The following is a 114,689-nucleotide window of genomic DNA, read 5'->3' as shown; positions in this document are numbered from 1 at the left end:
TATTCAGTAAAGATACATGGGAAAGGCTATTATCAATTAAAAGTGTCTATGATAATGAAAAAAACTCATGTCTTGATAATTTGAGAAGGCTAGATTTCTATCATAAAGAAATTTATGAAACAATTTCAGATCATAAATGCTCTAAATGTGGTTATGGTTTAATTACAGTAGATGATGAAGATGATGGCAAAAGCTATGATGCTAGCTGTCAAATTTATAGGTGCAAATCATGTAATAAAACATGGGATTATGAAGATTTAGTTAGAGAGTGTTTATATGAAAAGTATAAAGATGAATGGTGGGAATGTCGGAGATATGGTGGAGAAGAGCCTGTTGTAACATGTCCTTTTTGTGAAGGACAATATGATTATATTGAAAATATTTGTTATTCATGCGGTAATAAGGCAGATGGAATCTGCCAAAATTGTGGTAGTAATATTCCCGCTTCAGAACTAATGTTTTATCCACTTTGTGGATACTGTGATTATGTTTTTGAAAAATTGCGTGAGGAATAAAACAAGCAAGCTATAGCCTGAGACCTTTGCAAAACTCCCTAAAATCCCCTAAATGTCTTAGTAGGAATTTAGGGGATTTTAGGGAGTTTTGCAAAGATCTCAGGCCGTCTGAAAACCTGATTTAGCAAGCCGTAGCCTGCATCTCCACCAACCGCGTGCGTGGCTGTGCCACACACCTTACCTGCGGCGGCACAAACTTTAAAACCGAGGTGTAGGGTGTGTGCGGTACGCACGCACGCGTTGTCTGTCGTTCTCACCACTGTTTCAAACTTTCAGAAGACCTCAAACGTCGTCTGGAAACTTTTAGAATAAAGGCCGTCTGAAATCCAGTTTTCAGACGGCCTTTTTACTTCCCTAATATTTTATCTGCCCGACTGTTCCCACACGTTTCGCAGGTAGGCGTAGGTCAGCTCGGCGGTGCCGGACACCAGCGCGATGTCGCTGCCCAAGTCTTCGGCTTTGCCCACGCCGATGGGCAAGGCGCCGGCGGCTTTGATGGCGGCGACGCCGGCGGCGGCGTCTTCGATGCCGATGCATTGGCGGATGTCCGCGCCTACGCCCTCGGCTGCTGCGAGGAAGATGTCGGGGGCGGGTTTGGAATGCGCGACGGCGGCAGGGTCGGCGACGGCGTCGAAGAAGTGGGTCAGCCCCATGCGTTCCAGCAGGAACGGGCCGTTTTTACTGGCAGACGCGAGGGCGATTTTTTTGCCGTTTGCTTTCAATGCTTCCAGCAGCGGCAAAATGCCGGGGTACACGTCTTCGGGTTTGACTGCCTGAATCATCTCCAAGTAGTTGTCGTTTTTGCGGCGGGTCAGTTCGGCGAACTCGGCTTCGCTGACGGTTTTGCCGCCGTGCGCGAGGATGCGTTTGAGCGAATCGTCGCGCGACACGCCTTTGAGCTGCTCGTTAAACTTGCGGTCGATGCTGATGCCCAGTTCTTCGGCAAGCTTTTTCCATGCGCGGTAGTGGTATTCGGCGGTATCGGTGATGACGCCGTCGAGGTCAAATAGGACTGCGGTGAAAGTCATTTTGTGCCCTCCTTATTTTTCCAATGCGACGGCGTGGCTGCCGTTGAGCGTGATGTCTTTGCCGTACACCTGCAAATCGAGCGGTTCGCCTTTGAGCAGGGTGAAGACGACGTTTTCTTTACCGACGGCGACTTTAATCAGACGGCCTCGGTAGTTGATGTGGAAGGCGTAGCCTGTCCACTCACTCGGCAGGAACGGTGCGAAGCTGAGTTTGCCGCCCCAGGTTTTCATTTGGGCGAAACCTTGGACGATGGCGAGCCACGAGCCGGTCATGGAGGTGATGTGCAGACCGTCTTCGGTGTCGTTGTTGTAGTTGTCCAAGTCCAGGCGGGCGGTGCGCTGGTACATTTCCACGGCTTTTTCTTCTTTGCCCAGTTCGGCGGCAAGGATGGCGTGAATACAAGGCGACAGCGAGCTTTCGTGCACGGTCATCGGTTCGTAGAAGTCGAAGTTGCGGCGTTTTTCGTCGATATTGAAACGGTCGCCGAAGAAGTAGATGCCTTGCAATACGTCCGCCTGTTTGATGAAGGGCGAACGCAGGATTTTGTCCCACGACCATTTTTGGTTGAGCGGCAAATCGTCGGGCGAAAGCGCGGACACGGGGCGGATGTCTTTGTCGAGGAAGCCGTCGTGCTGCACGAATACGCCGAGTTCTTTGTCATGCGGACGGTACATATTCGCGCTGATGTCCGCCCATTTTTCCAACTCGGCGGCGCTCACGTTCAAATCCGGACGCGGATATTTCGCCAAGGCTTCGCGAGTGTAGTCCAATACCCATGCAGCGAGGGTGTTGGTGTACCAGTTGTTGTTGATGTTGTTTTCGTATTCGTTCGGGCCGGTCACGCCGTGAATCATGTATTTGCCGTTGCGTTTGGAGAAGTGGACGCGGTCCGCCCAGAAGCGGGACACTTCGACCAAGACTTCCAAGCCTTCTTTGGCAAGATAGCTTTCGTCGCCGGTGTAGTTGGTGTAGTTGTAGATGGCGTAAGGAATCGCGCCGTTGCGGTGGATTTCCTCGAAGGTGATTTCCCATTCGTTGTGGCATTCGATGCCCGTAAACGTCACCATCGGATAGAGTGCGCCCGCCAAGCCCTGTTCGCGCGCGTTGTGCTGCGCCTGCGGCAGTTGGTTGCGGCGGTATTGCAGCAGGTTGCGGGTAACTTCGGGTTCTGCCAGTGCAAGGTAAAGCGGCACGGCGTAGGCTTCGGTGTCCCAATAGGTTGCGCCGCCGTATTTTTCGCCGGTAAAGCCTTTGGGGCCGATGTTCAGGCGCGCGTCTTCGCCGTAGTAGGTGGAGAACAGTTGGAACAGGTTGAAGCGGATGCCCTGCTGCGCTTCATCGCTGCCTTCGATGACCACGTCGGCGATTTCCCAACGGTGCAGCCAGCCTGCTTTGTGCGCGTTCAGCAAGGTTTCAAACGCAACGCCTGCGATTTTTTCCGACAAGGCGCGACCTGCGGCTTTCACTGCTTCCAAGCCTTGATAATCGCGGCTGGTGGTAACAATCACGCGTTTTTCAAAGGTTTCGGGCGTGCTGCCGACTTCGGCTTCAAAAGAATTAGAAACTTGCCAGTCGGTTTGGCTGCCGCCGAGGGCTTTGAAGCTGCCGGCGAAGGTTTGCTCAGCGTTGACGATGAATTGTTCCACGCCGAAGGGATTGGCGACGGTTTGGGTGGCAATGTAGGAGCGGTCGTCTGAAACGCCTTTGTCCAATACCTGCCAGAATTTTTCTTCGTAGTTGGAGTCTTCGTTTTTCACATCGGCGTCGATGATGGAATCGATGCGGACTTGGTGGGTTTTGCCGTCAACGGATACGGCTTCCCAGCGGATGAGAGCCAGCTCTTTTTGCGCGACGGACAGGAATTTGCACACATCGAAACGCACACCGAATACGGTGAACGAGCGGCGCAACACGCCGTGCTGCATATCGAGTTCGACGGAGAAGTCGGCAACGTCGTTTTTCGCCAAGTCCACTTCCTGCCCGTCGACAAAGATTTTGACTTTGCTGAAATTGAGCGCGTTGATGGCTTTGCCGAAATATTTTGGATAGCCGTTTTTCCACCAGCCGACACGGGTTTTGTCGGGGAACCACACGCCGGCGATGTAGGTGCCCAAGTGGCTGTCGGCGGAGTAGGTTTCTTCAAAGTTGCCGCGCATGCCCATATAGCCGTTGCCCAAACTGGTCAGGCTCTCTTGCAGCCGTTTGTGTTCTTTTTCCAGTTTTGCCGAACGCAGCGTCCAAGGGCTGATTTCCATGATTCTTGTATACATTTATGAAGCTCCTGTTATTAAAATTGTAAGTTCGGCAAAGGTTTCAGACGGCCTTTGCCGATGGTATTGATGGATTATTCGCCGTGGGTCTCTTTAATCAGACATACTGAGAAGGCTCCCAGTAGCAAGACTGCGCCTGCAACCAAGAACATGGTTGCCTGATGGCTGCCCAGCATAGGGAAGAGGATAAAGCTCAGCAGGGAGGCGACGATTTGAGGCATACAGATAGAGCCGTTAAACAGACCCAAATAAGTACCCATGTGTTTGCCGGAGAGGGCATTGGTTACAATCGTCAAAGGATAGGTAATGATGCCTGCCCACGCGATGCCGATTAAGGTATAAGACAACACCAACGCGTATTGATTGCTGATGAAGAAAACGGAGAAGAAACCGAGTGCACCCAAAGCCAAGCAACCGAAATAACCGGCTTTATGGTATTTATTCGGTACTTTTGCCAGAATAAACGAGCAGATAACGGCAGCAATGGATTGTACCGCCGCCAAAACGCCGTACCAGTTGCCTGCTTCTTGGTAGCCTACGGAGGAGGCATCAGTTGTCTGCCAAACGTTTTCTGCAATCGCGCCTGCTGAGTAAGTCCACATATATTGGAAGGCGAACCAGCAGAAGAATTGCACCAAAGTCACCGTCCAAAACGCTTTAGGTGCGGTTTTTAAGAGTTCGAACCAGTTGGCTTTTTCCTGATTCGCAGCCACGTCGATGCCGTGGTAGCGGGCGTAGGTTTCCGGATCATACTCTTTGACTTTGAAGATGGTGAACGCACTGGTAATAATCAGCAACGCTGCGCCCACATAGAATGCTACGACCACGGTCTGCGGCACGACGCCTTTTTCGGCCGTGTTCGCCAAACCGATATACGCAAACACAAACGGCAGAATCGCCGCCACAACCGCGCCCGTATTCGCTAAGAAACTTTGAATCCCGTAGGCGTAGCTTTTCTGCTCCTCGTTGACCATGTCGCCGACCATCATTTTAAACGGCTGCATTGCCATATTGGAGGATACGTCCAACAGCGCAATCATCAGCGCGCCAAACGACAAAGCCGCCAAAGAAGCGTAGCCAAAACCGAAGCTGCCCGAGTTCGGCATCAGAATCATGACGATAACCGCAATCAGCGTACCGTAAAGCAGATAGGGCAGACGGCGGCCACCCAGGCGCGGCATCCAAGTGCGGTCTGAGTAATGGCCGACAATCGGCTGCACCAGCATCCCCGCCAACGGCGGCAGAATGAAAAACCAGCCCAAATTATGCGGGTCAGCGCCTAAAGTTTGAAAAATTCGGCTCATTTGTGAGCTTTGCAGGGTAAAGGCCGTCTGAACGCCGAGATAGCCGAAGCTCAGCATCCAAATCGTACTTTTTGCCAGTGACGGCAAACCTTGTTTTGCTGTTTTTTGCGTATTTTCCGACATGAGGTAAATCCTTTTTTTAAAAAGTATTTTTATTGAGAAATCTGAAAGGTTCCTTGGTGTGGTGTTCTCTGTCGTTATTGTTTGTGTGCGTACTTTCAAGGATATAGGTGCATTTTATGAAGCGCGCCGGATATTGGCAATGCCAGTTCAAGGATAAACTGGCTTAAATCAAATTTTTTGCGGTTTGGCATTGATACCGTCGGGCAATGAGGGTATCGGTTCGGCGCGGTGTATATTTTGATCTTATTTCTATTTTCAGACGGCATTTGAACAAGCAAGTATTTGGGCAATAGGTTAAAATGGGCCGTCTGAAATTTGTTTGATGAAAACGAGAAAACTATGTCCCAACAATACGTCTATTCTATGCTGCGCGTGAGCAAAGTTGTGCCGCCGCAAAAAACCATTATTAAAGACATTTCCCTTTCATTTTTCCCCGGCGCGAAAATCGGCCTGCTCGGTTTGAACGGCGCGGGCAAGTCCACTGTGCTGCGGATTATGGCTGGTGTGGATAAGGAATTTGAGGGCGAAGCCGTGCCGATGGGTGGCATCAAAATCGGCTATCTGCCGCAAGAGCCGGAGCTTGATCCTGAAAAAACCGTGCGTGAGGAAGTGGAAAGCGGTTTGGGCGAAGTGGCTGCCGCGCAGAAACGTTTGGAAGAAGTGTATGCCGAGTATGCCAATCCCGACGCAGATTTTGACGCGCTGGCGGAAGAACAGGGACGCTTGGAAGCGATTATTGCGGCAGGTTCGTCCACGGGTGGCGGTGCGGAGCACGAATTGGAAATTGCTGCCGACGCGTTGCGCCTGCCTGATTGGGATGCCAAAATCGGCAATTTGTCCGGCGGTGAAAAACGCCGTGTGGCTTTGTGCAAACTCTTGTTGAGCAAGCCCGATATGCTTTTGTTGGATGAGCCGACCAACCACTTGGACGCAGAATCTGTCGAATGGTTGGAGCAATTCTTGGTCCGCTTCCCCGGTACAGTCGTTGCTGTAACACACGACCGCTACTTCTTGGACAACGCCGCCGAATGGATTTTGGAACTCGACCGCGGACACGGTATTCCGTGGAAAGGCAATTACTCGTCTTGGCTGGAGCAGAAAGAAAAACGCTTGGAAAACGAGGCGAAGTCTGAAGCTGCACGCGTGAAGGCGATGAAGCAGGAATTGGAATGGGTGCGCCAAAACGCCAAAGGCCGCCAAGCCAAGTCTAAAGCACGTTTGGCTCGTTTTGAAGAAATGAGCAACTACGAATACCAAAAACGCAACGAAACTCAGGAAATCTTTATCCCTGTTGCCGAGCGTTTGGGTAACGAAGTGATTGAATTTGTGAACGTTTCCAAATCGTTCGGCGACAAAGTGCTGATTGACGATTTGAGCTTCAAAGTACCTGCGGGCGCGATTGTCGGCATCATCGGCCCGAACGGCGCGGGTAAATCTACGTTGTTTAAAATGATTTCGGGCAAAGAGCAGCCTGATTCCGGCGAAGTGAAAATCGGCCAAACCGTGAAGATGAGCCTGATTGACCAAAGCCGCGAAGGTTTGCAAAACGATAAAACCGTGTTCGACAACATCGCCGAAGGCCGCGATATTTTGCAGGTTGGTCAATTTGAAATTCCTGCCCGCCAATATTTGGGACGCTTTAACTTCAAAGGCAGCGACCAAAGCAAAATCGCAGGTCAATTGTCGGGCGGCGAACGCGGCCGTCTGCACTTGGCAAAAACCTTGTTGAGCGGCGGCAATGTATTGCTGTTGGACGAACCGTCCAACGACCTCGACGTGGAAACCCTGCGCGCGTTGGAGGACGCATTGCTGGAATTTGCCGGCAGCGTGATGGTGATTTCTCACGACCGTTGGTTCCTCGACCGTATCGCTACGCATATTTTGGCTTGTGAAGGTGACTCTAAATGGGTGTTCTTCGACGGCAACTATCAGGAATATGAAGCCGACAAGAAACGCCGTTTGGGCGAAGAGGGCGCAAAACCGAAACGTATCCGTTACAAACCGGTAACACGTTAATTAGGTTTGAACCAAAAGGCCGTCTGAAACTTTTAATGTTTCAGACGGCCTTTTATTTTTGATGTTTATGATTGTTTTCTTAATTGCGGATGGTTTTCCAATGTATCAATGATGATTTCAATCATGCGTGGGGCAGTTTGCGCCAAATCGAAGCCTTGACCTGAAGAAAGCCAGCGCCAAATCAAGCCGTCTAATGAAGACTTGATGAATATGACTGCCATATCGATATCCAAATTATCCGCCAACGCTTTTTGTTGTACCGCATCAGTCAGGACAGCAACGATTTTTTCACGCCATAGTGATTGGTGTTTTTTAGCGATGGCAATAACCGCCTCGTTTTGCTCGGTGTGTTCGCATTTTAAAAACAAAATGCTGTGGAATTTATAGTGAAGCTCATTGTGTTGCAGGCGCTCGAAGAAACGGGTCAGAGTTAGTCGGAAGCTTGACCAAGCCTGTTCGTTATTGTTGTTCGAGTCTTCTTTTATGCAGCTTTCGATGTCGTCGCAAATCCGTTGGAACAAGGCGTCAAACAAATCTTCTTTGTTTTTGAAATGCCAATACAGCGCGCCGCGCGTTACGCCTGCGGCTTGGGCAATTTCGTTAAGCGAGGTGCGGGCAATGCCTTTCTGATAAAACGTATCCGATGCGGCAAGCATGAGATATTCTTTGGTTTTTAAGGCTTCGGTTTTGGTTCTTCTCATAGTTGTTTTGTAGGAAATGTAAATTTATGGTTTGGATTATAAAAAATTACTTCTGAACATGCAAGAATGTATGTATAATTTAATTCAATACTTGATAGTGTTTCTCAACACTATATAATCAGCCTGTTTTTCATAAAAGCAGGCAATTTCTGTTTGCGAAATATGAGATTAAAGTAATCAATTTTTAATTAGTCAAACCCTTATTTATCATAGAGATAGGAAAATTATGGCTCTTTATGCTTCTAAAATGATGCGTGTCGCGGCAATTGCAGCAGCTACTGCGTTGGCACTTTCCGCTTGCGGCAAAGGCGATGAAAAAGCAGCCGGCCAACAGGCGCAAGGCAGTCAGCAACAGCAAAAACAACCTGCGCCTGAAGTGCGCGTGGTCACTGTGCATCCAGAAACCGTTGCATTGACAACTGAGTTGCCGGGCCGTCTGGAATCATTGCGTACTGCCGAAGTTCGCGCCCAAGTTGGCGGTATTTTGCAAAAACGCTTGTTCCAAGAGGGCAGCTATGTGCAAGCCGGTCAGCCTTTGTACCAAATCGACAGCTCGACTTATGAAGCAAACTTAGAAAGCGCACACGCCCAGTTGGCGAGTGCGCAAGCTACTTTGGCCAAAGCGAATGCCGACCTGGCCCGCTACAAACCGCTGGTTGCTGCCGATGCCATCAGCCAACAAGAATATGATGCGGCCGTAACGGCCAAGCGTTCAGCAGAGGCAGGCGTCAAATCCGCTCAAGCAGCCATCAAATCTGCCGGTATCAGTCTGAACCGTTCCCGCATTACTGCGCCGATTTCCGGCTTTATCGGTCAATCTAAAGTTTCTGAAGGTACGCTGCTGAATTCCGGCGATACCACCGTTTTAGCCACCATCCAACAAACCAATCCGATGTATGTCAACGTTACCCAATCTGCGAGTGAGGTCATGAAACTGCGTCAACAGGTTGCCGAAGGCAAATTGTTGGCGGCAAACGGCGCGATTGCAGTGGATATCAAATTTGACGACGGTACGGTTTACCCTGAAAAAGGCCGTCTGCTGTTTGCAGATCCGACTGTTAACGAAACGACCGGTCAAATTACCTTGCGCGCCGCCATTCCTAATGACAGAAATATCTTGATGCCGGGCTTGTATGTGCGCGTGTTGATGGAACAAGTTGCAGTGGATAATGCATTTGTAGTGCCGCAACAAGCAGTTACCCGCGGTTCGCAAGATACGGTGATGGTGGTGAATGACAAGAGCGAAATGGAAGCGCGTGTCGTGACCATTGCCCAACAGCAAGGTAGCAATTGGGTGATTACAGACGGCCTGAAAGACGGCGACAAAGTGATTGTTGAAGGCATCAGCATTGCCGCTATGTCGGGTGCTAAACAGGTAACGCCGAAAGAATGGACGCCGCCTGCAAGTGCTGCGGCAGCAGCACCGGCAGTTTCAGATGGCCAGGCTGCATCCGAGGCCAAGCCTGAAGCTAAAGCTGCATCTGAAGCTAAATAAGGAACGCGTGAATGTCTAAGTTTTTTATTGACCGCCCCATTTTTGCATGGGTTATTGCGATTTTTATCATCGCAGCGGGTATTTTCGGCATTCAAAAACTGCCGATTTCCCAATATCCGTCCGTTGCTGCACCGACCATTACTTTGCGCGCTACTTATCCGGGCGCTTCTGCTCAGGTAATGGAAGACAGCGTACTGGCCGTTATCGAACGTAATATGTACGGTGTGGAAGGTTTGGACTATATGACGACTTCTGCCAATTCCAGCGGCAGCGGCAGCGTCAGTCTGACGTTTACACCGGAAACCAATGAAGATTTGGCGCAGGTAGACGTGCAGAACAAATTGTCGGAAGTGTTGTCCACATTGCCCTCTACCGTACAGCAATATGGTGTAACCGTATCTAAAGCGCGTTCCAACTTCTTGCAAGTGGTCATGCTTTCTTCTGAAAAGCAATCCATTGAGGAAATGAACGATTACGCCCAGCGCAATATCATTCCTGAACTGCAGCGTATCGACGGGGTAGGGCAGGTACAATTGTTTGGTGCGCAACGCGCCATGCGTATTTGGGTTGACCCGAAAAAACTGCAAAACTACAACCTGTCTTTTGCAACGGTAACCAATGCGCTTGCGACACAAAATATTCAAATTTCAGCGGGCTCTATCGGTTCTTTGCCGGCGGCTGCAGGTCAGACTATTTCAGCAACTGTGACGGCGCAAGGTCAGCTGAGCACTGCTGAAGAGTTTGGCAACATCATTTTGGTATCCAATATCGATGGTTCTAATGTCTATCTGAAAGACGTTGCCAAAGTCAGCTTGGGTATGCAGGATTATTCTTCTTCCACCCGTTTGAACGGCGTCAACACTACCGGTATGGCAGTGATGCTGTCTAACAGCGGTAACGCTTTGGCAACGGCGACTGCCGTGAAAGAAAAAATGGCGGTTTTGCAGAAGTATTTTCCAGACGGCATGAGCTGGAAAGTTCCCTACGATACTTCCAAATTTGTGGAAATTTCGATTGAGAAAGTAATCCATACACTTTTGGAAGCCATCGTATTGGTATTCTTGGTGATGTATCTCTTCCTGCAAAACATCCGCTATACGCTGATTCCGACTATTGTTGTGCCGATTTCCCTGTTGGGCGGTTTTGCCTTTATCTCATACATGGGTATGTCGATTAACGTATTGACCATGTTTGCGATGGTATTAGTAATCGGTATTGTGGTCGATGACGCGATTGTGGTCGTTGAAAACGTTGAGCGTATTATGGCGAGCGAAGGTCTGTCGCCTAAGGCTGCAACCAAAAAAGCGATGGGTCAGATTTCCGGCGCGGTTATCGGTATCACTGCCGTTTTGATGTCCGTATTTGTGCCGCTGGCAATGTTTAGCGGTGCAACCGGTAACATTTACAAACAGTTTGCCTTGACCATGGCGGCATCGATCGGCTTCTCCGCATTCCTTGCCTTGACGCTGACTCCGGCATTGTGTGCCACCATGCTCAAACCGATTCAGAAGGGTCATCACGAAGAGAAAAAAGGTTTCTTCGGTTGGTTTAACAAGAAATTCGACAGCTGGACACACGGCTACGAAGGCTGGGTTGCCAAAGTCTTGCGCAAGACTTTACGCATGATGCTTGTTTATATTGGCTTGACTGTTGTGGGCGTATTCTTGTTTATGCGTCTGCCGACTTCCTTCTTGCCGACTGAAGACCAAGGTAACTTGATGTTGAGCGTACAGCTGCCTGCCGGTGCGACCAAAGAACGTACCGATGCAACTTTGGCTCAAATCACTCAACTGGCGAAATCTGTACCTGAGATCGAGAACATTATTACCGTTTCCGGCTTTAGTTTTAGCGGTTCAGGTCAAAACATGGCTTTGGGCTTTGTCATTCTGAAAGACTGGAGCGAACGTACTGCTCCGGGCAGCGATGCGACTTCTATTTCCGGTAAGTTGACCGGCATGATGATGGGGACGCTGAAAGACGGTTTCGGTTTGGCGATTGTGCCTCCTGCCATTATGGAATTGGGTACAGGCTCCGGCTTGACGATTTACCTGCAAGACCGTAACAACAGCGGCCATGCTGCATTGTTGGCCAAGCGTAATGAGTTGATTGACAAAATGCGCAAAAGCGGTTTGTTTAACCCAAGTACCGTCCGTGCGAGCGGTTTAGAAGATGCGCCGCAGTTGAAAATCGACATCAACCGTTCCGCAGCAGCCGCACAAGGTATTTCGTTCTCTGATATCCGTACTGCTTTGGCTTCTTCTTTGGGTTCCTCTTATGTAAACGACTTCCCGAATCAAGGCCGTCTGCAACGCGTAATGGTACAAGCTGATGCGAGTGCCCGTATGCAGCCTGCCGATATTCTGAACCTGACTGTACCGAACAAATCCGGCGTTGCCGTACCGCTTTCTACCATTGCTACTGTTTCTTGGGAAAACGGTATGGAACAAAGCGTCCGCTTCAATGGTTATCCGGCAATGGAGCTTTCCGGCTCGCCTGTTAATGGCGTATCTTCCGGTCAAGCCATGGCTGCGGTACAGCAAATGGTTGATGAAATGGGCGGCGGTTACAGTCTGGAATGGGGCGGTCAGTCTCGTGAAGAGGCTAAAGGCGGCTCTCAAACTGTCGTGTTGTACGCATTGGCTGCTGCCGCTGTATTCTTAGTATTGGCTGCTTTATACGAAAGCTGGTCTATCCCGTTGGCGGTTATCCTTGTGATTCCGTTGGGCTTGATTGGCGCGGCATTGGGCGTGACCGGCCGTAACATGTTTGAGGCACTGCTGGGCAGTATCCCGGCATACGCCAACGATATCTACTTCCAAGTCGGTTTCGTTACGGTGATGGGCTTGAGTGCGAAAAATGCGATTTTGATTATCGAATTTGCCAAAGACCTGCAAGCGCAAGGCAAGAGTGCGCTTGAAGCTGCGCTTGCAGCCGCACACCTGCGTTTCCGTCCGATTATCATGACTTCGTTCGCCTTCATCTTGGGCGTGGTACCGCTCTATGTTGCCAGCGGTGCCAGCTCCGCCAGCCAACGTGCGATTGGTACGACCGTGTTCTGGGGTATGTTGATCGGTACGATTCTGTCTGTGTTCCTTGTGCCTTTGTTCTATGTGGTTGTTCGCAAATTCTTTAAAGAAACCGCACACGAGCATGAGATGGCCGCCAAACACGCCGCTGAAGCCGGCATGATTGAAGACGGTAAACACGATTCAGACAAGCACTAAAGCAAAGGCCGTCTGAAAATTTTCAGACGGCCTCAAAATGCTAAAGGATTCTAAAATGAAGAAGATTACATTCAAACCTGTACTGACCGCCATTGCCGCCGCCGTGGCTTTGTCGGCCTGTACCATGATACCGAAATATGAGCAGCCCCAAGTTGCCGTAGCCGATACGTTTAAATACGACACTGTTGACGACGGTATCCGCGCCGCTGAATTGGGTTGGCAAGACTACTTTGCCGATCCGCGCCTGCACCGCTTGATCGACATTGCGTTGGAACGCAATACCGATTTGCGCACCGCCGCGCTGAATGCCGAAATCTACCGCAAGCAGCACATGATTGCGCGCAACAACCTGCTGCCGACCGTTAACGCTAGCGGTACAGGTTCGCGTCAAGGCAGCTTGAGCGGCGGCAACGTCAGCAGCCAATACAGCGTTGGTTTGGGCATAACCTCTTATGAACTCGACCTCTTCGGCCGAGTCCGCAGCACCAACGAAGCCGCTTTGCAAGGTTATTTTAATGTAGCCGCCAACCGCGATGCCGCACATCTGGCCTTGATTTCTACCGTGGCCAAAGCCTACTTTAACGAACGCTACGCTGAAGAAACCATGGCATTGGCACAACGTGTGTTGCAAACCCGTGAGGCGACTTACAAGCTCTCACAATTGCGCCATAAAGCCGGTGTGATTTCCGCCGTTGATTTACGCCAACAGGAAGCGTTGATTGAATCGGCCAAAGCCGATTACGCATCCGCAGTGAAAAACCGCGAGCAAGCGCGCAATTCATTGGCTATGTTGATTAACCAACCTTTGCCCGAAGACTTGCCTGCCGGTTTGCCTTTGAGTAAACAGTTCAAAATCACCAAACTGCCTGCCGGTTTGAGTTCGGACGTATTGCTCAACCGCCCGGATATCCGCGCGGCCGAATACTCGCTCAAACAAGCCAATGCCAATATCGGCGCGGCACGTGCGGCCTTCTTCCCGCGCATCAGCCTGACCGGTTCGGTCGGTACGGCTTCCGGCGAGTTGAGCGGCCTGTTTAAGAGCGGTACAGGTGTTTGGGCGTTTGCACCGTCCATCACGCTGCCTATCTTTGACTGGGGTACAAACAAAGCCAATCTTGACGTAGCCAAACTGCGCCAACAAGCACAAATCGTTGCTTATGAAGCCGCCGTTCAATCCGCATTTAAAGACGTTTCCAATGCGTTGGTTGCACGCGAACAGCTGGATAAAAGCTATGACGCTTTGAGCAAACAAAGCCGCGCCTACAACGACAGCCTGCGCCTCATCAGCCTGCGCTACAAACATGGCGTATCCAGCGCATTGGATTTGCTGGATGCCGAGCGCAGCAGTTACAGCGCAGAAACTGCTCTTTTGGCCAATCAGCTGACCCGTTTGGAAAACCTTGCCGACTTGTATAAAGCACTTGGCGGCGGTTTGAAACGCGAAACCAAAGCTGCTGAATAAGTATTTGCCTGCTAAGATTAAAAGGCCGTCTGAAACATTTGGATTTCAGACGGCCTTTTTGTTATGCGGTAATTCTAAGCTTTTAATTTTTCGCTTAAAGTGGCGACATAGGCTGCGCGTTCGTTACGGCTGGCTTCTGGCTGGTGTGTGTTGAGCGAAGACCATTTGCGGTTGCTGCGCGCTTTGTTGAGTTCGCTTGGCAATTTGGCCGCATTCCAGGGCGCTTTGCGTTCTTTTAGCTCGATGTGTGATTGAGCCGCATGGCCGCGCGTTTGCAAGACGTGCAACAAATCCAGTGCGCGTGCGGCAAGTAGGGTAAGGGTTTCCGGATCGGTATGCAGGGTTTGTCGGCCGTTGATTTTGTCGGTGATGTCTTGGGCATTGGGCAAAATACCGCCCAATAGTCCGCCAATGGCTGTACCCAAACCAAGTGATCCGCCAAGCGTGGCAATATCCAAGCCTAAGCCGATGAGCGCGCCTGCGGTTGCGCCGGTACCGGTACGGATGCCGTAATGTTTGAGCAACTCGCTGTCAAACGGATCTTGTTTGAAGGCTTTGGGCATCCATGTGCTGTCGCTGCCGACTTCGTCGTGATAGAAGTGGTAAAGTGTGAACAGGCGTTGTTGCATTTGCCGCTCAAGTTGGCGGATTTCCGATTGCATGACTTCCAAAGTCGGGGCAGGGTCGTCGTTTTCGGCAATTTCTTGGGTAAATGCGGCGGCATCCAGCAGAAAATCGGCAATTTCACGACGCGCTTCCGTATCCAGCCGTTGCCACTCGCGACGGCGCATATTGATGAGGCGGTCGAGGATGTCACGCTTAGGTAACATGGTGGCAAGGTTGTCCCACAATCGGATTTCGCCTTCAAAGTCGAAGGCAACGGTATCGAAACCGGCGTAAACATGCAGGGTTCGACGGGCGAGCATGTTGGTCCAAGTGGTCAGGTCTTGATTTTGGGTAAAGTTGAACACGGGCATGATGGGCTTGGCGCACCAAGACAAAATGGTCAGCTCGTCTTTGTATTTGTCGAGGACGGGTTCCCGCGCATCGATGACGTACATGGCCATATCGCTTTGCATGACTTGGCGCAGCACTTTGGCCTCTTGGTTGAACTCGTGATGCGCCTCATGACTGCTGAGGAATTGCTGGATGCGCTCAATGCCGTCATCGCGTGCGGATGTATGGGTTTCCAGCCAGTCCAACACGCCGCCTGCATCTTCAAGACCGGGTGTGTCGTAGAGGTAAACCAAGCTGTCGTCGCCATCGTTGATGAGGGCTTCTTCGACATGGCGCGTGGTGGATGGCGCGTTTTTCACTTCGCCGAAGGTGCTGTCGCGCAAAAGCGTACGTAAGAGCGAGGTTTTGCCTGTGTTGGTATGGCCGACGACGGCAAGGGAGAGTGGGGTGGTCATGGTCTTTGGGTTGGGTTGATATGGACGATGAATGTGTGAGTATGGAGCCGTTTATCTTGAGTGGCAATATATGATTCAGACGGCCCTAAATTTCTTAAATATGGGCGAAAATAGCAAGAAAAAGAGGGGAATAGCGGACTTGTTGTTTTTTAGCAAAATACTTGAAAATAGATGGGAAAACAGTTGACAGGGGGGTAGAAGGCTAGGATAATTCGCGCCGTTGAGTTGCTTGATGCAGCTTGATTTTTCTCCTCTATTTCTCCTTTGTAGACTTGGCGCATATCGAAACGGTATGCGCATTTTTTTATCCGCATTGAAATATGATTACATTTAAAATTTGTAAATCGAATAATTAAGAAATTTTACAAGAAAAATACTTGCGCGGTTGAAGCTCTTGTTGCATAATTCGTTTCGTTAGCTGGTTCGAGTAGTCAGTTAATAGTTTCTCCTCTATTTCTCCTTTGTAGACTTGGCACACATTCTGTCGGATGTGTGCATTTTTTTTTGCCTATTTAAAATAAAGGCCGTCTGAATGTTGTAATCTTTCAGACGGCCTTTGTTGGTTGAATAGAATTAGATGTCTAATACCACTTCTTCTTTGACTTCTTCCATGACAACATAGCTGCGGCTTTCGGACGCAGCCGGCAGTTGCAGCAGGATATTGCCGAGCATATCGCGATAGGCGGACATATTGGGCAGGCGGACTTTGATAAGGTAGTCGTATTCGCCGGAGACTAAGTGGCATTCTAGAATTTGCGGAATCTTCAGCACTTCGCGTTTGAAGTCTTCAAAAATATTGCCGGATTTGGAGCGCAGTTTTAGCTCGACAAAGACCAAGAGGCTTTGACCTAAAGCATGGGGATTCAGATGGGCATGATAGCCGGTAATAAGGTTGTCGCGTTCCAAGCGGCGGACGCGTTCGGTTACCGGCGTGGTGGAGAGGCCGACTTTTTCAGCCAATTCGGTCATGGGGATGCGTGCATTTTGTTGTAGGAGCTTGAGAATTTTTAAGTCGGTTTTGTCGAGTTCTTTCATGGCCTTGATGTCTGTCGTTTTCATTTGGATTGAATCATAACCTTAAAACAGCTTGAGAAGAAGCATAAATGCCTGAAGGAGAGCATGAGGTCTAAATTATGAATAGATTATTCTTGTGTATTTCATGGAATCCTGTGTGGTTTTTGACCTATAATATTTACTTCAAAGTAATAGGGCAGGCCGTCTGAAACGAAATGCCGATAAGAGGAATACATTATGCGTCCGCTCAATGCGCAAATCCGTTTGGATAATTTACGTCAAAATTATCGTTTTCTCAAAGAGTTGCACGGCAATAAATTGTTGGCTGTGATTAAGGCCGATGCTTACGGGCATGGTGCGGTCAGATGTGCACACGCGTTGGCGGATATTGCCGACGGCTTTGCGGTGGCAACGGTAGATGAAGGCGTGGAGTTGCGTCAAAACGGCATTAAAAATCCGATTGTTTTGTTGGAAGGCGTATTTGAGGATGCGGAGTATGCGGATGTTGACCGTTATGATTTGTGGCCGGCAATCGGTAGCCAATGGCAGCTGGAGGCGTTTGCGCATCATGAGTGGCAAAGCCCGACAACCGTATGGCTGAAAATGGACTCAGGTATGCACCGTGCCGGTTTCTTTCCACACAACTATGCCGCTGCCTATACTGCATTGAAACAATCCGAATCGGTTGGAAATATTGTGAAATTCAGCCATTTTGCCTGCGCGGACGAACCGGAAAACGGCATGACCGAAATGCAGCTTGAAGCGTTTGATTTGGCGTGTGAGGGTTTGGAAGGCGAGGAGAGCTTGGCCAATTCCGCCGCGATCTTGAACGTGCCTGAAGCACGCCGCGATTGGGGACGTGCCGGTCTGGCCTTATATGGTATTTCGCCTTTCGGCGGCGTGGATGAGCGTTTGAAACCGGTTATGCGCCTGACTTCTCGCGTTTTCGGCGAGCGCGTGTTGCAGCCGCATTCTCCGATTGGCTACGGCGCAACGTTCTACACCAGCAAATCTACCCGTGTCGGTTTGATTGCCTGCGGCTATGCCGACGGTTATCCGCGTCGCGCTTCTACTAATTCCCCTGTGGCCGTGGATGGTAAGCGTAGCCGTATTATCGGCAGGGTATCTATGGATATGATTACGGTTGAACTGGAAGCCTCGAAAGAGGGCTTGGGCGCGGAAGTCGAGCTTTGGGGTGATGTGATTAATATCAATGAAGTTTCCGAAGTTGCCGGTATGATTCCATACGAAATCCTATGCAATATCAAACGTGCGAAGTTTACGTATATTGAGTAAGCAGTAAAAGATAAGGCCGTCTGAAATATATTTTCAGACGGCCTTTTTGTTATCTGCAATTAAAACGATTCGTCAGCGCGTAAATAACGCCATTTGCCCGGCGGCAGTCTGCCGAGTTTGACTTTGCCCATGCGGATGCGTTTCAAACCGACAACGCGCAGGCCGACCAGTTCGCACATGCGGCGGATTTGTCGTTTTTTGCCTTGTCGCAAAATAAAGCGCAACTGGTCTTCGTTTTGCCATTCGACTTTGGCGGGGCGCAATTTTTCTCCGTCCAAACTCAAGCCGTGGTTGAGCAGAGCGAGGCCTTTGTCGTCCAGTTTGCCACGGACGCGGACAAGGTATTCTTTTTCGCTGCTGCTGTTTTCGCCAATCAGTTGTTTGGCAATACGGCCGTCCTGAGTGAGTACCAACAATCCGACAGAGTCAATGTCCAAGCGGCCGGCAGGGGCTAAGCCGAATTTGTGCTTTTCGCTGAAAGGGATACGGCTGTCGTCGCCTTCCCAATGGTTGTCGGCGGTAATGAGTTCTGCGGCAGATTTATAGCCTTTTTCTGCCTGCGCGCTGACGTAGCCGACAGGTTTGTTCAGCAGGATGGTTACGCGCGCTGCTTGTTTTTCATGGGCTTGTTTGTTGAGGTCGATGCGGTCACGCTCGGTGACTTTTTGACCGAGTACGGCGGTTTGGCCGTTTACTTTGACCCAGCCTTGCTCGATGTAGCTGTCTGCCTCGCGGCGCGAGCATAAGCCTAATTGCGCCATGCGTTTGGAGAGGCGCATGGTTTCGGAATCGTTGTTTTGCATGGTATGGCAATATAGAGAAATGGGAATATCGGATTATAGCATTGACCGTTTGTCAGGCCGTCTGAAAACTGAATATTTGGGTTTTCAGACGGCCTTTCGTTTGCTATATGTTAAGGAATATTTGGTTTTGAAGTAAAAAATGAAGGGTATATTGTCTGTTTGTGTTAACCTTACGGACGAACTAATCATTTTGTTTTCAGTCGAATTGGGGTTGAAATGACATTTCACTCATGAAATCATGAAGACTATAATGACTGGTCTTTCTGAAGCGCATTAAGGCAGTTTGTCGCTAAAGCAAGCCTTGGTGCATCACGTTTTAAGGATAAATCAATGAAATCGCTCAAATCATTTTTGATCTGGGGCATTGTGGTTTTGGTAGGCTTGGCCTCCTTTACCACTTTAGCTCTCAGCCGTGGCGAGCAGGTCAGTGCGATTTGGATGGTTACGGCCGCCATTTCGGTATACTGCATTGCCTACCGTTTTTACAGTCTTTACATTGCCAACCGTGTGATGCAGCTTGATCCTAACCGTCTGACTCCGGCAGAACGCCATAATGACGGCTTGGACTATGTACCCACACATAAAGGCGTACTGTTCGGTCACCACTTTGCCGCTATTGCCGGCGCAGGCCCTCTGGTTGGTCCTGTATTGGCAGCGCAAATGGGTTATCTGCCCGGTACTTTGTGGATTATCTTCGGCGTGGTGTTTGCCGGTGCCGTACAGGATATGATGGTACTGTTTGTTTCTATGCGCCGTGACGGTAAGTCTTTGGGCGATATCGTGAAACAAGAACTCGGTACCGTCCCAGGCGTGATTGCCTCCATCGGTATTTTGATGATTATGGTCATCATTATGGCGGTGTTGGCGCTGATCGTTGTGAAAGCATTGGTTCACAGCCCTTGGGGTACGTTTACCATCGCGGCAACCATGCCGATTGCCCTGTTTATGGGTATCTACACCCGTTATATCCGTCCGGGCAAAATTGGTGAGATTTCCATCGTCGGCTTTATTTTGCTGATGTTGGCTGTGATTTACGGTGAAGATGTTGCCCACAGCTCCTTCGGTCACTGGTTTGATCTTGACGGCATTCAGCTGACTTGGGCGATTATGATTTACGGTTTCGTGGCTTCCGTATTGCCGGTTTGGCTCTTGCTGACTCCGCGCGATTATCTGTCTACCTTCCTGAAAATCGGTACGATTGCAGCTTTGGCTTTGGGTATCGTCATTGTTAACCCGACTCTGCAAATGCCTGCAGTTACCCACTTTATCGATGGTTCAGGCCCGGTATTCTCCGGTGCATTGTTCCCATTCTTGTTCATTACCATTGCTTGTGGTGCGGTTTCAGGCTTCCATGCGCTGATTTCTTCAGGTACCACGCCAAAAATGGTGGAAAACGAAACCCACGTCCGTATGATCGGTTACGGCGGCATGATTATGGAAAGCTTTGTGGCCATTATGGCTCTGGCCGCCGCCGCTTCGCTTGATCCAGGCGTGTACTTCGCGATGAACAGCCCGGCCGCGCTGATTGGTACGGATGCCAACACAGCTGCCGAAGTCATCACCACTAAACTGAACTTCCCTGTTGATGCCGCAACCCTGTTGCACACTGCTAAAGAAGTAGGCGAAAACACCATTCTGTCCCGTGCAGGCGGTGCGCCTACCCTCGCAGTCGGTATGGCACACATCATGAGCCGTCTGATTCCGGGCGAAGCCATGATGGCGTTCTGGTATCACTTTGCCTTGCTGTTTGAAGCCTTGTTCATCTTGACCGCGGTTGACGCCGGTACACGCGTTGCCCGTTTCATGATTCAAGACTTGGGCAGCATCTTCTACAAACCTTTCGGCAACACCGACTCCATCCCTGCCAACCTGATTGCGACCTTCTTCGCCGTGGCATTGTGGGGCTACTTCCTCTACACCGGCGTGACCGACCCCTTGGGCGGCATCAACTCGCTCTGGCCTTTGTTCGGCATCGCCAACCAAATGCTGGCAGGCGTAGCGTTGATTATGTGTACCGTTGTATTGGTGAAAATGAAACGCGACCGCTATGTTTGGGTAACTTTGGTTCCTGCTTTCGGCGTATTGTTTGTCACCTGCTATGCCGGTTTGCAAAAACTGTTCCACAGCGACCCCCGCGTCAGCTTCTTGGCTCACGCAGGCAAATACCGCGATGCCTTGGCTTCAGGCAAAGTCCTTGCTCCAGCTAAAGACATTGGCGAAATGTCACAAATCATCTTCAACGACCAAATCAATGCCGGTCTGACCGCTTTGTTCCTGGCAGTTGTCGTGATTGTCGCCGTATACGGTTTCCATACTGCCATGAAAGCCCGCAAAGTCGGCTGGCCAACTGCTAAAGAAATTCCAGCAGTGTACCGCGACGGTAAACAGCCGGAGGCTCAGAATGAAGCATAAGCTTGCATCTTGGTGGAAAACCATCAAGCTGACAGCAAACTTGATGGCCGGTGTTCCAGATTATGAAAACTACGTTGCCCGCCAGCGCAGACATAATCCCAACGCGCCGGTCATGACTGAGCTGCAATTTCAAGACTACTGCCGCAAACGCCGTTGCGGCGGCAACGGCGGACGCTGTTGTTAATTAAGGCATAAAAAGGCCGTCTGAAAATACTTTCAGACGGCCTTTCATTATAGAATATCAATAAACATCAAAAACTTTTTTTGTCATCAATATTTAATCGAACAACTTGTCGATATTTACTCTTCTTCGAGTAGTACCAGCGGACGCTGTATTTTTCTGAGTTCTTCCACCTCGTCTAACAGCCGCATAATCAGCCCCAATGCGGGAATGCCGGCCTCAAAATCACGGCTTAAGCGTTGTGCGCGACGGATGCGGGCAAGATGAAAACCACTGAAGGTGCTTTTTTCGGGCGCGCCATCGATGCTGATGATGTCTTCTGCTATAAGTTCCAACAGCCAATCGCGACGGCAGCGGCTGGCGGCAACGATTTCTTCAAAAGTAAGGGTAATATCGGAGGACTGAATCATAATTTATCCTTTCTCTTATGCTTGTTTTGCGGCAAAGTGTTCGGCCAATTTTTCCCATGCGGCACGGTCGGCTTCGCTCTCTACTGGCGGAACATTAATGCGGATATTAAGATAAAGGTCTCCGGCTTCTTTTGCAGGAATACCTTTGCCTTTAAGGCGGATGCTTTTACCGCTTTGGCTGTTGGCAGGCAGATTGACCTGTAAGCGGCCTGAAGCGGTAGGGACGATGATTTTGCCGCCCAATACGGCTTCCCAAGGTTTGACATCTATTGTTTGATATACGTCTTTCCTGTTTTTGACATATAAATCAGGTTGGTCGTGGAACTTAATTTTTAAGTACAAGTCACCGTTTTCCCCGCCGTTGTATCCCGGCAAACCTTGACCGGCCAAACGGATTTGTTGGCCTTCTGCAATACCTTTGGGAATTTTAACGTTGAGGGTTTTATTTTGATAAACCGCACGTCCGTATTCGTCTAGAGTCGGCACATTCAAAGTCATGCTACGTTCTGCACCAACATACGCTGCATAAATATCAATACTCAATTCAGCATGTTGATCCTCGCCTTTTATTGGGCCTCGGGGTTGTTCGGAACGAGTGTGGGATTGGCGGAATGATGAAAACAGATCTTCAAAATTGAAGTCTCCCGCTCCGAACGGCTCGCCTTCATGACGTTCATAGCGGAAGCCACCACCATTGAATCCATTGCCAAACGGATTGCTTCCTTGACCAAACGGATTGCCTCTGGTGCTGTGTCCGTAAGGATTAGCCAACATTTCATCGTATTCAGCCCGCTTTTCTTTGTCGGAAAGCGTTTCGTAGGCACGGTTGATTTCTACCGTACGTTCGGCTGCGTCAGGTTCTTTGCTGACATCGGGGTGGTATTTGCGCACCAGTTTTCGGTAGGCTTTTTTGATTTCGGCCTCATCCGCATCTTTGGTAACGCCCAGTATTTCATAATAGTTTTTTTCTGCCATGTTATTCCTTTGACTGCTCATATACAAAATTCTTATGGTGTTAATAATTGAGGGTAGGTATTCTAAAATCAAGGGCGTTAGAAATAAAATTCTCTATTTCTGACAATGATTAATGGATAATTTATTTCTTTGTTCCTAGAGAAATAGAAAATATATAGGCCGTCTGAAATACGGTTTTTCAGACGGCCTTTATCAAATTGGGGTTTTATTTATCTTGAGCGTTTTTTTGTTCGCGGACCACCCATTGGGCAATATCTGAACCCAATACTTTAGAAGTGCGGTTCAAGACGGCGCAAGAGCTTTTATAAGCGCCAAACATGCCGCCGGAAGAGTTGCGGGTGAAGGTTTTTTTATTAACTTGTTTGCCGTCAACATACAAAGCGGCTGAAACCGCCATACCTTTGGCGTGACCGATAAAGGCATTGCCTGCGCTCATAGCGGAAGTAATGGCGATATCTGCGTATGTGCCTTGTTTTTTACCGTCACGGATAACAGTTACATCGCTTTTGGCTGCAGTTTCTTGCAAAGATTTGGACATAATACTGCCTACTTCTAAACATTCCGAAACGATACGGGTATCGATTTCTTCTTTGTCGCGGTAAGGGATGCTTTCATCAATATGGACATCTGCGCTGGCAAATGCAGATGCAAACAAGAATGCGGTTGCAAGGATACGGTTAGGAGACATAGTAGGGTACCTGAAATGGAATGTTAAAAAGAGTTGTTATTGTATAACGGCATTTACACTCAATCAACATAAGTTAAGTTGGTAAACGCTTTGTTGAGATGGGTGTTATGATAAGACAAATCAAAAGGCCGTCTGAAATAAAGTTATTTCAGACGGCCTTTAAATTGAGGTATTAATTTGTTCTGGTCAAATAAGGCAGAGGATCGACTGCTTTGCCGTTTAGACGTACTTCAAAATGCAGCTTGACGTTGTCTGAATCGCTGTTGCCCATGGTGGCGATAACTTGGCCTGCTTGGACTTTTTGATCTTTTTGTACCAAAAGCGTGTCGTTGTGGGCATAGGCGGTAATGGTGTATTCATTGTGGCTGATCAAAATTAGCTTGCCGTAGCCGCGGACTTCTTCGCCAACGTAGATGATGGTACCGGCTGCGGCGGAACGGATTTGTTGGCCTTGTGTGCCTGCAATATCTATGCCTTTGCTGGTGGTGCCGTTGTAGCGTTGGATAATGGAGGATGAGGCGTTATCGGTCGGCCATTGCAGGTTCAATTGGTTGATCGGGGTAACGGCAGTGGTTTGGTGTTGCTGTGTTGCAGTGCTGCGTGGGGCAACATGACGGCGGACGCGCAAAACTTGGCCGACTTCGATTTGTGAGGCGTTGGGAAGATTATTCCAGGCAACCAGTGTATTGACATTTTGTCCGTAGCGTTTGGCGATTTGGGTCAGGGTATCGCCAGGGCGGACTTTGTAGTAGCCGTCAGGTACGGCACGGTTGGAAGAGGTATTGTTGCCGGCACAGGCTGCTAAGACGGCAATGGTGCTGATGAGTGCCAGACGTTTCAAGGCCGTCTGAAAGGTGGAAATAAAGTTTGTATTCATGGGATATTTTAAATGTATCGTTATGCTATATATGATAGATAGGAAGAGTGAGAAAAGGTTCACTCAAAAGGCATGGGATAAAATACAGAGAAGCAGTATATTAACATTGAAAATTTGTGAATATGGCGGTATATTTTTTTATCATTTTGATGATAAAGGATTTTTTTATTAAGGTAAAAGAAAGTGAAAGTTTTTTCAGACGGCATTGAATAAGGCAATAAAAATCCCCTGCCGGGATAAACGGGCAGGGGATTTTTGTCTTATCGAACTTATTTGTTCAATTCGTTAGCCAAATACAGCCAGGTTTCAATGACGGTATCAGGGTTGAGCGATACGCTCTCGATACCTTCTTCAACCAGCCATTTGGCAAAGTCTGGATGGTCTGATGGGCCTTGACCGCAAATACCGACGTATTTGTTTTGTTTGCGGCAAGCAGAGATTGCCAAGTGCAACATCACTTTAACGGCAGGGTTACGCTCGTCGAAGGAGTCAGATACCAAACCGCTGTCACGGTCGAGGCCGAGGGTCAGCTGGGTCATGTCGTTAGAGCCGATGGAGAAGCCGTCGAAGTATTGCAGGAATTGTTCTGCCAATACAGCGTTGCTTGGCAACTCGCACATCATGATCAGGCGCAGGCCGTTTTTGCCGCGTTCCAAACCGTTTTCTTTCAGGGCTTTAACAACAGCTTCTGCTTCACCCAAAGTACGAACGAATGGAATCATGATTTCGACGTTGGTCAAACCCATTTCATCGCGAACGCGTTTCAAGGCTTTGCACTCGAGCGCGAAGCAGTCTTTGAAGTTATCGGCTACATAACGCGCTGCACCACGGAAGCCCAACATTGGGTTTTCTTCGTGCGGTTCGTAGATGCTGCCGCTCACCAAGTTAGCGTACTCGTTGGATTTGAAGTCAGACATACGAACAATGGTTTTGCGTGGATAAACCGAAGCAGCCAAAGTTGCCACACCTTCTGCGATTTTATCGACATAGAAGTCAATAGGAGAGGCGTAGCCAGCGATGCGGCGGGTAATTTCCGCTTGCAATTCATCGTCTTGTTTATCGAATTCTAACAAGGCTTTAGGATGGATACCGATTTGACGGTTGATGATGAATTCCATACGCGCCAAGCCGATACCTTCGCTAGGCAGGTTGGCGAAGCTGAATGCCAATTCAGGGTTACCAACGTTCATCATTACTTTTACAGGCGCTTTAGGCATGTTGTCCAAAGCAACATCGGTAATTTGTACGTCCAGCAAGCCGGAGTAGATGAAGCCGGTATCGCCTTCGGCACAAGATACGGTAACTTCTTGGCCTTCGGACAACAGATCGGTAGCGTCGCCACAACCTACGACAGCCGGAATACCCAATTCACGCGCGATAATCGCTGCGTGGCAGGTACGGCCGCCACGGTTGGTAACGATGGCAGAAGCACGTTTCATTACCGGTTCCCAATCCGGGTCGGTCATGTCGGTAACGAGTACGTCGCCTGCTTCAACGGAATCCATCTCGGAAGCATCTTTCACCAAGCGAACTTTACCTTGGCCAACTTTTTGACCGATAGCTCGGCCTTCGCACAAGACAACTTTTTCGCCGTTGATAGAGAAGCGGCGCAGGTTGCGGCTGCTGTCTTCTTGAGATTTCACGGTTTCAGGGCGTGCTTGCAGGATGTAGAGTTTACCATCCAAGCCGTCGCGGCCCCATTCGATGTCCATTGGGCGGCCGTAGTGTTTTTCGATGGTCAGCGCGTAATGAGCCAACTCGGTTACTTCGGCATCGGTAATGGAGAAGCGTTGACGGTCTTCTGCAGGTACATCAACGTTGGTGACAGATTTACCGGCTTCGGCTTTGTCGGTAAAGATCATTTTGATTTGTTTTGAACCCATGGTTTTGCGCAGGATAGCCGGTTTGCCTGCTTTCAAAGTAGGTTTGAATACATAGAATTCGTCAGGGTTTACCGCGCCTTGTACGACGTTTTCGCCCAGACCGTAAGAAGAGGTAACGAAAACGACTTGGTCGTAACCGGATTCGGTATCGATGGTAAACATCACACCGGAAGCACCACTGTCAGAGCGCACCATGCGTTGTACGCCGGCAGAAAGGGCAACGATGTCGTGTTCGAAGCCTTTGTGGACACGGTAAGAAATGGCACGGTCGTTGTACAGGGAAGCGAATACATGGCGCATTGCTTCTTTAACGTTATCCAAGCCGTTGATGTTCAGGAAGGTTTCTTGTTGGCCGGCGAAAGAAGCGTCCGGCAAGTCTTCTGCTGTTGCGGAAGAACGTACGGCAACGGAGATGTCCGCACCGCCGGCATCGGCAACCATTTTGTTCCAAGCTGTTTCGATTTCAGCATCCAGCTGCTCAGGGAACGGGGTATCCAAAATCCATTGACGGATTTCTTTACCCACGCGTGCCAATTCGGCAACGTCTTCAACATCCAGTTGTTTCAGGGCTTCGGAAATACGCTCGCTCAGACCATTGTGAGCCAGGAAAGCACGATAAGCTTCGGCTGTGGTTGCAAAACCGCCGGGAACGCGCACGCCTTTTTCAGTCAGTTGGCTGATCATTTCGCCTAAAGAGGCATTTTTACCGCCCACTCGCTCAACGTCAGTCATACGCAGGTTTTCAAACCAAATAACGTAGTTTTCGGCCATTTGTGTGTCCAATCCAATCCAAAAATGTTAAAAAAGAAACAAATCCGCCTGCTTATTGTAGCCATTCGTTTGATGGCTGTCATGTGTTTTATCTTTTTAAAAATCACAAATTCGTCTGTGATATTGTGCTTTTCAGACGTGTAGCCCTCTGAAATGTGAATATCAGATTCATGTTTTTACGTGTTATCTTCTTGTTAAATATGGAAAACAAAATAAGTTAATAAATTTAAGAATCGAAATTTATTTTGCAAATGTGGAATATAATTCCAATAAATCTAAAAAAATAAAATTTTATTCTAATTTAAAATTTGTTCAAATTTGTTGTAATCCTGTGTAATCTACCGGGAATCGCTTTATTGCAAAGGCTGTAACTGCTATGATTGCCGTCTGAAATGTTACCCTCAGAAGGATTCACTATGACAGCTCCACGCCAAGTCTTCTATATTTCCGACCGCACCGGTCTGACCGCCGAAAATATCGGTGAAGCCCTGTTGAACCAATTCGGCAATGTCGAGTTCAAGCGCCATGTTTATCCATTTATCGATACGTCTGAAAAAGCGTTGGCCGTAGTGGATGAGGTCAATAAGACAGCCGAACAGTTTGGCGATCGTCCGATTGCTTTTGTCAGCGTGGTAAATGATGCAATCCGTGAAATCATCAAAAAATCCAATGCATTCCATATTGATTTCTTTGAAACGTTCTTGGGTTTGCTGGAAAAAGAATTGAATGTTGAAGCAACGATTGCCGAACGAGGCCATCATAGTATCGGCAATACCAAGCGTTACGATGCGCGTATGGAAGCAGTGAACTTCTCGCTCAACCATGATGACGGTGTCAGCGATAAAAACCTGCAGGAAGCGGATGTGATTTTGATGGGTGTGTCCCGTTCGGGTAAAACGCCAACCTGTCTCTATCTGGCTCTGCAATACGGTATCCGCGCCGCAAACTATCCATTGATTCCCGATGACTTGGAATCAACCGATTTGCCGCGTATGGTCAAACCTTATAAAGATAAGCTGTTCGGCTTGACCATTCAGCCTGAGCGTCTGCAGGCTATCCGTCAGGAGCGCCGTCCTAATTCGACCTATGCCAAAATCGATACTTGCCGCAGCGAGATTGCTGATGCGCAAAATATGTTCAAACGCCACGGAGTGCCGTTTACCAATACAACGGATAAATCTGTGGAAGAACTCGCCGTTCATATCTTGCAGGCTTGCAAGCTGAAACGCCGTTTCTAAATGAAATGATAAAAGGCCGTCTGAAACTTCAGACGGCCTTTTATCATTTTGTATATTAAGTCTTAGGCAGGGTAACACCGGTTTGACCCATGTATTTGCCGTTGCGGTCTTTGTATGAAGTTTCGCAGACTTCATCGCTTTCAAAGAACAAGACTTGGGCCACGCCTTCGCCTGCATAAATTTTGGCAGGCAAGGGGGTGGTGTTGGAAAACTCAAGCGTAACGTAGCCTTCCCACTCGGGCTCGAACGGGGTAACGTTGACGATAATGCCGCAGCGAGCGTAAGTGGACTTGCCTAAGCAGACGGTCAGGACGTTGCGCGGGATGCGGAAATATTCGACTGTGCGCGCCAGTGCAAAGGAGTTGGGCGGAATGATGCAGCAGTCGTCTTCGACGGTAACGAAGTTTTTCGGGTCGAAGTTTTTCGGGTCAACGATGGTGCTGTTGATATTGGTGAAGATTTTAAATTCATTGGCACAGCGGATGTCGTAGCCGTAGCTGGATGTGCCGTAGGAAATGATGCGTTGGCCGTTGGCCTCTTTGATTTGGTTGGGCTCGAACGGCTCAATCATGCCGTGTTCTTCGGCCATGCGGCGTATCCATTTGTCGGATTTAATGCTCATGGTGGTTGTCCTGGGGTGAGGGTTGTTTGGAAATTCTTTAAAATCAACACAACAGCCTTTAGGCAGGCTTGTTAATTGATGTTTCAGACGGCCTGAAATATGGATAAGGCCGTCTGAAAGGGTATTTATTTGGCTTTTGAAGCAGATTTTTTAGGCAGTTTGACTTCTTTAATCATACCGTCTTCGCATTTCATGATGAAGACGGGTGTGCCGTTTTGAGAAGCGGTAAAGTTTCCGTGCGCCTTGCCTTTTTTGAACATGCCTTCCAGTGTCATATTGCGCAATTTGGCGCTATTGGAGGAGAAAGGTTCGATAAAGGTTTCGCGGTTGCCGGAAACGGTATATGCGCCTTTGCCGTCAAATTTGCCGTTTTTAAATGTGCCGACATAACTGCGGCCGTCTTGGCATTTCCATGTACCTTTACCAGACGGTTTGCCGTCTTTGCCGACATCGCCATCATAAGCGCAACCTTTTTCCTGATAAGGATTGATGGTTTCGGCAATGGCAGGCGTACCCAGCATGAAGGCGATAGGGAGTAGGGCGAGGTATTTCATCATTCATTCCTTTTTGCAGGCGGTTTCAGACGGCCTGATATTGGGATTCAAAAGTCAGCAGGGTTTCAGCAATACGGCGTGGCAATATGGCTAAAGCGTGTTCGCGCATGGCGGTAGGGATACCATGGTAGGCTTCGGCAATACTGCCGGTAATGGCTGCCAAGGTGTCACTGTCTCCACCCAGGGAAACTGCCAGTCGGATGGCATGTTCAAAATCATCGCTTTCAAGAAAGGCGGTAATCGCTTGAGGTACGGTTTCCTGACAGCTTTCGTTGAAATGATAATACGGGCGGATTTGGTCGCAACTTTGGCTCAAGTCGTAGCCGAATTGTCGTGTAATGTTTTCTTTGATTTGCGCTTTGCCTATACCGGTACGCGCCCAAAAGATGGCGGCGGCTACGGCTTGCGCACCTTTAATGCCTTCTGGGTGGTTGTGCGTCACGATGGCGGATTGTTCGGCAAAATGCAGGGTTTCTTCCAATGTGGCAAATGCCCAACCAACGGCAGAAACACGCATGGCCGAGCCGTTGCCCCAGCTATTATAAGGTTCTGGATCTTTCCATTCTATCCATTGTGAGAAGCGGCCGCCATATGCGCCTTTCGGACAGGGATATGCCCTACACCAGCCTTGCAAAATAGAGGCCAAATTATCGTTACAACCTTGTAAAACCCAATCGGAAATGGCAACAGTGCAAATCGTGTCATCGGTAAAGTCGCTGTCGGGGCTGAAAATGTCAAAATCGGTATGACGGTAGTTGTCAAACTCGAATCGTGATCCGGCAATATCGCCAATGACTGCGCCCAACATCATGACATCCTTTCTGATACTTCTATTTATATTTCAGACGGCCTTTGATATTTCCCAATCAAAAGGCCGTCTGAAAAATTATTCTTGCCAGCCGCCCAAATAAGAAACCAGTTCTTCCAACATGGTGCTGATGGCTTCGGTCATCAGGATTTGCGAGGCAAAGGCGAGGCTGGCGGCATCGTCGCCGTTGCTTTCGGCTTCTTCTTGCAAAACGTCCAGATACTGGATGCGTTTGAGCGTAAAGTCTTGGGTAAGGATGAACGCAATTTGTTCGCGCCATACCAAGCCCAGTTGGGTAACGGTTTTGCCGTTTTTGACGTGTTGTACCACTTCATCGGCAGTTAGGTCTTGTTTGGAAACTTTGACGACCGGAACAACATCACCCACGCCTTTGAGTTCGCAATCGCAGTCCAATTCAAAACCACCTTCGCAGTGACCTTGCAGCAGCCAGCTGGTCATCAGGGAGGAGGGCGATTGTTTGGTGTTGGGCAGTGCTGCTTCCAAACCGCCCAAGGCTTCGCGCAGTTTGGTCAGGATATTTTCCGCTTTGGCAGATGCGGCATTGTTGACCAAAAGATAACCGTGGCGTGTGTCGAAAATCGCCTGTGTGCGGCTGCTGCGCGTAAAGGCACGGGGTAGAAGGTCGTCAGTAATCTGTTCTTTCAGCTCTTGTTTTTCCTTACGGCCGACATTGCGCGCTTCGTTGTTTTGGATTTCCAAAACCTTTTCATCCAAAATATCGCGGATGACGCCGGCAGGCAGGACTTTTTCTTCTTTTTTCAGAGCAACGCGCCAAGTGTAATCGGCAGGGAAAACCAGCTCGGGCGAAAAGGAAACCGGCGTGGCAAAGCCTTCGCTAAACCAGTCCAAACCCTGACAATGGGCAAATTCGGATTGCGCCAATTTGTCGGCAAGAACTTCCAATTCGGGCAATTTGTCTTTGTTGAGCGGATAAAAACTGATTTGCTTAAACCACATGGCGAGTTTTCCTTTTTATTAAAACCGGCATTATACAGGGAAAATAACATACGGAAATCGGCAGTATCTTTAAAAATGCAGTAAAGGCGTTGACAGAAGAAAAGGGTTTCTGTATAGTTCGCGCTTCGGTTACGCGCCCATCGTCTAGAGGCCTAGGACACTGCCCTTTCACGGCGGCAACCGGGGTTCGAATCCCCGTGGGCGTGCCAAAATTCTTAAAAAACGCTCCTGCTTTTTGCAGGGGCGTTTTTTGTTTTCAGACGGCCTGTCGCTGTGAAAATATCTTTAAATTGGTTTACAATAATGCCATTCTGAATCTTAACGAGAGAAAACAATGTTAGACATCCAATTGCTCCGCAGCAATACCGCCGCAGTTGCCGAACGTTTGGCCACCCGCGGTTACGAGTTTGATACCGCGCGTTTCAACGCTTTGGAAGAACAACGCAAAGCCGTTCAAGTGAAAACAGAAGAGTTGCAGGCTTCACGCAACAGTATTTCCAAACAAATCGGTGCGTTGAAAGGACAGGGCAAACACGAAGAGGCTCAAGCTGCAATGGATCAGGTTGCTCAAATCAAAGTGGATTTGGAGCAGGCGGCCGCTGATTTGGATGCCGTTCAGAAAGAATTGGACGCATGGTTGTTGACCATTCCAAACTTACCGCATGAAAGCGTACCTGCCGGTAAAGATGAAACTGAAAACGTTGAAGTCCGCAAAGTCGGCACGCCGCGCGAATTTGACTTTGAAATCAAAGACCATGTTGATTTGGGCGAGCCTTTGGGCTTGGATTTTGAAGGCGGTGCGAAGCTGTCCGGCGCGCGCTTTACCGTGATGAAAGGCCAAATCGCCCGTCTGCATCGCGCTTTGGCTCAGTTCATGCTGGATACGCACACGCTGAAACACGGCTATACCGAACATTACACGCCTTACATCGTGGACGATCTGACCCTGCAAGGTACGGGCCAACTGCCTAAATTTGCAGAAGATTTGTTCCACGTTACCCGCGGCGGTGATGAGAGTAAGAAAACGCAATATCTGATTCCGACCGCAGAAGTGACGCTGACCAATACCGTTGCCGACAGCATCGTGGCAGGCAGCGATTTGCCGTTGAAATTAACTGCGCATTCCCCATGTTTCCGCTCCGAAGCGGGCGCATACGGCAAAGACGTGCGCGGCCTGATTCGCCAGCACCAATTCGACAAAGTGGAAATGGTGCAAATCGTTCATCCGGAAAAATCATACGAAGCGCTGGAAGAAATGGTCGGACACGCTGAAAATATTTTGAAAGCGTTGGAACTGCCATACCGCGTGATCACTTTGTGTACCGGCGACATGGGCTTTGGCGCAACCAAAACCTACGACTTGGAAGTTTGGGTTCCTGCGCAAAATACCTACCGCGAAATTTCCAGCTGCTCCAACTGCGAAGATTTCCAAGCACGTCGCATGAAAGCGCGTTTCAAAGATGAAAACGGTAAAAACCGTTTGGTGCATACTTTGAACGGCTCAGGCTTGGCGGTCGGCCGTACTTTGGTGGCAGTATTGGAAAACCATCAAAATGCCGACGGCAGTATTAATGTTCCTGCTGCGTTGCAACCGTATATGGGCGGCGTGACCAAACTGGAAGTAAAATAATCGCTGTTTAAAAGAAAATGCCGTCTGAAACTTGGGTTCAGACGGCCTTTTTTTATGATTGAACAATTATTTGTTGTGTTGACGGAAATATTCCCATTCTTCGACAACAGTACCGTCAGGCAAGTGGCACACACCGTATTCGCCACCGTCTTTGTCTTTTTTGATTTCGGATTTGCCGCCTTGTTTGACGCAGAATTCAGAAGCCGGATTGGCCACGCCGACGTTAGGAGATTCTTGTTTTTCTGAAGCGGAGCAGGCGGCCAAAGCGGTTGCGGCAGCGAGGCTGAGGATGATGGGTTTGATCATGGTGTGTCTTTCATTTGAAAGATAAAAACAAGCGGATTATAGGGGGTGCTTGCGTTTAATGGCGTTAACCAGATTAAAGGCCGTCTGAAAAGTTTTCAGACGGCCTTGAGTTTAAGAAGTCATACCGGAATTATTTGGCTGCTTCGGCTTTTTCGCCTTCTTTAGCAAAGTATTTGGCGTAAATTTTGTCGTATTCGCCACTTTCGCGTACTTTTTTCAGCGCATCGTTCAACATTTTGATGGTTGCTTCGTCGCCTTTGCGTGCAGCGATGCCGTAGTTTTCGATGGTGAAGTCAGGCAGGGAGATGAAATCCAAGCCTTTAGTCGGGTTGTTTTTCACATAGTTGGCAATGACTGCGCTGTCGCTGACTACGGAATCCAGACCGCCGTTTTCCAATTCTTTAATAATCAGGGGAACGCTTTCAAAGCGGGCGATTTTCGGATTGTCGTTGCCCAAGAGTTTGGAAACGGAGAAGTCGCCGGTGTAGCCGGTTACCACGCCGACTTTGGCCATGTTTTTCAGGTCTTCGGAAGAGGTCACTTTTTTGCCTTTTGGAACGAGGACAACTTGGGTGATTTCAAAGTATGGATCGCTGAAGAGCATGCTTTGTTTGCGGTCGTCAGTGATGGTTACGCCGGACATAACGATGTCGACGTCGCCGTTGTTCAGAGAAGGGAAGAGGCTTTCCCATGGCTGGTGTTTGAATTCGACTTTGAAGTTGCCGGCTTTAGCCATGGCGTTCATCAAGTCAACGTCAAAACCTTCCACTTTGCCTGCAGAATCCAAAGATTCAAATGGGGCAAACTCGGCATTGGAGCCGACACGGTACACTTTATCGGCAGGAGCAGAGGCATTGTTGCTTTGACCGCCGCAGGCAGTCAGGGCAAGGGCGGAACAAGCGAGGGCAGTGGCCAGCCATTTTTTCATGTTCATGATATGTGCTTTCTTAATAAAATGTTAACGGATAAAGTCTTAGTTTAGCATAATTTTGTGAACAAACTAGCTGAAATTAGTGGTCTTTTTCTCGGAAAAATGCGTAGGTTACGTCATGGAAGAGGTCGGTGTGCGGACTGTCTTCATAGCTTAATTCCGCCAACGCGTCTTCAAAGGCAAGCTGGATGGATTCTACGGCATCGTTGGCCATGTCGGAGGGCAGGGAGCGGATAAGGCCTTTGAGTGCGGTGGCGAGGACGTGGTTTTGCATACGCAAAGCGTCGTTGGCCTCTTCCAAATATTCGAGGCGTTGTTCGATGCTGCTCATGATGTATCCTTGGGTATTAAATAAAATAGTGATTATATAGCGAATTAATATTAAAATGTGACGCTTGCACCGGCTTGCCGGATATGTCCAACCATCGGCCGTATTTCAAGTGATTTTAGGTTTGAATGCGGTTCACAATAAAAATGAAAAAACGAGATTATTATGGAAAACAACCGTCTTGACCCCACAGCCCTCGAGGAAGAAGACCTGAATTGGGAAAAACGCCTGGAAAGATTGCGTCAGGCACGACAATTTAATACTGCGCCGACTCATGCACCATTGGTCAAAAAATCGGACGAAGCTGTCGAAGCTGCGCCCAAAACCGCACCTAAAAAAGAATATAAGTTGGATGCTGACAATCGTGAAAAAGTATTGGAAGAGTATTTGTACCGTTGGCAGCTGGAACACAATACTGCCCTTGCCGACGAGGGCGAAGCAGTGGAAACCGATGCGATGGTAGTTTTGCAGGACAACTGGTTGAGCGCGCAATCGGCATTGCAGGCCGCGGCTTCAGAGCGTCATATCGAATCAACCCGCACCGTCAGACTGAATCCGAAATCAGGTGCCGTAGATTTTGATGTGCCTGAAGTGGAAGAAACTGAAAAACCGGAAAATGATGATGCGGAAGCGGATGAAGAGGCGGTTTCAGACGGCCTTGAACAAGAACCGGCCATCAATGTCCATATCAATGTATTGAACCCGCAAGCGATCGGCCGTCGGGAGGTATTCTGCGTTTCTGAAAAAGATTTGACCGAGCGTCTGATTAAGCGTTTGCGCCCCCATGTGGCCGATGCGGTCAACGGCATGATTCGGATTGCCGTGCAAAAACAAATGGCCTTGTTCACTTACCAGTTGCAGCAAATGCTGAACGAGCAGGCGCCGGGCTTGGTGGAGGATGTATTGGAACACAACGTCAAACGCATTTTGGACGATATGAAGACTGAAATGAAATACCGCCGTTGAGTATCCTGGCCGTCTGAAAAGTTTCAGACGGCCTTTGGCGTAAATTTCCCTTAAAATTTTACGAAGCGTGTATAATAGCGGCTCACGTTTTCGTGATAAATATCCTTTCTAAATAGTTGATATGCCCGATGCAGAATCGGGCATTTTTTTTTTTGAGATTGTTATGAATAAAAATAAAATCATTGTATTGCTGATTGCTTTGGTTGCCGTATTTGCCTATAACAAAATGCAAAACAAGCAGCCGGTACAATCGCAGAATCAGCAGAAAATAGAAGCTGTTCAAAAACAAAATAATGCGGGCAAAAAGAATGCCGATACGGCTCAGCAGCAAATCGGTTCGGGCAAAGAATCAGCCGAAGCGGTTTTGAAACAGGCGTTTGAAAACGAGCAAAGCGATATTCAGGTTGAGGGCGATGGCACGGTATGGAAAACCCTGCCGGATGACAACAAAGGCACGCGCCATCAACGCTTTATCTTGAAGCTTTCCAGCGGTCAAACGCTTTTGGTGGCGCATAATATCGATTTGGCCGATAAAATCAAAGGCTTGAAAAAAGGTGATAAAGTAGCGTTTTACGGCGAATATGAATGGTCGGAGCAGGGCGGCGTTATCCATTGGACGCATCATGATCCGGCAGGCCGTCATGAAGACGGTTGGCTGAAGCACGGCGGACAGGTTTATCAATAACCGTTCAGACGGCCTCCTGCTTGAAAGATGACAGGAATAAGCGCAAAATGTTAACAAATTAAACAGGCGTATTGTTTACTGCGCCCATCGAAACATACGGTAGATTGAAAAAAATGAGCAAAAAACTTCATCCTCAAACGCTTGCCATCCGCAGTGGCAAAGAGCAAACCGAATATTATGAACACAATCAGGCTCTGTTTTTGACCAGCAGCTTCATGTGGGAAAACGCCCAACATGCGGCTGATTTGTTTTCTAAAAAAATCAAAGGTTTTACTTATACCCGTACGGCCAATCCGACTACTGCTGCCTTTGAAAAACGCATTGCCGCATTGGAGGGCGCAGAGCGCGCAGTGGCCACTTCGACCGGTATGTCCGCGATTCAAGCAGCGTTTTTTACCTTCTTGAAAGCCGGTGATCATGTTATTTCCAGTCGCAGTCTGTTTGGTACGACTGTCGGTTTTATCAATAACATCGTAACTAAGTTCGGTATCGAGGTCAGCCATGTATCGCCGGTTGATGTAGATGAATGGAAAGCGGTAATCAAGCCCAATACCAAACTGTTTTTCTTGGAAACCCCGTCCAACCCTTTGGGCGAAGTTGCCGACTTGGAAGCTTTGGCCGAACTGGCCCACAGCATCGGCGCGCTTTTGGTGGTAGACAACAGCCTCTTGTCGCCCGTCGGTTCGCAGCCTTTGAAACACGGTGCGGATATTTCCGTGTCTTCTGCAACCAAAGCGATTGACGGACACGGTCGCGTGATGGGCGGTGTGTTGGCCGGTTCGGAAGAATTGATGACGCAAGTTGCCGTATATTGCAACTCTTGCGGTTTGGCGATATCTCCGTTTAACGCATGGCAGCTGTTGAGCGGCGTGGAAACCCTGTCGCTGCGTATGGAAAAACAATACGATAATGCGTTAAAAATCGCCCAATGGCTGCAACAACAGCCGCAGGTTCAAGCCGTGTACTACACCGGATTGCCCGACCATCCGCAAGCCGAACTGATCCGTAAACAGCAAAACGGCGGCGGCATCGTCATCGGTTTTGAAGTCGCCGATCAGGAAGCCGCATGGAAAATCGTGGACGGCGTAGAACTCTTTTCCCGTACTGCCAACCTCGGCGACGTGCGCTCAACCATCACCCACCCGTGGACAACGACTCACGGCCGTATGCAGCCTGAAGAAAAACTTGCCGCCAATATCCGCCCGGGATTGGTGCGCCTGTCTGTCGGCTTGGAATACGTTGACGATTTGATTGAAGATTTGAAGCAAGTCTTGAACAAATAAGTTTAAAAAAGATATTTCAGACGGCCTGTTGCGATAAGGCCGTCTGAAGTTTATGAACACACATCTGAATCATACAAGGAAAGAATATGACTGAAGCAGAATTCGCCTCATGGGCAATGAAAATCCTACTGAGCGGCCTGATTATCTTTTTGGGCTTTATCGTTTGGAACTTGGGTAAAGAATCCAAAGCCGGCAAATTCGGCATCGCCATGCTCTTCTTGGTTTTGGGCTTGGGTGTGTTTGGATTCGTATTTAAAGAATTGCTGATTAGCTTTTTGGTATTGCCGAAGTAAGCAGAAAGTTTGTAGATAGAACAAGGCCGTCTGAAAATGTTCAGACGGCCTTTTGATTTGATAATTTAAATGACGCCTAATTCTTGCAAGCCGCGCAATACGCCGTCTTCATCAACACTTGGACAGACGAATTGTGCGACCGCTTTGGCTGCTTCTTCGCCATTGCCCATGGCAACACCAAAGCCGACGGTTGACAGCATTTCCAAGTCGTTGAAGCTGTCGCCGAATGCCATTACTTTGCTCATATCAATGCCCAGTTTTTCCACTGCATGGGCGATGCCGCGTGCTTTTGAACCTTCTTTGCGTAGCAGGTCCACGGCATATTCATGCCAGCGGGTGGTTTTGAAGCCGTGTTGCTGGGTCAGCGGTTGCAGGATTTTTTCTTCTTCCTTGTCCACAAAGACCAACATTTGATAAACAGGCTGTTTACGGAAATATTCTTTGTCCGTCAGGAAGTTGGGCAGGATATGTGATAAGCTTTCGACAACGCGCGGAGAATGGGAGGAAACGGCAATTTCTTGGTTGTTGACGAATGCGTAGTCTATTTTGTGTTGTTCAAGCAGGTTGATGGCGGTTTCGATGTCGGCAATGTCCAAGGGGTAACTTTGCAGGGGTTCACCGCGAAAGGAAATATATTGGCCGTTGATGGTAACGAGCATGTCGATACTACATTCTTGAATCAAGGCTTTGACTTTGGCAGGCATGGCGGCTTCCGGACGGCCGGTGGCAATGGCAGTCAAAATGCCTTTGGCTTTCAATGCGTGCATGGCTTGGGCAACCGAAGGACGCAGGGTATCCGTGTATTTGCGGTAGAGGGTGTCGTCGATGTCAAAGAAGATGATTTCAGGGTTGTTCATGGTTTACTCGTTGGGCTGGGTATACACAGCTTTCATTGAAAATTGTGTGAACAGCTTGTGTATAAATCGGTTTAGTATTTGATTGCTATTATAAAAATAAGTTCTGATTAAAATTTAGGCAGTTTTGTTTTGAGAATAAAGCGGCAAGTTATTCACAATAGGCCGTCTGAAAATTTGGTTTTCAGACGGCCTTGTTTTAAGCAATCAAACGGATATTTTCTTTGTCTTGCCTGAATTTGTTTTTAATCACCAGAGGCAGGTTGCTGTCGAAATACCAGCTTCCATCAGGCAATGCCAACGCGCCGCCGGCGCAGAGCAGGGTGATGCTGTTTCCGGTCAGGGGGTCGGTTTCGGTAATTTCAATTTCGTGCGCTTTGCCCCAATCTGTTACGGGGAGTAGGGCGGCAAGCTCGGTAATGCGTTGGTTTTGATGTTTGATACCGTTTGGCTGGCGGCAGTTGCCATTGCATTTTCCGACGGCCTCGACAGGGCAGGGTTCGCCTTTTGCGTAGCTGGTCGGCAAAATATTGAGAGAATCTGGGCAGAGTTTGTGTTCTTGCGACCATTGCGTCAAAGCACGTTTGGCTGCTTTTTTGTGGGCAAACAAACCGTAAGGACGCCAGTTGCTGGTGCCGCTGTTTAACAAGACAATGCGTGCTTGAAGGCTGCCGTGTTCGTCAGCGATAAAGCGGACGGTAGAAAACGATGTGGACTTTTCAGACGGCATCAGTTGGTATTCCTGCATGGTCTGGGCTTTGAGCCATAATGTATGGAGCTGTCCGACTGCCGGAATAAAACGGATAGAGGCTGCGGCTTTGATGTACGGTGGCAGTTTTTTGCTGTGCAGCAGGGTGGCGGTTTCACTGTATGCGCGTTCGTGTGCTTCAATGGCTTGGGCTTTGCCGAAATGGTCAAGCCAAACCAATACGCCGTAACTGTCGGGCAGGGCATAGAGCTGTTGGGCAAGCGAATCAGGCAACCAAATGGGCAACATTTTCGGATTCATCAATACACGGACGTGTTCGTCCCATTGTTGATGATTTTTTTCTGCCAGACTTAATTCGAGATAATCACACAATGCGGCAACATCGGTCATAGCGCGGTGGCGGTTGGCCGTCTGAATGCCGGTGCGTTCGATAATACTGTCGAGACTGTGTTTGTAAAACTCAGGATACAGGCGGCGCGACAGTTGAACCGTACAGAGGGAGGGTGCGGCAAAGTCAGTATGGATACGGGCAAACTCGTGGCGTAGGAAGGTATAGTCAAAGCGGCTGTTGTGGGCAACAACCACTGCACCTTGCAATAGCGGCAACAAATCGGCTGCAATATCGGCAAAGACGGGCGCGTTTTTCACCGTTTCATCATGAATTCCGGTCAGTCTGGCAACAAATTCGGGAATGCTGCGGCAAGGATTGACCAATTGCTCGTAATGTGTGGCGCGTCCTTGCTCAAAACGAACAAGGGCGACTTCCGTTATCCTGTCTTGATAGAAATTTCCACCAGTCGTCTCCAAATCCACCACGACCACAGGCCGTCCCAAACGGGAAAATGCTTCGGATAAGAGCGGCCAGCGTGCGAAATCTGACATTTTATTCTCTGTAAATTCAATAGCAAGTGCGCATTTTACACGCTGTCTGTAAGTTTTCCAAATAAAACGCTTGACAGTAAATAGCCCTCTCTTTATAATTCAAACCTTTCTTGATGCACCCGTAGCTCAGTTGGATAGAGTATCTGGCTACGAACCAGAGGGTCGGGCGTTCGAATCGCTCCGGGTGCGCCACAGAAAATCTCCGCGCCCATCGTCTAGCGGTTAGGACATCGCCCTTTCACGGCGGTAACCGGGGTTCGATTCCCCGTGGGCGTGCCAGTTTATAAAAAAGCGCAATCTGTTTCGGATTGCGCTTTTTTGCGTCTATCGGTTTTGAAATGACTTGAACCTATCTTTTATCTGCTAATGCAGGTTGGCGTTTGTCATAATCTACTAAAAGCATTTATTATTACATATCTAATAATCATAATTTAAGGGAAAACGTTCATGGTGTGGCGGTTTGTGTTGCCTGCTTGGGTGGTGGGGGTGGTGCTTTCATTTGCGTTGCCGTTTGTGCCGTCATGGTGGATTTGGTTGTCTGTAATCATTGGCGTGCTTGCGTTGTGTCGAAGATTTGCTGTAGCTTGGTTGGTGCTGGCCGTCTGTGTAGGCATGGTGTTTGGAGTGTGGCGGACCGGGCTGGTTTTGGCTGGTCAATGGCCTGTGGGGGAGGCGGCTAAAGTTTTGACGGTTGAAGTGGCGGATATGCCGCGTGATGATGGTCGGCGTGTGCAGTTTGCGGCAAGGGCTTGGGATGAACGTGGGCAGGCATTTGATTTGATATTGTCGGATTATCAGCGGCGTGATTGGGCGGTGGGCAGTCGGTGGTCTGTACCGGTGCGGGTAAAGCCGGTGATCGGTGAAGTGAATGTGCGCGGTTTGAACCGTGAAACATGGGCTTTGGCCAATGGTATCGATGGCATGGGTACTTTGGGGCGCGACAGGAAACTCGTGCGGCAAGGTGGCGGTTTCGGTTTGGCTGATATGCGTGATGCGGTCAGCCGGAGTTGGCAGAGAACAGGGGGAAAATATCCTGAGTTTTCAGACGGCATAGGGCTGATGCGTGCTTTGAGTATTGGCGAGCAATCGGCGTTGAGGCCGCCTTTGTGGCAGGCATTCCGCCCTTTGGGACTGACGCACTTGGTCAGTATTTCGGGTTTGCATGTGACGATGGTGGCGGTATTGTTTGCCTGGCTGATTAAGCGAATTTTCCGTTATTTGCCGTGGATTCCGGCGAAACCGCGTGTGTGGGTATTGGCCGGCGGTGTTGCCGGTGCTTTGTTTTATGCGCTTTTGGCAGGTTTTTCCGTACCGACGCAACGCAGTGTGTTGATGTTGGCTGCGTTTGCGTGGGCATGGTGGCGCGGCAGTGGCGGCTCGGGCTGGACGGCGTGGTGGCAGGCTTTGGCTGTCGTTTTGTTGTTGGACCCGTTGGCTGTATTGGGCGTGGGAACTTGGCTGTCTTTCGGTTTGGTTGCTGCTTTGATTTGGGCTTCATCAGGCCGTCTGAAAGAGTCGGGTTGGCGTTTGGCTGTACGGGGGCAATGGGCGGCAACTGTATTGTCGGTGGTATTGCTAGGCTATTTGTTTGCTTCGTTACCTTTGCTCAGTCCGTTGGTTAATGCGCTGGCTATTCCTTGGTTTTCTTGGGTGTTGACGCCGTTGGCTTTGCTGGGTTCGGTTTTCCCGTTTGAGCTTGTTCAGTTGGTAGCGGCATTTTTGGCGGAATATACTTTACGCGGTTTGGTATGGCTGGCTACGGTATCGCCTGAATTTGCTGTTGCAGCGGCGCCTGTACCTTTGCTTGTGTTGGCGATGATGGCGGCTTTGCTGTTATTGCTACCTAAAGGAATGGGCTTAAAACCTTGGGCATGTCTGGTTTTATTGGGTTTTGTGTTTTACCGTCCTGCCAAGTTGGAGGAGGGAGTGGCAAGAGTTACGGTGATGGATGCAGGGCAAGGTTTATCGGTGTTGATACAAACGCGTAACCGCAATCTTTTGTTTGATACGGGAACGGAGCAAGTGGCGCAAACAGGTATTGTGCCGAGTTTGAACGCTATGGGTGTGCGCCGTTTGGACAGCCTGATTTTGTCGCACCATGATATTGACCATGACGGCGGTTTTCAAAGTGTAGCGGCTGTCGGTACCGATAAATTGCTTGCCGGGCAACCTGAGTTTTATCCGAATGCAGAGTTTTGCCAAGAAGACAAATGGCAATGGGACGGCGTAGATTTCGAGTTGCTCAGGCCGTCTGAAAATACGGGCAAGGAAGATAACGACCAAAGCTGCGTATTGCGTGTCGTGGCAAACGGCAAAGCCTTGTTGATAACCGGAGATTTGGGTGTGAAAGGCGAGGCCGGTTTGATTGAGAAATACGGCAATGCGCTGTATAGCCAAGTGTTGATATTGGGACATCACGGCAGCAGCACGGCTTCGTCAGGCAGCTTTTTGCATACGGTTTCGCCACAATATGCCGTGGCATCCAGCGGCTATGCCAATGCCTACAAACATCCGACCATTGCCGTACAAAATCGTGTCCGTGCGCACGGCATTACTTTGTTGAGAACGGATTTGTCAGGCGCGTTGGTGTTTGCTTTGGGACAGGGCGATATATTTCAAGGCCGTCTGAAAAAGGATAAGTTTTATTGGCAGAAGAAACCGTTTGAGTAAAAAGGATCAAAGGTCGTCTGAAAGATTTTTCAGACGGCCTTAATATTTTTTATTAACGGGCATTATCCAAATTTTGTGTGAATCCAATTGTGGATAGTTTGGTTTGATATTTGATAATAAAGAATAAATTAATTTTGATAAAAAAATAGGCAGTTTAAAAATAGGGTAATAATCACAAAGTTATGAGTAATTATCGGCTGATGTTTGTTTTAAAGTTTAAGGCCGTCTGAACCTGATATTTCATGTTCAGACGGCCTTAAACTTATATAATATCTGACCCATCTGTTTAAAAAGGCAATCCCCATGAACACCATACGCACCAAAATTTGCGGTATTACCCGACCTGAAGATGCGCTGGCCGCGGCCGAATTGGGCGCGGATGCCATCGGTCTGGTGTTTTACGCCAAGAGTAAACGGGCAGTGAGTATTGAGCAGGCGCAGGCGGTTGTGAAAAACCTGCCGCCGTTTGTATCGGTGGTGGCCTTGTTTGTGAATGAAAACGAGCAAACCATCCGCGAGATTTTGCGTCAGGTGCCGATAGATGTGATTCAGTTTCACGGCGATGAAGACGATGATTTTTGCCGTCGGTTTGACCGCCCGTATTTGAAGGCTGTGCGCGTACAGTCCGCTGCCGATATTCAGACGGCCTGTGCCAAATTTCCGAATGCCCGCGCTTTGCTGTTTGATGCTTATCATCCGACCGAATACGGCGGTACGGGACAAAGTTTCGACTGGACCATGTTGCATGGCAATATCGGCAAACCGTGGATACTTGCCGGCGGATTGACGGCGGAAAACGTTGCTGAAGCGGTAAAAATCAGTGGCGCGGCGGCGGTGGATGTGTCCGGCGGCGTGGAAATCTCCGGCGGGATTAAGAGCAGGGAGAAAATGGCGGCGTTTATTCAAGCAGTAAAGGCCGTCTGAAAATTTGTTTGAATGAAAAACAACCGGAATACAGATATGCAAGAGCCAATCGTTGAGTCCCACCCCTTCGCAGCCTTGTTGCCGCCGCAGGCAACGGTCATGATGATGGGGACGTTTCCGCCTAAAGAAGAAAAACACGCGATGCAGTTTCATTATCCGAATTTTCAAAACGATATGTGGCGTGTGTATGGGCTGGTGTTTTTCGGCGATACGGCGCATTTTCAAAAGCAGGGCGAAAAAGCGTTTGATGCCGATAAAATCAAAGCGTTTTTAAGTGAGAAAGGGATTGCATCCTGTCCGACCGTATTGAAGGCAATACGCGAACATGGCAATGCTTCGGATAAGTTTTTAAAAGTGATAGAAACCGTCGATTTGGCAGCAGTATTGGCGCAAATGCCCGAGTGCCGCCATCTTTGCACCACCGGCGGCAAGGCAACCGAAGTTTTGTTGGAGATTCAAGGCAGCGGTATGAAAATGCCGAAGACGGGTGAAACAGTGCCGTTCCCCTATGCGGGACGTGAGTTGACCCTGACGCGCCTGCCTTCGACTTCGCGTGCCTATCCTTTGAGTTTGGCGAAAAAAGCGGCGGCGTATCGGGCTTTTTTTGAAATGGCTGGATTGACTGTTTTTCAGGAGTAGGACGATGGACCGTTATGACATTTCTTTAATGGTGTTTATGGCTTTGTGGTGGCTTTTTAATGTCGTCTCAGTGTGGCTGAAGGCCAAACAATGGCATATCAAGGTATTGTTGGGCGGAACGCTTTTGTATGTGATACAAATTTCTGCAGTCATTATGTCTGTTAACGGCCTTAATTGGATATTTTTGAACGTAAGCACTATAAATACCAATGAGTTGATTATTGCTTTGCTTGTGTTTAACTTTCTGGGTTGGTGGTTGCTGGCGCTGTGGCTGGGGATGTTGGTATTAAAACTATGCCTGAGAAACAAAAACAAAGAAAAATATATTGCGCCGCCGTTGGGTACGGCATTAGTTGCAACATCGAGCTGTACGCTGTTGTTTCTATTTTGTCTACTGATATTATTATTCAATTAGTTGCCGACAAGATGAATGGAAAACGGCTATAATTGCTGACAATTTTACTTTCAGACGGCCTTGTACTGAATCAGGCCGTCTGGAACCATAAAACGAACAAGGAAAAATCCCATGAAAAATTATTACGCTCCCGACGAGAACGGCTTTTTCGGCGAACACGGCGGCCTGTACGTTTCCGAAACCCTGATTCCGGCATTGCAAGAATTGGCAGAGGCCTATAAAGCAGCGAAAGAAGATCCTTCATTTTGGGAAGAGTTCCGCCATGATTTGAAACACTATGTCGGCCGACCCAGCCCTGTTTACCATGCCGCGCGGTTGTCCGAGCATTTGGGCGGCGCACAAATCTGGCTGAAGCGTGAAGATTTGAACCACACCGGCGCGCACAAAGTGAACAACACCATCGGTCAGGCATTGCTCGCCCGCCGCATGGGCAAAAAACGCGTGATTGCCGAGACCGGCGCGGGTCAGCACGGCGTGGCTTCCGCCACCGTCGCCGCACGCTTCGGCATGACTTGCGACGTGTACATGGGTGCGGACGATATCCAACGTCAAATGCCCAACGTGTTCCGCATGAAATTATTGGGTGCGAACGTGGTCAGCGTGGACAGCGGCAGCCGCACGCTGAAAGACGCGATGAACGAAGCCATGCGTGAATGGGTGGCACGTGTGGACGATACGTTCTACATTATCGGCACCGCCGCCGGTCCTGCGCCGTATCCGGAAATGGTACGCGATTTCCAATGCGTGATCGGCAATGAAGCCAAAGAACAAATGTTGGAAGCCATCGGCCGCCAACCTGATGTTGCCGTTGCCTGCGTGGGAGGCGGCTCCAACGCCATCGGTTTGTTCTACCCTTATATCGAAGAAGAAAACGTGCGCTTGGTCGGCGTAGAAGCCGGCGGTTTGGGTGTGGATACGCCAGACCACGCCGCGCCGATTACCAGCAAAGCCCCCATCGGTGTATTGCACGGTTTCCGCAGCTACCTGATGCAGGACGAAAACGGCCAAGTCTTGGGTACGCACTCTGTTTCCGCAGGCTTGGACTACCCAGGCATCGGCCCGGAACACAGCCATTTGAACGACATCAACCGCGTGGAATATACCGTTGCCAAAGACGATGAAGCACTCGAAGCCTTTGACTTGCTCTGCCGTTTCGAGGGCATTATTCCTGCGCTGGAATCCAGCCATGCCGTTGCTTGGGCGGTGAAAAATGCGCCGAAAATGAGCAAAGATCAAGTGATTTTGGTCAACCTGTCCGGCCGCGGCGACAAAGACATTAATACCGTGGCGAAACTCAAAGGCATTGAGTTGTAAGCCTTATTGATTGAGCAGTAAAGGCCGTCTGAAAAAGCTGGATTTCAGTCTTTCAGACGGCCTTTGTTTCCATAATGATTCAGCGTAGTATTTTATCCGCGCAAACTCTATCAAGTGTCGGCGGCTAAGGAAATTTATCCTTCCAAACCGATCTTGTACGCTTTCTAAACCAATTATTCAAGTTATCCATCACCATGAAACATTTAGCAATCCATCTAAAACTATTGGGCATGGCGGCGTTTTGGGGCGCATCTTGGCCGATGGGGCGGATGCTGGGACAAGCTCTGCAGCCTTTAACGGGCGGTATGCTGCGCTTTTTGACGGCGGCAATCTTGCTTTTGGGCTGGCTGTTTGCACGGTATCGGTTGCGTACTTTGGCGGTTGTATCGCGCAAACAATGGCTTGGATTGGCATTGGCAGCGGCATTCGGCGTATTTGGTTTTACCGTATTGTCTATGCTGGGTTTGCAGCGGATTCCTGCTTCAAGGGCGACGGTATTGGTCACGTTCAATCCTGTGCTGACGATGTTTTTTGCGGCTTTGTTGTTTGGTGAGAAACTCAACGGCAAGATTGTGTCGGGTATGTTGTTGGCAGTGGCAGGCTCGATATGGGCGGTCACTCATGGCGAGATTGCGGCATTTTTGTCGGGTAGCGGCATAGGGTGGGGCGAAGTGCTGGTATTTTGCAGCCTTTGTTGCTTGGTTACTTATACGATGATAGGCAGGGCGGTGTTGCGGGGGATTGATGCGCTGACGGTCACTGTGGCTACTGCTTGGCTGGGTGCAATGATGTTGTTGCCGCCTGCGTTGATTTCAGACGGCCTGCCATTTGGCATGCTTGCTGAAATGGACGGCAGGGGCTGGTTTGCTTTGATTGGCTTGTCTGTCGGGGCAACGGTCTTGAGCTATGCGTGGTATTTTGAAGGCGTGAAGACTTTGGGCGCAGGCAGCGCGGCAGCGTACATTACTTTGGTGCCGGTATTCGGCATTTTGTGTTCCGCTTGGTTTTTGGGCGAAGCATTGCATGTTTCCTTGGTTGCCGGCTGTTTGGCGGCAGTGGGCGGATTGGCGTTGATGCAGTACGGAAGACGTGCCGTCTGAAATAGAAAATATGTTATATAATAATGAAACTGATCAAACCATTGTTTTCAACATGTCTGAACATTCCTCCCTGCTCGATTTTGACCGCGCCCATTTGCTTCATCCCTATACATCCATGACCGACCCGTTTCCTGTTTATCCGGTGCGCCGTGCGGAGGGCGTGCATATTGAATTGGCGGACGGCACGCGGCTGATTGACGGGATGTCGTCTTGGTGGTGTGCGATACACGGCTACAATCATCCTTTTTTAAATCAGGCGGTTGAGGCGCAGATTAAGCAAATGTCTCATGTGATGTTCGGCGGTTTGACGCATGAACCTGCGGTGGAATTGGGCAAGTTGTTGGTCGGGATTTTGCCTCAGGGTCTGGACCGTATTTTTTATGCGGATTCGGGGTCGGTTTCGGTGGAAGTCGCGCTGAAAATGGCGGTGCAATACCAGCAGGCGCGGGGTTTGACCGCGAAGCAGAATATTGCGACGGTGCGGCGCGGGTATCACGGCGATACTTGGAACGCGATGTCCGTCTGCGATCCGGAAACGGGGATGCACCATATTTTCGGCAGCGCCCTGCCGCAGCGTTATTTTGTCGATAATCCGAAAAGCCGTTTCGACGATGAATGGGACGGGGCGGATTTGCAGCCTGCCCGCGCCTTGTTTGAAGCGCATCATGCGGATGTTGCCGCCTTTATTTTGGAACCGGTCGTGCAGGGCGCGGGCGGCATGTATTTTTATCATCCGCAGTATCTTCGCGGATTGCGCGATTTGTGCGACGAATTTGATATCGTGTTGATTTTTGACGAAATCGCCACCGGATTCGGGCGCACGGGCAAGATGTTTGCCTGCGAGCACGCGGAGGTCGTGCCGGATATTATGTGTATCGGCAAGGGCTTGAGCGGCGGCTATATGACGCTGGCGGCGGCAATCACTTCGCAAAAAGTCACCGAAACGATTTCGCGCGGCGAAGCGGGCGTGTTTATGCACGGCCCGACGTTTATGGCGAACCCGCTGGCGTGTGCCGTTGCCTGCGCTTCGGTCAAGCTGCTTTTGTCCCAAGATTGGCAGGCAAATATCCGCCGCATTGAAAGCATCCTGAAAGGTCGTCTGAAAACCGCATGGGACATTCGCGGCGTGAAAGACGTGCGCGTTTTGGGTGCTATTGGGGTGATTGAGTTGGAAAAAGGCGTGGATATGGCGCGTTTTCAAGCGGATTGCGTGGCGCAGGGAATTTGGGTGCGCCCATTCGGCAGGCTGGTGTACCTCATGCCGCCTTACATCATTTCAGACGACCTCTTGACCGAACTTGCCGACAAAACCGTACGAATCTTGAAGGAACACAGCAAATGAAAGGCGTTTACTTCGTCAGCGGCATAGACACGGACATCGGCAAAACCGTCGCCACCGGCGTATTGGCAAAACAATTGTTGCAGCAGGGCAAAAGCGTGATCACGCAAAAGCCCGTGCAAACCGGTTGCCAAAACATCGCCGATGACATCGCCGTCCACCGCAAAATCATGGGCATACCCATGCAGGAAGCCGACAAACAGCGGCTGACCATGCCCGAAATCTTCAGCTATCCCGCTTCGCCTCATCTCGCCGCCCGTCTTGACGGCAGGGCTTTGGACTTGGACAAAATCCGTACCGCTACTCAAGAGTTAGCGACGCAATACGAAATCGTCTTGGTTGAAGGCGCGGGAGGATTGATGGTGCCGCTGACGGAAAATCTGTTAACCATTGATTATATTTGTCAGCAAGGTTATCCCGTCATTCTCGTTACCAGCGGACGGCTCGGCAGCATCAACCACACCCTGCTCAGTTTCGCCGTGCTCAAACAATACGGCATCCAGTTGCACAGCCTGATTTTCAACCATATTCACGACAGCAAAGATGAAACTGTTTCCGGCGATACTTTGGAATATCTTAAAGGCAGTCTGAAAGATGAATTTCCCGAAGCCAAATGGCAGGAGTTGGCCAAGACAGAGGTGTCAGATGGAGCTTGATATACCGCATGGCACGCTTTGTTCACATGCCGAAGCTTCAAGCCTTTTGTCGTCTAAGGTCGGACATCTGCTGACAGTTTCTTCGCTAACCGCCGCTTTACGCGCTTCTGGTAAGGATTTTTCAGTCGAGCCTGTGTATTTGGGTTTGACGAAGGGGGCGGACAATAGCGATGAAATCTTTGTGCGCGATGTTTTGCTCAAACTGGACGGCGAAACAGTGATACAAGCCAGAAGCGCGTGCCGGCCGGATAGCCGTCTATGGACAGAATTATTGGATTGCGGAACGCAGCCTTTGGGCGAGCGCCTGTTTGACGGTACATTGCCGTTGAAACGTTCGGATTTTGAGTTTCTTCGTTTTGAAGATTCCGACCATCCATCTTTCAGACGGCCTGTTACCGCGCGCCGTTCGTATTTCGATTGGAACGGCGAAACATTGGAATTAACAGAATATTTCTTATTGAAATTAATAGATTTATACCGCTAAGGCCGTCTGAAAATAAAACCAATCACCGATGTTTGTCATAATTCTGTTATAATACAATAAATTAAATTGTTAAGATCTGTTTAATTTCAGACGGCAATAAATTATAATAAGAGCTAAGGCTCTAAAAAAGCCTTTCCTTCCGAATCGACACATAAACAACGACACATTACATCAATGAACATACGGCGCTTTTTCCTACAATTTCTACCGCGTTACGCTGTCGGACGGATGGTGATATACGCCAAGCTGATGCGCGTCGACAAACCCATTGGCACACTGCTTTTGCTGTGGCCGACTTATTGGGCATTGTGGATTGCGTCTAAAGGCGTTCCTGACGCGGATATTTTTATTGCCTTTACCGCAGGTACATTTCTGATGCGCAGCGCAGGTTGCGTGGTGAATGACTTTGCCGACCGCAATTTTGACGGCGCAGTAGAGCGCACCAAAAACCGCCCGTTTGCCAAAGGTTTGGTTTCCAAAACCGAAGCGCTGCTTTTGACCGTCATGCTGTGTCTGATGGCGGCTTTATGCTTGGTGCCGCTCAACCGCTTTACTTGGCTGATGAGCCTTCCGGCCTTATTTCTGGCCATCACATATCCCTTTACCAAACGCTTTTTCCCGTTGCCGCAGTTTTATTTAGGACTGGCATTTTCGTTCGGCATTCCCATGGCCTTTGCCGCCGTGCAAGGCCGAGTGCCTCCCGAAGCGTGGTTGATGTTTACCGCCAATGCCTTATGGACGCTGGCTTACGACACGATTTATGCCATGGCGGACAAAGAAGACGATTTGAAAATCGGCATTAAAACTTCGGCAATCACATTTGGCCATCACGATATTACCGCCTCTATGCTTTGCCATTTTTGGTTTACCGTATTGATGGCGGTATTGGGTATCAAAATCGGTGCAACTTGGCCTTATTGGCTGGTATTGCCGGTAACCGTTTATTGGCAGTATCAGCAGTATGCCGCCATCCGTACGCGCGACCGCCAGTTGTGTTTCCAAACGTTTTTAGCCAACAACCGCATCGGTTTGGCGTGGTTTTGCGGATTGGTCTGCCATTATTTCTAGTTGTTTTTGGTTTCCAAACTGTTTTAAAAAACTAGGTTGAGGCCGTCTGAAAAAAGGGAAAAGGGGTATGCCGGACATACCCCTTTTCATTTGAAGTATAGTTTGGCTAGTGATAGGATTTTTATTTTAAATTCTATATAAACAAATAGTTGGATTATTTTTGGCTCGTTAAAAAATATCAAAAACAACATGGAAAATGTTAGCAGGGCGAGTGTAAATTACGCCTTCAGGATTGAGATTTGCACCGACAATCGGTACAATCCCATTGTTTTGCGACATTTAAAAGAGATACACATGAGCCTGATCGGCGAAATTTTACCTTTGTCCCATATCGTTTTGGATTTGGAAGTCAGCAGCAAAAAGCGTCTGTTTGAAGAGGCCGCACAGCTGCTGGAGAATGAAGCAGAATTACCGAATACCAACGTGTTCGACTGCCTGTTTGCCCGTGAAAAACTTGGTTCGACCGGTTTGGGGCAGGGGGTGGCGATTCCTCACGGCCGTCACGCATGCGTGAAAAAAGCCACCGGTGCTTTTATCCGCACCAAAGAGCCGGTTGCCTTTGATGCGCCCGACGGCAAACCCGTTTCCCTGATTTTCATCCTGCTTGTGCCTGAAAACGCTACCGGCGAACATTTGGAAGTCTTGTCCAAACTTGCCGGCAGATTCTCTCAAAAAGCCATCCGTGAAGCGTTGATGGCCGCTACTTCTGCCGAAGAAGTACGTACACTCCTGAGCGAAGAGTAATTCATGCCCAGCATATCTGTCCGCCGCCTGTTTTCCGATAATCAGCACAAACTCGAACTTGCTTGGGCTGCCGGTAATTCCGGCGCGGACAACCGTATCGGTGTCGAAGCCGATAAACCCGTCTTGGCCTTGGTCGGCCACTTAAACTTTATCCATCCCAACCAAATTCAAGTTGTCGGCGTAGCTGAAGCCGAATATTTGCGCCGCTTGGAAACGGGCGAGCTCAACTACGATTTCGGCGAGCTTTTCGACATCCCCATGTCTTTGGTCATTGTCGCCAACGGCTTGCCGGTTTCGCCCAAATTGCGCGATTATTGCCATACCAACAGTATTCCTTTGCTGACTTCCAAGCAGGAAAGTCCGCACTTGATGGACGTTTTGCGGATTTATCTGCAACGTACATTGGCTACTTCCACCATCAAGCACGGCGTATTTTTGGATGTATTTGAAGTGGGCGTACTCATTACCGGACAATCCGGCTTGGGTAAGAGCGAATTGGCATTGGAGCTGATTTCGCGCGGCCACAGCCTGATTGCCGATGATGCGGTCGAACTTTTCCGTACCGGCCCGGAAATGCTGGAAGGCCGTTGTCCGCCTATGCTGCGTGATTTCCTCGAAGTACGCGGTTTGGGCATACTCAATATCCGCCATATTTTTGGCGAAACCTCTATCCGTCCGAAAAAAATCCTCCAGCTGATTATTAATTTGGTTCCGGCCGACGACGGATACATGAAACAACTCGATCGATTGAGCATCCGTACCGAAACAGCATCTATCCTCAACGTCAGCGTCCGTTCCGTTACCCTGCCTGTTGCAATCGGTCGAAACTTAGCAGTATTGGTTGAAGCTGCAGTGCGCAATTACATCCTTCAATTGCGCGGTAAAGACAGCACCAAAGAATTCCTCGAACGCCATCAAACACAACTCAAAGAAAACGAACAAAATCATGAAAATCGTCCTGATTAGCGGCTTATCCGGCTCAGGAAAATCCGTAGCCCTCAAACAACTCGAAGATTTAGGCTATTATTGCGTTGATAATCTGCCTTTGGAAATGTTGCCTTCGCTGGTGTTGTACCATATTGAACGCGGTGAAGAAACCCAGCTTGGTGTCAGCGTTGATATCCGTTCCGGTATCAATATCCAAGAAGCGCAAGAGCAAATCCAATATTTGCGTGACGAAGGACATCAGGTCGAAGTCCTCTTTGTTGAAGCAGAAGAGGGCGTGTTGGTTCGCCGCTTCTCAGAAACCCGTCGCGGACATCCTTTGTCCGGTCAAAACCTGACTTTGTTGGAAAGCCTGCAAAAAGAACGCGAGTGGCTCTTCCCGCTTAGAGACATTGCATATTGCATCGATACTTCCAAAATGAACGCGCAGCAGCTGCGTTATGCTGTGCAACAGTGGCTCAACATTGAACGTGTCGGTTTGCTGGTCATTCTTGAATCCTTTGGTTTCAAATACGGCGTTCCCAACAATGCCGACTTTATGTTTGACATGCGCAGCCTGCCCAATCCGTATTACGATCCGGAATTGCGCCCCTTTACCGGCATGGACAAGCCTATTCAAGATTATTTGGGCCAGCAGCCGTTGGCTCAAGAAATGGTTGATGACATCGACCATTTTATTAGCCGCTGGCTGCCGCGCCTGCAACAAGAGAGCCGCAGTTATGTGACGATTGCCATCGGTTGTACCGGCGGGCAGCACCGCTCCGTTTATGTTGTGGAAAAACTGGCCGAGTGCCTCAAAGACCGTTACGAACTCCTTGTCCGCCACCGTCAGGCACAAAGCTTGGCAGGACGCTAACTTGCCGTTTCAGACGGCCTCAAAGGAAGAAACCATGAAAAAAATCAGTCTGACTGCATTATCCCTGCTTATCTTGACCGCCTGTGCAACAGAGCCTGTCACTGCTTACCGTTGGCACCGTACCGGCGCGAGCGAAGCTGAAGTTTCCCGCCAAATCAATACCTGCAAATCACAAGTTCAAAATGGAACCAAACGTGGCGATACATCCAAAACGTTTGAGCAATGTATGGATGAAGCAGGTTATTACAGCTACGAGCATGGCAACCTCTAAATCCTGATTGACCGATTATCCAAATACTGAGGCCGTCTGAAAAACAATGATTTTTCAGACGGCCTCAGATACGAATAGAAAGAATAAAAAGACATGGCTATCCAATGGTTTCCCGGCCACATGAACAAGGCAAAAAAAGCCATTGCCGAACGCATTAAAAGCGTTGATATGGTGATTGAGATGCTGGACGCGCGTATGCCTGCTTCCAGCGAAAACCCTTTGCTTGCCCAGTTGTCCAAAGGCAAGCCCAAACTTAAAATTTTAAATAAACAAGACCTTGCCGATCCCGAGCGCACCAAAGTTTGGCTCGAACACTACAACAGCCACCAAGATACCCGCGCCATTGCGCTTGATTCTTCCGAAACCGGCGCGCATGGCAAAATTACCCAAGCCTGCCGCGCCATGATTCCGCATCGCCAAGGTATCGAGAAACCGCTGCGTGTCCTGATTTGCGGTATCCCCAACGTCGGCAAATCTACCTTGATTAACGGCATGATCGGCAAAAAATCTGCCAAAACCGGTAACGAACCCGGTATTACCAAAGCCGAACAGCGCCTTTTCCTTGCCGACGATTTCTGGCTTTACGATACCCCCGGTATGTTGTGGCCGAAAATTATTGTTGAAGAAGGCGGCTACAACCTTGCGGCCGGCGGTGCAGTCGGACGCAACGCGCTGGACGAAGAAGAAGTGGCGCTTGAGCTTTTGGATTACCTCCGCCGCCATTATCTGGCCCTGTTGCAAGAGCGCTATCAAGCCGACAAAGATCCAAGCAGCCATTGGGACGATACTTCTTGGCTGGAGTGGATTGCCAAGAAACGCGGTGCGGTTTTGAGCGGCGGACGGGTCAACTACCAAAAGGCTGCTGAAAATATCCTGATCGATTTCCGCGAAGGCAAAATCGGCAGAATTACGCTGGAAACGCCAAACCAATGGGAAACTTGGCTGAAAAAAGCCAGACAGAAAGAGGCCGAACTTAAAGCCATTCGCGAAGCCAGAAAGGCGGAAAGAAAAGGGCAGCAGCCTTCAGCCGATTAATATAAAAGGCCGTCTGAAATCTATTTTCAGACGGCCTTTTGTTGGAATAGACAATTTAGAGGACGGTACGGCTGAAGCTGTCCAAGGTTTTATCGGTTTGGATTTGGTTGAACTGCATGATGGTTTTGTCGCCTTGCTTTTCGTCCAATTCGATTTTTCGTACCAGCGTATCGCCGTTGATTTCGATACGGTTGAAGATCTGACGGGTAATGGCGGTTTTCGGAGTTAAGGTCAACGTCCATTTTTTCTCGTTGCCGTTTAATTTCAAATCAAATTGTTTTTCCAAGCCTTGGGTATTGCCGCCCAAAAGGTCGAGGAAGAGTTTGATTTGGCGGCTTTGGCCGTTGAGCTTGCTGGCGTTTGGGTTGACCCATTGGCTGCCGTTCCATTGCATGATGCCGTCTGAACGCACGCGCAGAGTGGTTTCAAATGGTTTTTGCATTTTCCAGAGCAGGCCTTTTTGTGGGACAAGGGTAAAGCTGCCGCTGGTGGTCATGGGTTTGCTGAGGGATTTTAGCTGGCGTTGTTGGACAAAATTGCCTTGCACGTTTTGCGGTTTTTGCAGGGTTTGTGCCAATTCGGCAGGGGAAAATGCCCACAAAGCCGGAGCGCTGATGAGGAGAGTAAGAGAAAGAATGGTTTTTTTCATTGTGCTTCCATAAGGTCTGAGGCCGTCTGAAAGTTCAGACGGCCTTTTATTGCTTTAATTATAAGGCTGACAAGGCCTGATTAAAGGTTGCGCTTGGACGCATCGCTTGTGCGGCTTTTTCAGGATTGGCTGCGTAGTAGCCGCCGATGTCGACCGCTTTGCCTTGTACGGCAGAGAGTTCTTCAACGATTTTGGCTTCGTCGGCAGTCAAAGCTGCTGCCAATGGCGCAAATGCGGCTTTCAGTTCAGCATCTTTGTCTTGCGCTGCCAATTCTTGCGCCCAATAGAGGGTGAGGTAGAAATGGCTGCCGCGGTTGTCGAGTTCACCTGCTTTGCGTTTAGGCGATTTGTCGTTCAACAGCAGTTTTTCGGTGGCGGCATCCAGCGTGTCGGCGAGGACTTGGGCTTTGGCGTTGCCGGTTTTTTGCGCCAGATGTTCAAACGATACGGCAAGCGCGAGGAATTCGCCCAGTGAGTCCCAACGCAAGTGGTTTTCTTCGAGGAATTGTTGGACGTGTTTCGGTGCGGAGCCGCCCGCGCCGGTTTCAAACATACCGCCGCCATTCATCAATGGAACGATAGACAGCATTTTCGCGCTGGTACCCAGTTCCAAAATTGGGAACAAGTCGGTCAGGTAGTCGCGCAGGACGTTGCCGGTTACGGAGATGGTGTCTTCGCCGTTTTTCAGACGGCCCAAGCTGAACTTGGCGGCTTCTTCGGGAGCGAGGACGCGGATGTCAAGGCCGTTGGTATCCAGTTCGGCAAGGTAAGCTTTAACCTTGGCGAGTAGGCTCTTGTCGTGCGGACGGTTTTCGTCGAGCCAGAATACGGCCGGGGTATTGCTCAGACGGGCGCGGTTGACGGCGAGTTGTACCCAGTCTTTAACCGGAGCGTCTTTGGTTTGGCACATACGCCAGATGTCGCCGGCTTCAACGTCGTGTTGCATCAGGACATTGCCTGCTGCATCAACCACTTGAACTTGGCCGTCGGCTTCGATTTCAAAAGTTTTGTTGTGTGAACCGTATTCTTCGGCTGCTTGCGCCATCAGGCCGACGTTAGGAACGGTGCCCATGGTTGTCGGGTCAAACGCGCCGTGTTTGCGGCAGAAGTCGATGGTTGCTTGGTAAACACCGGCATAGCTGCTGTCGGGAATCACGGCTTTGGTGTCTTGCGCTTTGCCATCTTTATCCCACATACGGCCGGAGTTGCGGATCATCGCAGGCATGGAAGCGTCGACGATGACATCGCTGGGAACGTGCAGGTTGGTGATGCCTTTATCGGAATCGACCATCGCCAAATCAGGGTTGGCGGCGTAAACGGCGGCGATTTCGGCTTCGACGGCGGCGCGGGTGTCCGCATCCAGTTTGTCCAGATTGGCCAGCAGGTTGCCGAAGCCATTGTTGACGTTGACACCTGCGGCAGCCAGTTTGTCGCCGAATTTTTCAAATACAGGCGCAAAGAACACTTTGACGGCGTGTCCGAAGATAATCGGGTCGGACACTTTCATCATGGTGGCTTTCATGTGCAGCGAGAATAATACGCCTTTTGCTTTCGCGTCTTTCACTTGTTCGGCAAGGAAGGCGAGCAGGGCTTTTTTGCTCATTACGGTCGCGTCGATGATTTCGCCGGCTTTCAGGGCAACAGGCTCGCGCAGCTCTTTTTTGTTGCCTTGTTTGTCGGTGAATACGATGGATACGGAAGTCGCTTCAGGTACGGTAACGGATTGTTCGTTATGGAAAAAGTCGCCGCTTTGCATGGTGGCAACGTGGGTTTTGGAGTCTTTCGTCCATGCGCCCATGCTGTGCGGATGTTTTTTCGCAAAGTTTTTTACTGCTTTAGGGGCGCGACGGTCGGAGTTGCCTTCGCGCAGGACTGGGTTTACCGCGCTGCCTTTGATGCGGTCGTAGCGTTCGCGTACGGCTTTTTCTTCATCGGTTTGAGGGTCGGCAGGATAGTCGGGAACGGCAAAGCCTTTAGACTGCAATTCTTTAATCGCGGCAGTCAGTTGAGGTACGGATGCGCTGATGTTCGGCAGTTTGATCACGTTGGCGTCGGGTTGTTTCACCAGTTCGCCCAACTCGGCAAGCGCGTTGGGTACGCGCTGAGCTTCGGTCAGATGTTCGGGGAACGCCGCCAGAATGCGGCCGGACAGGGAAATATCGCTGGTTTTGACTTCGATACCGGCATGGCGGGTAAACGCCTGCACGATTGGCAGCAGGGATTGAGTGGCCAATGCAGGAGCTTCGTCGGTGTAGGTATAGATAATGGTGGATTTAGTCATGGGATTATTCTCTATGTAGGTTAAGTTTTTCTTTTCGGGCACATTGCGAGAAGAAACGTGCTAAGCCTATTATGGCATATTTCGGCGGATTTGGTTGTTGTTTTGATGTTATTGTTTTTTAAGTTGCGGAAAAGAAAAAGGCCGTCTGAAAAGACGACCTAAATATTAAGGACTTATCCGATAATCAAAACGGCATTGCTGCCGCCGAAGGCAAATGACGAGCTGGCGGCAATGCGTTTTTCAGACGGCCAGCGGCTGTTTTCGTTGGTCAAAGCGATGTTGGGCAGCCCGGAATCGGGTACGTTGTCCCATTGTTGCGGCGGCAGTTTGCCTTCGGGATTGTATTGGCGGTTGGCCATTAACCAGGCAAACGCGGCTTCAATCGCACCGGCTGCTCCCAAGGTATGGCCGGTGGACGGCTTGGTTGAGGTGCAAAGGGTGTGGCTGCCAAATACTTCGGCAACGGCTCGGCTTTCCATGCTGTCGTTGTGTTGCGTGCCGGTGCCGTGCAGATTGATCCAGCCGATGTTTTCCGCTTTCAAACTGGCTTTATCCAAAGCGGCCTGAAAGGATTGGGCTGCACCCAAACCATCGGGGCGGGGCGAAGACATATGGTAGGCATCGCTGCTTGCACCATAGCCGAGCAATTGCATTTCGCCGTCAAAATCGGCATCGCGCGTCATCACGAAAAATGCGGCCGCTTCGCCGATATTGATGCCGTTGCGGTTGGCAGAAAAGGGCTTGGCGATGCCGTCTGAAAGCACTTCCAAAGAGGCAAAACCATTAATCGTCAGCGCCGAAAGCGTATCTGCGCCGCCGCAAATCACGGCATCACACAATCCGGCACGAAGCAGTCGGGCTGCGCTGATGAGGGCGCGTGCGCCGGAAGTGCAGGCGGTGGAGACGGTATAGCGCAAGCCGTCCAAACCGTAAACTTGGGCGATAAATTCGGAGGGAGAAGCCATGGTGTGTTGCAGTTGTTTGAACGGAACATCCGTCCACTCACCACCTTGGACAACGTGTTGGAACAAAGGGATATTTTCGTCTGCGCCACTGGTGGACGTACCGGTAACGACAGCAACCCTTTCTTTGCCGTAACGGGCAATGGCCGTCTGAATCAGTCCGTCTATTTGCGAAAGCGTGTGCAGGATAAGCTGGTTGTTGCGGCTGCGATGTGCTTCGGGGATGTTGTCGGGCAGAGGCATCAGGGTTTCTTTGATTGCACCGAAAGCATGCGTTTTGCCTTTTACCCATTGGTCTGAAAAAGTCAGGGGCGTGTTTTCAGACGGCGTGAGTAAGGCATCGGCATGAATTTGCAAGCCGCTGCCCAATGCGCTGGTCAGTGCCGGACGGCTGAGATAAACAGGAGTATTCATGGATTAGTCTTCTGCAATCGGGCTGACCGTCCAGAAAGTTTGGTCGGGGAAGCCGATAAGGAATTGTTCGGAATGATGGGCGACACACCACAAATCACGCTCGCGATAGCTAAATACCGCACCTTTGCCATCAGGGCAGAAGCCTTGATTAGTGGCATTTTGTTGACGGGCTTCAGGGTAAAGCGTGGCGGCGTGTTCGGCGGCCAAAAGCGGCAACAGGGCGGCAAATAGTCGGCGCGAAGCGGCATTGGGCATCACAAAACCGTCATTTTTCCAACCTTTGGTGCTGACTGATTGACGCGATACCGGCGCACCCAGTGCATCGGTTTGGACAAAGCGGATGCCGTCTGAATGAGGTTCGACTGCCAAGAGATTGGTTTGAACGGTTTGCCCCGCCGCATTGGTCTGCTCGAGTTTGAACCATTGGCCTTCTTTGGAAAGCGGCGGCAGCGTTTGCGGCTGGGGGAGCGAGGTTGCGCATGCGGAAAGTAGCAGTGCAGCAAGCAAAGGGATAAATCGCATAAGGTTTTATCTATCGGTCAAAATATTTAATGGCGTGGATGAAGTTTCAGACGGCCTGTTCTGTTTTCAGTCTAGGCCGTCTGAAAGACATTCGTCCTTATTCTACCTTCAAATCGCCCACCAATGCGGCAAGTGTGGACAAGCGTTGCTCGGATTTTTCCACGAATGGATTGTTCGTATCCCAAGCGTAGCCTGCCAGAATAGACGAAATCATGCGGCTGATTTCAGGGCTGCGGTTGGGCGCGTAGATGGCATTTTGGAAGCGGAAATCGTACCAGCCGGTTACATAAGTGCGGAACGCGTTCACGCCGATCATCAGTTGGTCGGCAAATTCGGTTTGCCAATCGGCCGCTTCGCCTTTGAGCTGTTTGCCCAGTAAATCGGCAGCCAGTTTGGCAGAGTGCAGGGCAATGGTCACGCCGGAGGAGAAAACGGGGTCGAGGAATTCGGCGGCGTTGCCCAAAAGGGCGAAATGTTTGCCGTATAAGGTTTTCACGTTGGCGGAGTAGCCTTGGATAGAGCGGAACGGGAAGTCGTTTTCCCAAACGGCTTTATCCAAAATTTCCGCCAGCATCGGGCATTCGTACACAAATTTTTTCAACACGGCTTCTGATTCGCCTGCCAGTTTGTCGGGCGTGCCGACAACGCCGATGGAGCAGCGGTTGTCGCCGAAAGGAATCAGCCAAATCCAGACATCGCGATGTTCAGGATGCGTGTTGATCAGGATTTTATTGCGGTCGAATTTCGGGCTGGTGATGTTGTCGTCGATATGTGTGAAGTGGGCTTGGCGCGGAGGCAGCTCGGACGGGCTTTCCAAGTCCAAAAGGCGGGGCAGGACGCGGCCGTAACCGCTGGCATCCAAAACAAATTTGGCGGTCAGTTCATAGTTTTCGCCTGTATCGGTCGCAACGCTCAAACGTGCCACATCGCCGCTGTTGTCAAACGCGGTTACGCCGTGTCCGAAGCGGACATCGACGCCTTGTTTTGCCGCTTCATCAATCAGGATTTTGTCGAAGATGCCGCGGCGCACTTGATAAATGGTGCCGGGGCCGTCTGAAAATTTTTCAGTAAAGTTGAAATCTGTGTAACGGCTACCCCATGAAAACGCAGCGCCGTCTTTAAATTGAAAGCTGGGCTCGGCATGCACTGCGTCGGCAAAACCGGCTTCTTCCAACATTTCCATGCAATGCGGCAACAGGCTTTCGCCGATGACAAAGCGCGGGAAATGTTGTTTTTCCAATACGCAAACTTTAAAGCCTTGTTTGTTCAGCAAAGCAGACGCAACCGAACCTGAAGGGCCAGCGCCGATAACGGCAACGTCAAATTCTACGGACATTTGAAAATACCTTTGATTTTAATGATAAATAATGTTTAATTTATCGCCTGAAATTTTTCAGACGGCCTTTTACAACTTGGCGATAGAAGTTGAAACAAAATATCGCTTCAATTTCAATCGTCTTCATCTTTTGTCTAACTTTTCAACAATGTGCTTGCCAGCCAAATATTGAATGCCACGCCGATGGTAACCGTCATGCCGAACGCGGCAACGGCGGGCGTGCTGCTGATGGCGAGCAGGGCAAAGGAAATGGCTGTCGTTGCGGCGGCAAGCAGCATGCCGCCTAATTTTGCCGGGGCGCTGTGGTGTGCGGTGGCGGCATAGACGGCATAGTCCACGCCGATGGCGGACACTAAAAGCAGGCCGAACATGGCAAATAGACTGACGGGAATGTCGGCCAAACCGAGTACGGCAACGGTGCAGATGGCGGCGGCCAGCGGTACGGCAAGGATTTTGCTGCCGCGTTTGAAACCGAACATTTTCCACAAGAGCAGCCATGCCAACGCATAGGAAGCCAGTTTCAACCATGCAGCCTGATTGCGCGTGTGGTGGAAAAGCTCGTTTAAGTGGGCGCGTTTGTCTGCCCAATGTACGCCGGAGACGTGTTGCGCCACGGCGCGTACGGTGGCTTCATCGGTCATGCCGTTCAAACGCACGACGGCAGCAAAACGGCCTGGTTCCACTTCGCCCAAATACAAGGAACGCCAAGCCTCCGCCAAATCGGTATTCAGGCCGTCTGAAAGCGACAATGGTTGCGTATTGGCAGCTTGCAGCAGGGCATCACGCACGGTTTTGCGCGGAATACCGATTTCTGTGAGCGGTTTCCAGCTATCAGGCAATTTGGTCAATTCGCGCAGGCGGTTTTGCAGTTTTTGCTGTTCCGTTGTCGGCAGGATGAATTGGTCGGGCGATTGGATGCCGGACAGTTTGCCTTGCGCGATTAAGGGCTGCAGGGCGCGGCCGAGTTCGGCGGTTTTCTTCAACAGGGCATCTTCGCTTTGTGCTTCGGCCACCAAATATTTGCCGCCAAAATCCGTGCCGCTCAACTGACCGATTTGTTGTACTTCGGTCAACATCTCGGTCGGCATATTGACCCATTGACGGATGTCGTCACGCCAGTCGCTGCGCCACAGTCCGACTGCCAGCAAAATTCCGCCCACGATTAACCAGCCGCGTTTGTGCAGGCGGTTTTTCAGACGGCCCGACAAGGAATAGAGCTTTTCGGTTAATGCGGCAAAAGGCACGGTTTTGGCATGGTAGCGGCGAAACAGTGGCGGCAGCCATAAAACGGTGGCACCAAATGCACCAAATAAGGCAAAGCCTGAAAATACCGCGGTTTGGCGTAATACAGGCAAAGGGGTAAACCACAGCAGCGCGTAGCCCAAGACAGTAATCGTCAGGCTGACGGCAAAACTCGGCAAGACATGTTTCATTGCCGATTCGGCCTGCCAAACGGTCTTTTCAGACGGCCCGAATACGGATGGAGCCAGCCAGTGCAACGGGAAATCCACCAACATACCCACCAAGCTGGTGCCGATGACGATGGTCAGGATATGCACTTCGCCGAAGGTTAATAATGCGACCGCCAATCCGGTCAATATACCGGCTGCCAGCGGCAAGGACAGCAAAAATACTCGGCCGCTGCGGAAGACCCACAATAGCAGCGCAAAGGTCAGCCCAAGCCCGACCATACTCATCAGTCGGCTTTCTTTTTCTGCGGCTGCTTTGGATACGGCGGCGAACAATGCGCCACCTGCGCTTAAGGTTTCCGCGCCGTTTTCCGAAGCAATTTGACGGCTTTGCGCCATCAGCGGTAATAGGGCATCGTTACCGGAAAATTGATCGCCACCGGCGAGCCGTCCGCGCAAGAATACCCAAGTTTTGCCTTTGTCTTCGGCAAACAGCATGCCGTTGTCCATGTCCCACTGCAAACGGCTTTGCGGATTGGCTTTGTCGGCAACAAAGCGTCCGAAGCCCAGCCAGTCTTGTTCTAAAGACAAAGGGGAGGGGGCAGCAAACGGATTGGCCACGGCTTCTGCACGCGCTTGAAAATAGGCTTGCGGCTGCTCAAACAGCAGGCGTATTTCGTCTTGCGGCAAAACCGCCAAGCTCAGCTTCTGCATATCCGCCCGTACTTTGTCCAAATTCGGCGTCATGCTGCTGTCGACTTGTTCAAATATGCCGCTTTTGCGCCATGCGTCGGCAATTTGTGAGGCCGTCTGAAAAGCGGTTTCGGCATCGGTACTGCCTGCAAGCAAAATGACTTGTGAATTGAGCTGCGCTTCTGCGGCTTTATCCGCGGCCGTCAGTAAGGCATCGGGTTGCTGCTCGCTTGGCAACAACGCGGTCAAATCGGTTTGGATGCGCGCTTGTGAAGCAAAGGCATAAACCAAAAACAGGGTAAGAAACAGGATAAGGGCAGTATAGAGGCGGTTTAGGAGGCGAAGATTCATCGTTCAGACGGCCTTTTGCAAATGCTGCTGTTGGGGTGTGGAATAAGTAAAAGTGCAGTAAATTAAATCAGATTATTATTATTTTGTCAGTTGTTAGATAGTTTGCTGGTCGGTTAAATCATTGGGCTTGAGCGAACCGAAAAACTGCCATTGCAGGGCGATGGCTTTTCCCTTCCAAACGCAGGCAAGTGCCATCGTATCCGCCAAAATCACGCTTGTGCCGTGCCAATCGGTTTGCTTTCCAGCGCGTAAACCGACGGGTTGCCCTGAATCGAAAATATAGCCGACCGATTTCATATCCGACGGAAAATCCAAATTCGCCGCTTTAATCAAGGCTTCTTTGAAACACCACAATCGGTAAAACGTTTCAGACGGCCAGTTTGCCGTTTCTAAATAGTTTTGTTCTTCCTGCGTGCAGACCAAAGCCGACAACGCTTTGAAATCGCGCGGGCGGATAAATTCGATATCGACACCGGCTGTTAAGGTATGAGGCGCACACAATAAAGCGGCAAAGCCTTGGCTGTGGCTCAGCGATACAGTCGCTAAATCGGTTTGCTGTTTTAATGCGCGACTGACTTGCCAGTCTTGACGCTGCGCCAGTTGAGGTGTGGCAGTCAAACGTTGGGAATCGGCTGCATTTAGAGACGCATGGTCGTAGCAGGCGGCAAAAGACGGATCGGCCAGCAGGCAGTGAAGGGGTGTTGTATCCATAAAATAGAAAAATGCCAAACTTCATATTGAAGTCCGGCATTTTTGACATTGCTTAGTGGAAGCTGCCTTTCAAAACCACACGGCTGTTGAATGTAGCGATGTGGCATTCGTACTCGTTACCGCCTTTGGTTACTTTGTCAAAGTAGCTAACCAGATGAACGGATTTGGCTTTTTTACGAAGTGCAGTGCTTTGGAAGCGTTTAACCGCGCTCAGGAATGCGCGTTGGCAGGTTTCATCAGGAGTTTTGCCGACTGAGTTGGAGATTTGACGGGAAGTCAAAGTCGCACCGGATGTGCTGCCGTAGTGAACGCGGATGCTAGGATCCAAAGCGGATTTGGCTTCGGCAGAGTTCAAAGCCACATCGACTTTACACATATAGATATCGTTTTGACCTTTGCCATTGACTTTATGGCCTTCACCCATGCTGCGGCAGGCAGAACCGGCTGCAGTTGTTTTTTGAGTAGAAGTTTGAGAGGAGGAAGTAGATGGTTGGGAATTGCCGGATTGTGAGCAGGCGGCAAGCATCAGGGCGGATACGGCAACCAAAGCAGAAAAACGTAACATACGAACTCCTTTGTAATAATGGGCGTAGAAAAAGTTTACAGAAAGCAGAATCATTTTAACATATATGAAAGAAGTATAAAAATAGGGTTATGCAAAAAAATATTATATTTTTATTTAAATGATTTCATGGCGTTAAGAAAGTTTGAGGCGGTAATGCTTGACGAAGGAAGGGAGAAAGCGTATATTGCGGTCTGCCTTAGGAGTAATGGCTGAGAGGCTGAAGGCACTTCCCTGCTAAGGAAGCATGTGGGGTCAACCTGCATCGAGGGTTCGAATCCCTCTTACTCCGCCAAATATGAAAGACACCGTTTATACGGTGTCTTTTTTATTATCCGGAATTTCTTGAAAACCAAGGCCGTCTGAAAGTATGAAATGAACGATTTGATTATTCTAAACAAGCCTTATGGTGTGATTTGCCAGTTTTCTGCACATGAAAAACATCAGTGCCTTAAGGATTTTGTCGAGAAACCGGGATTTTATCCAGCCGGACGTTTGGATACGGACAGCGAGGGCTTGTTGCTGCTGACCAATAATGGCCGTTTGCAGGCGCAGATTGCCGACCCGAAATTTAAGCAGATTAAAACTTATTGGGCGCAGGTGGAGGGTTCTCCAGATGAAGCTAAATTGGATTTATTGCGCCGTGGCGTAGATTTGGGCGATTTTGTCACCCGTCCGGCCGAGGTCAGGGTATTGGAAGAAGGCGAAGCGGATGTTTTATGGCCGCGCGTGCCGCCGATTCGCGTGCGCAAGTCCGTGCCTGATTTTTGGGTAGAAATCAAAATTTCGGAAGGGAAAAACCGTCAAGTGCGAAGGATGACGGCGAAAGCAGGCTTGCCGTGTTTACGCTTGGTTCGTGTGGCGATAGGCCGTCTGAATCTGTTTGATTTGAATTTGGAATTGGGACAATGGCAGTTTGCGCCGCATCGTCCTTAGATAGGATGAATAAAGGCTGTCTGAAATATTCAGACGGCCTTTTGTTATGGAAAAATTAATGATGTGAATGGCCGATTTGGAAGGTCATTGTGGTGTAGTTTGCCTGTTTTTGGCACACACTTTGATCAGGGAAATCGGCTTTGTGTTCTACGCTGGCCTTCCAGAAACCTTGGCGTAATGGAATGATGCTGACTTCGCCTTTGTCATCGGTGGTATCAGAGAAGGCTTGGGCTTCGGTTTTATGGGTTTTGCTGCGGTCGCTGGTGTCGAAGCCGTCAAATGTAGCGGTAACGGTGGCGTTAGGCAGCGGCTCGCCATTGAAGAGGACGCGGACTTTGAAGCGTTCGCCGACGTGGACGTTGGCAGGGTTGTCCAAAGGTACGATTTCTAAATGTTGGCCGACTTGCTTGGTGATGATGGCGGTATCTGCGCTTTCATGACCGACATTGACGATGTTTTTACCGAACATACGGGTTTGCTCGCAATAGCTTGCATCAGGCATTTCTTTGATGCTTGCCTGCTTCCAGCCCGCGCTGTTTTTTGACCAGAAAGTCGGTTGGTATTCGGCGGTTACCAAGTAGCTGCCGTCTTTGACCGGCAATTTGCTGCGGTATTGGTAATTGTATGTACCTTTTTGAATCATGTTTTCTTTGCCTTTTTCAGTCACCAGTTGCATGGGTTTGCTGAAAATGTGCAGGCGGTCTTTGGCGATGGGCTCAAGCTCCGGGAATTCGCCATAGCCCAATTCGGCTTCAAGGTATTCGCCGCCATGTGTGTGGGCGGTTTCAACCCAAACGCGGTGGGCGTGTGCGGCAGTGCTGAACAGGAAGGCGGATGCGATAAGCAAAGCAGTTTTTTTCAAGATTTCTCTCCGATTTTCGATGTGTAGAAAAGATAGAATAAAGCGTTCGTTATAATATAACAAAATTATTTAAATTTAAAGAGAGGCCGTCTGAAAGTTTTCAGACGGCCTTTTAGTTGATTGTTTTTTGAGGCGGATTATCGAAACGGTTTAGTCCCCGTCACGACAAACATCAATCGCTTCCTGCAAACTGCTGACGCCGTAGATTTTCAGGTTTGGAAACTCTTTGGCATTGCGCGGCATATTGGCTTTGGGAACGATGGCGCGTTTGAAGCCGAGTTTTTCCGCTTCTTTGAGTCGCTCTTGTCCGCGTGCAACAGGACGGACCTCGCCGCTTAAGCCGATTTCGCCGAATACGACGGTTTTTTCAGGCATAGGGCGGTTGCGGAAGCTGGAGAGCATGGCGAGGATGACGGCTAGGTCGGCGGCAGGTTCGCCGATTTTGACGCCGCCGACGGCATTGAGGAATACATCTTGGTCGAAGCAGGCAATGCCTCCATGGCGGTTGAGGACGGCGAGCAGCATGGCGAGGCGGTTTTGCTCGAGGCCGACGGTAAGGCGTTTGGGGGTGAAACCGTGTGCGTCATCGACCAGTGCCTGAATTTCGACCAAAAGCGGGCGGCTGCCTTCCTGTGTGACCAAAACGCACGAACCGGGCGTGTCGTCGCGGTAGCTGGCAAGGAAGATGGCGGACGGGTTGGATACGCCTCTCAAACCGTTTTCGGTCATAGCGAACACGCCCAATTCGTTTGCTGCGCCGAAGCGGTTTTTGATGGCGCGTATCATGCGGTAGTTGGAATGTTGGTCGCCCTCGAAATACAGCACGGTATCGACCATGTGTTCCAGCACGCGCGGGCCGGCAATTGCGCCGTCTTTGGTAACGTGTCCGACCAGTATTATGGCGATGCCCATCTGTTTCGCCATACGCGTCAGTTGGGCGGCGCATTCGCGTACCTGCGATACGGAGCCGGGGGCGGAAGTGATTTGGTCGGAATACATGGTTTGGATGGAGTCGATAACCACGACTTCGGGCTGATGCTGTTTCAAGGCCGTCTGAATCGCTTCCATGCGGATTTCGGCAAGCAGGTTCACGCCTTCGGTGGGCAGCTCCAAACGTTGTGCGCGCAGGGCGACTTGTTGGGCGGATTCCTCGCCGGAAACGTACAGCACTTTGCGGCTTTGCGCCATTTTGGCGATGGTTTGCAACAGCAGCGTGGATTTGCCGATGCCGGGGTCGCCGCCGAGCAGGATGACCGCGCCGTCAACCAAACCGCCGCCCAATACACGGTCGAGTTCGCCCATGCCGGTCGGATTACGCGGCACTTCGGTCGCGGTAACGGCGGAGAGGGATTGGACGGTCGAAGTGTCTGCCGCCCAAGATTGGAAGCGGGCATTTTTCGGCTCGGGCGCGGCAAGGCTTTCCTGAAGCGTGTTCCACTCGCCGCAATGCGGGCATTTACCCTGCCATTTCGGGGAAGTACCGCCGCATTCGGAACATTGGTAGATGGTTTTGGGGGCTTTTGCCATGATGTTTTCCCTGTGGAATATTTGATGTGTGAAAAGGTCGTCTGAAAACAATCATATCGTTTTCAGACGACCTTTTTTATTGAGAAATAACAGGTTTATTTTTTGCTGTCTTTATCCGCATCTTTTTTCGGTGCAGGTTTTTTCGCTGCTAAGCCCAAAGATTTTTGCCATTCGGCTGGATTTTTCACCAAGTCCAAGGCTTTACGGAGTTGATCGTCTTTGGCCGGATTTGGAATGCGGCGGCTGGAGATGTCTTCGTCTTTATCTTTTTTGGACTTGTCTTTATCGGCTTTGGTTTCTGTGTTGGCAGGTGTTTCAGTGCTGCTGTTGACGTCTTGGCCGCCCAACGGATTGCCGATATGGCCGACCAAATCGGCTTCGCGGCTTTCAAAGGCGCGGTCTTTATCTTTGACTTCAACGTCAGGAACAATGCCTTGTGCTTGAATCGAGCGGTCGTTTGGCGTGTAGTAAAGGGCGGTGGTCAGTTTGACTGCGCTGCCGCCGGAAAGCGGAATCAGGGTTTGCACTGAGCCTTTACCGAAACTTTGTGTGCCGACGACGACGGCACGTTTGTGGTCTTGCAATGCGCCGGCAACGATTTCGGAAGCGGAGGCCGAGCCTGCGTTAATCAGGACGGTCATCGGAATGGTTTTCAGCTCGGCAGGCAATCCGGCCAACGGGTCTTTGCCGCTGGTGGTGATGTAGTCTTCGGCAGTTGCTTTGAGAACCATGCCTTCTTTTTTGTTGCGGCCTTTGGTGCTGACAACGGTTACGTCAGGCTGCAGGAAGGCTGCGGATACGCCGACTGCACCGTTGAGCAGGCCGCCCGGGTCATCGCGTAAGTCGAGGATGATGCCTTTGAGCGGGCCTTTATTTTCTTTGACAAGGGCTTGTGCGGCTTCGTTGAGTGCGGCAACGGTGCGTTCTTGGAATTGGGAGACGCGGATGTAGCCGTAGTCTTTTTCAAGCAGGTGATGGCGTACGCTTTTGACTTTGATGATGGCGCGGGTCAGGTTGACGACGATGGGTTTGTCGGCATTTTTGCGTGAAAGGGTCAGGGTGATTTTGGTACCCGGTTTGCCGCGCATTTTTTTGACGGCTTCGCTGACGGTCAGGCCGCGTGTAGAGGTATTGTCGATTTTGACGATGAAGTCGCCACTTTTCACGCCGGCGCGTTCTGCTGGAGTGTCTTCAATCGGGGCAACGACTTTGACAAAGCCATCTTCTTGTCCGATTTCCATGCCCAAGCCGCCGAATTCGCCGCTGGTGGACTCTTTCATTTCGGCATAGCCTTTTTTGTCCATATACTCGGAATGCGGATCGAGGTCGGACACCATGCCTTTCATTGCACCTTCAAAGAGCTCGGCGTCTGGTTTGTCTTGGTAATAGTTGGCTTTGATTTGGCCGTACACTTCTGCCATGGTGCGGATGGTTTGCACGGGCAGGGCCTCGTTGTCTTTTTTGTCTTTTTCGGCGGCAAAACTTTGTACACTCAGACTGAGGGCGATGCCGCTAAACGCGCCGAGAGTGTAGATTGCAACTTTTTTCAAAGTGGATTTTGTTGACATTCGTTTGACTTTCTTTTTGTGTACGGTAAGCAAAGTGGTTTTTGTTTTCTCTGAACCCGTTGACTTTATGTGATTTAAACGCTTGGAACAATAAGTTTAAGGTAAAAGTTTGTTGTTTAATGTGCTGAACAGGCGTGAAAATCGTGTTTTATTGTAGTTTATGATGAAAATTCAGACGGCCTGAAGGGGAAAATTCACTCAGGCTGTCTGAAACATCAGTTAATCCAGGAAAGCGGATTCATGACTTGTCCGTTGTAGCGGACTTCAAGGTAAAGGCCGGTTTCGCCCGACGGCAAAGTGCCGCTGGTGCCAATCTTGCTGCCGGCATTGACGGCGTAGTTTTGGGCGGTGTCGATTTCGTTCAGGCCGGAGTAAATGCTGACATAGCCGTCGCCGTGGTCGAGGACGACTACTTTGCCGTAGCCTTCAAGTTCGCCGGCAAAAGTGACTGTACCGGAAGCAATGCTGCTGACCGGAGCAGGAACGGTATTGTAGAACACGCCTTTCCAAACTTCACCATCGCCACGGTCTTGACCGAACAGGCCTGCCAGTGTGCCGTTGACCGGTTTTTTCAGACGGCCTTGCATACGGCTGAAGCTGTTGGCGTTGCTGACGGTAAAGCCTTGGGTGTTCGGGGCTTGCAGTTTCATGTCTTCGTCAGTCAGCGTGGACATGGCGGCGCGTTCGGCTTCGGCTTTTTGTTGGGCGGCAGCCTGCTCTTTGCGGGCTTTTTCGGCAGCGGCCAAGCGGGCTTCGGCGGCTTTTTTACGCGCTTCAGCCTCGGCTTTGCGTTGCTCGGCTTTGCGTTTTTCCAAATCTTTCAAGAGATTGTTGAGGCGTTGCTCGTTTTCTCTGTGGTTGATTTTCTTTTGCGCTTCTTTGGCCATTTGCGCGTTTTGACGGCGGCTTTCAGCTTGTTCGGCGGTATTGGTTACACCTTGTTGACGCAAAGAAGCTTGGATATTGGCTTGCAGTTTTTTCAGGTAAGCCAATTCATTGTTGATTTTTTGCTCTTGCGCTGCCAGCTCTTTCTGTTGTTTTTCCAAGTCTCTCATGACTTGGTCGTTGGCGTTGTTGATATAACGCGTGTAACGCAGGAAGCGGGTCTTTTGACCGGCATCGGCGTTTTTCAGGAAGAGGGCGACCGCGTTGGGCTGGCTGTTTTTATAGTTGCCGGACACAAAGCGCGAAATTTGGGCGCGCGTGTTGGAAACTTCGGCTTTCAACTGGTTGGCATCGGCATTGAGCTTTTGGAATTTTTCCCATGCGTCGCGTTGTTTGCGGTTGATGCCGGAGAGGTTGTTGCGTGTTTGTTGCAGCTGTTTGAGCGTGGCATTGACATGGATAATGAAACCCTCGTTGCGTTTGGCAAGGGATTTTTTGGTTTCCATATCGTTGGCGGCGGCAGTTACGGCTGCTTTGAACTCGTTGTCGGCTGAAGAAGTGGCTTTATGCTCAACTTTAGGCTCGGCTTTTTTGTTTTGCTCTTTGGTTTTTGTGTCTTTTTTAGCGTCTTTTTTGTCTTCAACAGCTTTTTTAGCAGGCTCTTTGGCTTCTTTAGCGTCGGCCTTTTTGTCTTCGGCTGCTTTTTTTACGGGCTCTTTGGTTTTTTTGCCGTCTTTTTTATCCTCGGCCGCTTTTTTAGCAGGCTCTTTAGCTTTGGTTTCCTTCGTGTCTGCTTTTTTTACGGGTTCTTTGGCTTTGCTGTCTTTTTTATCTTCAACAGGTTTCTTGTCTTGTTCTTTGGCATTGCCGGATTTTGCGGCTGCGGCTTTTTTGTCTTTTGCCGTTTCTTTAGGCTCTTCGGTTTTGCGGTTGGTCTTTTTATTGTCTGCAGCGGCTTCGGCGGTTTTAGCCGTTTTGTTTTTGGCTGAAGCGCGTTCGTTTTTGTCGGCGGTTTCCTTCTCTTTGGAGGCTTTGGCTTTAACCGCTTTTTTGTCTTCCTCTTTTTCTTTTACCGCTTGTTTTTTTGAGGTTTCTTTTTTGACATCTGCCTTGGCGGCTTCTTTCTCTTTTTTCACGGGCGCAGCCTTTTTGACGGTGGCCGCTTTTTCTTTCGGCGCGTCTTTGGCAGCATAGGTTGGCAGGGAGAAACTGAGCAACAGGGCGAGAATGAGGGGTTTGTAACGCATGGTTCGATCTTGCTATCAAAGTAGGAACAATAGGACGGATTATACTGTCTGTCAGGCCGTCTGAAAATAATATCGGGTTGCAATATGGACGAACGGTCTTATATAGTAACGATAGAGTGGGCGGACGGGGTTTAGTCTGCCTGGAAACTGACAGTCTGCATTGACAGGATATTATGAAAAAATATTTATTAGTAGTGTTGGGCGCCATGGTTTTGGCGGCTTGCGGTGACAATACCGATAAAATCGGACGCGCCAGTACGGTGTTTCATATGCTGGGTAAAAACGACCGTATTGAAGTGGAAGGTTTTGACGATCCTGATGTGCAGGGGGTTGCCTGTTATATTTCGTATGCGAAAAAAGGCGGTTTGAAAGAAACGGTCAATCTGGAAGAAGATGCCAGCGACGCATCGGTTTCCTGCGTGCAAAGTGCGGAAGTCATCCGTTATAACGAGGCTGCGGTTTTGAAACCGCGACAAGTGTTCAAACGCAGTGCCAGCATAGCATTTAAGAGCCAGCAGATTATCCGCTATTACGATCCGAAACGTAAGTCTTTCGCTTATTTGGTGTACAGCGATAAAATCGTTCAAGGTTCGCCGAAAAACTCTTTGAGCGCGGTATCGTGTTTTGCCCATGCGAAAACCGATACGCCGGTACCGGCAGGCGGTGCGGTTTACGGTGCGTGCGTGGTGGACGCGCCGGTTGCCGACGGACAAAAATAATAAAATCAGCTTATAGATTAAAAGAATATGAATTTAGCCAACCATTTCCTGATTGCCATACCTCATATGGACGATCCGTTTTTTACGGATACGGTTATTTATGTGTGCGAACACGATGAAGAAGGTGCGCTGGGCATCATCATCAACAAGCCTTCGCCGATTACCATGGACATGATTTTCGCCGCCGCCGACCGCAATATCCCGTTGCGCCTGCAACATGAAAACGTGATGATGGGCGGACCGGTTCAGATTGAGCGTGGCTATGTCGTGCATACGCCGATCGGCCGCTGGCAAAACAGCATGGTGGTAACCGATAACGTGGCGCTGACTTCTTCGCGCGATGTGATTGAAAACTTGTCTAAAGAAGGTGCGGTAGACAAGGCTTTGATCAGCATTGGTTATTCGAAATGGGGAAAAGGGCAGTTGGAGCGCGAGCTGGCAGAAAATGTTTGGCTGACCGTTCCCGCGGACGAGCATATTCTTTTTGATGTGCCTTACGAACTCCGTTATGCCGCTGCTTTTGAAAAATTGGGCGTTAATCCGAATGCTTTGATTTCAGGAGTCGGCCATGCCTGATGCACCAAAAGGTACAGTTTTGGCCTTTGACTTCGGCGAGGCGCGTATCGGCGTAGCGCAGGGGGATGCCGAGTTGGGCATGACCCATCCGCTGGCGACGGTAACCGGCAACAGCAATGATGAAAAATTCGAGGCCATTGCCAAGCTGGTCAAAGAATGGCAACCCAAGTATTTTGTGGTCGGCCTGCCGACGCATACCGACGGGACGGAGCATGAGCTGACCCGTTTGAGCCGCAAGTTTGGCCGCCGGTTGCACGGACGTTTTAATTTGCCGGTTTATTGGGTGGATGAAAGGATGTCTTCCCTATACGCGGAAAGCCTGCTTGCTGAAGCTCAAGTATTTGGCCGAAAACAAAAATCCGTACTTGACCAAGTAGCGGCGCAGGCGATTTTGCAAGGGTTTTTTGAAGGTGGCGCGGCCGAGTATTTCAATGGCCGCGAAGAATAGCATTATTCATTATAAAGGCCGTCTGAAACCGGGTTTCAGACGGCCTTTGTTTTGTGTTACGGCTTTGGGATAAAAGAAGTTTAGTTTGGTTAAGCCTGATTTTTTCAGTACAAATTTTGCTACACTCCGTTTTCTTTTTTTAGACACAAATACAAGGAAAAAGTCATGGCACTCATGGAGAATCTTTTGAATGCGGCTACTCAAGTGTTGGGTGGCAACAGCGAAAACGGCGCACAAGGTTCTATGACCGATATGGTGATGGATTTGGTGAAACAGCAGGGTGGCGTGGGCAACTTGATCAACCAACTGCAACAAGGCGGTTTGGGCGATACCCTGAGCAGCTGGGTTTCCAACCAATCCAGCAACCTGCCTGTGTCCGGCACCGACCTGCAAAATGCTTTGGGCAGCGATACGGTAAACCAAATCGCACAAAAATTCGGCGTGGATGCCGGTCAAGCAGGCGATTTGTTGGCAAAAGTATTGCCTGACTTGGTCGATAAAGCCACGCCTAACGGCACGGCTCAAGATGCGGATGGCTTCGGCTTGGACGACATCGCTTCTATGCTGCTGAAAAACTTTATGAAATAATGAGTTGAATCATTTGATAAGGCCGTCTGAATCCGTTCAGACGGCCTTATAACTTTTGGTTCGCGGCAAATAACCAATAAGTCTTTTTCTGATGAAGGCGGATGGCTTATGATGGGCACTTCATTTCACCAGATAAGAAGGTTATACACATGTCCCGCTTGACCATACACACAGTTGAAACCGCTCCTGAAGCTGCTAAACCACGCATTGAAGCCGTACTGAAAAACAACGGTTTTATTCCTAACCTGATCGGCGTTTTGGCCAATGCGCCTGAAGCTTTGGCGTTTTATCAAGAAGTTGGCAAGCTGAATGCGGCCAACAGCCTGACTGACGGCGAAGTTGAAGTTGTCCAAATCATTGCCGCCCGTACCAACGAATGCGGTTTCTGCGTTGCCGGCCACACCAAACTGGCTACCTTGAAAAAACTGCTGTCCGAACAATCCATCAAAGCCGCACGCGCATTGGCTGCAGGCGAGTTTGACGATGCCAAACTGGGTGCTTTGGCGACATTCACCCAAGCCGTTATGGCGAAAAAAGGCGCGGTATCCGACGACGAGCTGAAAGCTTTCTTCGATGCAGGCTACAACCAACAGCAAGCCGTTGAAGTCGTCATGGGCGTTGCTTTGGCAACTTTGTGCAACTACGTCAACAACCTTGCCAAAACTGAAATCAACCCTGAATTGCAGGCATTTGCCTAATCTCATCAAAGGCCGTCTGAAAATTCAGACGGCCTTTTAGTAAAAAGCAAGGATATCCTTGTTGCTAAGAATAATTCATGAGTAGAACCATCTACGCTTCAAACCTTATTCAGAGGAAAAAATCATGACACGCGAAGCTTTACTGAACAATGTTGCCGCACTCGTTAAAAGCAAGCTGAAACCATTGGTGGACGACATCGACCGCAAAGGCCTGTATCCGAAAGAATTTATGCTGGAATTGGGCAAAATCGGCGGTTTTGCCGCGACCGGTACGGTTGAAGAAGGCGGCAACGGTTTGGGTTTGGCAACGCAAATCGCCGTATTGCGCGAAATCGGTAAAGAATGCGGCGCCACTTCGTTCAGCGCATGGTGTCAGGCGGCTTGCGCGTGGTATCTGCACCAATCGCCCAATCAAGCGGTTAAAGACAAATATTTTGCCGATATTCTGCAGGGCAAAGTTTTGGCCGGTACGGGCATGTCCAATACCGTCAAACACCTTGCCGGCATTGAAAAACACAACCTACAAGCCGAGCGCGTCGAGGGCGGCTACAAAGTCAACGGCGCTTTGCCTTGGGTATCCAATATCGGCGAAGACCATATTTGGGCGAATACCGCCCAAGTCGGCGACAGCTATGTGATGTTTATTACCGGCGGCCAGTGGGAAGGCGTGACCCTGCAAGATTGCCCTGAGTTCTGCGGTTTGGAAGGCACGCGCACTTACAGCCTGAATTTTAAAGACGTGTTTATTCCCGATGAAGATGTGATTGCCTCGCCTGAGCAGTTCCAGTCTTATATTCCGACCATTAAAGCTGGTTTCATCTTGCTGCAAATAGGTATTGGCGCCGGTGTGATTGACGGTGCGCTCGGCATTATCCGTATGGCCAACGTGGTGAATGCGGAAGTGAACGCTTATCTCGATCACAGCTACGATGATTTGAAAGCCGTGTTGGACGGTGCATGGGCGGAAACCGAACGCCTTGCCGATGATGCGTGGAACAACAAACCTGACACGCTGGCAACCTTGAAACTGCGTGAAGCCGCTGCTGTATTGGCATTGAACGCCACTCAATCTGCCGCATTGCATGCAGGTGCGAAAGGTTATCTGATGCGCAGTCCGGCGCAACGCCGCGTCCGCGAGGCCATGTTCGTCGCCATCGTAACACCGGCCATCAAACACCTGCGTAAAGAAATCGCCGCTTTGGAAGCAGCGCAATAAATTCAAAATATCAACAATAAAACACACGAAAGGCCGTCTGAAAATACGGTTTCAGACGGCCTTTTAAAATAGAAGGAACACACAATGGCTCAATATATGTGCGGCCCTTGCGGCTGGATTTACGACGAAGACCTCGGCGATCCAGAGCACGGCCTGCCTGCCGGAACCAAGTTTGAGGATATTCCTGACGACTGGAAATGCCCTGAGTGCGGCGTAGGTAAAGAAGATTTTTATCTGTTGGATTTCGTGATATAACTTGGTTGATTTAAAAAGGCCGTCTGAAATTTCAGACGGCCTTTGCTTTATCAGCGGTATAAAGCAACCATGGTTTCAGCCGCTTTGACGCAGCTTTCCACATCGGCAACCAAAGCGATGCGGACGTAGCCTTCGCCCGGATTGCCTTGTTCGGTATCGCGGGCGAGGAAGCGGCCGGGCAACACTTGGATAGCGGCTTTTTGCCACAGGTTGCGCGTAAATGCCAAGTCGTCGCCATCGGGAACTTTCAGCCAAATGTAGAACGACGCGTCAGGCAGTTTGACATCAAACGCCTGTTGCAAAATAGGGATGACGCGGTCGAATTTTTCTTGGTAGAGGCGGCGGTTGTCAATGACGTGTTCTTCATCGTTCCAAGCGGCAATGCTGGCGCGTTGGACGGGAATGCTCATCGCGCTGCCGTGGTAGGTGCGGTAGAGCAGGAAGTTTTTGAGCAACTCGGCATCGCCTGCGACAAAGCCGGAACGCAAACCGGGGACATTGGAGCGTTTGGACAGGCTGGTGAACATAATAATGTTGCGCGTGCCGCGTCCTAATTGCGCCGCAGCCTGCAGGCCGCCGATTGGTTTGTTGCCGTCAAAATAGATTTCGGAATAGCATTCGTCAGAGGCAATAACGAAGCCGTATTTGTCTTGCAAATCAAAAATTTCTTTCCAGTCTTCTAATTGCAGGACGCTGCCGCTCGGGTTGTTGGGCGAGCAGACGATCAGGACTTTGGTGCGTTGCCATACGTCTTCGGGCAGGCTGCTCCAATCGGGGTTGAAGCTGGGCGCAGGACAGTTGGCAAAATGGATTTCGCCGCCGCCCAAAATAGTCGCGCCTTCGTAAATTTGATAGAAAGGATTAGGGCTGATAATGACCGGTTTGGGGCCGTCTGAAGCCGGATTTAAAACGGTTTGGATAAAAGAGAACAAAGCTTCCCGGCTGCCCAATACCGGCAGGATTTCATTGTCGGGATTAAGGCTCAAACCATCATAACGGCGGGCAACCCATTCGGCGCAGGCTTGGCGCAGTTCGGGCAGGCCTACGGTCAGCGGATATTTTTCCAGTTCGTGCAGGGAGGCGGTCAGCGCGTCGGTGATGACTTTGGGCGTCGGATGTTTCGGCTCGCCGATTTGCAGATGAATGGGCGTTACGCCTTCGGGTGCATCAATGCCTTGCATGGCTTCACGCAGGCGGGCGAAAGGATAGGGTTTGAGATGGTTCAATAATGGGTTCATGATGTTTCAGCCGGATAAATTCAGGCAATAATCTTAGCATTTTTTAGATGGATTGGGACAAAAAGGCCGTCTCAAAACAGGGTTTAAATGTTTTTCAGACGGCCTTTTGAATATTGATGCGTTTATTTGGCAGGGACGGCGGGCAGGGAACCGTTCAAGAGATAATGAATGGTTTCTTGAACCGTACGGATGGCGTTGCCAAACGGCAGCGGGTCTTTGCCGCGGAAAAACAGGCCTTTATCGACTTCGCCGCGGAATGCGGCGGAAAGTTGGATGTCGATACAGAATTGACCGGCTTTGGCCAAACCGTCGCGCAAGCCGCAGCTGGTCAGGCAGTTCAGGCCTTGGGTGCAACGGCGCGGATCGTTTTTGGCATTGGCTTGCAATTTGGCTTCGCGTTTGATGTAGCTGTCGAGGAATTTGGTGCGCACGCCGCGAGCAGGCAAACCGGCAACAGACATGAATTCAACCACTTGTTCGGTTTCCGCACCGGTCAGCGTTTTTTTGAAGTTGATGTGGGCATCGCCTTCTTCGGTCACGGCAAACGCGGTACCGATTTGGACGGCGGACGCGCCCCAGTTTTTCAAGGCTGTTTTGACTTTTTCAAAGTTTGCCATGCCGCCGGCGAGTACCAACGGGATTTTTTCGCTTTCCAAGCCCAAGTTTTTGAATACTTCAAACGTTTCTTCAATAACGCGTTTGAACTCGAATTTGGCATCGTTCACGCCGTCGACGGTCGCCGCACCTAAGTGGCCGGCTGCGTGGGCAGGGTGTTCGATAACGATGGCATCGGGCAAGATGCCTTTTTTCATCCAACGTTTCAAAACGATGTTGATACCGCGTGATTCGGACAGGATAGGGAAAAGGGCGACATCTTTGTGGTAGCCCTCTGCCATTTCCGGCAAGTCCAAAGGCAAACCTGCGCCCATCACAATCGCGTCAGCACCGGATTCGCACGCCTGACGGACGTAGGCGGCATGGTCTTTGACGGCTTTCATGACGTTGACGGCAATCATGCCTTTGCCTTCTGAATCGGCTTTGGCTTTTTTGATTTCACGGTCAAGCGCGATGCAGTTGAGGCGGGTGTATTTTTCTTCGCTGGAATCGATTTTTGATTCGGCCAGCAAATCTTCGTGCAAGTGGCGCAAATCGACGCTGGCGATGGTACCTACGCCGTTTTCGCGCGCAACCGCGCTGGAGAGTTTTGATGCGGAAACGCCTACACCCATACCGCCTTGTACGACGGGAATCAGTGATTTGCCACGGATAATCAATGGGTCAAAGTTGTTTTGCATGGATGCTCCTTCATAGATTCTGGATAGTGCCGTCTGAAATCCTATGAAATAGATTGGATAACGGGCTGATGTGTATATAAATAAGTGTGTTTTTCGCCGTCGTTTTTCAGACGGCATGAGGCGTGTTTTTAAAATTTTAGGAATTATACTCTAAGTTAGTGTAAAAATTAGAGTATTAATACAGTTTTTTTGAAGGAAAAATTGAAAAGTCTTGTTAATAAAGGAATAAATTTTATGACAGATTGGGTTGCGGAGAAGAAATTGCAAACAAAATCTACAAAGAAAAAGGCCGTCTGAAATTTCAGACGGCCTTGAGTATGGGAATCAGACAGATGCCGGATTACATTTGTTTTTTAGCAGCATCAATGGCGCGTTGGTCGGGGTTGATCAAGATTTCAACGCGGCGGTTTTGTGCGCGGCCTTCAACAGTAGCGTTGGAGGCGATGGGTTGACGGGAGCCGTAACCGAAAGTGCTCAAACGGGTGCTGCTTACGCCGCGAGATTGCAGGAAGGTGGCAACGGATTCGGCGCGGTTGCGAGACAATGGCTCGTTGATGGCATCGTTACCGGTGTTGTCGGTGTGGCCGTTGATGGTCAAAGTCGTGTCAGGATATTGAACCAAAGTTTGCGCGGCGGCAGATAAGGCGCTTTGAGCATGGCCGCTCAGGGCAGCGCTGCCGGTAGCGAAGGTTACGTTTTCAGGCATAACCAGTTTGATTTGGTTGCCTTGACGTTCAACTTCGATGTTGGTGTTGGCCAGGCTTTGACGCAGTTTTTTCTCTTGGTAGTCCATGTAACCGCCGATGCCGGCACCTACTGCACCACAAGCCAATGCGGAGTTGCGCGCGCCTTTACCGCCGTGGGTCAGCGCACCAACGATGCCGCAAACAGCCGCACCGCCCAAGCCGTACATAGCGGTTTTGCTGGCGGATTGTTGACCGGTAGCAGGATCGGTCACACAGCCGGTGAGTGCCAAAGGAATGGCAGTAGCAATAACGGTCAGGGGTTTCAAGAATTTCATGTCGTATCCTCTTTTTAGATGACGGCTCGGGCCGTCTGAAAAAAATGAATAAAAACCGCGTGGGTCATTACGAATTAATGATACCGAATATCCGAAACGCAAAAGAATGGGTTTAACCCGATATTACGCAAATATTTGTCAGTTAACATAATACTGAAACATTTCTGCATTTTTCTGACTATTTGGTTGTTTTGCAGTCAGATGAAAAGTAAGTTTCTTTACGATTTCTTCCGTTTTTTCTTTTTACGGCGATACCAGCTGACAAATGCCCATTTCAATCTAACTTTGACATCGTATCCCACCGAGCCTGCGCCCAGTATGAACAAAACGGCGGAGACGGGCAGGGCGAAATGATGGCCGACCAAATGATAACCCCATACGCCAACGATGCCGCCCAGTAAAAACGACAGCATCAAGCCGCTTAAAAGCCACATTTTCGGTTTGTTGACGCGGACGTGCGGCAGGCGCGGATGATGTTGCTTGGAATAATAAAGTGCACGTGAAATTTCAATGCCCAAATCGGTTGCCGTGCCGGTCATGTGGGTGGAGCGGATGGCGGAGCCGGACAAAAGTGTAATGACGGTATTGTGCATGCCCATGATAAAGCACAATAAAAACAATGCCAAAGACGGCATGATGAAATCCGGGCCGCCAAAATCCCATTCCATCGCGGTAATGCCGAACAAGCCGAAGATCAACAGATAAACCGCTTCCAGCCACATGGAAAAACCAAAGCTGCCACGGAAACGCATTTGCTGCGTCCACAAAATCACCCAGCCCGAATGCGCGGCTCCTGCAACAAAACACAACACGCTGATTGTGGCAATAATGGCCACACTCCACTCTTGAAGATACAAAACATCTGCCAACAGCGACATTGAGCCGGTAACGTGGGAGGTATAACGTGAGAATGCGAAGTAACCGCCGGCATTAATCGCACCGGCAAGAAAGGCCATGATGTAGCCCAGCCGTCTGAAACGGGCATCGGAAATATTGTGTTCGTGCAGGTACGGACGGTCTGCCTGCCAAAACGGCGGCGTGTGTTGCCTATGGTGGCGCGGTCGGTAAGAGTGGGGCCGTTTGTCGTCGTTCATTGATTTGAGGATAGGGGCGAGCATTTATACTGGGTGTATTTTATATGCAACTGCCTGCTGCCAAGAACAAATAATATAAAGTGTCCCCAAGTTGCCACACTTGCCCATTGTAAGATGAAGGCGTACATTAATAGCCATACATGAGTATAAGGAAACATCCGATGAATCCTATCCGCCTGACCTTATTGATTGGTGCTGCCGCATTACTTGCCGCCTGCGCCACCACGCCTGAGCAAAAAGCCGCACGCGCCCAAGCGCAGAAACGCTATGAGCAGGACCTTCAAGTCAATCTTGCAGCTCAATGTGATCAGGAAACTGCCGCGCTGATCCGCCGCAAATTTGACGAAGAAGGCAAACCCGGTGCCGCAACTGCGGAACAAAAAGCCTTCCGCCTTAAATATATCGACAAAGTTTCCGATCCGATGTTCCAAGCCTGCTACAAAATGGCATGGCAAAACTATATTTCCCAAGAACAGCTGCGCGAAGCCCGCTACTATCGTTATTACGATGATTGGGGCTATCCGTTTGGCCGTTATCCTTGGTGGTGGTAAGGTATTAACAAACCTTAAGGCCGTCTGAAAGCATATATTCATTGGTTTCAGACGGCCTAAGGTTTATTGAAACGGCAATAACGTTTACAATAGCCGCCTATTCAAACACAATACCTACCACCCATGAACATCTGGCTTGGACAGCGACACGCGCCCAAATTTCCGCAAGGAGCCGCCGTAACCATCGGCAACTTCGACGGCGTACACCTTGGGCACAAACACATTCTACAAAAACTCAAACGAGAGGCAGACCAGCGCGGTCTGCCTGTTGTCGTTGTTGTTTTTGAGCCTCAGCCCAAAGAATTTTTTGCGCGCAAAGCCGGGAAAAAGCTGCCTTACCGCATCAGTCCGCTACGTACCAAATTGCGTCTTTTGCGTGAAACCGGCTGTGTGGATGCCGTTTGGGTCTTGCGTTTTAACCAAGCTTTCTCCGATATGAGCGCACAAGCGTTTATCGACCAGCTTTTGCGCCAAACACTCAACACGCGTTATCTGCTGATTGGCGACGATTTCCGTTTCGGTGCCGGCCGTGAAGGTTGTTTTGAACTCTTGGCACAACAGCCCGATATGCAAACCGAGCGCACGCCGTCCGTTATTGTTGAAGACATCCGCACCAGTAGTACCGCCGTCCGCCAAGCCCTTTCAGACGGCAGGTTGGAATATGCCAAAAAACTGTTGGGCCATGATTATGTGTTGAGCGGAAAGGTCAAACACGGACAAAAACTCGGCCGCACCATCAACGCGCCTACCGCCAATGTCCAGCTTCCTCCGTATCATTATGCACTAAGCGGCGTATTTGTCGTTGAGGCAGACGGCACATTCGGCACGCGCCGAGGCGTTGCCAGCTTTGGTTTTAACCCCACTGTCAGCAACAACCGTTCGCAAAAGCTAGAAGTCCATCTGTTCGATTTCAACGGCGATTTGTACGGTCAACGCATCTTCGTCCGCTTCCTGCACAAACTGCGTGATGAGAAAAAATTTGAGAGTATCGAAGCATTGAAAACCCAAATTTTGCAAGATATGGAAGATGCAAAGGTTTGGAAGCCATAGAAACGCTTCTAGAAGCTTATAAAATCAAGACAATTGGGCTACAATAAGTCCTTTGAATTTTTTCAGACGGCCTGTTCTTTTTAAAATGAGCAATCAGGCCGTCTGAAACCGAAATACCGCAACAATAGAGATCAAAAAATGACCGATTACAGTAAAACCGTAAACCTGCTCGAGAGCCCGTTTCCAATGCGCGGCAATCTTGCCAAGCGCGAGCCTGCATGGCTGAAAAGCTGGTACGAGCAAAAACGCTACCAAAAACTGCGCGAAATCGCCAAAGGCCGTCCGAAATTTATTCTGCACGACGGTCCTCCGTATGCCAACGGCGACATCCACATCGGTCATGCCGTCAATAAAATTCTCAAAGACATCATTATCCGCAGCAAAACCCAAGCCGGTTTTGACGCGCCTTATGTACCGGGTTGGGACTGCCACGGTTTGCCTATCGAAGTGATGGTAGAAAAACTGCACGGCAAAGATATGCCTAAAGCCCGTTTCCGTGAATTGTGCCGCGAATACGCCGCCGAACAGATTGCCCGTCAGAAAAAAGACTTTATCCGCTTGGGCGTGTTGGGCGACTGGGACAATCCTTACCTGACCATGGATTTCAAAACCGAAGCCGATACCGTGCGTATGCTCTGTGAAATCTACAAATCCGGCTATCTCTACCGTGGTGCAAAACCGGTTCAATTCTGCTTGGATTGCGGCTCTTCGCTGGCGGAAGCGGAAGTGGAATACAAAGACAAAGTATCGCCTGCGATTGACGTTGCCTATCCGTTTAAAGACACCGTCGCGCTTGCCGCCGCATTTGGTTTGGCAAGTATCGAAGGCAAAGCGTTTGCCGTTATTTGGACAACCACGCCTTGGACTTTGCCTGCGAGCCAAGCTGTTTCAGCTGGCGCAGACGTGGTGTATCAATTAATCGATACGCCCAAAGGCAAATTGGTGTTGGCCAAAGATTTGGCAGAAGACGCGCTCAAACGTTACGGTTTTTCAGACGGCATTGCTATTCTTGCCGAAACCACCGGCGACAAGCTGGAAAACCTGCACATGAATCATCCGTTCCTCGAACGCGATATTCCCATGCTCAACGGCGATCATGTTACCACCGATGCTGGTACCGGCTTGGTGCATACTGCGCCTGCGCATGGTCTGGAAGACTACGCCGTCTGCAATAAATACGGCATCGAGCTTTACAACCCTGTAAATGCCGAAGGCAAATACATCAGCGAAACCCCGCGCGTTGCCGGCATGAGCGTTTGGGAAGCCAACCCTGTTATCCTGCAATGGCTGGAAGAAACCGGCAACCTCTTGGCAAGCAGCAAAATCGAACACAGCTACGCCCACTGTTGGCGCCACAAAACGCCGTTGATTTACCGTGCGACTGGCCAATGGTTTGTCGGTATGGACAAAGCCGGAAAAGACGGTAAAACCCTGCGCGACAAAGCCCTCAAAGCCGTTGATGACACCGAATTTTTCCCATCATGGGGGCGTGCGCGTTTGGAAGCCATGATTGAAGGTCGTCCTGACTGGGTGGTTTCGCGCCAACGCTACTGGGGCACGCCGATGACTTTCTTTGTTCACAAAGAAACCGGTGAGCTGCATCCAAACTCCGCTGAGCTTTTGGAAAAAGTTGCCCAAAAAATTGAAGAAAAAGGCATCGAAGCGTGGTTCTCTCTTGATAAGAGCGAACTCTTGAGCGCGGAAGATTGCGAAAATTACGACAAACTTTCCGATACGATGGACGTGTGGTTCGATTCAGGTTCAACCCATTATTCCGTCTTGAAACAACGCGAAGAATTGGAATGGCCCGCCGACCTTTACCTCGAAGGCAGCGACCAACACCGCGGCTGGTTCCAATCCTCCATGCTGACCGGCTGCGCCTCATCCATGGGTCGCGCCCCGTACAAACAGCTTCTGACCCACGGTTTCGTGGTTGACCAAAACGGCCGCAAAATGTCGAAATCCATCGGCAACGTCGTCGCACCGCAAGAAGTCTATAACGAATTCGGCGCGGACATCCTGCGCCTGTGGGCGGCATCCACCGATTACAGCGGCGAATTGGCAATTTCCAAAGAAATCCTCAAACGCGTCACCGAAAGCTACCGCCGCATCCGCAACACCTTGAGCTTCCTGTTTGCCAACCTCAGCGATTTCGACCCGTTCGAACACACCGTACCGCAGGCAGACATGGTCGAAATCGACCGCTACGCTTTAGTATTGGCGCGTCAGCTGCAAGAGCGTCTGGCAGGCGACTTCTATCCGCGCTATGCCTTCCACTTCGCCGTGAAAGACATCGTCTCCTTCTGCTCGGAAGACTTGGGCGCGTTCTACCTCGACATCCTGAAAGACCGCCTCTACACCACCAAAGCCGACAGCCACGCCCGCCGCAGCGCGCAAACCGCCCTGTATCACATCACGCGCAGCCTGGTTCTCTTGATTGCACCGATTTTGTGCTTCACCGGCGAAGAAGCGTGGGACATCATCGGCGGCGGCGAAGAAGACAGCGTCCTCTTCCACACTTGGCACGAGTTCCCGCCCATCAACGAAAAAGCCGAAGCCGAACTGGTGAAAAAATGGACGGCAGTCCGCGAAGCCCGCGAAGCCGTAACCGCCGCCATCGAACCTTTGCGCGCCGATAAAACCGTCGGTTCGTCATTGCAAGCCGAAGCCGAAATTACGGCTCCGGAAGAAATTGCCGACTATCTGAACACTTTGGGCGAAGAATTGCGTTTTGCTTTGCTGGTGTCTAAAGCTGAAGTGAAAGTAGGTGATGAACTTGCTGTAACCGCTAAAGCCAGCGATGGTGAAAAATGCGAACGCTGCTGGCACTATACCCACGATGTGGGCGCAGTTGCAGGCCATGAAACCATCTGTAAACGTTGTGCTGATAACGTTGACGGTAAAGGCGAAGACAGACATTACGCTTAATTGTTTGGTCTAAGATAAAGGCCGTCTGAAAACTTTGAAAATAGGTTTTCAGACGGCCTTTGTTTGACAAAAATGGAGATGAAAAAAAGGATACTGCTTTTCACTATAAGCTTATTGTCTGCCTGCAATAATCAGCAACAGCAACCGGTTGAACAGTTACAGGAAACAATCCGAGTGCACAATATTCCGATTAACGTGATTACCCCTCAAAACGGCGTACCGATTGATTTTGAAAAAAAAGAATTTCAAGAAGCAAAAACATTTTTCGACAAGATTCAGCAAGTAGCGAAGGTTACGAGGGCATATTATATTTATCCCGAACCATCATGCTATACAAGGGGAAGCGGACGCTACTCTACAAAAGAATGTCACCAGGGCTTGGTTGAAAAAACATGTTTTTTAGTGAGTATGGAGCTACTCAATCCTTCTTTGACAAAACTTTCAAACGAACAGCGGTTATCGGAAAGCCTCAAATACATCGAACATCGGAAAAGAGAACTTAAGAAAAATGCCATGCCTATCGTAACATTCGATATTTTGGATGAAGGGGAAAATTATATTGTCTATGCAAAGAAATCTAGAAAATATGCCCATTTCAAACCAGAAGTTACCGCCAAGCTGGCTTTAAACGGATTATTGTTTGAAGGTGTATGCACGAACAACTCTCCCACGGCAAAGTTCACCTCTTGGGAAAGTACCGCAACAGTCAATTGGGTACGGGAACTGATAAAAATCAACCAACAAGGATCCAAGCCCGACCAGCCATAAAATTAAAGGCCGTCTGAAAACTTGTTTCAGACGGCCTTCAGCTATTCTATTACTAAGTAGAAATTAGCGGGCAGAGCAAGAAGTTTCTACTTTGTTGCCGTATGGGTCAGTGAAGCCGAAGAATGCTTCGCTGCCTTTTTGATGCCATTCAGCGCCTTTGCCGAACAGGCCTTGGTTGGCAACATAGCGTTCGCCTGAACCTGCAACGGCAGAAGACAGGGTGGCAACTTTGTCGTCCAGACGCAGTTCAACTTGGTTGGTGCTCAGGTTGCGGACTTGTACAGACAGGCCGTTTTCGCAGCTGAATGATTGAACACGGTCATGGTTGTGCATGTCATGATGTTGGTGGCCATGTTCGTGTGCATGATTGTGCTCATGATGTTGACCATGGTCATGGCGATGGGCTTCAGGTGCGGCACAGGCAGCGAGGCTCATGGCGGTGGCAATTGCAAGCAGGGCTTTTACTTTCATTTTTGACTCCTATGGTCAGTGTTGAAGGAAGAATGTAGCGGCATGTTATAAATATCTTTATGGCTTCACAATAGGGATAACCATTATTTACTTTTTCTTCCTGTTTCCGGGAGTATGGCAGGATTCTTTGTAGTTTTGATATGAATGATTAATGCCGTTTGAAAAAAAGCCGCACTTGCGCTAGAGGTAGACGAAAGTGCGGAAAATTCAGAGAGTTACATTGAAAGAAGGATAGGACAGCTTAACGCTGGCGTGCTTTAAAACGGGGATTGCTCTTGCAAATGACGTACACTTTGCCTTTTCGGCGGACAATTTGACAGTCGCGGTGTCGTTTTTTTGCAGTTTTCAGGGATGAGAGGACTTGCATCATTTATCCTTTCTGAAAGAAGACATCATGGATTGGTAACGTTGGTTGAACTTGCTGGCGCGGCCTTCGACATTGACATTGCGTTGTTTGCCCGTATATACGGGGTGGGACGCGGAAGAGGTATCAAGAGAGAAGAGGGGATACTCTACTCCGTCTTTCCAAACCATGGTTTTTCCGTGGGTATTGGCACATGAACGGATGAGCCATCCTTGGTCTGCACCGCTGTCGTAAAACAGGACTGTACGATAGTTGTCTGGGTGGATATCGGGTTTCATTTCTTTCTCCAGTGAGTGTTATGGTATAACATTATACTCTTAGAAAAAGAGCAGACAAGTGTTTTTTGGTTTTTCTTTATCACGGGGGTGCGGCATTTTGATAAAATATGCTGTTTCAGACGGCCTTTTTTTTTCATGAGGCCGTCTGAATATTTTGTTTTCTAATGATAGGGATATGATGTATTTGTATAAGGGTTTCAGATTGGGTGGTGCGGTAAGCAAGGTTATGCCGATTATCCATGTATTGTCCAAGCTGGGGCTGTTGTTTTCACTGCTGTTGGCAGTGCCGACACTGATGTCGTATTTTTATCACGACAGCGCGTTTATCGTGTTTGCCTATACGGCTTTGACGGTATTGTTGGTGTCGTGCGTTACTTGGGTGCTGACTTTGCGTTTCAACCGTGAATTGCGGCCGCGTGACGGATTTACCCTGGTATTGATGCTGTGGCTGGCCTTTGCCATCGTGGCGGCGATGCCGATTTATTTCTATATGCCGTCCATGAGTTTCACCGATGCGTTTTTTGAAGCGATGTCGGGGCTGACGACAACAGGGGCAACAGTGATTTCCGGCTTGGATACGCTGGATCCGTCGGTGAATTTTTGGCGGCACATGCTCAACTGGCTCGGCGGTATGGGTATTATCGTGCTGGCTGTGGCGATTTTGCCGATGTTGGGCGTGGGGGGGACGCAGCTTTTCAAAGCGGAAATTCCGGGTATGGATAAGGAAAGCAAGATGGCTCCCCGTATTTCGCAAGTGGCCAAACGGCTGTGGTTTGCTTATGCGCTGACAACTGCTGCCGCCTTTGTATCCTTGCATATTGCTGGCATGGGCTGGTTTGATGCCTTGTGCCATGCGATGTCGGCAGTGGCCTTGGGCGGTTTTTCGACACATGATGACAGCGTTGCCTATTTTGATTCTGTGGCAGTCGAATGGACATTGATGTTTTTTACTGTCTGGGGCGGTATCAATTTCGCCAGCCACTTTACTGCGCTGGGCAACCGCTCTTTGCAGGTGTATTGGAAAGATGAAGAATGCCGTTCCATGTTGTTGGTTTTGTCGGGCAGTATTTTGATTTCGGCATTGTATTTATGGCAGCAGGACGTTTATCAAAGCCTTGGCGAAGCTTTGCGCTTCGTCAGCTTCAACTTTGTGTCCATCGGATTGGCCAGCGGTTTCTCCAATGCAGACTTTGCTCAATGGCCGCTGATTGTGTCGTTGTGGATGTTTTTTCTGTCGAACGTATTGGCAAGTTCAGGCTCTATGGGGGGCGGTATTAAAAACGTGCGTGCGTTGGTGTTGTTCAAATTCAGCTTGCGTGAAATGTTGATTTTGCTACATCCGCGTGCGGTTCGTACGGTAAAGGTCAACAACCGCTCCATTCCGGATCGTATGGCGCTGACCGTCATGTCGTTCATCTTTATTTACTTTATGACGGTCATCGTATTCAGCTTTTTACTAATGGCGGCAGGCTTGGACTTTTTATCCGCCTTTACGGCAGTCATTGCCTGTATTACCAATGCAGGGCCGGGTTTGGGGGCAGTTGGTCCGTCGCATAATTATGCCGCGCTGAGCGATGTACAGAAGTGGCTGTGTACGGCTGTGATGTTGTTGGGACGTTTGGAGATTTTTACCGTTTTAATTTTGTTTACTCCGGCATATTGGAAGAAATAAGTGTGAGAAAAAGGCCGTCTGAAATTTCAGACGGCCTTTTTATAATGGCTGGGCTTAAGCGTATTGTTTGAGCAATTCTTTGAATTGTTCGCCGGTTTCAGGGTGTTTCAAACCGTAAGCCACGGTTGCTTCAAGGTAACCCAATTTGCTGCCGCAGTCGTAGCGTTTGCCATCAAATGCATGAGCCAACACAAACTCATGGTCGAGCAGGCGGGCGATACCGTCTGTCAGTTGGATTTCGTTACCGGCGCCGCGGGGCAGGTTGGTCAACAAGTCAAAAATACGTGGAGTTAGGATATAGCGGCCGACAACAGCAAGGTTGGAAGGTGCTTCTTCCGGTTTGGGTTTTTCAACGATGTTGATAATACGCTGATAGCTTTTCAGTTTTTCAACTTCAACGATACCGTAAGAGCTTGTTTGAGAAGGATCAACGGTTTCAACACCTAAAATGCTGTTACCGCTTTGGTTGTACACATCAACCATCTGTTTCAACGCGCCTTTAGGAGTGTCAATCAAATCGTCTGCCAAAATAACGGCGAAAGGCTCATTACCAACGGCAGCCTGCGCGCACAATACGGCATGACCCAAACCCAATGCTTCAGTTTGACGGATGTACATACAGGTAATGTTGGGAGGTAGGATGTCACGAACGTGCGCCAACAGTTTGTCTTTTTGACGTAATTCCAATTCGGTTTCCAACTCGTATGCTTTGTCGAAGTGATCTTCGATGCTGCGTTTGTTACGGCCGGTGATAAACACCATTTCGGTACAGCCGGCTTCAACCGCTTCTTCAACTGCATATTGAATTAGAGGTTTGTCCACAATAGGCAGCATTTCTTTGGGGCTGGCTTTGGTTGCAGGCAAGAAACGGGTGCCCATACCGGCAACGGGGAAGACGCATTTTTTAATGGGTTTCATATTGGTATCCTATTTTGTCTGAGGGATTAGCCCCCGAAAGTGTAATTGTGTGTAACGATAATACCACATGATAAAGTATCAGGCGGCTCGAAAAAGACTGTATATACTGTCTTATCCCAGCAACGTCAGTAATTCTTCTTCGCTCAATACGGCCACGCCCAAAGCTTGGGCTTTTTCCAATTTACTGCCTGTAGCTTCTCCGGCGACAACGTAGTCAGTTTTTTTAGATACGCTGCCGGAAACTTTACCGCCTGCAGCCTCAATCATGGCTTGTGCTTGGTCGCGTTTGAGTGTGGGTAAAGTCCCTGTCAATACAAAGGTTTTACCTGCTACGGCTTCATTAATGCCGTCTGAAATAGTTTCATCTTGAAGATTAGACCGCGTTTGAGTAAAGAAAGTTTTCATATTTTCAAGCAGGGCTGCGTTTTGCGGTTTACTGCGCCATGTCTGCCAATCGGTAGGCAACGCTTTGTCAGTTTGCAAGCCTTCTATGCTTTGTCCGGCAAGCTCCCACAAGGCCAGTGCTTTGGTTTCGCTGATTTTAAAATCGGGCAGGCGGGCAATCCAGCGTTGCGGCTCGGCATGGCGCAGAGGAGGGATAGTGACAGCTTGGCTTTGCGGGGCAACACCTACAGACAGTAGCTCGTCTATCATCGCCTGTTGTGCTTCTTGGGCAAAAAAGTGAGCGATGGAGCGGGCAACCACCGTGCCGATATCAGGCAGGCAGGCGAGGATGGGTTCAGGTGCATGGCGGACATGTTCGAGTGTGCCGAATGCCTGCGCCAACGTTTTGGCCGTGCGTTCGCCGACGTGACGGATGCCGAGGGCAAAAAGGAAGCGGGCGAGTTCGGGTGTTTTGCTGGCTTCTATGCCTGCGAGGATATTTTCCGCCCATTTGGTCGGCTGTTTTTTAATGTTTTTGGCAAGCAGAGTATTGCCGGTCTCACTTTCAAAGTCTTCAATCTCACTGTTTGATGGTTCTTCCTCATTAGCCGATGCTTTATCCGCTGTTTCCTTCATTTTTTGCAGGGTTGGAATATCAAGGCGGTAGAGGTCGGCGAAATGACGAACCAAATCTTGTGCGACCAGCTGCTCGATTTGTTTTTGACCAAGTCCGTCGATATCCATGGCTTTGCGTGAGGCAAAGTGGATTAAACCTTGCGCACGTTGTGCTTGGCAAAGCATACCGCCGCTGCATCGGGCAACCGCTTCGCCTTCTTCGCGTTCGATTTCGCTGCGGCAGATAGGACAATGGGTGGGCAGGCGGTAAGGTTTGTGAAGCGGTTCGGATCGGGTTTCAGAAGGTGTTTCGGCGAATAAATCATCTTGCAGGCCGTCTGAAACGGAAATGTTGGTCTCCTGCATTGGGCGGCGTTCAAAAATTACGCGCACCACCTCGGGAATCACGTCTCCGGCGCGGCGCACGACAACGGTATCGCCAACGCGTACGTCTTTTCGCGATACCTCATCCTGATTATGCAGGGTGGCGTTAGTAACGGTAACGCCGCCGACGAATACAGGTTGCAAACGGGCGACGGGGGTTACTGCGCCGGTGCGCCCGATTTGTACATCAATGGCTTCGACAATGGTCAATGCTTCTTCGGCAGGAAATTTGTGGGCAATGGCCCAACGTGGCGCGCGTGAGATGAAACCCAGTTTTTCTTGTTGTGCCAGACTGTTGACTTTGACCACCATGCCGTCGATTTCGTAGGGCAGGGTAGGGCGTTTTTGCTGCATTTGCTCGTAAAATGCCAATACTTCGTCGATATTTGGGAAACAGTCGAAATTACCATCGGGCAGGCTGAAGCCAAGCTCTTTACAGTAGCTCAGCTCTTGTAGGTGTTCTTCTGCGATAAAACCGCCTTGTTGTCGGGCAATGGAATAGGGGAAGAAATGCAGTTTGCGCTGTGCCGTAATGCGCGAATCGAGTTGGCGCAGACTGCCGGCGGCGGCATTGCGCGGATTGGCGAAAGGTTTTTGTCCGTTTTCAGCCTGTCGTGCGTTTAAGGCGGCAAAATCGGCTTTGAGCATCAGTACTTCGCCGCGTATTTCGATAAACTCGGGAATGTTTTCTCCATGCAGGCGTAAGGGGATGTTGGATACGGTTTTGACGTTTTGGGTAACGTCTTCGCCTGTGGTGCCGTCGCCACGGGTTGCTGCTTGAGTCAATACGCCGTCGCGGTACAGCAGGCTGATGGCCAGACCGTCAAATTTAGGCTCGATAACGTATTCCGGTTTTTCGCCGTTTAATCCGCCACGAACGCGCTCATCGAAAGCGTACATTTCGGTATGGTCGAACACTCCGTTTTCGTCTTGTGGCGAAAAGGCGTTGGTCAGTGACAACATAGGCACTTCATGACGCACTTCATCAAAGCCTGCCAAAGGCTCGCCGCCGACGCGCTGGGTTGGGCTGTCGGGCAGTTTCAACTCAGGATAATTGAGTTCCAATGCTTCGAGCTCGCGGAACAATTTGTCGTATTCGGCATCGGGTACGCTGGGTGTGTCTAGGGTGTAATATTCGTAGGCGTAGCGGTTGAGGAGGTCGGTCAGGTATTTGATACGTTGTGCGGTCGGATTCATGTGCAATCGAAATAGAGTTTTCAGACGGCCTGATGATAGAGAGGCCGTCTGAAAATCGATGAATATTGAAGATGAAGGGATTTTACCTGAAAAAGCGGATATGCCGTCATTGCATATCCGCTTTTTGATTGGGGAAGTTTAAGAGAACAGGCGCAGGGCTTGTTTGCTGCCGGGTTTGATGCCGACTTTAAGCATTTCTTCCTGACGGGCCAAAACGTAGTTGCGTACGTCTTTGAGCCATTGGGTGGAAACTTCTTCCATTTGGTCGTTAACCAAATCCAAGCTGAGTTGGCCGGAGAGTTTGACTGCCAAGTCCATAAATTTGTCGAAAGTTTTTTCGCCGGCAGGAACATGCGGAATATCCAGAAGCATGCTGAAACCGCGGTAGGCTTGGTTGTCCAACAGAGGATTGGTAAATGGTTTGTTGTCCAAAGTATGGATGGAGAACAATTTAGGGTTGTTGTTGTCGCCGAAGTGGAACGCGCCGTCTTCGCCCAGTTTGAAGCCTGTATCTTCCACGGCGGCACGCAACTCTACGCCGCTGATATTGGAATGGGAAACCAAGTGAATGGCGATGGTTTGGTCAACACGCGCACAGAATTGGTCGAGGGCTTGCGCGACTTCAGTGAACGCGTCTAAATCGGTATGCAAAACTTTGCCGTCCATCAGCTGGGCAAAAGCATCAACCTGTTGGTCGAAGTGTTGCAGCTCTTCACGCGCGGCCAAACCATTGCGGCTGACAGCCTGCAGGCCCATGACGAAGCCTTGGTAGTAAACGCCCGGAATCGGCTCGGCAACGCGGAAATGGTCGTCCATGGTGCAACCGATGATTTGGAAGCGGTGAGTGCCGGAAAGGCGCGGCAGGGCGTGCAATTCTTGGGCTTGTTTCAGGGAGATGTAGGCCATGTAGTCGAAGCGCGGATCAAACCAAGGCAACTCGACTTGCGATAATTCGTCCAAGCTGATCAATGGTACTTGTGCCACAGGCTCGGCAGCGGTTTCAACCGGAGCAGAAGCGGCTTCGGCAGGGCTGACGGTAATTTCGTTGTTTAAGCCGATAACAGTGTGTTGGACTTTTTCTTCTGCGGAAAAGTCGTCTTCCACAGTCAACTCGACATCCGTTTTAATCTGTGTAGGGTGGGCCAGTTTGGCTTTTGCCGCGTAGATTTCATCTTGCTCTTGCAGGTTGCGCAATGCCTCTTCGGTTTTTTTGTTTTTCTTGATAAACAAACCCTGGCCGCCGGTTTCTTTACTGTCGCGGACGTGCTTGGTTTTGCTGGTCAAAAGCGCATCTTTATCGGAATGGCCGAATTGTTCGCGCACTTGTTTGCGGTATTGGTTTTCCTGGTACATGTTGTAACCGATGACCGCCAAAAGGGCGGCGAGGGCTAAGACGATGAAAATCATGGAGTAATCACTTTTTAAAAAGGCAGCATTCCGTCTTTTTCAGGGTGCGGAATCTTGCTGCGTGGGAAGTTCGTTGGAGCCGGACTTTATGCGTCCGAATGAATAGCTGAATTATAACGAAAATAAACGGTTGTGACAGCATTATGTCTACCAATCATTTCAGGCCGTCTGAAAGTTATCCGCGCCGGACGGGAAAACCTGCTTTTTGAAGGCGAGGCCAATCGAAGAAATGTCCAGGATCGGTTTTCCTGTCCGGCGCGATGTCCTGATGACCGGTAACGACCTGAATCGGGTAATGTTCGGAGATGGCGGTCAGCAAGGCTTGCAGGCTGGTGTATTGTGCTTCGGTAAAAGGCTCGAAATCGCAGCCTTCCAATTCGATACCGATGGAGAAGGCATTGCATTTTTCTCTGCCTTGAAACGACGATACGCCGGCATGATAGGCCATGTCGTCGCAGGAAACGAATTGGACGGTTTCGCCTTTACGGCTGATGAAAAAATGGCTGGAGACGCGCAAGGTGTGGATGATACTGAAAAAAGGGTGCTCGTCAGGGTTGATTTGGTTGGTAAACAAATTTTCCACTGCCCCCGTGTTGTACTCAAAAGGAGGAAGGGAAATATTGTGGAGGACAACCAATGAGATGTCTTCATCCGGTTCGCGTGGGCTGAAATTGGGCGAATGAGTTTGGCGTGCATTCAGCCAGCGGCCGTTTTGCCAAATGTTTTTTGAAGGGGAATTCATGGTTTCAGACGGCCTTTCGGGATAGGAAAGCATACGTTAGGGAAGGTGGCAGGCGTGGTGGACTTATTTTCGGTTATACTGTCGACCGACACGTTCACAAACCAAGAATCCTACCATGCTGAAAAAATTGTTGAAATGGCTGGCCGTATTTTTGACGGCATTTGCCGCCGTGGTTGCCGCATTGTTGTTTGTTCCGAAAGACAACGGCAAACCATACCGCATTACCATTACCAAAAACCAAGGTATCTCTTCCGTCAGCCGCAAACTGGCTCAAGACGGCATCGTTTATAACCGTTATGTGCTGGTAGCCGCCGCATATGTGATGGGCGTACACAACCAACTCAATGCCGGTTCTTACCGCCTGTCTTCCAAAGTATCGGCTTGGGACATTTTAAAACGCATTAAAAAAGGCCATCCTGACTCGGTCAGCGTGCAAATTTTGGAAGGCGCGCGTTTTGCCCAAATGCGCCGTATTATCGATAACACTGCCGACATTGCCCACGATACGCGTGGTTGGAGCGATGAAAAACTGATGGCCGAAGTGGCGCCCGATGCCTTGAGCAGCAATCCTGAAGGACAGTTTTTCCCGGATAGTTACGAAATTGATGCCGGTGGCAGCGATCTTCAAATTTACAAAATCGCCTACCGTAAAATGCGGGAAAACCTACAAGAAGCATGGGACGACCGTCAAAGCGGCCTGCCTTATAAAAATCCGTACGAAATGCTGATTATGGCGAGTCTGATTGAAAAAGAAACCGCGCATGAAGACGACCGCGCCCATGTGGCCGCCGTATTCGTAAATCGTCTGAATATCGGCATGCGCCTGCAAACCGACCCGACCGTCATCTATGGCATGGGCGATGCGTATAAAGGCAGAATCCGCAAAGCCGACCTGCAACGCGATACGCCTTACAATACCTATACGCGCAGCGGTTTGCCGCCGACGCCGATTGCGCTTCCCGGCAAGGCCGCGCTTGAAGCGGCAGGTCATCCGTCTGATGAAAAATATCTGTATTTCGTCTCAAAAATGGATGGTACGGGCTTGAGCGAGTTCAGCCATAATCTTTCTGAACACAACGCTGCCGTGCGCAAATATATTTTGAAGAAATAAACCGAATAGGCCGTCTGAAACATTTATAATCACTGTTTCAGACGGCCTTTAAATTGACGATATCCATATGAAACCCAGATTTATTACCCTTGACGGCATAGACGGCGCAGGCAAGTCCACCAACCTCGCCGTAATGAAAGCATGGTTTGAGAAACACCAACTGCCCGTATTGTTTACGCGCGAACCTGGAGGCACTCCGGCCGGAGAAGCATTGCGTGAAATTCTGCTCAACCCAGCCACCCAAGTCAGCCTGCGTACCGAAACCCTGCTGATGTTTGCCGCCAGACAGCAACACTTGGAAACAGTTATTCTGCCTGCCCTGAAAAACGGCACGCATGTGGTTTCCGACCGCTTTACTGATGCAACGTTTGCCTATCAAGGCGGCGGACGCGGCGTTCCCTTGCAAGATATTGCCACGCTTGAGCATTGGGTGCAGGGTGATTTCCGTCCCGATTTAACTTTGCTGTTGGATGTGCCTTTGGAAGTGTCAATGGCACGCATCAACCAAACGCGTGAGAAAGACCGCTTTGAGCAAGAAGAAGCCGAGTTTTTCAATCGGGTGCGCGAAGTGTATCTGCAACGTGCTAACGAACAGCCGGAACGCTATGCCGTCATCGACAGCAGCCAAAGTCTGGACGCTGTAAAAAATCAGATTGAAACCGCGCTAGACAGTCATTTTGGATTGAATGTTTAAGTTTAAATAAAATGCCGTCTGAAAGAAGAGTGATGTGGCAAAGAAATATTATTACAGAAGTTTTTAGACATAAAACCAAATAAAACGAAATATCAAAACAAATGTAATAAATATCGGTATGCGCCACCAAAAGAACATGATAAAATTACGGCCTCTTACAAAGCCGGTCTGTTAACAACCCGACTTTAGAAATTTTAAATGTCTGAAGCAGCCTGTTTCAGACTTGTTCGCTGTAAAATCTCTCTCGCAAACAGGATCGATAAATGGAAAATTCATTAAAAGAAGCCGCCCTGCAGTTCCACGAATTCCCCGTGCCGGGCAAAATCTCCGTTACCCCAACCAAATCTCTGGCTACTTCTAAAGACTTGGCGTTGGCGTACTCTCCGGGCGTAGCCGCTCCTTGTATGGAAATCCATGCCGATCCTCAAACTGCCTACAAATACACTGCCAAAGGCAATTTGGTTGCCGTGATTTCCAACGGTACCGCAGTGTTGGGTTTGGGCAACATCGGCGCATTGGCCGGTAAACCTGTAATGGAAGGCAAAGGCGTATTGTTCAAAAAATTCGCCGGCGTTGACGTATTCGATATCGAAATCGATGAAAAAGACCCGCAAAAATTGGTAGACATCATCGCTTCTTTGGAACCGACTTTCGGCGGTATCAACCTCGAAGACATCAAAGCGCCTGAGTGCTTCTACATCGAACGTGAATTGCGCAAACGTTGCAAAATCCCTGTATTCCACGACGACCAACATGGTACCGCCATCATTACCGCTGCTGCCGTATTGAACGCTTTGCGTTATACCGGCCGCAAAATTGAAGAAGCGACGTTGGTGTGTTCCGGTGCAGGTGCCGCAGCGATTGCCTGCTTGAACCAGTTGCTGGATTTGGGTCTGAAACGTGAAAATGTAACCGTCTGCGACTCCAAAGGCGTGATTTACAAAACCCGCGAAGACAAAGACCGTATGGACGAATCCAAACAATTCTACGCCATCGAAGACAACGGCCAACGCGTATTGGCTGATGCCGTTAAAGGTAAAGACATTTTCTTGGGTCTGTCCGGTGCAAACCTGCTGACCCCTGAAATGCTGAACACCATGAACGAGAAACCAATTGTGTTCGCTATGGCAAACCCAAATCCGGAAATTCTGCCTCCTTTGGCAAAAGAAACCCGTCCGGATGTGGTAATCGGTACCGGCCGCTCAGACTTCCCGAACCAAGTAAACAACGTATTGTGCTTCCCATTCATCTTCCGTGGCGCATTGGATGTCGGCGCGACCACCATCAACGAAGAAATGAAACGCGCTTGCGTATACGCTTTGGCTGACTTGGCAATGGAAGAGGTAACTGAAGAAGTGGTTGCCGCTTACGGTAAGAAATTTGAATTCGGTGCGGAATACCTGATTCCTACACCATTCGACTCTCGCCTGTTGCCTCGCGTTGCTTCTGCTACCGCTAAAGCAGCTATGGAAAGCGGCGTGGCTACCCGTCCAATCGCTGACTTGGATGCGTACGCTGCTAAATTGGCTGCATGGGAACTGTAATTCAGTAAGTAGTGCTTGATTGAAAAGGCCGTCTGAAAGTTGTATTTCAGACGGCCTTTTTGTTTATTGAATATTTTAGAAACGGCTTAATGCAGCAATCGGAATGAAGAATACGATAATCTGCTGATTCAACAGAGACGTGGGAATATGGATTGCTTTCTAAGATAGGTTTCTTATTTTTGAGCGGCTTTGACTTTTCAGGGTTTGTACGGGATTGAATACAATAGTTTTTTCAGCTTTTTTAAACAACATCGGCCGTCTGAAAACGGGTTTCAGACGGCCTGAGTTAATGAAACAGTTTATTTTTGCCAATAGGTTTTGACGTTGACGAACTCATACAACCCGAATTCTGATAGCTCGCGTCCATAGCCGGAAGCTTTTACACCGCCAAAGGGGAGGCGCAGGTCGCTGCTGGTGTGGCGGTTGATAAAGACAGAGCCTGCTTGGATTCTTTCGGCGTATTGCCATGCGTTTGCCGTGTCGGCTGTGTAGATACAGGCGCCGAGGCCGAAAGGTGTGTCGTTGGCAAGTGCGACGGCGTGATCCGGATTGTCGGCGCGTAAGATCATGGCAACCGGGCCGAAGACTTCTTCGTGCCAAACGCGGCAGTTGGGGTTGACCTGATCCAAGACGGTAGCAGGGTAAAACCAGCTTTCTCCCTCAGGGATATAGCCGCCGCTCAAGCATTGCGCACCGTGTGCAATCGCATCTTGAACCTGCTCGTGTACAGTTTGACGCAAGTCTTGGCGGTGAAGCGGGGCAAGGGTAGTGTTCGGGTTTTTGGGATTGCCGGTTTGCAGTTTGGCGCACTCGGCAAGGAAGAGCGGGATAAATTGTTCGGCAATATTCTGGGTAACAACGATGCGTTTGGCGGCATTGCAGGATTGTCCGGCATCGCGGAAGCGCGAATAGCAGGCATCGATGGCTGCGCGTTGCAGGTCGGCATCGGGCAGAATGATAAACGGATTGCTGCCGCCCAGTTCAAGGACAGTTTTTTTCAGATGTTTGCCTGCATGGGCGGCCAGCAGGCGGCCGGTATGGGTCGAACCGGTAAATGCCATGGCATCGGTATCTTCAATGGCTTTAAGCGTGTCTTCATGACTCAACCATGCGCCGATAAGCGGCAAACCTTTGGGGACAAGGCTGAATAGGGTTTCGCTGATGCGGGCGACACTGGGCGCAGGTTTGACTGCGCAGGCATTGCCGGCACAGAGGGCTGGAATGGCAAATCGTAAAATCTGCCAAATAGGATAGTTCCACGGCATGACCGCCAAAACAACGCCCAAAGGCTCAAAGCGGACTTGGCTGAGGCTGGCTTGGGTGGCGATGGTTTTATGGGCAAGCAGCTCGGGGGCAAGGCGGACGTAGTAGCGGATAAGCTCGATGGATTTGCTGATTTCGGCACGGCATTCGTGCAGGCAGCGTCCGACTTCTTCGCAAACCATTTCGGCAAGGCGTTCTTGGTTTTGGGTCAGGCTGTCGGCAAATTGCTGTAAGAGGGCGGTGCGCTCGATAATGCTTGACTGGGTGAAGGTTTGTTGAAGGGTTTGGAGGCGGTTTAATTCGTCGGTGAACTCGGTATAGCTTTGCGCCGGTCGGCGGTAAATGGTTTCTCCGGTGAAGACATGGGTGCTGTGAAACATGGTTGGCTCCTTTGTTTTTATGTTTTTATGAGACCGTCTGAAAATGTTTCAGACGGCCTTTTATTGTGATGATTGTACTTCAAGCGACCAGTTGGGGAAAAATGGATTTTAAGCCGGCAACAATAATCTCTACGGAAATGGCGGCCAGCATCATGCCCATGATGCGGTTGAGGATGGTCAGGCCGGTAGTGCCCAAGCGTTTGCTGATGCGTCCGGCCACGACCAGAATGAAATAGCAAATCAGGCTGACCAAAAAGCCGGAGATGATAATCAGGGCAATATCGCTGTAATTCTTGGCGGCAGAGGAATAAATGATGACAGTGGAGATACCGCCGGGGCCGATGGTAATCGGAATGGCAATGGGTACGACGGCAATGGCTTTTTCGTTGCGGCGGACTTGTTGCGCATTTTGATGTTCTTCTGAATGGGGATCAATTTTGGGTTTGGCAGGATTGTCGTTGCCGTTCATTAAGGAGATGGCAATCAGCAAAACCAGAATCCCGCCGCCGACTTGGAAAGAGCCGACGCTGATGCCGAGTACTTTCAACAAGATACCGCCGCTCAGTGCAAAGACGATGATTACGATGAAGACAGCCAATGCGGCAGTACGCGCGATTCTGCGCTTTTCTTTGGTGCTGTGGTTTTGTGTCAGATCAAGATAAATTGAGAGCGCGCTGAAAGGATTAATCAGCACGAGAAATGCCACAAGCAGCTTGCCGATTTCTACACCTAATTCCATATTATTCCTCGCTTTCAGTTAGGTCATCGTTATCCGCATTACGGCGGCGGTTTTTGTGTTCGTTTGCAATACCCATCAGCAGGGCGAGCACCACCATGATGGAAAGCGTAGCCGTGCCGCCGTAGCTGACCAAGGGGAGGGGGACGCCGACGACGGGCAAAATACCGCTGACCATGCCCATGTTTACAAAGGCATAGCAGAAAAAAGTCATGGTCAATGCGCCTGCCAAACTACGACTGTAAAGGGATTGCGCTTGAGCGGCAATCCACAATCCGCGTGCCAGAATGATAAGGTAAACCAGCAGTAAAAGGATATTGCCAATCAGGCCGAACTCTTCGCCGAATACCGCGAAAATAAAGTCAGTCGTTGATTCAGGAATATAGTCCAAATGGGTTTGCGTACCGTTTAGCCAGCCTTTACCCCATACACCACCCGAGCCGATGGCAATCATAGATTGGATGATGTGGTAGCCTGCACCTAACGGATCTTTGGTTGGGTCGAGCAAGGTGAGAACACGGGTTTTCTGGTAGTCGTGCATGCCGTAGTTCCACAAGAGCGGCAAAGCGGCCACAAAGGCAATAATAGCGGCAAAAATAGCCTTCCAAGGCAATCCGGCAAAGAAGATGACAAAAATACCCGAAGCCATAATCAATGCTGCCGTACCGAGGTCGGGCTGCTTCAAAATCAGGGCGACAGGAACAAGAATCAGCACGAGGGCGACAATATAATGTATCCATTTCAGATGGCCTTCATAGCGTTGGAAATACCACGCGACAGTCATGGGAATACCGATTTTCATGATTTCGGAAGGTTGGATACGGGTAAAGCCGAGACTCAGCCAACGGGTCGAGCCGTTGACGGTAACGCCGGCGACTTCGACACCAATCAGCAGTAATACGCCGACAATGTAAACAGGCAGGGCAACTTTGGCAGCCGTTTGCGGTTTGAATATGGCGATAATCCATAACAGGGCAAAGCCCAAAACGGTATGGATGGTTTTGTTTTCCAATTGGCCGAACTCTTGCCCGTCTGCAGAATAGAGCAGGAACAGGCTCATGATGTAGATGGCGAGCATGGCAAAAAACAGCCAAGGGTCAATCGGGGCTGCAATGGTGGATTTGAAATTTTTCCACGCTAATGTGTTATTCATGATGAACCTCCGGCTGTGAGGTAGGGCTTGTCGGAGTCAGTCCGTAGGCAGATTGGAAAATACTGGTAATAGGCTGATGCTTGTCCGTTGTTTCAGTTTTGGCTGAATCTGACTCAAGGCCGTCTGAAAACTGCTGCGGTTTGACGTGAAGCATATAAAAATCAGTCATTTCACGAGCCAATGGCGCGGCATACGCACCCCAGCCGCCGTTTTCCAAAATAACGGCAATGGCGATTTCAGGTTTTTCCAATGGCGCAAACGAGATAAACCATGCGTGGTCGCGGTGTTGTTCGCGCAGGGCTGCGGCATTGTAGCGGCCGCCCTGTTTTATTTGTACGACCTGGGCCGTACCGGTTTTGCCGCCCATTGTATAAGCAAGTCCGCCACCAATACGGTGCGCCGTACCGCCCGGTTTCAATACCTTTTCCATTGCGCGTTTGACGTATTCGAAGTTGTCGGCTTTGAACGGAATTTGACGCTCGGGATTAGGGTTGATTCGGGTAATTTTGCGTGCGCCAAAATCTAATACTTCTTTGACCAAATGCGGCTGATAAACGACACCGTTATTGGCCAGAGATGCTGTCGCATGTGCCATTTGCAAAGGCGTGTAGGCGTTGTAGCCTTGGCCGATACTGACAGAAACCATTTCGCCGGCGCGCCATTCTTTGGCGGTAGGGTCGGAAGATTTGGCAAAACGTTTGGCTTTCCATTCGCGGCTAGGCAAAACGCCTGCGTATTCGCTGGGCAGGTCAATGCCAGTTTTTTGTCCGAAACCGAATTGTGCCAGATACGAGGAGGCTTTATCGATACCCATTTCGTAACCCAAGCGGTAGAAGAAGGTATCTGAAGATACTTGGATGGCTTTGCTCAAGTTGGCCGAGCCGTGACCGCTGCGGACAGAGTCGCGGAAAATATGGCGGCTGCCGGGTATGCTCCATGCGCCGGGGGCGGGGATGATGGTGTTTTGAGTGATTTTGCCGCTTTCCAATAAGGCCATGCCCATAAAGGGTTTGAATGTAGAACCCGGCGGGTAAAGGCCTTGGGTAACGCGGTTGATCAAAGGCTTTTTCCAATCGTCATTCAGCATTTTCCAAGTATCACTGTCGATGCCGTCAATAAAGAGGTTGGGATCGAAGGAAGGCTTGGAAACAAAAGCCAAAACAGTACCGTCTTGCGGATTGATGGCTACCAATGCGCCACGGCGGTCGCCTAAAATGCGGTCGGCTTCCTGCTGCATACGGATATCCATGCCCAGGCGCAAGGTTTGCCCCATTTTGGACGGAACATTTTTCAATACGCGGACGATGTTGCCGTAAGCGTCTTTTTCAACTTCCTGATAGCCTGGAACACCATGAAGTTGGTGTTCGTAATATTTCTCCAAGCCGGATTTGCCGATATGCGTACTGCCGCGGTAGAGGGCGGTCAGGCCTTCTTCTTCCAGCATTTCTTTGTCTTTATCGCTAATACGGCCGATATAGCCTAAGAAATGGGAAGTCAGTTTGCCGTAAGGATATTCGCGGAATGTGCGTGAGTTAACCTCTACGCCTTTGAATTCGCGCAGATGTACGGACAAACGGGCAGCCTCTTCATCGGTCAGCCTGAGTTTGAGCGGGATATTTTCAAATTTTCGATAGCTTTCGCGGTATTTTTTGAAGCGTTTTAAATCTGTCGGCGTAATATCAACATATTTTTTCAATGCTTCAATGACATCTTCCATCTTGCCTTCAATGCGGCTGGGAATAACTTCGAGCGAAAAGACTGGATAGTTTTTGGCCAAAGGAACGCCGTTGATATCGACGATTTCGCCGCGTACGGGCGGCGTTGGAATCAGGGTGATGCGGTTGCTCGATGCCTGACCGGAAAACTCGTCGTGTTGAGTCACTTGCAGGTAGAAGAACCGCGCCAGCAAGATGGAAAAGAAGATGATAATCAGGATAAAAGCAACGAGCAGGCGCAATAGGGCATCGGCTTGTGCAGCCTGAGCGGAAGGTTTTTTGGTATGTTGACCACCGGAAAGACGGCGTGGAAGAATCGGTTTCATCTTTTCAGCGGGAGCGGTAAATACGGGTCACAATCAACATTAGCTGGCTGAGTATCGGCCAAAGTAATGCGCCGACAAATGGGGCAACAAAGCCTTGCAAAGTGATGACCTGATGATTAAGAAACAAACGGGCAACAGTTAAGACGGCCTGATTGAGAAGCAGTGCAGCCAATACAGCGGCCAATTGCATAATGTGGCCGTAAAGCATGATTTGGCGGCGGCGGTTTAAGATGAAATAAGTCATTACGACGTAAGACAGGGCGTGCAAGCCCAAAGTCGCGGCGGTTGCGGCATCGACAATCAGACCGATGGCAAAAGCCAGTCCCATGCCTGCGCGTTGCGGTTGGTGCAATGTCCAATACAGCAACATCAGTGCCGTCATTTCAGGCAGCCAAAAGAATCCGTCAAAGGAAAACGGCATAAAGTCCAGTATCATCATCACTATGAGACTGGCCGCCATGATGTGCAGCGGTACTGCACGGTAAGAATCGTCAAAATCGTTCATGAAATCAGCGTGGGGAAGAAGGGGCGGAAGAAAGTACCAAGACAAAACGGCTGCTGCGTAAAGCGGCCAAAGGCGTCAGTTGCGTATCGTAATAAGGCGTTCCCGATGCGCGGACAACCTTGCTGACGGTTGCAACGGGAATCCCCGCCGGATAGGTACCGTCCAAACCGGAAGTTAGCAGAATATCGCCGGGTTTCAAGTCGGAGCCGGTTGGGAAATAGCGCAAATCCAAACCGTTGCCATTGCCGTATGCCAAGTTGCGTTCGCCGGTGCGGCTGACGGCTATGGGGACAATGCTTTGTCCGCCTGAAATTAGCCCAATTTCTGCACTTTGTGTGTGAACTTGTGTCAACAGGCCGATCAAACCGCTTTGATCGATGACCGCGTCACCAACTTTCAAGCCGTCTTGACTGCCCTTGCCGATAATCAGTCTTTCGGAAAGCGGATCTTTGCCATTGGAAATGACTTCCGCACCGATAACGTTGTGAATGCCTTTTTGTTGCAAACCGTACAGTTTTTTTAATTCGTGCAATTCATCGGTATTGACTTTATCCCGCTGCAAATCGATTTTCAGACGGCCATTTTCTTCCAGAAGCTGGCGGTTTTGTTCCAAGAGCTCGGATTTAGACTGGGAGAGGTCGGCAAAATATTGATAAAGTTGAACAGGTTGATTGGCCAGCCATTGAACAGGGTAGAGCATAGGCATGACTGCCGCGCGTACAGGCTGCATTAATGAAAAGCGGTAATCAGCTACCATCAGACCGGCAGCCAGAGCAATATAAATGACAAAACGAGGCAACAGCTTAGGGCCTTTTGCCTCGTCAAAGCGCAAAGAAGAGCGTTCCATAACCATCTACCTTATGGGTTTTCCGTGAATACGGTATCATCCCATTTGCCGATATAGTCCAAAGCCTTACCGGCACCATAGGCAACGCAGTTCAGAGGTTGGTCGGCAATACCGACGGGCAGGCCGGTTGCATCAGCCAAGACGGTATCGATACCGTGCAGAAGCGCGCCGCCGCCGGTCAGCATAATACCGCGGTCGGCGATGTCGCCGGCCAATTCGGGCGGAGCCTGTTCCAAAGCCAGACGGACAGCACGGATGATTTGATTCACCGTTTCACTCAATGCTTCACGGATTTCATCTGAAGTAACTGCCAAGGATTTAGGCGTACCTTCGGCCAGATCTCGGCCCTTAATGCGCATGGCTGTTTCGGTTTCAAAGCCCGAGGCCGAGCCGATTTGTTTCTTCAATTCCTCTGCCGTAGCTTCGCCAATCAAGACACCGCGATGGCGGCGCAGGTAATGGATGATGCTTTTATCAAATTCATCGCCGGCTGCACGGACAGAAGCAGAATAGGCCATGCCGCCCAGTGAAAGAATACCGATTTCAGTCGTACCGCCGCCAATATCGACAATCATCGAACCTGCCGCATCTTCAATCGGCAAGCCCGCGCCTAAAGCGGCGGCCATCGGTTCTTCAATCAAATGCACGCTTGCCGCGCCGGCAGCAAACGCAGAATCCAAAATTGCTTTACGTTCCACTTGGGTAGAGCCGCCCGGAACACAGATAACCACACGAGGCGGGACTAAAGACCGTCCTTCGGTGGCTTTTTTAATCAACATACCCAGCATACGCTCGGTAATCACAAAATCGGCAATCACGCCGTCCCTCATCGGGCGGACGATTTCGATATTGCGCGGCGCACGACCCTGCATTTTTTTGGCTTCCGTGCCCACCGCCATAATTTTACTTTTATTGCCTGCGCCGGATTGAATCGCAACCATAGACGGCTCATCCAAAACAATCCCTTTGCCGCGTACAAAAATCAGTGTGTTGGCCGTGCCCAAGTCGATGGCAATATCATTAGAGAGGAAACGAGATAAAAGGCGAAACATAGGATTCCTGAAATTCCGGCCCAGCCCGGATGTGTTTAGCATTATTTAAAATAAGAAAAACAGGTACACAGTTTTAGACGGATAAATGCCCCCTTAAAAGGCCGTCTGAATTAAAACACCATGCCAACCTGTTTGGTTTTCGGTTATAATTCTTCGCTTCATAGAAGACGAAATGCAATGATACCCCAAACCCAAGAGGCATTGCTATCAGACAAGGATTTTTTATGGCTTTAAGCTTAAATGATGTGGAAAAAATCGCAAAACTCTCGCGCCTCACTTTAACGGACGAAGAAAAAAACAAAACGCTTGCCGAGTTGAACGACATTTTCGCCATGGTTGAAAACATGCAAAGCGTCAATACCGACGGCATCGAACCCATGGCGCATCCGCACGAAGCCGCTTTGCGCCTGCGCGAAGATAAAGTGACTGAAACTGATCATGCTGCCGAATATCAGGCTGTTGCTCCCGAAGTGCGCAACCGTCTGTATATCGTTCCTCAAGTGATTGAAGAATAAGGTTTCAGACGGCCTTTGCTTATCGGCAAACCCCTATTGCAAGGCCGTCTGAAAGGATATTCTGTTTAGACGGCCCGATTTATTGATTTAAACGGATGTTTTCAATATCTGTTTTGAAAGCAAAAACTGTTTTATAGAAAGTACGGCACAATGACCGCTTACACGCTCAAACAAGCCAGCAGCCTGCTGCAATCCAAACAAATTTCCTCAGTCGAATTGGCGACCGAATATTTGGCCGCTATTGCTGCGAAAAATCCTGCCATCAACGGCTACGTTACCATCGATCAAGATAAAACCCTTGCTGAGGCCAAAGCAGCCGATGCGCGTATCGCGGCCGGTAATGCAACGGCTTTGACCGGTGTGCCGGTTGCTTACAAAGATATTTTCTGCCAAACAGGTTGGCGCAGTGCATGCAGTTCCAAAATGTTGGATAACTTTGTCTCTCCTTATACTGCCACTGTGGTGCAAAACCTGTTGGATGCCGGCATGGTCACTCTTGGCCGTACCAATATGGACGAATTTGCCATGGGTTCGACCAATGAGACTTCGTTCTACGGCGCAACCAAAAACCCATGGAACCTTGAACATGTTCCCGGCGGTTCCTCAGGTGGTTCAGCTGCCGTGATTGCAGCGCGTTTGGCACCGGCTGCGTTGGGTTCGGATACCGGCGGTTCTATCCGCCAGCCTGCATCGCATTGCGGTATTACCGGCATCAAACCGACTTACGGTACGGTTTCACGCTTCGGTATGGTTGCCTATGCTTCCAGCTTTGACCAAGCCGGCCCTATGGCGCAAACGGCCGAAGACTGTGCGATTTTGTTGAACGCCATGGCCAGCTTTGACGAGCGCGATTCCACCAGTTTGGAGCGCGACAAAGAAGACTACACCCGTGATTTGGACAAGCCGCTTAAAGGTTTGAAAATCGGTTTGCCTAAAGAATATTTCGGCGAAGGCGCGGATACCGATGTTCAGACGGCCTTGCAAAGCGTTATCGATTTGCTCAAAGCACAAGGCGCGGAGACTGTTGAAGTTTCCCTGCCGCAAACATCATTGTCGATTCCCGCTTATTACGTTCTCGCCTCTGCAGAAGCAAGTACCAACTTGTCCCGTTTCGACGGCGTACGTTACGGCCACCGTGCAGCGCAATTCGGCGACCTTGAAGAAATGTACAGCAACACCCGTGCCGAAGGTTTCGGCAGTGAGGTTAAGCGCCGTATCATGATCGGTGCTTATGTATTGAGCCATGGTTACTATGATGCTTATTACCTGAAAGCGCAAAAACTGCGCCGTCTGGTTGCCAATGATTTTCAGACGGCCTTTGGTCAATGTAATTTCATTTTGGCGCCGACTGCGCCGACTGCCGCGCCTAAACTCGGCAGCGACATTCACGACCCTGTACAAATGTACTTGTCCGATATTTACACCATCGCCGTAAACCTTGCCGGTTTGCCTGCACTGACTCTGCCTGCCGGTTTCAGCGCAAACGGCCTGCCGATTGGTGTGCAATTTATCGGCAACTATTTCTCCGAAGCCAAAATTTTGGGTGCCGCACATCAGGTTCAACTGAACAGCGATTGGCACACTAAAGCGCCGGAATAAGAGTAGGGAGCCTATATGCCTGAAAAGTTTTCTTTTCCGGGATTTAAAACTGTTTATCAGAATGCGCCAAAGTTTAAAACGCAACATTTAAAATTTACATTGCGAACATTGTGGTATCGTAAAGAAATTAAGGCATTTGAGCAGTTTGTAAATGCTTCGGAAATATGCCAAAGTTTTTTTAGTCAAATGCCCCAAGATGCCTATCCTTTGATACATGAGTTTGTTGATAAGAAACTTAGTGGTCAAGATAGGTTAAAAATTATGCAGTCAGATTTTGAGGCTGCAGAAAAGCTGTTTGGAAAAGAAAGAGTAATGGGTATGAAAACCCGTTCCTTTCATATTGTTTTGGCAAAACCTTCAGACGGCCTTGAGATTTGGCTTAACCGAAATGACAATTGCGTTGATGAGGGGATGTGGTCTCTTTCTTTACGAGAAAGCAATGGAAGACGTCTGTATATGACAACATTCGCCTTTGTAAATAATATGCTGCTTGCAGCCTCCCTTCAGGGACCAGCAGGAGAAGAGGCGAAAGATACTGTACGGGTTTTAACTAAGAAGCTACATGGATTGCGTCCTCAGCAATTGATGGTGCATGCATTGCAATATTTTGCTATTGCATTAAAGCTGGATGGTGTGATTGGTATCACACAAGATAGGCAAGTTAAGCTACGTTGGCGCTTGAAGAAACGTGTCAAAATGAACTATGACCAATTTTGGCAGGAGCATGGTGCTCAAAAGGGTGTTGATGGATTATGGCATCTTCCAAAAGAGCCGGTGCGTAAAGATTTTGAGGAAATCGAAAGCAAAAAACGGTCTATGTATCGTAAGCGTTATCAGATGTTAGATGAAATCGAAGAGCAAATAAGAAATGGTTTAGCGCCTATAAAATAAACTATCATCTGATGAATAAAACATATATATGAATACAACCGACTTCATTCAAATCATTGGGACAGCCGCGTTTGCCATTTCCGGCTATTTGGTCGGTTACAACAAGCGGTTGGATGTACTCGGTGTTGTCATTACTGCGTTACTGACGGCTGTTGGCGGCGGCATGATACGCGATGGTTTGGTCGGCCGGATTCCGCAAGTGTTTTTGAAAACCGATGCGTTGATTGTTGTGTTTGCCACGCTTGCCATTGCATGGTTGATAAGGGTACAACGCTATCGCAGCACCTATTTGGCCGCTGCTTTTATTATTGCCGATGCCATCGGTTTGGCAGCTTTCAGCATTACCGGCGCACAAATCGGTATGGCCTTGCAGCTCAATTTATTTGGCGTTATTTCTTTGGCTTTTGTGACTGCCGTTGGCGGCGGTATTGCGCGCGATATTTTGGTCAATGATGTGCCGATGATTTTGCGCACCGACCTTTACGGCAGCGTAGCCATTTTGATTGGCGGGCTGATTTATCTGTTCGGGCATTTGGGCTGGATTAATATTTTTACGTTAAACCTGCTCTTTGCCGGCGGATTGTTGTTTCGCCTGACTGCATACCGTTTCCATTGGCAACTTCCCGGGTTCCAACGCCGCAGGAAATAAACTTATCTTACAGACGGCCTCTTATGGATTTCTTATTCAGGCCGTCTGAAAAACGAATCACTCATTTAACCGATTAACTTTTTTTCGACAGAAAGACCCTTATGACTTGGGAAACCGTAATCGGACTGGAAATCCACGTCCAACTCAACACCCAATCCAAAATCTTCAGCGGCGCATCCACTGCATTCGGTGCCGAGCCTAATGCCCACGCCAGCGTGGTTGAGTGTGCGTTGCCGGGTGTATTGCCGGTAATGAACCGCGAAGTCGTCGAAAAAGCCATCAAACTCGGTTTGGCTTTGGATGCGAAAATCAATCAGAAAAACGTGTTCGACCGTAAAAACTATTTTTATCCTGATTTGCCAAAAGGCTATCAAATCAGTCAGTTGGATTTGCCGATTGTTGAACACGGCAAACTGGAAATCGTAGTAGGCGATGAAGTTAAAACCATCAATGTTACCCGTGCGCACATGGAAGAAGATGCGGGTAAATCCGTACATGAAGGTTTGAACGGTGCTACTGGTATTGACTTGAACCGTGCCGGTACGCCTTTGTTGGAAGTTGTCTCCGAGCCGGAAATGCGTTCCGCAGCCGAAGCCGTGGCATACGCTAAAGCATTGCATGGTTTGGTAACTTGGTTGGATATTTGCGACGGCAATATGGCGGAAGGCTCGTTCCGCGTCGATGCCAACGTTTCTGTACGTCCAAAAGGTCAGGCTGAGTTCGGTACACGCCGTGAAATCAAAAACCTCAACTCTTTCCGCTTCTTGGAACAAGCCATCAATTATGAAGTGGAAGCGCAAATCGAAATCTTGGAAGACGGCGGTAAAGTACAGCAGGCAACCATGCTGTTTGACCCTGAAAAAGGCGAAACCCGTGTGATGCGTTTGAAAGAAGATGCGCACGATTACCGCTATTTCCCGGATCCGGATTTGCTGCCGGTTATTATTTCAGACGGCCAATTGCAAAAAGCCAAAGAGCAAATGCCTGAGTTGCCGCATGAAATGGCGGCGCGTTTTGTCGCCGATTACGGCGTATCTGACTATGATGCACGTCTGTTGACTGCCAGTCGCGCTCAAGCTGCCTACTTTGAAGAAGCAGCCAAAGCCTGTGGCCAAGGTAAATTGACTGCAAACTGGATGAACGGCGAGCTTGCCGCTACCTTGAATAAAGAAGGTTTGGAACTGGCTGAAAGCCCGATTACAGCTTCACGTCTTGCCGAGTTGGTTGCTAAAGTTGCGGATGGAACATTAAGCAGCAAATTGGCGAAAAAAGCTTTTGAAGCAATGTGGGCCGAGCCTGAAGCAGGTATTGCCGAAATCATCGAGAAACATGGTTTGCAACAAATTACTGACACTGGTGCAATTGAAGCGATGGTGTACGAAGTGTTGGCAAACAATGCGAAAGCCATTGAGCAATTCCGTTCCGGCAATGAAAAAGCCTTGAATGCGATTGTCGGCCAAGTGATGAAAGTAAGTAAAGGCAAGGCCAATCCGGCTCAAGTTCAAGAGTTGATTAAAGCCAAATTAGCTTGATAGATAGAACAGGCCGTCTGAAAACAGGTTTTATTTTCAGATGGCCTTTATTTTTGATTCTAAAATTATTCTAAATACCATGACACATACTATTACCTTATCAAATCAAATCACATTTACGGCAAACGATGATGAAACCGTTCTTGCTGCCGCGACCCGTCAGAATTTAAATTTGCCTCATTCTTGTAAAAGTGGAGCTTGCGGACAATGTAAAGCCGAGTTGATAAGTGGCGAATTTGAAATGGGCGATCATATCGATAAAGCCATCAGTGCAGAAGAAAAAGCGCAGGGTAAAGTGCTATTGTGCTGCACTACTGCGAAGAGCAACCTGAAAATCAATGTGCCGAGGTTTAATCCAAATGCTTTGCCGGTGCGCACTTTGCCTGTGCGCATTGAGACGATTGAAATCAAACATGATTTTGCTTTGTTGAGATTGGCTTTACCTAAAGCGCCGTCATTTGCATTTTATGCCGGACAATATATTGATTTGCTGCTTCCCGGTAATATCAGCCGCAGCTATTCAATCGCCAATTCTCCTGACCAGGAAGGTGTTTTGGAGCTGCATATCCGTAAACGTGAAAACGGCGTATGTTCGGAAATGATTTTTGGTGCCGAGCCGAAAGTCAAAGAAAAAGGTATTGTCCGCGTTAAAGGTCCATTGGGTACGTTTACTTTGCAAAAGGACAGCGATAAACCGATTGTTTTGTTGGCAACGGGTACAGGTTACGCACCTATCCGCAGTATTTTGCTTGATTTGATTCATCAGAATAGCGAACGTCCGGTTCATTTCTACTGGGGGGCACGTCAGCAGGAGGATTTGTACGCATTGGAAGAAGCAGAAGCATTAATAGGCCGTCTGAAAAATGCAAAATTCTCGCCTGTCCTTTCTAAGCCTGATTCCGATTGGAAAGGGGAGAATGGATATGTGCAAAACGTTGCCGCACAAAATTATTCTGATTTAAGCCAATATGAAGTTTATGCTTGCGGGTCACCGGCCATGACGGAGAGTGCGCAAAGTTTGCTGACTCAAAAATGTGCTTTACCGGAAGATGCCTTCTTCTGTGATGCTTTTTCACCGGCATAATCATGTTTATACAGAATTTATATGTTTGAATGTAGGTGTTAAGAGTAAAATTTGATGGCAATCTGTTTGAGAAAGAGTGTGTTTTTGCACACTCTTTTTTCTATGTGGTAGTTATTGCATAGATATTTATGGCTTGAAGAGATAGCTATTTTGTTTTTAAAAATTGAATTTATTATTTATCATAAAGAAAAGGCCGTCTGAATGTTTCAGACGGCCTTTGTTTTGAAGCAAGTATTAGCTACCGATCAGTTTCAAACGTTGACCAGGAGTCACAGTACGGGTATTGCGGTTCCAACGGCGGATATCATTAACATCAACATTGAAACGGTTGGCGATGGTGTTCAAAGTATCGCCTTTGCGTACAGTGTAGGAAACGTTTTGAATCGGGTTGCTGCGGACTTTTGCAGGAGCAGCTGTGACCCGAAGGATTTGGCCTTTTTTGATATTGTTGCCTTTGATGTTGTTGGCAATAATCAAATCAGCTACGCTCAAGTTGTAACGTTTGGAGATGTTAAACAGCGTATCGCCATCTGCCACGCGGTGTGTGCCTGCTTCAAGTGCTGCAGTTTGTGTGTTTTGTTGACCGTTTACACGGGCAAGACGCGCATTGATGCGGCGTTGTTGTTTAGCGGTATTGGCTGCGATACGTGCGGCACGAGCACTTTCGGCAGTGACAACAGTTTGAACTTGTTTGGCTTCAGGAGTTGCTTCAGCGACAGTCGCTGCAGGTTCCTCCGCAGGTCGGCTTTGTACCAAAGCCATCAGGTCATCATGCTCTTCTTGAACCGGCGCAGCAGCAACAGATTCAACTGCTAGAGCAGGGGCTACATCGTTTGCGGCAACAGTCGGTGCAGTCAAGTCGGCAGGGATAGCTGCTTTGGGTGCTTCTGCAACATTTGTAGCAGCAGGATCAGAAGTAGTATGGGGCATGGCTACAACAGGGGCGGCTACATCCGCATTTGCAACTTGAGGCTGCGCCTTGGTTTCTGTTACCGCTACGGAAGTAACGTTTTCAGCTTTGCTGCGTGCAATAAAGTCAACCGGTTTGCTGGACTGTGGAACAATAGGAGAAACAATATTGGTCACGGTATTTTGAGCGACTTTAACCGGTTCTGCTACGTTGGAAGCAATAATCGGAGACATGGCCGGCATATTGGATTGGTAAGTATCCGGAGTATTGTCTTTGTCAATAAAGTTAATAATGTCTTGACTTTGGGTAGCTGAGTTTTTAGCCACCAAAATGCTGCGACCTTCAGAAATGGCACTGCCGCTCAGGCCATTGAGGCGTTTGAGTTCGGCTACACTCATGCCGGTATCGTTAGCAATGGCATTAAGTTTTTTGTTGCCCAAAGAGGTATAAATATCCCAAGACATCAGGGTATCTGGATTGGCATTGCGGTAGTTTTTCTCAAATGCAGAAACCGCAGAAACTGGCAACAACAGACGACGGTTGTTTTTAGGGATAAATACTGGGGCATTGAAACCTGGGTTGAGTGCCAACAGTTCGCTTTCGCTGATGTTTGCAAAGCGAGCGATTGTGCTGTTATCAATAGGTTTGTCGATGCTGACAGATTTGAAATACGGTTGATTGCTGATTTCGCTGATATTCATGCCGAAAGTTTGCGGGTTGGCAACGATGTTGCGGACGGCCAAAAGTTTTGGAACGTAGTTGCGTGTTTCATTCGGCATACGCAGGTTTTCGTATGTCGGCTCCAAACCTTGCGCACGGGCACGGTTTACGGCGCGGCCGACGTTACCTTCGCCCCAGTTGTAAGCGGCAAGGGCCAAAGACCAGTCGCCGAACATACCGTGCAAGTATTGCAGGTAGTTCAGTGCGGCATCGGTAGCGGCGTAAACGTCGTGGCGGCCGTCATATAAAGGCGTTTTTTCCAAGCCGAAGTGGCGGCCAGTAGCCGGCATAAATTGCCACAGGCCGGATGCGCCGACGTGTGATTTGGCTTTGGTTACGAATGCGCTTTCAATGAAAGGCAGCAAAGCGATTTCAGCAGGCATATTGCGTTTTTTAACTTCATTGGCAATATGGTACATATAAGGTTTGCTGCGGGAGATGGTGCGGTCGAAATATGCACTGTTTGCAGCAAATTTGTTTTCATGGCGGCGAACCAGTTCTGTATTGACTTCGTTGATGCGGAAGTCTTTACGCAACGATGCCCACAAGCTACCAGAGCCGAAGGTTTGTGCTTTGGCTTGGTCGAGCAGGGAGGAGTTGAGACGCATCATGGCCATGCCGACTTGGTTGGGCGTGGCGTTTTGCGCGTAGGCTGTGGCGGAAACTGCCGACAGGCTTGAAACGGTCAGAGCGATGGTTTTTAGTTTTGCCATAGTAAATAGAGTTATCAAATATATAATAAAATTTCGTCTTTTCGATGGTATCGTTTCAGCATTCAATCGTCAAGTCGAGCAGGGAATTTGCTTGTATGATGTGGTCGTGGTGTTAAAATTCTGTCACACAAGTCGGGATGCATAGGGGGCATTTAATGGAAACTTTTTTTATGCAAACGCCAATGGGACAATATCTTGCACAAAAAGAGGCGGATTTTTTCAGACGGCATTTGCAATATTTGAATGGCCAAGTGACAGTTCAATTAGGCGGTATATGGCAAAGGCCGTCTGAAAATATGATTGTGGTGCCGCGCGATGTGCGGATGGATGCTGAAATGTTGGCATTTGAAACGCATTCTGTGGATGTATTATTGATGCCCCATCTTTTGGAAATTTCATCTGCCGATTTGGTGTTGCAAGAGGCATTTAGGATATTAAAACCCGAGGGCAGGTTGATTTTGACGGGGTTTAACCCTAAATCTTTGTGGGGATTAAGCTCGTGGTTTGATGGCAAAAGACTACCTATGAAATCTCAATGCTTGGCTCTGGCTGAGATGAAACGAAAAATTG

At 49.6% G+C, this 114,689-nt stretch carries 105 protein-coding genes and 4 tRNA genes (2 of these 109 running past the window's edge); 56 read left to right on the top strand and 53 right to left on the bottom strand.

Going from position 1 to position 114,689, the window contains the following annotated elements:
• A protein-coding gene (locus O3660_RS02400; protein WP_371464498.1) for a hypothetical protein crosses the window boundary here: on the top strand, positions 1–515 show its 3' portion. Its footprint begins 475 nt before the window's first position; the window shows 515 of its 990 coding nt (coding positions 476–990); the start codon falls outside the window, past its left edge; its stop codon occupies positions 513–515.
• Positions 516–583: 68 nt separating this feature from the next.
• On the opposite strand, the gene O3660_RS02395 is transcribed toward O3660_RS02400, so the two are convergent.
• The 4 genes from O3660_RS02395 to O3660_RS02380 form a co-directional block, all read right to left on the bottom strand.
• Positions 584–772 (bottom strand): hypothetical protein, encoded by a 189-nt coding sequence (locus tag O3660_RS02395; RefSeq protein WP_152333307.1) that lies wholly within the window; start codon positions 770–772, stop codon positions 584–586.
• A 105-nt stretch (positions 773–877) separates the two neighbouring features.
• A complete protein-coding gene (gene pgmB / locus O3660_RS02390; RefSeq protein ID WP_049350582.1) occupies positions 878–1,543 on the bottom strand; it encodes a beta-phosphoglucomutase in 666 nt (221 codons plus the stop codon).
• 12 nt (positions 1,544–1,555) lie between these two features.
• Positions 1,556–3,814: a glycoside hydrolase family 65 protein gene (locus tag O3660_RS02385; protein ID WP_049350581.1), complete on the bottom strand. Its 2,259-nt coding sequence runs from the start codon at positions 3,812–3,814 to the stop codon at positions 1,556–1,558.
• A 74-nt stretch (positions 3,815–3,888) separates the two neighbouring features.
• Positions 3,889–5,241, bottom strand: a complete 1,353-nt coding sequence (locus O3660_RS02380) for an SLC45 family MFS transporter (RefSeq protein WP_049350580.1) — start codon at positions 5,239–5,241, stop codon at positions 3,889–3,891.
• A 339-nt stretch (positions 5,242–5,580) separates the two neighbouring features.
• On the opposite strand from O3660_RS02380, the gene ettA reads away from it, so the two are divergent.
• Complete coding sequence (gene ettA, locus O3660_RS02375) at positions 5,581–7,257, top strand: energy-dependent translational throttle protein EttA (RefSeq protein ID WP_003747462.1); 1,677 nt, start codon at positions 5,581–5,583, stop codon at positions 7,255–7,257.
• Between the two features lie 65 nt (positions 7,258–7,322).
• Here the strand turns inward: ettA and O3660_RS02370 are convergent, their stop codons facing one another.
• Positions 7,323–7,958 carry a TetR family transcriptional regulator gene (locus O3660_RS02370; protein ID WP_371464497.1) on the bottom strand — a complete coding sequence of 212 codons (636 nt, stop codon included), beginning with the start codon at positions 7,956–7,958 and terminating at the stop codon, positions 7,323–7,325.
• Between the two features lie 226 nt (positions 7,959–8,184).
• On the opposite strand from O3660_RS02370, the gene O3660_RS02365 reads away from it, so the two are divergent.
• From O3660_RS02365 to O3660_RS02355, 3 genes are read left to right on the top strand one after another with little or no spacing between them, the layout of a single operon-like run.
• Positions 8,185–9,453, top strand: a complete 1,269-nt coding sequence (locus O3660_RS02365) for an efflux RND transporter periplasmic adaptor subunit (RefSeq protein ID WP_371464496.1) — start codon at positions 8,185–8,187, stop codon at positions 9,451–9,453.
• An 11-nt stretch (positions 9,454–9,464) separates the two neighbouring features.
• Positions 9,465–12,677: an efflux RND transporter permease subunit gene (locus O3660_RS02360; RefSeq protein ID WP_371464495.1), complete on the top strand. Its 3,213-nt coding sequence runs from the start codon at positions 9,465–9,467 to the stop codon at positions 12,675–12,677.
• Between the two features lie 55 nt (positions 12,678–12,732).
• The gene (locus O3660_RS02355) at positions 12,733–14,139 is read left to right on the top strand and encodes an efflux transporter outer membrane subunit (protein WP_371464493.1); all 1,407 of its coding nucleotides are present in this window, start codon (positions 12,733–12,735) and stop codon (positions 14,137–14,139) included.
• 74 nt (positions 14,140–14,213) lie between these two features.
• Here O3660_RS02355 and O3660_RS02350 read toward each other — a convergent pair whose 3' ends face one another.
• Together O3660_RS02350 and O3660_RS02345 are read right to left on the bottom strand one after the other, a co-directional pair.
• Positions 14,214–15,551 carry a GTPase/DUF3482 domain-containing protein gene (locus O3660_RS02350; protein WP_049350575.1) on the bottom strand — a complete coding sequence of 446 codons (1,338 nt, stop codon included), beginning with the start codon at positions 15,549–15,551 and terminating at the stop codon, positions 14,214–14,216.
• Positions 15,552–16,124: 573 nt separating this feature from the next.
• A complete protein-coding gene (locus tag O3660_RS02345; protein WP_079453694.1) occupies positions 16,125–16,586 on the bottom strand; it encodes a winged helix-turn-helix transcriptional regulator in 462 nt (153 codons plus the stop codon).
• Positions 16,587–16,802: 216 nt separating this feature from the next.
• Between O3660_RS02345 and alr the strand changes: the two genes are divergently transcribed.
• Positions 16,803–17,861, top strand: coding sequence for an alanine racemase (gene alr, locus O3660_RS02340; protein WP_049329139.1), 1,059 nt, complete (start codon positions 16,803–16,805; stop codon positions 17,859–17,861).
• Between the two features lie 59 nt (positions 17,862–17,920).
• On the opposite strand, the gene O3660_RS02335 is transcribed toward alr, so the two are convergent.
• Positions 17,921–18,664 carry a pseudouridine synthase gene (locus tag O3660_RS02335; protein ID WP_036493902.1) on the bottom strand — a complete coding sequence of 248 codons (744 nt, stop codon included), beginning with the start codon at positions 18,662–18,664 and terminating at the stop codon, positions 17,921–17,923.
• A gap of 330 nt (positions 18,665–18,994) precedes the next feature.
• Between O3660_RS02335 and O3660_RS02330 the strand changes: the two genes are divergently transcribed.
• A complete protein-coding gene (locus O3660_RS02330; RefSeq protein ID WP_371464492.1) occupies positions 18,995–21,076 on the top strand; it encodes a carbon starvation CstA family protein in 2,082 nt (693 codons plus the stop codon).
• Positions 21,066–21,260, top strand: coding sequence for a YbdD/YjiX family protein (locus tag O3660_RS02325; RefSeq protein ID WP_036493904.1), 195 nt, complete (start codon positions 21,066–21,068; stop codon positions 21,258–21,260). The genes O3660_RS02330 and O3660_RS02325 overlap by 11 nt, the downstream gene beginning before the upstream one ends.
• 116 nt (positions 21,261–21,376) lie before the next feature.
• Here the strand turns inward: O3660_RS02325 and O3660_RS02320 are convergent, their stop codons facing one another.
• The 5 genes from O3660_RS02320 to ppsA form a co-directional block, all read right to left on the bottom strand.
• A complete protein-coding gene (locus O3660_RS02320) occupies positions 21,377–21,667 on the bottom strand; it encodes a chaperone modulator CbpM (protein ID WP_003685006.1) in 291 nt (96 codons plus the stop codon).
• Between the two features lie 15 nt (positions 21,668–21,682).
• On the bottom strand, positions 21,683–22,642 hold the full coding sequence (locus O3660_RS02315; RefSeq protein WP_049352593.1) for a DnaJ C-terminal domain-containing protein: 960 nt from the start codon (positions 22,640–22,642) through the stop codon (positions 21,683–21,685).
• A gap of 205 nt (positions 22,643–22,847) precedes the next feature.
• Positions 22,848–23,330 (bottom strand): hypothetical protein, encoded by a 483-nt coding sequence (locus tag O3660_RS02310; RefSeq protein WP_049352594.1) that lies wholly within the window; start codon positions 23,328–23,330, stop codon positions 22,848–22,850.
• Positions 23,331–23,502: 172 nt separating this feature from the next.
• Positions 23,503–24,207: a peptidoglycan DD-metalloendopeptidase family protein gene (locus O3660_RS02305; protein ID WP_049352596.1), complete on the bottom strand. Its 705-nt coding sequence runs from the start codon at positions 24,205–24,207 to the stop codon at positions 23,503–23,505.
• Between the two features lie 269 nt (positions 24,208–24,476).
• On the bottom strand, positions 24,477–26,861 hold the full coding sequence (gene ppsA, locus O3660_RS02300) for a phosphoenolpyruvate synthase (RefSeq protein WP_049352598.1): 2,385 nt from the start codon (positions 26,859–26,861) through the stop codon (positions 24,477–24,479).
• Between the two features lie 416 nt (positions 26,862–27,277).
• Between ppsA and O3660_RS02295 the strand changes: the two genes are divergently transcribed.
• Positions 27,278–28,099, top strand: coding sequence for a pyruvate, water dikinase regulatory protein (locus O3660_RS02295; RefSeq protein ID WP_049352599.1), 822 nt, complete (start codon positions 27,278–27,280; stop codon positions 28,097–28,099).
• A gap of 55 nt (positions 28,100–28,154) precedes the next feature.
• On the opposite strand, the gene dcd is transcribed toward O3660_RS02295, so the two are convergent.
• The 4 genes from dcd to O3660_RS02275 all read right to left on the bottom strand — a co-directional run bounded on the left by dcd (position 28,155) and on the right by O3660_RS02275 (position 31,061).
• Positions 28,155–28,721: a dCTP deaminase gene (gene dcd, locus O3660_RS02290; RefSeq protein WP_003680541.1), complete on the bottom strand. Its 567-nt coding sequence runs from the start codon at positions 28,719–28,721 to the stop codon at positions 28,155–28,157.
• Positions 28,722–28,846: 125 nt separating this feature from the next.
• Positions 28,847–29,278: an MORN repeat family protein gene (locus O3660_RS02285; RefSeq protein WP_049329146.1), complete on the bottom strand. Its 432-nt coding sequence runs from the start codon at positions 29,276–29,278 to the stop codon at positions 28,847–28,849.
• A gap of 22 nt (positions 29,279–29,300) precedes the next feature.
• Positions 29,301–30,083, bottom strand: a complete 783-nt coding sequence (locus tag O3660_RS02280) for an ADP-ribosylglycohydrolase family protein (RefSeq protein WP_049352601.1) — start codon at positions 30,081–30,083, stop codon at positions 29,301–29,303.
• A gap of 78 nt (positions 30,084–30,161) precedes the next feature.
• Positions 30,162–31,061, bottom strand: a complete 900-nt coding sequence (locus tag O3660_RS02275; protein ID WP_049352603.1) for a recombination-associated protein RdgC — start codon at positions 31,059–31,061, stop codon at positions 30,162–30,164.
• A gap of 133 nt (positions 31,062–31,194) precedes the next feature.
• On the opposite strand from O3660_RS02275, the gene O3660_RS02270 reads away from it, so the two are divergent.
• Both O3660_RS02270 and serS read left to right on the top strand, forming a co-directional pair.
• Positions 31,195–31,270 (top strand) — tRNA-Glu (locus O3660_RS02270).
• A 125-nt stretch (positions 31,271–31,395) separates the two neighbouring features.
• On the top strand, positions 31,396–32,691 hold the full coding sequence (serS, locus tag O3660_RS02265; RefSeq protein ID WP_049352604.1) for a serine--tRNA ligase: 1,296 nt from the start codon (positions 31,396–31,398) through the stop codon (positions 32,689–32,691).
• 66 nt (positions 32,692–32,757) lie between these two features.
• Here serS and O3660_RS02260 read toward each other — a convergent pair whose 3' ends face one another.
• The 3 genes from O3660_RS02260 to O3660_RS02250 all read right to left on the bottom strand — a co-directional run bounded on the left by O3660_RS02260 (position 32,758) and on the right by O3660_RS02250 (position 34,259).
• Entirely contained in the window at positions 32,758–32,997 is a 240-nt protein-coding gene (locus O3660_RS02260) for a DUF333 domain-containing protein (protein ID WP_049329150.1), read from the bottom strand.
• Positions 32,998–33,127: 130 nt separating this feature from the next.
• A complete protein-coding gene (locus O3660_RS02255; RefSeq protein ID WP_049352606.1) occupies positions 33,128–33,931 on the bottom strand; it encodes a basic amino acid ABC transporter substrate-binding protein in 804 nt (267 codons plus the stop codon).
• A gap of 76 nt (positions 33,932–34,007) precedes the next feature.
• A complete protein-coding gene (locus tag O3660_RS02250) occupies positions 34,008–34,259 on the bottom strand; it encodes a hypothetical protein (protein ID WP_003680526.1) in 252 nt (83 codons plus the stop codon).
• A 162-nt stretch (positions 34,260–34,421) separates the two neighbouring features.
• Between O3660_RS02250 and O3660_RS02245 the strand changes: the two genes are divergently transcribed.
• The 4 genes from O3660_RS02245 to O3660_RS02230 all read left to right on the top strand — a co-directional run bounded on the left by O3660_RS02245 (position 34,422) and on the right by O3660_RS02230 (position 37,483).
• The gene (locus O3660_RS02245; RefSeq protein ID WP_049352607.1) at positions 34,422–35,222 is read left to right on the top strand and encodes a hypothetical protein; all 801 of its coding nucleotides are present in this window, start codon (positions 34,422–34,424) and stop codon (positions 35,220–35,222) included.
• Between the two features lie 121 nt (positions 35,223–35,343).
• On the top strand, positions 35,344–35,907 hold the full coding sequence (locus O3660_RS02240) for a DUF3465 domain-containing protein (protein WP_371464490.1): 564 nt from the start codon (positions 35,344–35,346) through the stop codon (positions 35,905–35,907).
• A gap of 113 nt (positions 35,908–36,020) precedes the next feature.
• The gene (gene metZ / locus O3660_RS02235) at positions 36,021–37,190 is read left to right on the top strand and encodes an O-succinylhomoserine sulfhydrylase (RefSeq protein ID WP_049352611.1); all 1,170 of its coding nucleotides are present in this window, start codon (positions 36,021–36,023) and stop codon (positions 37,188–37,190) included.
• Positions 37,191–37,276: 86 nt separating this feature from the next.
• A complete protein-coding gene (locus tag O3660_RS02230; protein WP_003680520.1) occupies positions 37,277–37,483 on the top strand; it encodes a DUF2788 domain-containing protein in 207 nt (68 codons plus the stop codon).
• Between the two features lie 65 nt (positions 37,484–37,548).
• On the opposite strand, the gene O3660_RS02225 is transcribed toward O3660_RS02230, so the two are convergent.
• A complete protein-coding gene (locus O3660_RS02225; protein ID WP_049352613.1) occupies positions 37,549–38,340 on the bottom strand; it encodes a Cof-type HAD-IIB family hydrolase in 792 nt (263 codons plus the stop codon).
• Positions 38,341–38,536: 196 nt separating this feature from the next.
• Positions 38,537–39,928: a 3'-5' exonuclease family protein gene (locus O3660_RS02220; RefSeq protein WP_049352615.1), complete on the bottom strand. Its 1,392-nt coding sequence runs from the start codon at positions 39,926–39,928 to the stop codon at positions 38,537–38,539.
• A 115-nt stretch (positions 39,929–40,043) separates the two neighbouring features.
• On the opposite strand from O3660_RS02220, the gene O3660_RS02215 reads away from it, so the two are divergent.
• From O3660_RS02215 to ylqF, 17 genes are all read left to right on the top strand, one after another.
• Positions 40,044–40,120 (top strand) — tRNA-Arg (locus O3660_RS02215).
• Between the two features lie 12 nt (positions 40,121–40,132).
• A tRNA-Glu gene (locus tag O3660_RS02210) sits at positions 40,133–40,207 on the top strand.
• A gap of 168 nt (positions 40,208–40,375) precedes the next feature.
• On the top strand, positions 40,376–42,598 hold the full coding sequence (locus O3660_RS02205; protein ID WP_371464489.1) for a DNA internalization-related competence protein ComEC/Rec2: 2,223 nt from the start codon (positions 40,376–40,378) through the stop codon (positions 42,596–42,598).
• A gap of 303 nt (positions 42,599–42,901) precedes the next feature.
• A complete protein-coding gene (locus O3660_RS02200; RefSeq protein WP_049328503.1) occupies positions 42,902–43,522 on the top strand; it encodes a phosphoribosylanthranilate isomerase in 621 nt (206 codons plus the stop codon).
• A gap of 36 nt (positions 43,523–43,558) precedes the next feature.
• A complete protein-coding gene (locus tag O3660_RS02195; RefSeq protein WP_049351488.1) occupies positions 43,559–44,161 on the top strand; it encodes a DNA glycosylase in 603 nt (200 codons plus the stop codon).
• Positions 44,162–44,165: 4 nt separating this feature from the next.
• On the top strand, positions 44,166–44,576 hold the full coding sequence (locus O3660_RS02190; protein ID WP_049351424.1) for a hypothetical protein: 411 nt from the start codon (positions 44,166–44,168) through the stop codon (positions 44,574–44,576).
• 111 nt (positions 44,577–44,687) lie between these two features.
• Positions 44,688–45,890 carry a tryptophan synthase subunit beta gene (gene trpB, locus O3660_RS02185; protein WP_049328500.1) on the top strand — a complete coding sequence of 401 codons (1,203 nt, stop codon included), beginning with the start codon at positions 44,688–44,690 and terminating at the stop codon, positions 45,888–45,890.
• 194 nt (positions 45,891–46,084) lie between these two features.
• A complete protein-coding gene (locus O3660_RS02180; RefSeq protein ID WP_049351425.1) occupies positions 46,085–46,990 on the top strand; it encodes a DMT family transporter in 906 nt (301 codons plus the stop codon).
• A 52-nt stretch (positions 46,991–47,042) separates the two neighbouring features.
• Positions 47,043–48,332, top strand: a complete 1,290-nt coding sequence (gene bioA, locus O3660_RS02175; protein ID WP_049351489.1) for an adenosylmethionine--8-amino-7-oxononanoate transaminase — start codon at positions 47,043–47,045, stop codon at positions 48,330–48,332.
• Positions 48,329–48,985 carry a dethiobiotin synthase gene (gene bioD, locus O3660_RS02170; protein ID WP_049351426.1) on the top strand — a complete coding sequence of 219 codons (657 nt, stop codon included), beginning with the start codon at positions 48,329–48,331 and terminating at the stop codon, positions 48,983–48,985. The genes bioA and bioD overlap by 4 nt, the downstream gene beginning before the upstream one ends.
• Positions 48,975–49,469 (top strand): chorismate--pyruvate lyase, encoded by a 495-nt coding sequence (locus O3660_RS02165; protein ID WP_049351427.1) that lies wholly within the window; start codon positions 48,975–48,977, stop codon positions 49,467–49,469. Before bioD ends, O3660_RS02165 begins: the two co-directional genes overlap by 11 nt.
• A gap of 228 nt (positions 49,470–49,697) precedes the next feature.
• Entirely contained in the window at positions 49,698–50,537 is an 840-nt protein-coding gene (ubiA, locus tag O3660_RS02160) for a 4-hydroxybenzoate octaprenyltransferase (protein WP_371464513.1), read from the top strand.
• 294 nt (positions 50,538–50,831) lie between these two features.
• Complete coding sequence (ptsN, locus tag O3660_RS02155; protein ID WP_003680500.1) at positions 50,832–51,281, top strand: PTS IIA-like nitrogen regulatory protein PtsN; 450 nt, start codon at positions 50,832–50,834, stop codon at positions 51,279–51,281.
• Positions 51,282–51,284: 3 nt separating this feature from the next.
• The gene (gene hprK, locus O3660_RS02150) at positions 51,285–52,247 is read left to right on the top strand and encodes an HPr(Ser) kinase/phosphatase (protein WP_003685274.1); all 963 of its coding nucleotides are present in this window, start codon (positions 51,285–51,287) and stop codon (positions 52,245–52,247) included.
• The gene (gene rapZ, locus O3660_RS02145) at positions 52,228–53,082 is read left to right on the top strand and encodes an RNase adapter RapZ (RefSeq protein ID WP_049351429.1); all 855 of its coding nucleotides are present in this window, start codon (positions 52,228–52,230) and stop codon (positions 53,080–53,082) included. The genes hprK and rapZ overlap by 20 nt, the downstream gene beginning before the upstream one ends.
• 34 nt (positions 53,083–53,116) lie before the next feature.
• Positions 53,117–53,353, top strand: a complete 237-nt coding sequence (locus O3660_RS02140; RefSeq protein WP_049351430.1) for a protocatechuate 3,4-dioxygenase — start codon at positions 53,117–53,119, stop codon at positions 53,351–53,353.
• Positions 53,354–53,446: 93 nt separating this feature from the next.
• Entirely contained in the window at positions 53,447–54,388 is a 942-nt protein-coding gene (ylqF, locus tag O3660_RS02135; protein ID WP_049351431.1) for a ribosome biogenesis GTPase YlqF, read from the top strand.
• Between the two features lie 55 nt (positions 54,389–54,443).
• On the opposite strand, the gene O3660_RS02130 is transcribed toward ylqF, so the two are convergent.
• The 8 genes from O3660_RS02130 to O3660_RS02095 form a co-directional block, all read right to left on the bottom strand.
• Complete coding sequence (locus O3660_RS02130) at positions 54,444–55,037, bottom strand: outer membrane lipoprotein carrier protein LolA (RefSeq protein WP_049351432.1); 594 nt, start codon at positions 55,035–55,037, stop codon at positions 54,444–54,446.
• A 58-nt stretch (positions 55,038–55,095) separates the two neighbouring features.
• Positions 55,096–57,318, bottom strand: coding sequence for an NADP-dependent isocitrate dehydrogenase (locus tag O3660_RS02125; protein WP_049351433.1), 2,223 nt, complete (start codon positions 57,316–57,318; stop codon positions 55,096–55,098).
• A gap of 173 nt (positions 57,319–57,491) precedes the next feature.
• A complete protein-coding gene (locus O3660_RS02120) occupies positions 57,492–58,694 on the bottom strand; it encodes a beta-ketoacyl-ACP synthase (RefSeq protein WP_049351434.1) in 1,203 nt (400 codons plus the stop codon).
• Positions 58,695–58,697: 3 nt separating this feature from the next.
• Positions 58,698–59,216 carry a hypothetical protein gene (locus O3660_RS02115; protein ID WP_049351435.1) on the bottom strand — a complete coding sequence of 173 codons (519 nt, stop codon included), beginning with the start codon at positions 59,214–59,216 and terminating at the stop codon, positions 58,698–58,700.
• Positions 59,217–59,313: 97 nt separating this feature from the next.
• Positions 59,314–60,552, bottom strand: a complete 1,239-nt coding sequence (locus tag O3660_RS02110; RefSeq protein WP_049351436.1) for an NAD(P)/FAD-dependent oxidoreductase — start codon at positions 60,550–60,552, stop codon at positions 59,314–59,316.
• Between the two features lie 134 nt (positions 60,553–60,686).
• Positions 60,687–63,005, bottom strand: a complete 2,319-nt coding sequence (locus O3660_RS02105; protein WP_049351437.1) for a membrane protein — start codon at positions 63,003–63,005, stop codon at positions 60,687–60,689.
• Between the two features lie 93 nt (positions 63,006–63,098).
• Complete coding sequence (locus tag O3660_RS02100) at positions 63,099–63,716, bottom strand: 4'-phosphopantetheinyl transferase superfamily protein (protein WP_049351438.1); 618 nt, start codon at positions 63,714–63,716, stop codon at positions 63,099–63,101.
• Positions 63,717–63,768: 52 nt separating this feature from the next.
• Positions 63,769–64,281: a hypothetical protein gene (locus O3660_RS02095; protein WP_224783511.1), complete on the bottom strand. Its 513-nt coding sequence runs from the start codon at positions 64,279–64,281 to the stop codon at positions 63,769–63,771.
• A 199-nt stretch (positions 64,282–64,480) separates the two neighbouring features.
• On the opposite strand from O3660_RS02095, the gene O3660_RS02090 reads away from it, so the two are divergent.
• Both O3660_RS02090 and O3660_RS02085 read left to right on the top strand, forming a co-directional pair.
• Positions 64,481–64,573: transfer RNA gene (locus tag O3660_RS02090), tRNA-Ser, on the top strand.
• Positions 64,574–64,653: 80 nt separating this feature from the next.
• Entirely contained in the window at positions 64,654–65,214 is a 561-nt protein-coding gene (locus O3660_RS02085) for a pseudouridine synthase (RefSeq protein WP_049351439.1), read from the top strand.
• Positions 65,215–65,269: 55 nt separating this feature from the next.
• On the opposite strand, the gene O3660_RS02080 is transcribed toward O3660_RS02085, so the two are convergent.
• The 4 genes from O3660_RS02080 to O3660_RS02065 all read right to left on the bottom strand — a co-directional run bounded on the left by O3660_RS02080 (position 65,270) and on the right by O3660_RS02065 (position 71,303).
• Positions 65,270–66,076: a DUF4198 domain-containing protein gene (locus tag O3660_RS02080; RefSeq protein WP_049336457.1), complete on the bottom strand. Its 807-nt coding sequence runs from the start codon at positions 66,074–66,076 to the stop codon at positions 65,270–65,272.
• 150 nt (positions 66,077–66,226) lie between these two features.
• Positions 66,227–67,603: a DNA repair protein RadA gene (radA, locus tag O3660_RS02075; RefSeq protein ID WP_049351440.1), complete on the bottom strand. Its 1,377-nt coding sequence runs from the start codon at positions 67,601–67,603 to the stop codon at positions 66,227–66,229.
• Positions 67,604–67,698: 95 nt separating this feature from the next.
• Complete coding sequence (locus tag O3660_RS02070; protein WP_049351441.1) at positions 67,699–69,171, bottom strand: S41 family peptidase; 1,473 nt, start codon at positions 69,169–69,171, stop codon at positions 67,699–67,701.
• 215 nt (positions 69,172–69,386) lie between these two features.
• Positions 69,387–71,303: a peptidoglycan DD-metalloendopeptidase family protein gene (locus tag O3660_RS02065; protein WP_049351442.1), complete on the bottom strand. Its 1,917-nt coding sequence runs from the start codon at positions 71,301–71,303 to the stop codon at positions 69,387–69,389.
• Between the two features lie 173 nt (positions 71,304–71,476).
• Between O3660_RS02065 and O3660_RS02060 the strand changes: the two genes are divergently transcribed.
• The 7 genes from O3660_RS02060 to O3660_RS02030 all read left to right on the top strand — a co-directional run bounded on the left by O3660_RS02060 (position 71,477) and on the right by O3660_RS02030 (position 75,803).
• A complete protein-coding gene (locus O3660_RS02060; protein WP_049328632.1) occupies positions 71,477–72,022 on the top strand; it encodes a CreA family protein in 546 nt (181 codons plus the stop codon).
• A 27-nt stretch (positions 72,023–72,049) separates the two neighbouring features.
• Positions 72,050–72,598: a YqgE/AlgH family protein gene (locus O3660_RS02055; RefSeq protein ID WP_049328631.1), complete on the top strand. Its 549-nt coding sequence runs from the start codon at positions 72,050–72,052 to the stop codon at positions 72,596–72,598.
• The gene (gene ruvX, locus O3660_RS02050) at positions 72,591–73,046 is read left to right on the top strand and encodes a Holliday junction resolvase RuvX (RefSeq protein ID WP_003680463.1); all 456 of its coding nucleotides are present in this window, start codon (positions 72,591–72,593) and stop codon (positions 73,044–73,046) included. The genes O3660_RS02055 and ruvX overlap by 8 nt, the downstream gene beginning before the upstream one ends.
• 165 nt (positions 73,047–73,211) lie before the next feature.
• A complete protein-coding gene (locus O3660_RS02045; protein ID WP_049328630.1) occupies positions 73,212–73,634 on the top strand; it encodes a YidB family protein in 423 nt (140 codons plus the stop codon).
• Between the two features lie 149 nt (positions 73,635–73,783).
• Complete coding sequence (locus O3660_RS02040; RefSeq protein WP_003685141.1) at positions 73,784–74,332, top strand: carboxymuconolactone decarboxylase family protein; 549 nt, start codon at positions 73,784–73,786, stop codon at positions 74,330–74,332.
• 124 nt (positions 74,333–74,456) lie between these two features.
• The gene (locus O3660_RS02035; RefSeq protein WP_049351443.1) at positions 74,457–75,548 is read left to right on the top strand and encodes an acyl-CoA dehydrogenase family protein; all 1,092 of its coding nucleotides are present in this window, start codon (positions 74,457–74,459) and stop codon (positions 75,546–75,548) included.
• An 84-nt stretch (positions 75,549–75,632) separates the two neighbouring features.
• A complete protein-coding gene (locus O3660_RS02030; RefSeq protein ID WP_003680460.1) occupies positions 75,633–75,803 on the top strand; it encodes a rubredoxin in 171 nt (56 codons plus the stop codon).
• A 50-nt stretch (positions 75,804–75,853) separates the two neighbouring features.
• Here O3660_RS02030 and dapC read toward each other — a convergent pair whose 3' ends face one another.
• The 4 genes from dapC to O3660_RS02010 form a co-directional block, all read right to left on the bottom strand.
• A complete protein-coding gene (gene dapC, locus O3660_RS02025; RefSeq protein ID WP_049351444.1) occupies positions 75,854–77,041 on the bottom strand; it encodes a succinyldiaminopimelate transaminase in 1,188 nt (395 codons plus the stop codon).
• Positions 77,042–77,163: 122 nt separating this feature from the next.
• Entirely contained in the window at positions 77,164–78,336 is a 1,173-nt protein-coding gene (locus O3660_RS02020) for a nitronate monooxygenase family protein (protein WP_049351445.1), read from the bottom strand.
• 340 nt (positions 78,337–78,676) lie between these two features.
• On the bottom strand, positions 78,677–79,357 hold the full coding sequence (locus O3660_RS02015) for an OmpA family protein (RefSeq protein ID WP_049328625.1): 681 nt from the start codon (positions 79,355–79,357) through the stop codon (positions 78,677–78,679).
• Positions 79,358–79,575: 218 nt separating this feature from the next.
• Positions 79,576–80,451 carry a YoaK family protein gene (locus O3660_RS02010; protein ID WP_049351490.1) on the bottom strand — a complete coding sequence of 292 codons (876 nt, stop codon included), beginning with the start codon at positions 80,449–80,451 and terminating at the stop codon, positions 79,576–79,578.
• 161 nt (positions 80,452–80,612) lie between these two features.
• Between O3660_RS02010 and O3660_RS02005 the strand changes: the two genes are divergently transcribed.
• The 4 genes from O3660_RS02005 to O3660_RS01990 all read left to right on the top strand — a co-directional run bounded on the left by O3660_RS02005 (position 80,613) and on the right by O3660_RS01990 (position 85,765).
• Positions 80,613–81,002, top strand: coding sequence for a hypothetical protein (locus O3660_RS02005; RefSeq protein ID WP_049351446.1), 390 nt, complete (start codon positions 80,613–80,615; stop codon positions 81,000–81,002).
• 123 nt (positions 81,003–81,125) lie between these two features.
• Positions 81,126–82,052, top strand: a complete 927-nt coding sequence (gene ribF, locus O3660_RS02000; protein ID WP_049351447.1) for a bifunctional riboflavin kinase/FAD synthetase — start codon at positions 81,126–81,128, stop codon at positions 82,050–82,052.
• Between the two features lie 138 nt (positions 82,053–82,190).
• The gene (gene ileS / locus O3660_RS01995; protein WP_049351448.1) at positions 82,191–84,980 is read left to right on the top strand and encodes an isoleucine--tRNA ligase; all 2,790 of its coding nucleotides are present in this window, start codon (positions 82,191–82,193) and stop codon (positions 84,978–84,980) included.
• A gap of 650 nt (positions 84,981–85,630) precedes the next feature.
• The gene (locus O3660_RS01990) at positions 85,631–85,765 is read left to right on the top strand and encodes a hypothetical protein (RefSeq protein ID WP_350223300.1); all 135 of its coding nucleotides are present in this window, start codon (positions 85,631–85,633) and stop codon (positions 85,763–85,765) included.
• 46 nt (positions 85,766–85,811) lie between these two features.
• Here the strand turns inward: O3660_RS01990 and O3660_RS01985 are convergent, their stop codons facing one another.
• From O3660_RS01985 to O3660_RS01975, 3 genes are all read right to left on the bottom strand, one after another.
• Positions 85,812–86,219: an MliC family protein gene (locus O3660_RS01985; RefSeq protein WP_049328621.1), complete on the bottom strand. Its 408-nt coding sequence runs from the start codon at positions 86,217–86,219 to the stop codon at positions 85,812–85,814.
• A 241-nt stretch (positions 86,220–86,460) separates the two neighbouring features.
• Positions 86,461–86,586 (bottom strand): type B 50S ribosomal protein L36, encoded by a 126-nt coding sequence (gene ykgO / locus O3660_RS01980; RefSeq protein WP_003685279.1) that lies wholly within the window; start codon positions 86,584–86,586, stop codon positions 86,461–86,463.
• Entirely contained in the window at positions 86,586–86,861 is a 276-nt protein-coding gene (locus tag O3660_RS01975; RefSeq protein ID WP_004464264.1) for a type B 50S ribosomal protein L31, read from the bottom strand. The genes ykgO and O3660_RS01975 overlap by 1 nt, the downstream gene beginning before the upstream one ends.
• A 175-nt stretch (positions 86,862–87,036) precedes the next feature.
• On the opposite strand from O3660_RS01975, the gene O3660_RS01970 reads away from it, so the two are divergent.
• Positions 87,037–88,533 (top strand): TrkH family potassium uptake protein, encoded by a 1,497-nt coding sequence (locus O3660_RS01970; protein WP_049351450.1) that lies wholly within the window; start codon positions 87,037–87,039, stop codon positions 88,531–88,533.
• 54 nt (positions 88,534–88,587) lie between these two features.
• Here the strand turns inward: O3660_RS01970 and galU are convergent, their stop codons facing one another.
• The 4 genes from galU to ampD form a co-directional block, all read right to left on the bottom strand.
• Complete coding sequence (galU, locus tag O3660_RS01965) at positions 88,588–89,451, bottom strand: UTP--glucose-1-phosphate uridylyltransferase GalU (protein WP_049351451.1); 864 nt, start codon at positions 89,449–89,451, stop codon at positions 88,588–88,590.
• A 111-nt stretch (positions 89,452–89,562) separates the two neighbouring features.
• On the bottom strand, positions 89,563–92,031 hold the full coding sequence (gene ligA / locus O3660_RS01960; RefSeq protein WP_049351452.1) for an NAD-dependent DNA ligase LigA: 2,469 nt from the start codon (positions 92,029–92,031) through the stop codon (positions 89,563–89,565).
• A 138-nt stretch (positions 92,032–92,169) separates the two neighbouring features.
• Positions 92,170–93,438 (bottom strand): cell division protein ZipA C-terminal FtsZ-binding domain-containing protein, encoded by a 1,269-nt coding sequence (locus O3660_RS01955; RefSeq protein ID WP_371464486.1) that lies wholly within the window; start codon positions 93,436–93,438, stop codon positions 92,170–92,172.
• Positions 93,439–93,613: 175 nt separating this feature from the next.
• On the bottom strand, positions 93,614–94,180 hold the full coding sequence (ampD, locus tag O3660_RS01950) for a 1,6-anhydro-N-acetylmuramyl-L-alanine amidase AmpD (RefSeq protein ID WP_070630510.1): 567 nt from the start codon (positions 94,178–94,180) through the stop codon (positions 93,614–93,616).
• Positions 94,181–94,295: 115 nt separating this feature from the next.
• Here ampD and mltG point away from each other — a divergent pair, with 115 nt between their 5' ends.
• The 3 genes from mltG to O3660_RS01935 all read left to right on the top strand — a co-directional run bounded on the left by mltG (position 94,296) and on the right by O3660_RS01935 (position 97,529).
• Positions 94,296–95,291, top strand: coding sequence for an endolytic transglycosylase MltG (gene mltG / locus O3660_RS01945; RefSeq protein ID WP_371464485.1), 996 nt, complete (start codon positions 94,296–94,298; stop codon positions 95,289–95,291).
• A 67-nt stretch (positions 95,292–95,358) separates the two neighbouring features.
• Positions 95,359–95,985, top strand: a complete 627-nt coding sequence (gene tmk, locus O3660_RS01940; protein ID WP_049331462.1) for a dTMP kinase — start codon at positions 95,359–95,361, stop codon at positions 95,983–95,985.
• Between the two features lie 263 nt (positions 95,986–96,248).
• The gene (locus O3660_RS01935) at positions 96,249–97,529 is read left to right on the top strand and encodes a malic enzyme-like NAD(P)-binding protein (protein ID WP_080974648.1); all 1,281 of its coding nucleotides are present in this window, start codon (positions 96,249–96,251) and stop codon (positions 97,527–97,529) included.
• Positions 97,530–97,828: 299 nt separating this feature from the next.
• On the opposite strand, the gene O3660_RS01930 is transcribed toward O3660_RS01935, so the two are convergent.
• The 7 genes from O3660_RS01930 to O3660_RS01900 form a co-directional block, all read right to left on the bottom strand.
• Positions 97,829–99,172, bottom strand: a complete 1,344-nt coding sequence (locus O3660_RS01930) for an aldehyde dehydrogenase family protein (RefSeq protein WP_049351456.1) — start codon at positions 99,170–99,172, stop codon at positions 97,829–97,831.
• Positions 99,173–99,251: 79 nt separating this feature from the next.
• Positions 99,252–99,911, bottom strand: a complete 660-nt coding sequence (locus O3660_RS01925) for a MarC family protein (protein WP_003685320.1) — start codon at positions 99,909–99,911, stop codon at positions 99,252–99,254.
• A gap of 1 nt (position 99,912) precedes the next feature.
• Complete coding sequence (gene rodA, locus O3660_RS01920) at positions 99,913–101,061, bottom strand: rod shape-determining protein RodA (protein WP_049351457.1); 1,149 nt, start codon at positions 101,059–101,061, stop codon at positions 99,913–99,915.
• Positions 101,054–103,102 (bottom strand): penicillin-binding protein 2, encoded by a 2,049-nt coding sequence (gene mrdA, locus O3660_RS01915; protein WP_049351458.1) that lies wholly within the window; start codon positions 103,100–103,102, stop codon positions 101,054–101,056. Before mrdA ends, rodA begins: the two co-directional genes overlap by 8 nt.
• Positions 103,103–103,106: 4 nt before the next feature.
• Positions 103,107–103,607 (bottom strand): rod shape-determining protein MreD, encoded by a 501-nt coding sequence (gene mreD / locus O3660_RS01910; RefSeq protein WP_036472915.1) that lies wholly within the window; start codon positions 103,605–103,607, stop codon positions 103,107–103,109.
• Positions 103,608–103,611: 4 nt separating this feature from the next.
• The gene (mreC, locus tag O3660_RS01905; RefSeq protein ID WP_049351459.1) at positions 103,612–104,454 is read right to left on the bottom strand and encodes a rod shape-determining protein MreC; all 843 of its coding nucleotides are present in this window, start codon (positions 104,452–104,454) and stop codon (positions 103,612–103,614) included.
• An 11-nt stretch (positions 104,455–104,465) separates the two neighbouring features.
• Positions 104,466–105,506: a rod shape-determining protein gene (locus O3660_RS01900; RefSeq protein ID WP_049351460.1), complete on the bottom strand. Its 1,041-nt coding sequence runs from the start codon at positions 105,504–105,506 to the stop codon at positions 104,466–104,468.
• Positions 105,507–105,730: 224 nt separating this feature from the next.
• Between O3660_RS01900 and gatC the strand changes: the two genes are divergently transcribed.
• The 6 genes from gatC (at position 105,731) to O3660_RS01870 (ending at position 111,776) form a co-directional block, all read left to right on the top strand.
• On the top strand, positions 105,731–106,021 hold the full coding sequence (gene gatC / locus O3660_RS01895) for an Asp-tRNA(Asn)/Glu-tRNA(Gln) amidotransferase subunit GatC (protein WP_003685110.1): 291 nt from the start codon (positions 105,731–105,733) through the stop codon (positions 106,019–106,021).
• Between the two features lie 150 nt (positions 106,022–106,171).
• Entirely contained in the window at positions 106,172–107,620 is a 1,449-nt protein-coding gene (gatA, locus tag O3660_RS01890) for an Asp-tRNA(Asn)/Glu-tRNA(Gln) amidotransferase subunit GatA (RefSeq protein WP_049351461.1), read from the top strand.
• Between the two features lie 15 nt (positions 107,621–107,635).
• Positions 107,636–108,511, top strand: a complete 876-nt coding sequence (locus O3660_RS01885; protein WP_003685003.1) for a DUF535 family protein — start codon at positions 107,636–107,638, stop codon at positions 108,509–108,511.
• 28 nt (positions 108,512–108,539) lie between these two features.
• On the top strand, positions 108,540–109,160 hold the full coding sequence (locus O3660_RS01880) for a trimeric intracellular cation channel family protein (RefSeq protein WP_049328602.1): 621 nt from the start codon (positions 108,540–108,542) through the stop codon (positions 109,158–109,160).
• Positions 109,161–109,261: 101 nt separating this feature from the next.
• Positions 109,262–110,692 carry an Asp-tRNA(Asn)/Glu-tRNA(Gln) amidotransferase subunit GatB gene (gene gatB, locus O3660_RS01875; RefSeq protein WP_049351462.1) on the top strand — a complete coding sequence of 477 codons (1,431 nt, stop codon included), beginning with the start codon at positions 109,262–109,264 and terminating at the stop codon, positions 110,690–110,692.
• A 79-nt stretch (positions 110,693–110,771) separates the two neighbouring features.
• Positions 110,772–111,776, top strand: coding sequence for a 2Fe-2S iron-sulfur cluster-binding protein (locus tag O3660_RS01870; protein ID WP_049351492.1), 1,005 nt, complete (start codon positions 110,772–110,774; stop codon positions 111,774–111,776).
• A 234-nt stretch (positions 111,777–112,010) separates the two neighbouring features.
• On the opposite strand, the gene O3660_RS01865 is transcribed toward O3660_RS01870, so the two are convergent.
• Complete coding sequence (locus O3660_RS01865; protein WP_049351463.1) at positions 112,011–114,119, bottom strand: LysM peptidoglycan-binding domain-containing protein; 2,109 nt, start codon at positions 114,117–114,119, stop codon at positions 112,011–112,013.
• A gap of 155 nt (positions 114,120–114,274) precedes the next feature.
• On the opposite strand from O3660_RS01865, the gene O3660_RS01860 reads away from it, so the two are divergent.
• Positions 114,275–114,689: the 5' portion of a class I SAM-dependent methyltransferase gene (locus O3660_RS01860; RefSeq protein ID WP_049328599.1), read on the top strand. It continues 245 nt past the right edge of the window; only the first 415 of its 660 coding nucleotides appear in the window; its start codon is at positions 114,275–114,277; its stop codon lies beyond the right edge, outside the window.

It is taken from the genome of Neisseria sp. 27098_8_139 (assembly GCF_041433195.1).
Classification (GTDB): domain Bacteria; phylum Pseudomonadota; class Gammaproteobacteria; order Burkholderiales; family Neisseriaceae; genus Neisseria; species Neisseria subflava.
Note: the sequence above shows the minus strand (reverse complement) of the source record. Positions and strands in the feature narration are given on the sequence as shown.

What these genes read in the sequence shown, in the direction of transcription:
- pgmB (WP_049350582.1), bottom strand. Translation starts at nt 1,543, where the DNA reads ATGACTTTCACCGCAGTCCTATTTGACCTCGACGGCGTCATCACCGAT.
- O3660_RS02385 (WP_049350581.1), bottom strand. Translation starts at nt 3,814, where the DNA reads ATGTATACAAGAATCATGGAAATCAGCCCTTGGACGCTGCGTTCGGCA.
- O3660_RS02380 (WP_049350580.1), bottom strand. Translation starts at nt 5,241, where the DNA reads ATGTCGGAAAATACGCAAAAAACAGCAAAACAAGGTTTGCCGTCACTG.
- ettA (WP_003747462.1), top strand. Translation starts at nt 5,581, where the DNA reads ATGTCCCAACAATACGTCTATTCTATGCTGCGCGTGAGCAAAGTTGTG.
- O3660_RS02370 (WP_371464497.1), bottom strand. Translation starts at nt 7,958, where the DNA reads ATGAGAAGAACCAAAACCGAAGCCTTAAAAACCAAAGAATATCTCATG.
- O3660_RS02365 (WP_371464496.1), top strand. Translation starts at nt 8,185, where the DNA reads ATGGCTCTTTATGCTTCTAAAATGATGCGTGTCGCGGCAATTGCAGCA.
- O3660_RS02360 (WP_371464495.1), top strand. Translation starts at nt 9,465, where the DNA reads ATGTCTAAGTTTTTTATTGACCGCCCCATTTTTGCATGGGTTATTGCG.
- O3660_RS02355 (WP_371464493.1), top strand. Translation starts at nt 12,733, where the DNA reads ATGAAGAAGATTACATTCAAACCTGTACTGACCGCCATTGCCGCCGCC.
- O3660_RS02350 (WP_049350575.1), bottom strand. Translation starts at nt 15,551, where the DNA reads ATGACCACCCCACTCTCCCTTGCCGTCGTCGGCCATACCAACACAGGC.
- O3660_RS02345 (WP_079453694.1), bottom strand. Translation starts at nt 16,586, where the DNA reads ATGAAAGAACTCGACAAAACCGACTTAAAAATTCTCAAGCTCCTACAA.
- alr (WP_049329139.1), top strand. Translation starts at nt 16,803, where the DNA reads ATGCGTCCGCTCAATGCGCAAATCCGTTTGGATAATTTACGTCAAAAT.
- O3660_RS02335 (WP_036493902.1), bottom strand. Translation starts at nt 18,664, where the DNA reads ATGCAAAACAACGATTCCGAAACCATGCGCCTCTCCAAACGCATGGCG.
- O3660_RS02330 (WP_371464492.1), top strand. Translation starts at nt 18,995, where the DNA reads ATGAAATCGCTCAAATCATTTTTGATCTGGGGCATTGTGGTTTTGGTA.
- O3660_RS02325 (WP_036493904.1), top strand. Translation starts at nt 21,066, where the DNA reads ATGAAGCATAAGCTTGCATCTTGGTGGAAAACCATCAAGCTGACAGCA.
- O3660_RS02320 (WP_003685006.1), bottom strand. Translation starts at nt 21,667, where the DNA reads ATGATTCAGTCCTCCGATATTACCCTTACTTTTGAAGAAATCGTTGCC.
- O3660_RS02315 (WP_049352593.1), bottom strand. Translation starts at nt 22,642, where the DNA reads ATGGCAGAAAAAAACTATTATGAAATACTGGGCGTTACCAAAGATGCG.
- O3660_RS02310 (WP_049352594.1), bottom strand. Translation starts at nt 23,330, where the DNA reads ATGTCTCCTAACCGTATCCTTGCAACCGCATTCTTGTTTGCATCTGCA.
- O3660_RS02305 (WP_049352596.1), bottom strand. Translation starts at nt 24,207, where the DNA reads ATGAATACAAACTTTATTTCCACCTTTCAGACGGCCTTGAAACGTCTG.
- ppsA (WP_049352598.1), bottom strand. Translation starts at nt 26,861, where the DNA reads ATGGCCGAAAACTACGTTATTTGGTTTGAAAACCTGCGTATGACTGAC.
- O3660_RS02295 (WP_049352599.1), top strand. Translation starts at nt 27,278, where the DNA reads ATGACAGCTCCACGCCAAGTCTTCTATATTTCCGACCGCACCGGTCTG.
- dcd (WP_003680541.1), bottom strand. Translation starts at nt 28,721, where the DNA reads ATGAGCATTAAATCCGACAAATGGATACGCCGCATGGCCGAAGAACAC.
- O3660_RS02285 (WP_049329146.1), bottom strand. Translation starts at nt 29,278, where the DNA reads ATGATGAAATACCTCGCCCTACTCCCTATCGCCTTCATGCTGGGTACG.
- O3660_RS02280 (WP_049352601.1), bottom strand. Translation starts at nt 30,083, where the DNA reads ATGTTGGGCGCAGTCATTGGCGATATTGCCGGATCACGATTCGAGTTT.
- O3660_RS02275 (WP_049352603.1), bottom strand. Translation starts at nt 31,061, where the DNA reads ATGTGGTTTAAGCAAATCAGTTTTTATCCGCTCAACAAAGACAAATTG.
- serS (WP_049352604.1), top strand. Translation starts at nt 31,396, where the DNA reads ATGTTAGACATCCAATTGCTCCGCAGCAATACCGCCGCAGTTGCCGAA.
- O3660_RS02260 (WP_049329150.1), bottom strand. Translation starts at nt 32,997, where the DNA reads ATGATCAAACCCATCATCCTCAGCCTCGCTGCCGCAACCGCTTTGGCC.
- O3660_RS02255 (WP_049352606.1), bottom strand. Translation starts at nt 33,931, where the DNA reads ATGAACATGAAAAAATGGCTGGCCACTGCCCTCGCTTGTTCCGCCCTT.
- O3660_RS02250 (WP_003680526.1), bottom strand. Translation starts at nt 34,259, where the DNA reads ATGAGCAGCATCGAACAACGCCTCGAATATTTGGAAGAGGCCAACGAC.
- O3660_RS02245 (WP_049352607.1), top strand. Translation starts at nt 34,422, where the DNA reads ATGGAAAACAACCGTCTTGACCCCACAGCCCTCGAGGAAGAAGACCTG.
- O3660_RS02240 (WP_371464490.1), top strand. Translation starts at nt 35,344, where the DNA reads ATGCCCGATGCAGAATCGGGCATTTTTTTTTTTGAGATTGTTATGAAT.
- metZ (WP_049352611.1), top strand. Translation starts at nt 36,021, where the DNA reads ATGAGCAAAAAACTTCATCCTCAAACGCTTGCCATCCGCAGTGGCAAA.
- O3660_RS02230 (WP_003680520.1), top strand. Translation starts at nt 37,277, where the DNA reads ATGACTGAAGCAGAATTCGCCTCATGGGCAATGAAAATCCTACTGAGC.
- O3660_RS02225 (WP_049352613.1), bottom strand. Translation starts at nt 38,340, where the DNA reads ATGAACAACCCTGAAATCATCTTCTTTGACATCGACGACACCCTCTAC.
- O3660_RS02220 (WP_049352615.1), bottom strand. Translation starts at nt 39,928, where the DNA reads ATGTCAGATTTCGCACGCTGGCCGCTCTTATCCGAAGCATTTTCCCGT.
- O3660_RS02205 (WP_371464489.1), top strand. Translation starts at nt 40,376, where the DNA reads ATGGTGTGGCGGTTTGTGTTGCCTGCTTGGGTGGTGGGGGTGGTGCTT.
- O3660_RS02200 (WP_049328503.1), top strand. Translation starts at nt 42,902, where the DNA reads ATGAACACCATACGCACCAAAATTTGCGGTATTACCCGACCTGAAGAT.
- O3660_RS02195 (WP_049351488.1), top strand. Translation starts at nt 43,559, where the DNA reads ATGCAAGAGCCAATCGTTGAGTCCCACCCCTTCGCAGCCTTGTTGCCG.
- O3660_RS02190 (WP_049351424.1), top strand. Translation starts at nt 44,166, where the DNA reads ATGGACCGTTATGACATTTCTTTAATGGTGTTTATGGCTTTGTGGTGG.
- trpB (WP_049328500.1), top strand. Translation starts at nt 44,688, where the DNA reads ATGAAAAATTATTACGCTCCCGACGAGAACGGCTTTTTCGGCGAACAC.
- O3660_RS02180 (WP_049351425.1), top strand. Translation starts at nt 46,085, where the DNA reads ATGAAACATTTAGCAATCCATCTAAAACTATTGGGCATGGCGGCGTTT.
- bioA (WP_049351489.1), top strand. Translation starts at nt 47,043, where the DNA reads ATGTCTGAACATTCCTCCCTGCTCGATTTTGACCGCGCCCATTTGCTT.
- bioD (WP_049351426.1), top strand. Translation starts at nt 48,329, where the DNA reads ATGAAAGGCGTTTACTTCGTCAGCGGCATAGACACGGACATCGGCAAA.
- O3660_RS02165 (WP_049351427.1), top strand. Translation starts at nt 48,975, where the DNA reads ATGGAGCTTGATATACCGCATGGCACGCTTTGTTCACATGCCGAAGCT.
- ubiA (WP_371464513.1), top strand. Translation starts at nt 49,698, where the DNA reads ATGGTGATATACGCCAAGCTGATGCGCGTCGACAAACCCATTGGCACA.
- ptsN (WP_003680500.1), top strand. Translation starts at nt 50,832, where the DNA reads ATGAGCCTGATCGGCGAAATTTTACCTTTGTCCCATATCGTTTTGGAT.
- hprK (WP_003685274.1), top strand. Translation starts at nt 51,285, where the DNA reads ATGCCCAGCATATCTGTCCGCCGCCTGTTTTCCGATAATCAGCACAAA.
- rapZ (WP_049351429.1), top strand. Translation starts at nt 52,228, where the DNA reads ATGAAAATCGTCCTGATTAGCGGCTTATCCGGCTCAGGAAAATCCGTA.
- O3660_RS02140 (WP_049351430.1), top strand. Translation starts at nt 53,117, where the DNA reads ATGAAAAAAATCAGTCTGACTGCATTATCCCTGCTTATCTTGACCGCC.
- ylqF (WP_049351431.1), top strand. Translation starts at nt 53,447, where the DNA reads ATGGCTATCCAATGGTTTCCCGGCCACATGAACAAGGCAAAAAAAGCC.
- O3660_RS02130 (WP_049351432.1), bottom strand. Translation starts at nt 55,037, where the DNA reads ATGAAAAAAACCATTCTTTCTCTTACTCTCCTCATCAGCGCTCCGGCT.
- O3660_RS02125 (WP_049351433.1), bottom strand. Translation starts at nt 57,318, where the DNA reads ATGACTAAATCCACCATTATCTATACCTACACCGACGAAGCTCCTGCA.
- O3660_RS02120 (WP_049351434.1), bottom strand. Translation starts at nt 58,694, where the DNA reads ATGAATACTCCTGTTTATCTCAGCCGTCCGGCACTGACCAGCGCATTG.
- O3660_RS02115 (WP_049351435.1), bottom strand. Translation starts at nt 59,216, where the DNA reads ATGCGATTTATCCCTTTGCTTGCTGCACTGCTACTTTCCGCATGCGCA.
- O3660_RS02110 (WP_049351436.1), bottom strand. Translation starts at nt 60,552, where the DNA reads ATGTCCGTAGAATTTGACGTTGCCGTTATCGGCGCTGGCCCTTCAGGT.
- O3660_RS02105 (WP_049351437.1), bottom strand. Translation starts at nt 63,005, where the DNA reads ATGAATCTTCGCCTCCTAAACCGCCTCTATACTGCCCTTATCCTGTTT.
- O3660_RS02100 (WP_049351438.1), bottom strand. Translation starts at nt 63,716, where the DNA reads ATGGATACAACACCCCTTCACTGCCTGCTGGCCGATCCGTCTTTTGCC.
- O3660_RS02095 (WP_224783511.1), bottom strand. Translation starts at nt 64,281, where the DNA reads ATGTTACGTTTTTCTGCTTTGGTTGCCGTATCCGCCCTGATGCTTGCC.
- O3660_RS02085 (WP_049351439.1), top strand. Translation starts at nt 64,654, where the DNA reads ATGAACGATTTGATTATTCTAAACAAGCCTTATGGTGTGATTTGCCAG.
- radA (WP_049351440.1), bottom strand. Translation starts at nt 67,603, where the DNA reads ATGGCAAAAGCCCCCAAAACCATCTACCAATGTTCCGAATGCGGCGGT.
- O3660_RS02070 (WP_049351441.1), bottom strand. Translation starts at nt 69,171, where the DNA reads ATGTCAACAAAATCCACTTTGAAAAAAGTTGCAATCTACACTCTCGGC.
- O3660_RS02065 (WP_049351442.1), bottom strand. Translation starts at nt 71,303, where the DNA reads ATGCGTTACAAACCCCTCATTCTCGCCCTGTTGCTCAGTTTCTCCCTG.
- O3660_RS02060 (WP_049328632.1), top strand. Translation starts at nt 71,477, where the DNA reads ATGAAAAAATATTTATTAGTAGTGTTGGGCGCCATGGTTTTGGCGGCT.
- O3660_RS02055 (WP_049328631.1), top strand. Translation starts at nt 72,050, where the DNA reads ATGAATTTAGCCAACCATTTCCTGATTGCCATACCTCATATGGACGAT.
- ruvX (WP_003680463.1), top strand. Translation starts at nt 72,591, where the DNA reads ATGCCTGATGCACCAAAAGGTACAGTTTTGGCCTTTGACTTCGGCGAG.
- O3660_RS02045 (WP_049328630.1), top strand. Translation starts at nt 73,212, where the DNA reads ATGGCACTCATGGAGAATCTTTTGAATGCGGCTACTCAAGTGTTGGGT.
- O3660_RS02040 (WP_003685141.1), top strand. Translation starts at nt 73,784, where the DNA reads ATGTCCCGCTTGACCATACACACAGTTGAAACCGCTCCTGAAGCTGCT.
- O3660_RS02035 (WP_049351443.1), top strand. Translation starts at nt 74,457, where the DNA reads ATGACACGCGAAGCTTTACTGAACAATGTTGCCGCACTCGTTAAAAGC.
- O3660_RS02030 (WP_003680460.1), top strand. Translation starts at nt 75,633, where the DNA reads ATGGCTCAATATATGTGCGGCCCTTGCGGCTGGATTTACGACGAAGAC.
- dapC (WP_049351444.1), bottom strand. Translation starts at nt 77,041, where the DNA reads ATGAACCCATTATTGAACCATCTCAAACCCTATCCTTTCGCCCGCCTG.
- O3660_RS02020 (WP_049351445.1), bottom strand. Translation starts at nt 78,336, where the DNA reads ATGCAAAACAACTTTGACCCATTGATTATCCGTGGCAAATCACTGATT.
- O3660_RS02015 (WP_049328625.1), bottom strand. Translation starts at nt 79,357, where the DNA reads ATGAAATTCTTGAAACCCCTGACCGTTATTGCTACTGCCATTCCTTTG.
- O3660_RS02010 (WP_049351490.1), bottom strand. Translation starts at nt 80,451, where the DNA reads ATGAACGACGACAAACGGCCCCACTCTTACCGACCGCGCCACCATAGG.
- O3660_RS02005 (WP_049351446.1), top strand. Translation starts at nt 80,613, where the DNA reads ATGAATCCTATCCGCCTGACCTTATTGATTGGTGCTGCCGCATTACTT.
- ribF (WP_049351447.1), top strand. Translation starts at nt 81,126, where the DNA reads ATGAACATCTGGCTTGGACAGCGACACGCGCCCAAATTTCCGCAAGGA.
- ileS (WP_049351448.1), top strand. Translation starts at nt 82,191, where the DNA reads ATGACCGATTACAGTAAAACCGTAAACCTGCTCGAGAGCCCGTTTCCA.
- O3660_RS01990 (WP_350223300.1), top strand. Translation starts at nt 85,631, where the DNA reads ATGCACGAACAACTCTCCCACGGCAAAGTTCACCTCTTGGGAAAGTAC.
- O3660_RS01985 (WP_049328621.1), bottom strand. Translation starts at nt 86,219, where the DNA reads ATGAAAGTAAAAGCCCTGCTTGCAATTGCCACCGCCATGAGCCTCGCT.
- ykgO (WP_003685279.1), bottom strand. Translation starts at nt 86,586, where the DNA reads ATGCAAGTCCTCTCATCCCTGAAAACTGCAAAAAAACGACACCGCGAC.
- O3660_RS01975 (WP_004464264.1), bottom strand. Translation starts at nt 86,861, where the DNA reads ATGAAACCCGATATCCACCCAGACAACTATCGTACAGTCCTGTTTTAC.
- O3660_RS01970 (WP_049351450.1), top strand. Translation starts at nt 87,037, where the DNA reads ATGATGTATTTGTATAAGGGTTTCAGATTGGGTGGTGCGGTAAGCAAG.
- galU (WP_049351451.1), bottom strand. Translation starts at nt 89,451, where the DNA reads ATGAAACCCATTAAAAAATGCGTCTTCCCCGTTGCCGGTATGGGCACC.
- ligA (WP_049351452.1), bottom strand. Translation starts at nt 92,031, where the DNA reads ATGAATCCGACCGCACAACGTATCAAATACCTGACCGACCTCCTCAAC.
- O3660_RS01955 (WP_371464486.1), bottom strand. Translation starts at nt 93,438, where the DNA reads ATGATTTTCATCGTCTTAGCCCTCGCCGCCCTTTTGGCGGTCATCGGT.
- ampD (WP_070630510.1), bottom strand. Translation starts at nt 94,180, where the DNA reads ATGAATTCCCCTTCAAAAAACATTTGGCAAAACGGCCGCTGGCTGAAT.
- mltG (WP_371464485.1), top strand. Translation starts at nt 94,296, where the DNA reads ATGCTGAAAAAATTGTTGAAATGGCTGGCCGTATTTTTGACGGCATTT.
- tmk (WP_049331462.1), top strand. Translation starts at nt 95,359, where the DNA reads ATGAAACCCAGATTTATTACCCTTGACGGCATAGACGGCGCAGGCAAG.
- O3660_RS01935 (WP_080974648.1), top strand. Translation starts at nt 96,249, where the DNA reads ATGGAAAATTCATTAAAAGAAGCCGCCCTGCAGTTCCACGAATTCCCC.
- O3660_RS01930 (WP_049351456.1), bottom strand. Translation starts at nt 99,172, where the DNA reads ATGTTTCACAGCACCCATGTCTTCACCGGAGAAACCATTTACCGCCGA.
- O3660_RS01925 (WP_003685320.1), bottom strand. Translation starts at nt 99,911, where the DNA reads ATGGAATTAGGTGTAGAAATCGGCAAGCTGCTTGTGGCATTTCTCGTG.
- rodA (WP_049351457.1), bottom strand. Translation starts at nt 101,061, where the DNA reads ATGAATAACACATTAGCGTGGAAAAATTTCAAATCCACCATTGCAGCC.
- mrdA (WP_049351458.1), bottom strand. Translation starts at nt 103,102, where the DNA reads ATGAAACCGATTCTTCCACGCCGTCTTTCCGGTGGTCAACATACCAAA.
- mreD (WP_036472915.1), bottom strand. Translation starts at nt 103,607, where the DNA reads ATGAACGATTTTGACGATTCTTACCGTGCAGTACCGCTGCACATCATG.
- mreC (WP_049351459.1), bottom strand. Translation starts at nt 104,454, where the DNA reads ATGGAACGCTCTTCTTTGCGCTTTGACGAGGCAAAAGGCCCTAAGCTG.
- O3660_RS01900 (WP_049351460.1), bottom strand. Translation starts at nt 105,506, where the DNA reads ATGTTTCGCCTTTTATCTCGTTTCCTCTCTAATGATATTGCCATCGAC.
- gatC (WP_003685110.1), top strand. Translation starts at nt 105,731, where the DNA reads ATGGCTTTAAGCTTAAATGATGTGGAAAAAATCGCAAAACTCTCGCGC.
- gatA (WP_049351461.1), top strand. Translation starts at nt 106,172, where the DNA reads ATGACCGCTTACACGCTCAAACAAGCCAGCAGCCTGCTGCAATCCAAA.
- O3660_RS01885 (WP_003685003.1), top strand. Translation starts at nt 107,636, where the DNA reads ATGCCTGAAAAGTTTTCTTTTCCGGGATTTAAAACTGTTTATCAGAAT.
- O3660_RS01880 (WP_049328602.1), top strand. Translation starts at nt 108,540, where the DNA reads ATGAATACAACCGACTTCATTCAAATCATTGGGACAGCCGCGTTTGCC.
- gatB (WP_049351462.1), top strand. Translation starts at nt 109,262, where the DNA reads ATGACTTGGGAAACCGTAATCGGACTGGAAATCCACGTCCAACTCAAC.
- O3660_RS01870 (WP_049351492.1), top strand. Translation starts at nt 110,772, where the DNA reads ATGACACATACTATTACCTTATCAAATCAAATCACATTTACGGCAAAC.
- O3660_RS01865 (WP_049351463.1), bottom strand. Translation starts at nt 114,119, where the DNA reads ATGGCAAAACTAAAAACCATCGCTCTGACCGTTTCAAGCCTGTCGGCA.